Source organism: Roseovarius sp. (assembly GCF_027019125.1).
In the GTDB taxonomy this organism is placed as follows: Bacteria; Pseudomonadota; Alphaproteobacteria; order Rhodobacterales; family Rhodobacteraceae; genus Roseovarius.
On sequence record NZ_JALUXE010000030.1, the window covers coordinates 56,587 to 170,109 of the forward strand.

Annotated in this window: 98 protein-coding genes, 5 tRNA genes and 1 riboswitch (1 of these 104 only partly in view); of the genes, 51 read left to right on the top strand and 52 right to left on the bottom strand. The window is 63.2% G+C overall.

Annotation, left to right across the window (positions count from 1 at the left end; all coding sequences use genetic code 11):
- Positions 1 to 53: 53 nt before the first annotated feature.
- Positions 54 to 2,393 carry a Tex family protein gene (locus MVC20_RS12560; RefSeq protein WP_297541863.1) on the top strand — a complete coding sequence of 780 codons (2,340 nt, stop codon included), beginning with the start codon at positions 54 to 56 and terminating at the stop codon, positions 2,391 to 2,393.
- 17 nt (positions 2,394 to 2,410) lie between these two features.
- On the opposite strand, the gene MVC20_RS12565 is transcribed toward MVC20_RS12560, so the two are convergent.
- Positions 2,411 to 2,498, bottom strand: a tRNA-Ser gene (locus MVC20_RS12565).
- A 268-nt stretch (positions 2,499 to 2,766) separates the two neighbouring features.
- Here MVC20_RS12565 and MVC20_RS12570 point away from each other — a divergent pair.
- From MVC20_RS12570 to MVC20_RS12600, 7 genes are read left to right on the top strand one after another with little or no spacing between them, the layout of a single operon-like run.
- Positions 2,767 to 3,708, top strand: coding sequence for an SPOR domain-containing protein (locus MVC20_RS12570; RefSeq protein WP_297541865.1), 942 nt, complete (start codon positions 2,767 to 2,769; stop codon positions 3,706 to 3,708).
- A gap of 15 nt (positions 3,709 to 3,723) precedes the next feature.
- A complete protein-coding gene (locus MVC20_RS12575) occupies positions 3,724 to 4,887 on the top strand; it encodes a D-alanyl-D-alanine carboxypeptidase family protein (RefSeq protein ID WP_297541867.1) in 1,164 nt (387 codons plus the stop codon).
- Positions 4,884 to 5,510, top strand: coding sequence for a dTMP kinase (gene tmk / locus MVC20_RS12580; protein ID WP_297541869.1), 627 nt, complete (start codon positions 4,884 to 4,886; stop codon positions 5,508 to 5,510). Before MVC20_RS12575 ends, tmk begins: the two co-directional genes overlap by 4 nt.
- Complete coding sequence (locus MVC20_RS12585; protein ID WP_297541871.1) at positions 5,507 to 6,631, top strand: DNA polymerase III subunit delta'; 1,125 nt, start codon at positions 5,507 to 5,509, stop codon at positions 6,629 to 6,631. The genes tmk and MVC20_RS12585 overlap by 4 nt, the downstream gene beginning before the upstream one ends.
- Positions 6,632 to 6,651: 20 nt before the next feature.
- Positions 6,652 to 7,443, top strand: coding sequence for a TatD family hydrolase (locus MVC20_RS12590; RefSeq protein ID WP_297541872.1), 792 nt, complete (start codon positions 6,652 to 6,654; stop codon positions 7,441 to 7,443).
- Positions 7,443 to 8,240: an MBL fold metallo-hydrolase gene (locus MVC20_RS12595; protein ID WP_297541873.1), complete on the top strand. Its 798-nt coding sequence runs from the start codon at positions 7,443 to 7,445 to the stop codon at positions 8,238 to 8,240. Before MVC20_RS12590 ends, MVC20_RS12595 begins: the two co-directional genes overlap by 1 nt.
- A gap of 5 nt (positions 8,241 to 8,245) precedes the next feature.
- Positions 8,246 to 9,175, top strand: coding sequence for an AEC family transporter (locus tag MVC20_RS12600; protein WP_297541874.1), 930 nt, complete (start codon positions 8,246 to 8,248; stop codon positions 9,173 to 9,175).
- Between the two features lie 21 nt (positions 9,176 to 9,196).
- On the opposite strand, the gene MVC20_RS12605 is transcribed toward MVC20_RS12600, so the two are convergent.
- The 4 genes from MVC20_RS12605 to MVC20_RS12620 form a co-directional block, all read right to left on the bottom strand.
- Positions 9,197 to 10,201 carry a hypothetical protein gene (locus MVC20_RS12605; RefSeq protein ID WP_297541875.1) on the bottom strand — a complete coding sequence of 335 codons (1,005 nt, stop codon included), beginning with the start codon at positions 10,199 to 10,201 and terminating at the stop codon, positions 9,197 to 9,199.
- Between the two features lie 91 nt (positions 10,202 to 10,292).
- A complete protein-coding gene (locus tag MVC20_RS12610; RefSeq protein WP_297541876.1) occupies positions 10,293 to 11,024 on the bottom strand; it encodes a hypothetical protein in 732 nt (243 codons plus the stop codon).
- Between the two features lie 71 nt (positions 11,025 to 11,095).
- Complete coding sequence (locus MVC20_RS12615) at positions 11,096 to 12,436, bottom strand: amidohydrolase family protein (protein ID WP_297541878.1); 1,341 nt, start codon at positions 12,434 to 12,436, stop codon at positions 11,096 to 11,098.
- Between the two features lie 208 nt (positions 12,437 to 12,644).
- Positions 12,645 to 12,728: transfer RNA gene (locus MVC20_RS12620), tRNA-Tyr, on the bottom strand.
- 135 nt (positions 12,729 to 12,863) lie between these two features.
- On the opposite strand from MVC20_RS12620, the gene rlmB reads away from it, so the two are divergent.
- Entirely contained in the window at positions 12,864 to 13,640 is a 777-nt protein-coding gene (gene rlmB, locus MVC20_RS12625) for a 23S rRNA (guanosine(2251)-2'-O)-methyltransferase RlmB (RefSeq protein WP_297541879.1), read from the top strand.
- On the opposite strand, the gene MVC20_RS12630 is transcribed toward rlmB, so the two are convergent.
- The gene (locus tag MVC20_RS12630; RefSeq protein ID WP_297541881.1) at positions 13,622 to 14,515 is read right to left on the bottom strand and encodes a hypothetical protein; all 894 of its coding nucleotides are present in this window, start codon (positions 14,513 to 14,515) and stop codon (positions 13,622 to 13,624) included. The genes rlmB and MVC20_RS12630 overlap by 19 nt on opposite strands.
- Positions 14,516 to 14,685: 170 nt before the next feature.
- Here MVC20_RS12630 and MVC20_RS12635 point away from each other — a divergent pair, with 170 nt between their 5' ends.
- The 3 genes from MVC20_RS12635 (at position 14,686) to MVC20_RS12645 (ending at position 18,287) form a co-directional block, all read left to right on the top strand.
- Positions 14,686 to 16,260: an asparagine synthase-related protein gene (locus MVC20_RS12635; protein ID WP_297541883.1), complete on the top strand. Its 1,575-nt coding sequence runs from the start codon at positions 14,686 to 14,688 to the stop codon at positions 16,258 to 16,260.
- A 56-nt stretch (positions 16,261 to 16,316) separates the two neighbouring features.
- A tRNA-Gly gene (locus MVC20_RS12640) sits at positions 16,317 to 16,390 on the top strand.
- 100 nt (positions 16,391 to 16,490) lie between these two features.
- Positions 16,491 to 18,287 carry an ABC transporter transmembrane domain-containing protein gene (locus MVC20_RS12645; RefSeq protein WP_297541885.1) on the top strand — a complete coding sequence of 599 codons (1,797 nt, stop codon included), beginning with the start codon at positions 16,491 to 16,493 and terminating at the stop codon, positions 18,285 to 18,287.
- A gap of 444 nt (positions 18,288 to 18,731) precedes the next feature.
- On the opposite strand, the gene MVC20_RS12650 is transcribed toward MVC20_RS12645, so the two are convergent.
- Positions 18,732 to 20,363, bottom strand: a complete 1,632-nt coding sequence (locus MVC20_RS12650) for an acyl-CoA dehydrogenase family protein (protein ID WP_297541887.1) — start codon at positions 20,361 to 20,363, stop codon at positions 18,732 to 18,734.
- 129 nt (positions 20,364 to 20,492) lie between these two features.
- Here MVC20_RS12650 and MVC20_RS12655 point away from each other — a divergent pair, with 129 nt between their 5' ends.
- Complete coding sequence (locus MVC20_RS12655; protein WP_297542750.1) at positions 20,493 to 20,789, top strand: septum formation initiator family protein; 297 nt, start codon at positions 20,493 to 20,495, stop codon at positions 20,787 to 20,789.
- A gap of 6 nt (positions 20,790 to 20,795) precedes the next feature.
- On the opposite strand, the gene MVC20_RS12660 is transcribed toward MVC20_RS12655, so the two are convergent.
- Entirely contained in the window at positions 20,796 to 21,254 is a 459-nt protein-coding gene (locus MVC20_RS12660) for a DNA polymerase III subunit chi (protein WP_297541889.1), read from the bottom strand.
- Complete coding sequence (locus tag MVC20_RS12665) at positions 21,254 to 22,741, bottom strand: leucyl aminopeptidase (RefSeq protein ID WP_297541891.1); 1,488 nt, start codon at positions 22,739 to 22,741, stop codon at positions 21,254 to 21,256. Before MVC20_RS12665 ends, MVC20_RS12660 begins: the two co-directional genes overlap by 1 nt.
- Positions 22,742 to 22,890: 149 nt before the next feature.
- Between MVC20_RS12665 and lptF the strand changes: the two genes are divergently transcribed.
- The 9 genes from lptF to MVC20_RS12710 all read left to right on the top strand — a co-directional run bounded on the left by lptF (position 22,891) and on the right by MVC20_RS12710 (position 34,191).
- Positions 22,891 to 24,012: an LPS export ABC transporter permease LptF gene (gene lptF, locus MVC20_RS12670; RefSeq protein WP_297542752.1), complete on the top strand. Its 1,122-nt coding sequence runs from the start codon at positions 22,891 to 22,893 to the stop codon at positions 24,010 to 24,012.
- Positions 24,009 to 25,100 (top strand): LPS export ABC transporter permease LptG, encoded by a 1,092-nt coding sequence (gene lptG / locus MVC20_RS12675; RefSeq protein WP_297541893.1) that lies wholly within the window; start codon positions 24,009 to 24,011, stop codon positions 25,098 to 25,100. The genes lptF and lptG overlap by 4 nt, the downstream gene beginning before the upstream one ends.
- Positions 25,097 to 27,268: an LPS assembly protein LptD gene (gene lptD, locus MVC20_RS12680; protein ID WP_297541895.1), complete on the top strand. Its 2,172-nt coding sequence runs from the start codon at positions 25,097 to 25,099 to the stop codon at positions 27,266 to 27,268. The genes lptG and lptD overlap by 4 nt, the downstream gene beginning before the upstream one ends.
- A 5-nt stretch (positions 27,269 to 27,273) precedes the next feature.
- Entirely contained in the window at positions 27,274 to 28,518 is a 1,245-nt protein-coding gene (locus MVC20_RS12685) for a peptidylprolyl isomerase (protein ID WP_297541897.1), read from the top strand.
- Positions 28,515 to 29,486 carry a 4-hydroxythreonine-4-phosphate dehydrogenase PdxA gene (gene pdxA / locus MVC20_RS12690; protein WP_297541898.1) on the top strand — a complete coding sequence of 324 codons (972 nt, stop codon included), beginning with the start codon at positions 28,515 to 28,517 and terminating at the stop codon, positions 29,484 to 29,486. The genes MVC20_RS12685 and pdxA overlap by 4 nt, the downstream gene beginning before the upstream one ends.
- Entirely contained in the window at positions 29,483 to 30,334 is an 852-nt protein-coding gene (gene rsmA, locus MVC20_RS12695; RefSeq protein WP_297541900.1) for a 16S rRNA (adenine(1518)-N(6)/adenine(1519)-N(6))-dimethyltransferase RsmA, read from the top strand. Before pdxA ends, rsmA begins: the two co-directional genes overlap by 4 nt.
- A gap of 130 nt (positions 30,335 to 30,464) precedes the next feature.
- The gene (pdhA, locus tag MVC20_RS12700; RefSeq protein WP_037268395.1) at positions 30,465 to 31,475 is read left to right on the top strand and encodes a pyruvate dehydrogenase (acetyl-transferring) E1 component subunit alpha; all 1,011 of its coding nucleotides are present in this window, start codon (positions 30,465 to 30,467) and stop codon (positions 31,473 to 31,475) included.
- A 15-nt stretch (positions 31,476 to 31,490) separates the two neighbouring features.
- Positions 31,491 to 32,861, top strand: a complete 1,371-nt coding sequence (locus MVC20_RS12705; protein WP_297541903.1) for a pyruvate dehydrogenase complex E1 component subunit beta — start codon at positions 31,491 to 31,493, stop codon at positions 32,859 to 32,861.
- 13 nt (positions 32,862 to 32,874) lie between these two features.
- Complete coding sequence (locus MVC20_RS12710) at positions 32,875 to 34,191, top strand: pyruvate dehydrogenase complex dihydrolipoamide acetyltransferase (protein ID WP_297541905.1); 1,317 nt, start codon at positions 32,875 to 32,877, stop codon at positions 34,189 to 34,191.
- Between the two features lie 39 nt (positions 34,192 to 34,230).
- Here the strand turns inward: MVC20_RS12710 and MVC20_RS12715 are convergent, their stop codons facing one another.
- The 3 genes from MVC20_RS12715 to MVC20_RS12725 form a co-directional block, all read right to left on the bottom strand.
- Positions 34,231 to 34,809: a TIGR02281 family clan AA aspartic protease gene (locus tag MVC20_RS12715; protein ID WP_297541907.1), complete on the bottom strand. Its 579-nt coding sequence runs from the start codon at positions 34,807 to 34,809 to the stop codon at positions 34,231 to 34,233.
- 17 nt (positions 34,810 to 34,826) lie between these two features.
- Complete coding sequence (locus tag MVC20_RS12720; protein ID WP_297541908.1) at positions 34,827 to 35,453, bottom strand: MarC family protein; 627 nt, start codon at positions 35,451 to 35,453, stop codon at positions 34,827 to 34,829.
- Positions 35,454 to 35,549: 96 nt separating this feature from the next.
- Positions 35,550 to 37,397 (bottom strand): ABC-F family ATP-binding cassette domain-containing protein, encoded by a 1,848-nt coding sequence (locus MVC20_RS12725; protein ID WP_297541910.1) that lies wholly within the window; start codon positions 37,395 to 37,397, stop codon positions 35,550 to 35,552.
- A gap of 135 nt (positions 37,398 to 37,532) precedes the next feature.
- Between MVC20_RS12725 and ndk the strand changes: the two genes are divergently transcribed.
- Positions 37,533 to 37,955, top strand: coding sequence for a nucleoside-diphosphate kinase (gene ndk / locus MVC20_RS12730; protein WP_297541912.1), 423 nt, complete (start codon positions 37,533 to 37,535; stop codon positions 37,953 to 37,955).
- Between the two features lie 292 nt (positions 37,956 to 38,247).
- On the opposite strand, the gene MVC20_RS12735 is transcribed toward ndk, so the two are convergent.
- From MVC20_RS12735 to MVC20_RS12755, 5 genes are all read right to left on the bottom strand, one after another.
- Complete coding sequence (locus MVC20_RS12735) at positions 38,248 to 39,297, bottom strand: zinc-dependent alcohol dehydrogenase family protein (protein WP_297541914.1); 1,050 nt, start codon at positions 39,295 to 39,297, stop codon at positions 38,248 to 38,250.
- A gap of 150 nt (positions 39,298 to 39,447) precedes the next feature.
- Positions 39,448 to 40,329, bottom strand: a complete 882-nt coding sequence (gene sucD, locus MVC20_RS12740; protein WP_297541916.1) for a succinate--CoA ligase subunit alpha — start codon at positions 40,327 to 40,329, stop codon at positions 39,448 to 39,450.
- Entirely contained in the window at positions 40,329 to 41,519 is a 1,191-nt protein-coding gene (locus MVC20_RS12745; protein WP_297541917.1) for a malate--CoA ligase subunit beta, read from the bottom strand. The genes sucD and MVC20_RS12745 overlap by 1 nt, the downstream gene beginning before the upstream one ends.
- A gap of 43 nt (positions 41,520 to 41,562) precedes the next feature.
- Positions 41,563 to 42,504 (bottom strand): CoA ester lyase, encoded by a 942-nt coding sequence (locus MVC20_RS12750; RefSeq protein ID WP_297541919.1) that lies wholly within the window; start codon positions 42,502 to 42,504, stop codon positions 41,563 to 41,565.
- A gap of 12 nt (positions 42,505 to 42,516) precedes the next feature.
- Positions 42,517 to 43,725 (bottom strand): aminotransferase class V-fold PLP-dependent enzyme, encoded by a 1,209-nt coding sequence (locus MVC20_RS12755; protein WP_297541921.1) that lies wholly within the window; start codon positions 43,723 to 43,725, stop codon positions 42,517 to 42,519.
- 229 nt (positions 43,726 to 43,954) lie between these two features.
- On the opposite strand from MVC20_RS12755, the gene MVC20_RS12760 reads away from it, so the two are divergent.
- Positions 43,955 to 44,596: a response regulator transcription factor gene (locus tag MVC20_RS12760; RefSeq protein WP_297541923.1), complete on the top strand. Its 642-nt coding sequence runs from the start codon at positions 43,955 to 43,957 to the stop codon at positions 44,594 to 44,596.
- Positions 44,597 to 44,816: 220 nt separating this feature from the next.
- On the opposite strand, the gene MVC20_RS12765 is transcribed toward MVC20_RS12760, so the two are convergent.
- Positions 44,817 to 46,295, bottom strand: a complete 1,479-nt coding sequence (locus tag MVC20_RS12765) for an ABC transporter substrate-binding protein (protein WP_297541925.1) — start codon at positions 46,293 to 46,295, stop codon at positions 44,817 to 44,819.
- Between the two features lie 200 nt (positions 46,296 to 46,495).
- Between MVC20_RS12765 and MVC20_RS12770 the strand changes: the two genes are divergently transcribed.
- Together MVC20_RS12770 and MVC20_RS12775 are read left to right on the top strand one after the other, a co-directional pair.
- Positions 46,496 to 46,572 (top strand) — tRNA-Asp (locus tag MVC20_RS12770).
- Positions 46,573 to 46,712: 140 nt separating this feature from the next.
- Positions 46,713 to 46,789, top strand: a tRNA-Asp gene (locus MVC20_RS12775).
- Between the two features lie 36 nt (positions 46,790 to 46,825).
- Here the strand turns inward: MVC20_RS12775 and MVC20_RS12780 are convergent.
- The 3 genes from MVC20_RS12780 to MVC20_RS12790 are packed head-to-tail and all read right to left on the bottom strand — an operon-like array spanning position 46,826 to position 49,910.
- Positions 46,826 to 47,884: an LLM class flavin-dependent oxidoreductase gene (locus MVC20_RS12780; protein WP_297541927.1), complete on the bottom strand. Its 1,059-nt coding sequence runs from the start codon at positions 47,882 to 47,884 to the stop codon at positions 46,826 to 46,828.
- 15 nt (positions 47,885 to 47,899) lie between these two features.
- Positions 47,900 to 49,372 (bottom strand): aldehyde dehydrogenase, encoded by a 1,473-nt coding sequence (locus tag MVC20_RS12785; protein ID WP_297541929.1) that lies wholly within the window; start codon positions 49,370 to 49,372, stop codon positions 47,900 to 47,902.
- A 10-nt stretch (positions 49,373 to 49,382) separates the two neighbouring features.
- A complete protein-coding gene (locus MVC20_RS12790) occupies positions 49,383 to 49,910 on the bottom strand; it encodes a flavin reductase family protein (RefSeq protein ID WP_297541931.1) in 528 nt (175 codons plus the stop codon).
- Positions 49,911 to 50,206: 296 nt separating this feature from the next.
- On the opposite strand from MVC20_RS12790, the gene MVC20_RS12795 reads away from it, so the two are divergent.
- The 3 genes from MVC20_RS12795 (at position 50,207) to recN (ending at position 54,499) form a co-directional block, all read left to right on the top strand.
- On the top strand, positions 50,207 to 51,805 hold the full coding sequence (locus tag MVC20_RS12795) for a phosphoenolpyruvate carboxykinase (RefSeq protein ID WP_297541933.1): 1,599 nt from the start codon (positions 50,207 to 50,209) through the stop codon (positions 51,803 to 51,805).
- Between the two features lie 153 nt (positions 51,806 to 51,958).
- Positions 51,959 to 52,807 carry an outer membrane protein assembly factor BamD gene (locus tag MVC20_RS12800; RefSeq protein ID WP_297541935.1) on the top strand — a complete coding sequence of 283 codons (849 nt, stop codon included), beginning with the start codon at positions 51,959 to 51,961 and terminating at the stop codon, positions 52,805 to 52,807.
- Positions 52,808 to 52,849: 42 nt separating this feature from the next.
- Complete coding sequence (recN, locus tag MVC20_RS12805) at positions 52,850 to 54,499, top strand: DNA repair protein RecN (RefSeq protein WP_297541937.1); 1,650 nt, start codon at positions 52,850 to 52,852, stop codon at positions 54,497 to 54,499.
- 70 nt (positions 54,500 to 54,569) lie between these two features.
- Here the strand turns inward: recN and MVC20_RS12810 are convergent, their stop codons facing one another.
- Positions 54,570 to 55,946, bottom strand: a complete 1,377-nt coding sequence (locus tag MVC20_RS12810) for an FAD-linked oxidase C-terminal domain-containing protein (RefSeq protein WP_297541939.1) — start codon at positions 55,944 to 55,946, stop codon at positions 54,570 to 54,572.
- A gap of 86 nt (positions 55,947 to 56,032) precedes the next feature.
- Between MVC20_RS12810 and MVC20_RS12815 the strand changes: the two genes are divergently transcribed.
- Positions 56,033 to 57,721 (top strand): chloride channel protein, encoded by a 1,689-nt coding sequence (locus MVC20_RS12815; RefSeq protein ID WP_297541941.1) that lies wholly within the window; start codon positions 56,033 to 56,035, stop codon positions 57,719 to 57,721.
- 7 nt (positions 57,722 to 57,728) lie between these two features.
- On the opposite strand, the gene MVC20_RS12820 is transcribed toward MVC20_RS12815, so the two are convergent.
- From MVC20_RS12820 to MVC20_RS12865, 10 genes are all read right to left on the bottom strand, one after another.
- On the bottom strand, positions 57,729 to 58,070 hold the full coding sequence (locus MVC20_RS12820; RefSeq protein ID WP_297541943.1) for a DUF427 domain-containing protein: 342 nt from the start codon (positions 58,068 to 58,070) through the stop codon (positions 57,729 to 57,731).
- A gap of 63 nt (positions 58,071 to 58,133) precedes the next feature.
- Positions 58,134 to 59,936: an aminopeptidase P family protein gene (locus tag MVC20_RS12825; protein WP_297541945.1), complete on the bottom strand. Its 1,803-nt coding sequence runs from the start codon at positions 59,934 to 59,936 to the stop codon at positions 58,134 to 58,136.
- 104 nt (positions 59,937 to 60,040) lie between these two features.
- The gene (gene cobT / locus MVC20_RS12830) at positions 60,041 to 61,918 is read right to left on the bottom strand and encodes a cobaltochelatase subunit CobT (RefSeq protein ID WP_297541948.1); all 1,878 of its coding nucleotides are present in this window, start codon (positions 61,916 to 61,918) and stop codon (positions 60,041 to 60,043) included.
- A 21-nt stretch (positions 61,919 to 61,939) separates the two neighbouring features.
- Positions 61,940 to 62,926, bottom strand: a complete 987-nt coding sequence (gene cobS / locus MVC20_RS12835) for a cobaltochelatase subunit CobS (RefSeq protein ID WP_037268442.1) — start codon at positions 62,924 to 62,926, stop codon at positions 61,940 to 61,942.
- Positions 62,927 to 63,052: 126 nt separating this feature from the next.
- Positions 63,053 to 63,706, bottom strand: coding sequence for a Crp/Fnr family transcriptional regulator (locus tag MVC20_RS12840; RefSeq protein ID WP_297541951.1), 654 nt, complete (start codon positions 63,704 to 63,706; stop codon positions 63,053 to 63,055).
- Positions 63,706 to 64,578, bottom strand: coding sequence for a 3-hydroxyisobutyrate dehydrogenase (mmsB, locus tag MVC20_RS12845; protein ID WP_297541953.1), 873 nt, complete (start codon positions 64,576 to 64,578; stop codon positions 63,706 to 63,708). Before mmsB ends, MVC20_RS12840 begins: the two co-directional genes overlap by 1 nt.
- Positions 64,575 to 65,624, bottom strand: a complete 1,050-nt coding sequence (locus MVC20_RS12850) for an enoyl-CoA hydratase/isomerase family protein (RefSeq protein ID WP_297541955.1) — start codon at positions 65,622 to 65,624, stop codon at positions 64,575 to 64,577. The genes mmsB and MVC20_RS12850 overlap by 4 nt, the downstream gene beginning before the upstream one ends.
- Positions 65,621 to 66,763: an acyl-CoA dehydrogenase family protein gene (locus MVC20_RS12855; RefSeq protein WP_297541957.1), complete on the bottom strand. Its 1,143-nt coding sequence runs from the start codon at positions 66,761 to 66,763 to the stop codon at positions 65,621 to 65,623. The genes MVC20_RS12850 and MVC20_RS12855 overlap by 4 nt, the downstream gene beginning before the upstream one ends.
- A 450-nt stretch (positions 66,764 to 67,213) precedes the next feature.
- Entirely contained in the window at positions 67,214 to 67,690 is a 477-nt protein-coding gene (locus tag MVC20_RS12860) for a hypothetical protein (protein ID WP_297541959.1), read from the bottom strand.
- A gap of 181 nt (positions 67,691 to 67,871) precedes the next feature.
- Positions 67,872 to 68,192 carry a metalloregulator ArsR/SmtB family transcription factor gene (locus MVC20_RS12865; RefSeq protein ID WP_297541961.1) on the bottom strand — a complete coding sequence of 107 codons (321 nt, stop codon included), beginning with the start codon at positions 68,190 to 68,192 and terminating at the stop codon, positions 67,872 to 67,874.
- A 58-nt stretch (positions 68,193 to 68,250) separates the two neighbouring features.
- Between MVC20_RS12865 and MVC20_RS12870 the strand changes: the two genes are divergently transcribed.
- Positions 68,251 to 69,126: a PhzF family phenazine biosynthesis protein gene (locus MVC20_RS12870; protein ID WP_297541963.1), complete on the top strand. Its 876-nt coding sequence runs from the start codon at positions 68,251 to 68,253 to the stop codon at positions 69,124 to 69,126.
- A gap of 35 nt (positions 69,127 to 69,161) precedes the next feature.
- Here MVC20_RS12870 and MVC20_RS12875 read toward each other — a convergent pair whose 3' ends face one another.
- Entirely contained in the window at positions 69,162 to 69,824 is a 663-nt protein-coding gene (locus MVC20_RS12875) for a hypothetical protein (protein WP_297541965.1), read from the bottom strand.
- Between the two features lie 137 nt (positions 69,825 to 69,961).
- Positions 69,962 to 70,498, bottom strand: a complete 537-nt coding sequence (locus MVC20_RS12880; protein WP_297541967.1) for a peroxiredoxin-like family protein — start codon at positions 70,496 to 70,498, stop codon at positions 69,962 to 69,964.
- Between the two features lie 86 nt (positions 70,499 to 70,584).
- On the opposite strand from MVC20_RS12880, the gene MVC20_RS12885 reads away from it, so the two are divergent.
- Genes MVC20_RS12885 through MVC20_RS12900 form a run of 4 tightly spaced genes read left to right on the top strand, consistent with a single transcriptional unit; the run spans position 70,585 to position 72,898 of the window.
- On the top strand, positions 70,585 to 71,352 hold the full coding sequence (locus MVC20_RS12885) for an AraC family transcriptional regulator (protein ID WP_297541969.1): 768 nt from the start codon (positions 70,585 to 70,587) through the stop codon (positions 71,350 to 71,352).
- A 60-nt stretch (positions 71,353 to 71,412) separates the two neighbouring features.
- On the top strand, positions 71,413 to 71,985 hold the full coding sequence (locus MVC20_RS12890; RefSeq protein ID WP_297541971.1) for a TetR/AcrR family transcriptional regulator: 573 nt from the start codon (positions 71,413 to 71,415) through the stop codon (positions 71,983 to 71,985).
- A gap of 10 nt (positions 71,986 to 71,995) precedes the next feature.
- Positions 71,996 to 72,283 carry a hypothetical protein gene (locus MVC20_RS12895; RefSeq protein WP_297541973.1) on the top strand — a complete coding sequence of 96 codons (288 nt, stop codon included), beginning with the start codon at positions 71,996 to 71,998 and terminating at the stop codon, positions 72,281 to 72,283.
- 3 nt (positions 72,284 to 72,286) lie between these two features.
- Positions 72,287 to 72,898, top strand: a complete 612-nt coding sequence (locus MVC20_RS12900; protein WP_297541975.1) for a DNA-3-methyladenine glycosylase I — start codon at positions 72,287 to 72,289, stop codon at positions 72,896 to 72,898.
- 214 nt (positions 72,899 to 73,112) lie between these two features.
- Here the strand turns inward: MVC20_RS12900 and MVC20_RS12905 are convergent, their stop codons facing one another.
- Positions 73,113 to 73,673 (bottom strand): L,D-transpeptidase, encoded by a 561-nt coding sequence (locus MVC20_RS12905; protein ID WP_297541977.1) that lies wholly within the window; start codon positions 73,671 to 73,673, stop codon positions 73,113 to 73,115.
- 233 nt (positions 73,674 to 73,906) lie between these two features.
- On the opposite strand from MVC20_RS12905, the gene MVC20_RS12910 reads away from it, so the two are divergent.
- Positions 73,907 to 74,770, top strand: coding sequence for a hypothetical protein (locus tag MVC20_RS12910; RefSeq protein WP_297541979.1), 864 nt, complete (start codon positions 73,907 to 73,909; stop codon positions 74,768 to 74,770).
- A 52-nt stretch (positions 74,771 to 74,822) separates the two neighbouring features.
- Here MVC20_RS12910 and MVC20_RS12915 read toward each other — a convergent pair whose 3' ends face one another.
- A complete protein-coding gene (locus tag MVC20_RS12915) occupies positions 74,823 to 76,322 on the bottom strand; it encodes a CoA-acylating methylmalonate-semialdehyde dehydrogenase (RefSeq protein ID WP_297541981.1) in 1,500 nt (499 codons plus the stop codon).
- A gap of 104 nt (positions 76,323 to 76,426) precedes the next feature.
- Between MVC20_RS12915 and MVC20_RS12920 the strand changes: the two genes are divergently transcribed.
- From MVC20_RS12920 to coaD, 3 genes are all read left to right on the top strand, one after another.
- Positions 76,427 to 77,323, top strand: a complete 897-nt coding sequence (locus tag MVC20_RS12920; RefSeq protein ID WP_297541983.1) for a LysR family transcriptional regulator — start codon at positions 76,427 to 76,429, stop codon at positions 77,321 to 77,323.
- 60 nt (positions 77,324 to 77,383) lie between these two features.
- Entirely contained in the window at positions 77,384 to 77,818 is a 435-nt protein-coding gene (locus tag MVC20_RS12925) for a CBS domain-containing protein (RefSeq protein WP_297541985.1), read from the top strand.
- 62 nt (positions 77,819 to 77,880) lie between these two features.
- Entirely contained in the window at positions 77,881 to 78,372 is a 492-nt protein-coding gene (gene coaD, locus MVC20_RS12930; protein WP_297541987.1) for a pantetheine-phosphate adenylyltransferase, read from the top strand.
- Between the two features lie 6 nt (positions 78,373 to 78,378).
- On the opposite strand, the gene gap (MVC20_RS12935) is transcribed toward coaD, so the two are convergent.
- The 5 genes from gap (MVC20_RS12935) to MVC20_RS12955 form a co-directional block, all read right to left on the bottom strand.
- A complete protein-coding gene (gene gap / locus MVC20_RS12935) occupies positions 78,379 to 79,431 on the bottom strand; it encodes a type I glyceraldehyde-3-phosphate dehydrogenase (RefSeq protein WP_297541989.1) in 1,053 nt (350 codons plus the stop codon).
- Between the two features lie 92 nt (positions 79,432 to 79,523).
- Positions 79,524 to 79,667 carry a hypothetical protein gene (locus tag MVC20_RS12940; protein WP_297541991.1) on the bottom strand — a complete coding sequence of 48 codons (144 nt, stop codon included), beginning with the start codon at positions 79,665 to 79,667 and terminating at the stop codon, positions 79,524 to 79,526.
- A 117-nt stretch (positions 79,668 to 79,784) separates the two neighbouring features.
- Positions 79,785 to 81,587, bottom strand: coding sequence for a phosphomethylpyrimidine synthase ThiC (gene thiC / locus MVC20_RS12945; protein WP_297541994.1), 1,803 nt, complete (start codon positions 81,585 to 81,587; stop codon positions 79,785 to 79,787).
- 112 nt (positions 81,588 to 81,699) lie between these two features.
- Positions 81,700 to 81,821: riboswitch (TPP riboswitch) on the bottom strand.
- A 140-nt stretch (positions 81,822 to 81,961) separates the two neighbouring features.
- Positions 81,962 to 82,963 (bottom strand): type I glyceraldehyde-3-phosphate dehydrogenase, encoded by a 1,002-nt coding sequence (gene gap / locus MVC20_RS12950; RefSeq protein WP_297541996.1) that lies wholly within the window; start codon positions 82,961 to 82,963, stop codon positions 81,962 to 81,964.
- Between the two features lie 241 nt (positions 82,964 to 83,204).
- Positions 83,205 to 86,015 (bottom strand): nidogen-like domain-containing protein, encoded by a 2,811-nt coding sequence (locus MVC20_RS12955; RefSeq protein WP_297541997.1) that lies wholly within the window; start codon positions 86,013 to 86,015, stop codon positions 83,205 to 83,207.
- A gap of 239 nt (positions 86,016 to 86,254) precedes the next feature.
- On the opposite strand from MVC20_RS12955, the gene gatB reads away from it, so the two are divergent.
- Positions 86,255 to 87,769 carry an Asp-tRNA(Asn)/Glu-tRNA(Gln) amidotransferase subunit GatB gene (gene gatB, locus MVC20_RS12960; protein ID WP_297541999.1) on the top strand — a complete coding sequence of 505 codons (1,515 nt, stop codon included), beginning with the start codon at positions 86,255 to 86,257 and terminating at the stop codon, positions 87,767 to 87,769.
- Positions 87,770 to 87,824: 55 nt separating this feature from the next.
- Here the strand turns inward: gatB and MVC20_RS12965 are convergent, their stop codons facing one another.
- Positions 87,825 to 88,601: a 2OG-Fe(II) oxygenase gene (locus tag MVC20_RS12965; protein ID WP_297542001.1), complete on the bottom strand. Its 777-nt coding sequence runs from the start codon at positions 88,599 to 88,601 to the stop codon at positions 87,825 to 87,827.
- Positions 88,602 to 88,816: 215 nt separating this feature from the next.
- On the opposite strand from MVC20_RS12965, the gene MVC20_RS12970 reads away from it, so the two are divergent.
- Together MVC20_RS12970 and MVC20_RS12975 are read left to right on the top strand one after the other, a co-directional pair.
- Entirely contained in the window at positions 88,817 to 90,445 is a 1,629-nt protein-coding gene (locus MVC20_RS12970; RefSeq protein ID WP_297542003.1) for an AMP-binding protein, read from the top strand.
- Positions 90,446 to 90,543: 98 nt separating this feature from the next.
- The gene (locus MVC20_RS12975) at positions 90,544 to 91,932 is read left to right on the top strand and encodes a bifunctional enoyl-CoA hydratase/phosphate acetyltransferase (RefSeq protein WP_297542005.1); all 1,389 of its coding nucleotides are present in this window, start codon (positions 90,544 to 90,546) and stop codon (positions 91,930 to 91,932) included.
- A 4-nt stretch (positions 91,933 to 91,936) separates the two neighbouring features.
- On the opposite strand, the gene MVC20_RS12980 is transcribed toward MVC20_RS12975, so the two are convergent.
- The 5 genes from MVC20_RS12980 to MVC20_RS13000 form a co-directional block, all read right to left on the bottom strand.
- Positions 91,937 to 93,901, bottom strand: coding sequence for a cache domain-containing protein (locus MVC20_RS12980; protein WP_297542007.1), 1,965 nt, complete (start codon positions 93,899 to 93,901; stop codon positions 91,937 to 91,939).
- A gap of 79 nt (positions 93,902 to 93,980) precedes the next feature.
- Positions 93,981 to 94,997 carry a Fe(3+) ABC transporter substrate-binding protein gene (locus MVC20_RS12985; RefSeq protein WP_297542009.1) on the bottom strand — a complete coding sequence of 339 codons (1,017 nt, stop codon included), beginning with the start codon at positions 94,995 to 94,997 and terminating at the stop codon, positions 93,981 to 93,983.
- An 87-nt stretch (positions 94,998 to 95,084) separates the two neighbouring features.
- Positions 95,085 to 95,894: a metal ABC transporter permease gene (locus MVC20_RS12990; RefSeq protein WP_297542011.1), complete on the bottom strand. Its 810-nt coding sequence runs from the start codon at positions 95,892 to 95,894 to the stop codon at positions 95,085 to 95,087.
- Positions 95,894 to 96,667, bottom strand: a complete 774-nt coding sequence (locus MVC20_RS12995) for a metal ABC transporter ATP-binding protein (protein WP_297542013.1) — start codon at positions 96,665 to 96,667, stop codon at positions 95,894 to 95,896. The genes MVC20_RS12990 and MVC20_RS12995 overlap by 1 nt, the downstream gene beginning before the upstream one ends.
- Positions 96,658 to 97,146 carry a transcriptional repressor gene (locus MVC20_RS13000; protein WP_297542015.1) on the bottom strand — a complete coding sequence of 163 codons (489 nt, stop codon included), beginning with the start codon at positions 97,144 to 97,146 and terminating at the stop codon, positions 96,658 to 96,660. Before MVC20_RS13000 ends, MVC20_RS12995 begins: the two co-directional genes overlap by 10 nt.
- Before the next feature lie 107 nt (positions 97,147 to 97,253).
- Between MVC20_RS13000 and MVC20_RS13005 the strand changes: the two genes are divergently transcribed.
- Both MVC20_RS13005 and MVC20_RS13010 read left to right on the top strand, forming a co-directional pair.
- Positions 97,254 to 98,267, top strand: a complete 1,014-nt coding sequence (locus MVC20_RS13005) for a zinc ABC transporter substrate-binding protein (protein WP_297542017.1) — start codon at positions 97,254 to 97,256, stop codon at positions 98,265 to 98,267.
- Positions 98,268 to 98,400: 133 nt separating this feature from the next.
- The gene (locus MVC20_RS13010; RefSeq protein WP_297542020.1) at positions 98,401 to 100,284 is read left to right on the top strand and encodes an acyl-CoA synthetase; all 1,884 of its coding nucleotides are present in this window, start codon (positions 98,401 to 98,403) and stop codon (positions 100,282 to 100,284) included.
- A 25-nt stretch (positions 100,285 to 100,309) separates the two neighbouring features.
- Here the strand turns inward: MVC20_RS13010 and MVC20_RS13015 are convergent, their stop codons facing one another.
- Entirely contained in the window at positions 100,310 to 100,894 is a 585-nt protein-coding gene (locus tag MVC20_RS13015; protein WP_297542022.1) for a TetR/AcrR family transcriptional regulator, read from the bottom strand.
- A gap of 67 nt (positions 100,895 to 100,961) precedes the next feature.
- Here MVC20_RS13015 and MVC20_RS13020 point away from each other — a divergent pair, with 67 nt between their 5' ends.
- Complete coding sequence (locus MVC20_RS13020; protein WP_297542024.1) at positions 100,962 to 101,543, top strand: NAD(P)H-dependent oxidoreductase; 582 nt, start codon at positions 100,962 to 100,964, stop codon at positions 101,541 to 101,543.
- Between the two features lie 34 nt (positions 101,544 to 101,577).
- Entirely contained in the window at positions 101,578 to 102,066 is a 489-nt protein-coding gene (locus MVC20_RS13025; RefSeq protein ID WP_297542026.1) for an anthrone oxygenase family protein, read from the top strand.
- 48 nt (positions 102,067 to 102,114) lie between these two features.
- Here the strand turns inward: MVC20_RS13025 and MVC20_RS13030 are convergent, their stop codons facing one another.
- On the bottom strand, positions 102,115 to 103,680 hold the full coding sequence (locus MVC20_RS13030; RefSeq protein WP_297542028.1) for a 2-isopropylmalate synthase: 1,566 nt from the start codon (positions 103,678 to 103,680) through the stop codon (positions 102,115 to 102,117).
- Between the two features lie 261 nt (positions 103,681 to 103,941).
- Here MVC20_RS13030 and MVC20_RS13035 point away from each other — a divergent pair, with 261 nt between their 5' ends.
- Positions 103,942 to 104,607: an SDR family NAD(P)-dependent oxidoreductase gene (locus MVC20_RS13035; protein ID WP_297542030.1), complete on the top strand. Its 666-nt coding sequence runs from the start codon at positions 103,942 to 103,944 to the stop codon at positions 104,605 to 104,607.
- Entirely contained in the window at positions 104,601 to 106,130 is a 1,530-nt protein-coding gene (locus MVC20_RS13040) for a cryptochrome/photolyase family protein (protein WP_297542032.1), read from the top strand. The genes MVC20_RS13035 and MVC20_RS13040 overlap by 7 nt, the downstream gene beginning before the upstream one ends.
- Here the strand turns inward: MVC20_RS13040 and MVC20_RS13045 are convergent, their stop codons facing one another.
- Complete coding sequence (locus MVC20_RS13045) at positions 106,131 to 107,543, bottom strand: 2-isopropylmalate synthase (RefSeq protein WP_297542034.1); 1,413 nt, start codon at positions 107,541 to 107,543, stop codon at positions 106,131 to 106,133.
- A gap of 153 nt (positions 107,544 to 107,696) precedes the next feature.
- Between MVC20_RS13045 and MVC20_RS13050 the strand changes: the two genes are divergently transcribed.
- Positions 107,697 to 109,364 carry an NAD+ synthase gene (locus MVC20_RS13050; protein ID WP_297542036.1) on the top strand — a complete coding sequence of 556 codons (1,668 nt, stop codon included), beginning with the start codon at positions 107,697 to 107,699 and terminating at the stop codon, positions 109,362 to 109,364.
- A gap of 5 nt (positions 109,365 to 109,369) precedes the next feature.
- On the opposite strand, the gene MVC20_RS13055 is transcribed toward MVC20_RS13050, so the two are convergent.
- Complete coding sequence (locus MVC20_RS13055) at positions 109,370 to 111,502, bottom strand: ATP-binding protein (protein WP_297542038.1); 2,133 nt, start codon at positions 111,500 to 111,502, stop codon at positions 109,370 to 109,372.
- A 5-nt stretch (positions 111,503 to 111,507) separates the two neighbouring features.
- Entirely contained in the window at positions 111,508 to 111,903 is a 396-nt protein-coding gene (locus tag MVC20_RS13060; protein ID WP_297542040.1) for a hypothetical protein, read from the bottom strand.
- A 179-nt stretch (positions 111,904 to 112,082) separates the two neighbouring features.
- Between MVC20_RS13060 and MVC20_RS13065 the strand changes: the two genes are divergently transcribed.
- Positions 112,083 to 112,886 carry a prolyl oligopeptidase family serine peptidase gene (locus MVC20_RS13065; RefSeq protein WP_297542042.1) on the top strand — a complete coding sequence of 268 codons (804 nt, stop codon included), beginning with the start codon at positions 112,083 to 112,085 and terminating at the stop codon, positions 112,884 to 112,886.
- Between the two features lie 70 nt (positions 112,887 to 112,956).
- Positions 112,957 to 113,523, top strand: partial view of a methyltransferase domain-containing protein gene (locus MVC20_RS13070; RefSeq protein WP_297542044.1) — the 5' portion only. The gene runs 213 nt beyond the window's last position; the window shows 567 of its 780 coding nt (coding positions 1-567); it begins with the start codon at positions 112,957 to 112,959; the stop codon falls past the right edge of the window.

The following is a 113,523-nucleotide window of genomic DNA, read 5'->3' on the forward strand; positions in this document are numbered from 1 at the left end:
TGGGGTCATCTGCGTTTATCACGGGCCTCTCAGATCATCCGAGGGGGCCCAGAGTGACAGACACAGCCGAGCATATCGCCCGCATTATCGCCGCTGAAATCGACGCGCGCCCAAATCAGGTGGCCGCCGCGGTGGGGCTGCTCGATGGCGGGGCGACCGTGCCCTTTATCGCGCGCTATCGCAAAGAGGTAACGGGCGGTCTCGACGATACGCAACTGCGCAATCTGGCCGAGCGGTTGACCTATTTGCGCGAACTGGAAGCGCGGCGTCAGGTGATCCTGACCTCGATCAAGGATCAAGGCAAGCTGACAGAGACGCTCGCGCGAGCCATCGCCGGTGCCGAAACCAAGGCGGTACTCGAAGATATTTACCTTCCCTTCAAGCCGAAGCGCCGCACCAAGGCGATGATTGCGCGCGAAAACGGGCTGGAACCGCTGTTGCGTGCGATTCTGGCCGAGCGCACCGCCGTGCCCGAGGATCTGGCCGCAGGCTATTTGACCGAGGCTGTGTCGACCGTGAAAGAGGCGCTCGACGGCGCGCGCGACATTCTGGCCGAAGAATTGACCGAGAATGCGACGCTTCTTGGCCGTTTGAGGGATTTCATGCGCGCCGAAGGCGTCATCAGTGCGCGCGTGGTGCCAGGCAAGGAAGAGGCAGGGGCCAAGTTCTCGGACTATTTTGACCACCGCGAGCCTTGGTCAAAGATCGCCTCGCACCGCGCCTTGGCCATTCTGCGCGCGGCAAAGGAAGAGATCGTGACGCTGGACATAGCCCCCGATCCCGATACTGGCACGCCGCGTGCCGTGGCCATGATCGAGGCAGCGATCGGGATTCCCGGCAAGGATCCGGGGGATATCTGGCTGCGCGGCGTGGCCGCCTGGACCTGGCGGGTCAAACTGAGCCTGTCGATGTATGTCGATCTGATGGGAGAGTTGCGCAACCGCGCCCATGACGAGGCGATCACCGTCTTTGCGCGTAATCTCAAGGATTTGCTGCTGGCCGCCCCGGCGGGGCCGCGCCCGACCCTGGGCCTCGACCCCGGCATTCGTACCGGCGTCAAGGCGGCGGTGGTGGATGCCACTGGCAAGCTGATCGAGACTGCGACGCTCTATCCCTTCCAGCCCAGAAACGATCTGCGCGGGGCACAGGTCGCGGTGCTCGAAATGGTGCGCAAACATGGTGTGGAATTGATCGCCATCGGCAATGGCACCGCCAGCCGCGAGACCGAACGCATGGTGGCGGAGGCGCTGAAACTCTTGCCGCAAGGCGCCAAGCGGCCGATGAGCGTGATCGTGTCCGAGGCTGGGGCCTCGGTCTATTCCGCCTCTGAACTGGCGGCCAAGGAATTTCCCGACCTCGATGTCAGCCTGCGCGGCGCGGTGTCGATTGCGCGGCGGTTGCAGGATCCCTTGGCGGAATTGGTCAAGATCACGCCGCAGTCCATCGGCGTGGGCCAGTATCAGCATGACGTCGATCAGCGGCGTCTGGTGCAGGCCCTCGATGCCGTGGTCGAGGATGCGGTGAACGCGGTCGGTGTCGATCTCAATATGGCGTCGGCCCCGCTGTTGGCGCGGGTGGCGGGGCTGGGCGCGTCCCTGGCGCAGGCGATCGTGGCGCACCGCGATGCGCAGGGTGCGTTTCCGTCGCGCAAGGCACTGCTCAAGGTTTCGGGGTTGGGCCCCAAGGCCTTCGAGCAATGCGCCGGGTTCCTTCGTATCCGCGACAGCGCCGAGCCGTTGGACGCCACCTCGGTACATCCCGAGGCCTATGGCGTGGCGCGCCGCATCGTGCAGGCCTGTGGGCGCGATATTCGCGCCATCATGGGCACACCCGAGGCGCTGAACGGTCTGCGGGCCGAGGATTTCGTGGACGATACGTTCGGTCTGCCCACGGTGCGGGACATTCTGACCGAGTTGGAAAAGCCCGGCCGCGATCCACGCCCCAGCTTTGTCACCGCGCGGTTTGCCGATGGGGTAGACGATATAAAGGACCTCAAACCCGGCATGTTGATGGAGGGCACGGTGACGAATGTCGCGGCCTTTGGTGCCTTTGTCGATATCGGCGTACATCAGGATGGGTTGGTGCATGTCAGCCAACTGGCCGACAGGTTCGTCAAGGATCCGCATGAGGTGGTCAAGGCGGGTGATGTGGTCAAGGTGCGCGTGACCGAGGTCGATGTCGCGCGCAAACGCATTGGCCTGAGCATGCGCAAGGAGGGCGGTGCGCCAGAGGCAAGGGGCGGCAAGGCACCCGACAAGGGCCAAGCATCGAAATCCGGCAAGCTGACGAACGCGCGCCATAATCCCCCGGTGCGCGCCGCCAAACCAGAGCCGCAGTCCGGTCAAGGGGCCTTGGGCGACGCCCTGCGCGCAGCGCTGCGCGGTAAAACCTAGCCTGTCTCTGGGGGGTATGGCGGAAGCTCAGGGATTCGAACCCTGGGTACCTCTCGGTACGCTGGTTTTCAAGACCAGTGCAATCGACCACTCTGCCAAGCTTCCGTGCCCGGGGCGTCGTTCGGGATGTTCCGATGCCGAAGCCGTCTGTCTGTGGTTCGACCGTGCCTACAGAGGTCCGGGCGATTCTGAAAGGGGGGGATTACGGGGAAAATCGCGCATCGCCTGCCTGCGCACTTTTCACGCGGGGGGCAAGGCGCTAGAGTGCGGGCGCGCGAGAGGACCGGGACGATAACAGGCAAGACCGGGCCACCGGCAGGGAACGCCGACCGCTTGCGCACACAGGCATGGGGCAAAGGGCAAGGGGCAAGAGATGACATTTGCGGAACAGGGCAAGGGCGGACAGGTGCGAATGTCGCGGTTCGTCCTCGTCGGTGCGGCGATGCTGCTGCTGGCGGGATGCGAAGAGGGCGCGCCTTCATGGCTCAAACCTGATCGCGCCGGGCAATCCTCGACAGAGGGGGCCGCACCTGCGCGCGCGTCGGTCAAGCTGGTGGAGCGCGATGTCGAGGCCCCGGATGTGTTTCAGGTAACGGACATGGGGCTTTGGGATGGCCGACCATCGCTTGGCGGGGTCTGGGTGGCGCATCCCGATGTCAAGGAACCCGAACGTGTCATCATTCGCAGCACATCGGACTCGAAATTCGTGATTGGCGCGCTTTTCCGGCGCGCGCGTGATATTCCCGGCCCGGCGTTGCAGGTGTCGTCGGACGCCGCGGCGGCCCTTGGCATGTTGGCAGGGGCCCCGGTTCAGCTGAATGTGACGGCCCTGCGCCGCGAAGAAGCCAAGGAAAGCAGCCCCGAGCCCGAAACCGCTCCGGAAGAGGCCGCAACACTTGCCGCCCCATCAGAGATCGAAGCCACAGCGCTTGATCCCGTCGCCGGTGCCGCGGCGGCGATTGACGCGGCTGAAGCTGCGGCAAGTACGGCGCCTGCGCCTCAGGCGACCGCAGTGGCGGCACCGCCCCCGTCGCCTGCGCCTGCGCCTGCGCCCACCCCTGCTCCCGCGCGCGCCTCGGGTCTCGAGAAGCCCTTTATCCAGATTGGGATTTTCAGCGTTGAAGAGAATGCGCGCAACACGGCGACCGCGATGCGACAAGCCGGAATGGTGCCCACGGTGCTTGAGCAAAACAGTCAGGGCAAGGCCTTTTGGCGGGTGATCGTGGGCCCCGCGACCAATGCCTCGGAGCGGTCTGCGCTGCTCAAGAAGATACAAGGCATCGGTTTTGAAGATGCCTATGCCGTCACCAACTGAGATCAGGAGGGTCTGATGCGCCTCATTCGTCACATCGCCACCGCGACACTCTGCCTTGGGTTTGCACTGCCGGTGCACGCGTTCGAGACCAGCGCCAAGGCTGCTTATGTCATGGATGTCACCACCGGCACGGTGCTCCTCGACAAGAACGCCGACACGCCCATGCCGCCTGCGTCGATGTCGAAGCTGATGACGCTTTATGTGGCCTTCGAGGCGGTGCGCAGCGGGCGGTTGACGCTGGACGAACGTCTGCCCGTGTCCGAGCACGCCATGAGCTATGGCGGCTCGACCATGTTTCTGGATACCACCGACCGGGTGCGGGTCGAAGACCTCTTGCGCGGGATTATCGTTCTGTCCGGCAATGACGCCTGCGCCGTGATCGCCGAGGCCCTCAGCCCTGATGGTACCGAGGCCGGGTTTGCCCGCTTCATGACGCAACGTGCGCAGCAATTGGGCATGACCAACTCGATGTTTCGCAACGCCAGCGGCTGGCCCGCCGAAGGTCATGTCATGAGCATGCGCGATCTGGCGCTGCTGGCGCGGCACATCATCGAGGATTTCCCCGAATTCTATCCGATGTTTTCCGAGACCGAGTTTCGGTTTGACGGGCGCGCGCCCAGCAACATCAGCAATCGCAACCCGCTCCTGGGGCTGGGGATCGGGGCGGACGGGCTCAAGACCGGGCATACCGAACAGGCGGGCTTTGGCCTGACCGGCTCGGCCAAGCAGGGCGATCGGCGTGTGGTTTTCGTGATCTCGGGGCTGGCCACCGCAGCGGATCGCGCGCGCGAGTCTGAGTCGATCGTGAACTGGGCTTTCCGGCAATTCGCCCAGAAATCCGTGCTGACGGCCGGTCAGGAAGTGGCGCGTGCCGAGGTCTGGATGGGCGAGGCCCCCAGCGTGGGTCTGACCGTGGCCGAGGACGTGTCGACCCTGCTGCCGGTGCTCGATGGCGGCGAATTGAAGGGCGAGGTGGTTTACACCGGGCCAGTGCGCGCGCCGGTGGCCAAGGGCGATGTGGTGGCTGAGCTGGTCTTTGCGCCCGAGGGCCTGCCGTCTACGCGCGTGCCTTTGGTGGCTGCCGAAGATGTGGCGCAGGGCGGGTTCATGACACGCATACGCACGGTCTCGGGCGTGTTGCTCACGCGCTTGCAGCAGGGTCCCGAGGGGGCGCTTTGAGCGGGCAGGGGCTGTTTATCAGCTTTGAGGGGATCGACGGGTCGGGCAAATCCACGCAGGCGCGGCGGCTTGCCGAGGACCTGCGCGCCCTGGGGCACGATGTGGTTTTGACGCGCGAACCGGGGGGCAGTCCGGGGGCCGAGGAAATCCGGCGTCTTGTGCTCGAAGGTGACAAGGACCGCTGGTCCGCTGAAACGGAAATCCTGCTCTTCACCGCTGCGCGGCGCGACCATCTGGAGCGGGTGATCGCCCCCGCTCTGGCGCGTTGCGCGGTTGTGATTTGCGACCGCTTTGCCGATAGCACACGAATGTATCAGGGTCTTGGCCGGAGTGATCTGCGCGGTCTGGTGGACCAGTTGCACGAGTTGATGATCGGGCGTGAACCAGACCTGACGGTGTTGATTGATATTGATCCCGGCGTGGGTCTGGGCCGCGCGCTGTCGCGTGGCGGGGGCGAGGCGCGGTTTGAATCCTTTGGCGAAGGGATGCAGGCGCGAATGCGCGCCGGTTTTCTGGCCTTGGCACAGGAGTTTGCCCCGCGGTTTGCGGTGATCGACGGCGCGCGCGACCTGGACGCGGTGGCCGAGGACGTGGCCCGCGCGGTGCGGGCGCACCTGCCATGAGCGAGGATGGGCTGTTACCCGAACCGGACCGCGTTGAGGGGGCGCCGCACCCGCGCGAAACAGTGCAGCTTTTTGGTCAAGACGCGGCAGAGTCCGAGTTTCTCGATGCGTTCAACACCGGGCGGCTGCATCACGGCTGGCTGATCACCGGCCCGCGTGGGGTGGGCAAGGCGACGCTGGCCTGGCGCATCGCGCGGTTCTTGCTGGCCACCCCGCTGGTGCAGGAAGAGGGGCTTTTCGGTGCGCCACCGGCCCCCGTGACACTGGATGTCAGTGCGGATCATCCGGTGGCCCGGCGCATGCTGGCGCTGTCTGATCCGGGGCTATTCTTGTTGCGGCGAGGCCCCACCGACAAGGGCGACCGACTGGCTGCCGAGATTCGAGTTTCCGAAGTGCGCAAGCTCGGTAATTTCTTTGCCCTCTCCGCCGCGGACGGTGGGCGCCGGGTGGTGATTGTCGATGCGGCGGACGACCTCAACACCCAAGCCGCCAACGCCATCCTCAAGATGCTGGAAGAACCGCCGGCGCGCACGGTGATGTTGCTCGTGTCGCACCAGCCCTCTGGCCTCTTGCCCACGATCCGCTCACGTTGCCGTACGCTGCGGCTGGCCCCTCTGGGACCGCAAGAGATTGCGCAGGCGCTGGAGCAGGCGGGAATAGCGCCCGAAGGCGATCCGGTGGCACTGGCGGAATTGTCGGGCGGCTCGGTCGGGGCCGCGGTGCGGATGCTCAATTTGGGGGGCCTCAAACTCTATTCCGAACTTGTGAGCCTGCTGGAGAGCCTGCCGCGCCTTGACCGCCCCCGCGCCCTGCGACTGGCCGAGGCGGCAGCGACGCGGGGGGCCGAAGAGCGGCTTGATCTGCTGTTTTCATTGACAGACCTTTTGCTGGCGCGTCTGGCGCGGGCCGGGGCGACCGGCCACGCTCCACGCGCCGAGGCGGCCCCCGGCGAGGCGGCGCTCTTGGCGCGACTGGCGCCCGATGCCCGCAAGGGACGCGATTGGGCGGACTGTGCCGAGGCGATTGGCGCGCGCGCGCGGCATGGGCGGGCGGTCAACCTTGACCCTGCCAGCCTGGTCCTAGATACGGTGTTCAGGATTCAGCAAACCGCCGGGGCCTGAGCCCCCGCCCGAGGACAGGCATGAGCACCGACATTCGTATCACTGACAGCCATTGCCATCTCGATTTTCCCGATTTCGACGAAGAGCGGGATGCGGTGATCGCGCGTGCCGTTGCGTCCGGTGTGCATCGCATGGTGACGATCTGCACGCGTCTCGATCAAGAGCCGCGCGTGCGCGCCATTGCCGAGGCCCATGCGCCGGTTTTCTACGCGGCGGGTATTCACCCGATGCGCGCGGCCGAGAGCCCGTTGGTGACAGTCGATGACCTGGTGAAACTGGCGGAACATCCCAAGTTTGTCGGTATCGGTGAGACGGGTCTTGATTATCACTACACCGCCGAGAGCGCCGAGGTGCAGAAAACCAGTCTGCGCGTGCATATCGAGGCGGCGCGGCGCACAAGTCTGCCGCTGATCATCCACGCCCGCGACGCGGATGACGACATGGCCCGCATCCTGACCGAAGAATATCGCAACGGTGCCTACACTTGCGTTATGCATTGCTTTTCGTCGAGTGCGGCCCTCGCGCGCGCCGTGCTTGATCTGGGGTTTTACCTGTCGATGTCGGGCATCGCCGCGTTCCCCAAGAGCCAGGAGTTGCGCGATATTTTTGCAAGCGCCCCGGTGGACCGAATCCTCTTGGAAACCGATGCGCCCTATCTGGCACCACCCCCCCATCGTGGTCGCCGCAATGAGCCCGCCTATACGCTGCACACGGGCCAAAAGGGCGCAGAGGTCTTCGGGATGGACTGGCCTGAGTTTGCCGCGCAGACCGAGACCAATTTCGAGCGGCTCTTTACCAAGGCGGTGCTGTGATGGCCGAGTTGCGCTTTACCATTCTGGGCTGTGGATCGTCCGGGGGCGTGCCGCGTCTTGGTGGGCATTGGGGCGAGTGCGACCCCACAAACCCGCGCAACACGCGCCGTCGTTGTTCGCTGCTGATCGAGCGGGAAAGCGAGAGCGGCATCACCCGCGTGTTGATCGACAGTTCGCCTGATTTGCGCGCGCAATTGCTGGATGCAGGTGTCGGCGCGCTGGATGCCGTGGTCTATACGCATTCCCACGCCGATCATGTCCATGGTATCGACGATCTTAGGATGATCGTGTTCAACATGCGTCAACGCCTGCCGGTCTGGGCCGATGGCGACACGCAAAACGCGCTATATGCGCGGTTCGGGTATGCCTTTGTTCAACCCAAAGACAGCCCCTATCCCCCCATTCTCGACATGAACACGATTGACGGCCCCTTCGAGATCGAGGGCGCGGGCGGGACCATTCGCCTCGAGCCGTTTCAGGTCAATCACGGGTCGATCGACTCTCTTGGCTTTCGCGTGGGGGATCTGGCCTATTTGCCAGATGTGGCCGCTATCCCCGAGGATGTCTGGCCGGTGCTGAGCGGGCTCGATTGCTGGATTCTGGATGCGCTGCGCCGCACGCCCCATCCTACACACGCCCATCTGGCACTGTCGCTTGAATGGATCGCCCGCGCGGCCCCGCGCCGGGCGGTGCTGACCAATATGCATATCGACCTTGATTATCAGACCGTGGAAGAGGAGACGCCTGCGCATGTGACGCCCGCCTATGACGGAATGATCCTGCGCTATACGGTCTGAGCGCGATGCAGGCGCTGTTTGAAATCATCCTGCCGGTCTTTCTGGTGATCGGCTTTGGCTATGTCGCGGTCTGGCGACGCTGGTTCAGTCAGGCAGGCGTGGATGGGTTGATGAGTTTCACTCAGAAATTCGCCATTCCCTGTCTGCTTTTCACCGCGATTTCCCGCCTTGATCTGGGGCAGAGTTTCGATTGGCGGCTTTTGCTCAGTTTCTACGTCGGCGCAAGCTCGGGCTTCGCTCTCGGGCTTTTTGGGGCGCGCATTATCTTTGGCCGCTCGTGGGAGGATGCGGTGGCCATCGGCTTTTGCTGCCTCTTTTCCAACTCGCTGCTTCTGGGCCTGCCGATCATGGAGCGCGCCTATGGCACCGATGCCCTCGCCGCGAATTTCGCCATCATCGCGGTGCATTCGCCGTTTTGCTACGGTCTGGGCATCACCGTAATGGAAATCGTCAAGGCGCGGGGTACGGCTGGGCCAAAAGTGGCGGTCAAGGTGCTGAGGGCGATGTTTTCCAACACGCTGATCATGGGGGTGGCCGCAGGGTTTGTGGTCAACCTTTCGGGGGTGGTGTTGCCCTCGCCCGTGCAGCAGGGGTTTGACCTGATCGCGCGGGCCGCCCTGCCGGCGGCGCTCTTTGGCTTGGGCGGGGTGTTGGTGCAATATCGCCCCGAGGGGGATCTGCGGGCAATCCTCTTTGTCTGCCTGATTTCGCTGGTTGTGCATCCGGCGATTACCTTTGGTCTTGGTCTGGGGATTGGCCTGCCGGTTGAGGGCGTTCGCTCTGCGGTGGTGACGGCGGCGATGGCGCCGGGGGTCAATGCCTATGTCTTTGCCAATATCTACGGCCACGCCAAGCGGGTTGCGGCATCGAGCGTGCTCTTGTCAACCGCGCTCACAATTGTCACGGCGTGGGTCTGGCTGCAGATTTTGCCGTGATCCAAGGCACTTGGGGCGGAGTCAACGCATCCAGAACCCGTTGCGTTTGATCGTATTGCGGATCACCTGTTCGCGGCGCGGCAGGTCGTTCTGGTCAAACAGCGCCCGCACTTTCAGCCCACGCCCCTGATAGATCATCCGCTTGGCTGGCTCGTAATTCTTGAGCACGCGTTTGATCTTGTTGGGGGCCGTCACCTCGTGCAGAACCTCGACAACATGGTCGGCCTCGCGCGCATAGAGCAGCGGCAAGAGCCGGTAATGACAACTGACCGCGCCATCCAAAAGGCCGGGTGGCAAGGTATCGCGCCCGCCGCCAAGTGCATGGATCACCAAGGGCAGGGCCACTTGGTCAAGCCAAGGGTCCAGGGATTGCAGGAGCAGTTCGCGCGGCGTGTCATCGCGGATGCCAAGTGCATAGTCGAGAAAGCGTTGGCCAAAGACATGCGGGCATTTGTAGAAAAAGAAACCCGCATTGAAATAGAGATAGCGCTGCCAGTAGCCATCGGGTTGGTTTGGGTCAAGCGAGGCCTCGAAATCAAGCCCGAAGCGGTCGTAGAGCGATTTCCATATCTGGCTGTAGGTGGGGCCATAAAGCTCGATCTGCGGCCAGGTGCCCTCGCGGCGCAAAGATGCCGTAGGGCGGCTGAAATCAAAGGGCACTGAGCCGAGATCGCCACAGATCAGCGTATCCGTGTCGAAAAACACAAAAGGCTTCCCCTTCGGCAGGGCAAAGAGCGCCTCGATCTTGTTGCCATAGGGATAGGCCGCGCCGAAATGGCGGCTCTCGAACGGCAGGAATTCCGCGCCGAGATCGGTCAAGAGCGCGCGGCTGTCGGCGTCCTTGATGCGCGGGTCGTCGCGCCAGAGCGGCCCAGGCTGCGGTTCTGCCACAAAGAGACGACCCGCAAAGTCAGGCGAGGCGGCGCGCAGCGATGCCGCAAAGAGAATGGCCTCGTATTGCAGACGACCAGCCTGACCGACGATCAGGATATTATAGCTTTGGGGCGCCTGTTTTGGGGGGGCCATTCTGTCGTGATCCTGCCTGACTGCCGCCGACACTATGGAGTTTTCCATGGCGCAGATAAAGCGGTTATCGCAGGGCGGCACCGCGCGGGGATCAAAAGCGCAGGGTCAAACCCGCAAGCGGGCCCGAGAATGTCGCGTCAAACTTTCGGCCGTTCTTGCTGTAATCCACGTAAAGATGTCGGTAGCCCGCCGAGAGCCACAGCCGGTCATTGGCCTGCCAGTTGAGCGTGCCGACAAGCTGCGATGTCATGTCAGAGCCTCCACCAAAGCCGCCGACATCGGCATAACCGACAAAGGACCATCGGTCCGAGAGGCGGATATTGGTGCGTGCAGCGAGGATCGGATCGGTGAAACTCACGTCGATTCCGCCAGCAAGGCCAGGCACTGGCGTTGTCGCGCGCCCCTCGACCCGCCAATGGCGCAGACCTGCCAAGACATCCACCGTCGCATCGGGTGTTGTCAGCGCCCGGTAGCCCGCGGTCAGCGTCAGCGAGGATTGCTCGATGCGGCCCCGCGCAGGCAAGCCGGGGGCGGGCAATGGCACCGTGCCGCGCCGTGAGCTGGCCGATTGCGACAGGTCGCCCATCACCACAAAGCGATGATAGCGCGCATAGCCCGTGAGGAAAAACGCCGTGTCGAGGTCTTCGAGAACGTCTGCAAGCCCCTTGTCGAAGCGCAGCGACGGGCCGCCTGCGCGCGGCGTGATCGTGCCGCCGATCCCCGCCCCCCAAGCATAGGGCGTGATCTGCGCGCTCCAGTCCTGTGCATGTGCGGGGGGAGCGAGGCCGAGGATCGTGCAGAAGGCCAGCAGAGTGTTTCTCATCCCAGCATGTCCTTTACGACCGTCCCGCCTTTGAGGATCATGGCGAGGCTCTGCTCGGGCCGATCCAGCCACTAAAGCCCCGCTTCGGGATCGCCCTCGACCACCAAAAGATCGGCCATTGCCCCTTCGGCGATCACGCCCAAGCGTCCCTCATAGCCCATGCGTTCCCCTGACATGGCCAGCAGGTCGCCCGCCGCCCCCGTCGCCATGCGCAGCGCCTCGAGCGGGGCCATGAAGCGGGTCAGCTTGGCCAGTTGCCGCCCTTGGCTTTGGGCCCCTGCGGGGTTCATCAGGATGTCAGTGCCAAAGGCCATGTTCACCCCTTCGGCCCGGCCAATCTCGAAGGCGCGCACCGTGCCGCTGGCGACCTCATCCGCCTTTGCCTGCTGGCGCGGATCGGATTTGGGGTTGGAGTCCTCATCGGCAAGAAAGGGCTGGATCGACCACCACGCGCCTGCATCGCGCATCATCCGCACGGTTTCCAGATCCGCCAATTGCCCGTGCTCAATGGATTTCACCCCTGCGCGGACTGCGCGCTGGATGCCCTTGGGGGTGTAGACATGGGCACAGACATAGGTACCCCAATCTGCTGCGGCCTCGACGGCGGCGCGCATCTCGTCTTCGGTGAATTGCAGGCTCTCAAGCGGATCATAGAGCGAGGTGACACCCCCTCCGGCCATGATCTTGATCTGGCTGGCGCCCTTCATCAATTGCTCGCGGGTGCGGCGCAAAACCTCGGCCCGCCCGTCGGCGATGGCCACCACGCCCGCCCGCTCGGCGTAGCTCAGATCGCCGTCGGCGCGCGGCAATTCCGAGGTCATGCGAAAATCGCCATGCCCCGAGGTCTGCGACAGCATGGCACCCGACGCCAGAATGCGTGGCCCGGGCAGGACACCCCTGTCGATTGCCAGCTTGAGACCAAAGGCCGGCCCTCCCGTGTCACGCACCGTGGTAAATCCGCGCATGAGCGTGGCCCCAGCCTCGCGCCCTGCCATGAGATGCACAAAACCGATGTCGGCGCTCATCGCCTGAAGCTGCGTCACGGCGACAAGCGTGCTGTGCCAATGCGCGTCAATGAGACCGGGAATGACCGCGCGTCCACCGCAGTCGATGCGTTCGGCTTGGGCCGGTCCTTGGCCCACCGGAGGTAGGGTAGTGATCCGCCCCCCCTCGACCAGGATGTCGTGCCCCTGGATCAGGTCGAGGTCATGGCCGTTGAAATAGCGCAAATTGGTCAGGAGCAGGGGGCGACCCGGGGTCTGGGCCCGCGCCGGTTTTGACGCCAGCCCGAACCCCGCATAAAGACCGACAACTGCCGCCACCCCGCCCAACATCATACGGCGGTTGAGGTCTGCCTCGATCCGGGCAAAGGCCGCCTGCGTCCTCGGCGCGCCGCAAAGGCAGCAATCCAAGGCGGCATGCGGAATTTGGTGCGCGGTCCTGCAAATCTGACACATTGGAATCGCTTCTCTTTGATGTCTTTACGGGCAGAGGGCGCAGGGCGCACCATCCTCTACCCTCAAGGTAGCGACGAGAGAGGCAAGGTCAACGCAGGTGACTGCCGTATGCGCGGCGCAAAACCCTGTCGGTGCGCCAACGCCGTTAGAAATAGGGGGAAAGTGGTGGGCGACCCTGGAATCGAACCAGGCGTGCGTCTCCGCGAGGGAGTTACAGTCCCCTGCCACACCTTGCGGCCTGTCGCCCACTTTCCCAGCACTTGCGTGCCGGACGTGGGGGGCTGATTACTAGTGGCCGGATGCTGCGTCAACCGGAAAATCGCTTGCAAGCGGTAGCCGCCCGTCGCATTGTCGCGGGCCGGAAAAGAGGGGCCTTATAGCCATGAAAAAACCCCGTTGGGTGATCGACAAGGAACAGGCCAAGCGGGCCGCAGCCTCTGAGACCGTATGGCTGTTTGGCTTGCACGCCGTGCGCGATGCGTTGGAAAACCCGGACCGCGAAAAGCTGCGCCTGATCGTGACCAAAAACGCCGCCGACAAGCTGGAAGCTGCGATTGCAGCCAGCGGAATCACGCCCGAAGAGGTAGACCCGCGCAAGTTCAACGCGCCGCTTGATCCCGGTTCGGTGCATCAAGGGGCCGCGCTTGAGGTCAAACCGCTGGACTGGGGTCCGATGGCTGAGGTTTGCCTCGGAGATGGGCGCACCGCCCCGCGCGTGGTGCTCTTGGACAGGGTCACGGACCCGCATAACGTGGGCGCAATCCTGCGCTCTGCGGAAGTCTTCGGTGCGCGGGCGGTCATCGCCCCCCGTCACCACGCCGCGCCCGAGACCGGGGCCCTCGCCAAGACCGCCAGCGGCGCGCTGGAACGGCAGCCCTATCTGCGCGTGCGCAATCTGGCCGATGCGATCATCGAGTTGCAGGCGATGGGTTATCTGGTGCTGGGGTTGGCCGGTGAGGCGGAGATGAGCATCGAGGCTGTGTTGGAGGGCAAGCGCGACCGGCCCGTGGCGCTTGTGCTGGGGGCCGAGGGGCCGGGCCTGCGCGAGCGCACCCGCGAGGTCTGCGATGCGCTGGTTCGGATTGAATATGCCAGCGACTTCGGCTCACTCAACGTGTCGAACGCGGCCGCGGTGGCCCTCTACGCCGCGCGGGGTTGAGGGCGGGATGCGGCATCCTCAAAGGCCGCGATGAAACGCCCCTTGATCATCCAACTGAGGCCAAAGGCGCAGAGGCCGAGGGATTCGAACAGGAACGTCAGGCGCAGGCTGTCCCAGAAGGCTTCGATGCTCTGCGCAAGCGCAAGCGGCAGGAGTACCTCCAACAGTGTTGCCTTGATCGCCAGCACGCCCACGACGGCAAAGATGATCCGCCCAAGTGTGCGATACCACAGATTGCGCCGGTCCTTGCGGTTTCCGGCGAGCCGTGCGGCGGTGGTGTTGTCGCGGGTGAAAACGTAGGTCGAGAAATACCCCAGCACCAGAAACATCACCCCCGCCGCGCCGAAATGCATCATTTGCAGGGCAGTGGGTACATCTGGTCCGATTTGGGCAAAACTGGCCCAGAAATCATAGCTGATCGTCCCCTCGACCGTGCCGCCGGGCGGGTGAAACCCCTCTGATCCGCGTGTGCCGGTCAAAAATACGCGCGCCACTTGGCCGGTGTAGGCACAGCCTGACCCGGTTGTGGGAACAAAGGCCACGATGACGGCCGCCACCCCAGCCAGTTTCAGAAGGGCGACGTCATACCAGTGCCAGCCAAGGCACCCTTCGCGGCCCGGCGCACGAAAGCTGTAAAAGAACATCAGCAACAGCCCGATGAAGCTGAGGGCGCCCACAAGAATATCGCCCCCGATCCGGCTAAAGTAATAGTGGCTGATCGAGGCGTTGAAACAGGTGTTGGTCAGGATCGACACCAGCCCGAGCGACACCGGCAGACCAAGCGCCACATACCCCACCCCCAGATTGAGGCGGCGCAGGTCGATGTCAAAGGGCAGGTCGCGCAGGTCCGGTCGGGAGGGAAGATCATCGGCCATCGGGCATATCCTGATTCAGACTGACAAGACCAGCCTAACGTAAAGCTGCCACAAGCCGAAACGCTTTAGGGAGCCAGCCAAGCGTTTTGGCCCTCTGTCTGGCCCTGAAAGCCTTAAAATCGTTTACAGATTCTCGCAAATCAGGCTACTGTTCAAAAAAAAATAAACAATTGAGCAGTAAAACCATGTTGGCAAGGCAGGAAAGCGCCGAACTCGGACTTTCGTTCGAAGAGGTATTTCAATATCAATACATGATTTGTCGGCGGGGGATTGATCCGCAGGGGATGAAAGTCTCTGCCTGTCGTGGTTGGCGGGTTCTGACGGGGCGTGCCCTGCCGGTCGCGCGACTGCATGATCGGGATGGGATTTTCATCGGGTTGCTGCTCGGGATTGCCACGGGACCGGACGGGGTTATCGAGGGAGAGTATAGCTTTGGCGATCTCTCTGCCGGTGTGCCAGAGTTTTTCAGCGGTTTTGAACGGCATCTCAATGCCTTCGCAGGGCGCTTTACGATCATCGTGGCCTCGGGCGGGGATGAGCGCATCTATTGCGATCCGGTCGGGATGCTTGGTGTTGTCTACAACCCTCAGACGCGCCGTGTCGGCTCTAGCCTGAAGCTGTGTATCGAGGATGCGGTGCAGGATCACCCGCTTTATGACCACAGCATCAACGAGGCCTATGGCAGCAAGTATTCCCTGTTTCATACGCGCGATGCGCGGGTTCGGCGCATGAACCCGTCCTTCTATCTCGATCTCGCGAACTTCCACGAGAATCGCTATTGGCCGCGCGAAGACAGTTTCGACATGCCCGAGGGCGGCCTCGAAGCGGTCTATGACGAGCTGATCAACACCGCCCGGAACAGCATAGGGGCGATCGCTGCGCGCTATGACTGCGCCATGCCCCTGTCAGGAGGGCGCGACAGCCGGCTGCTCGCGGCGTTTGCCGGGCCGCATATGCAGAATATCCGCCAGGTTTTTACCCATGTGACGAATTACGCTACGCGAATTGATGCTGAAATTGCCAAGCGTCTTGCCGCTGTGATGGAGGTCGAGCACGAGGTCCATGATCGCCGCACGCTACGTCCCGTGCCACGCCGGGTTCGGCGGAGCGAGCGATGTTTCCATCTGGCGGCAGGGGCGGTTTTGCCGTTGCCCAGTGAACTGGCGCGCGACGTCAATCATTGTCTCACACCGGGTTCGGTCGTGCTGCGTGGGCACCAGACCGACCTTCTACGCGCGGTCTTTGTGCGCAAGGCCGAGATGTCCCATTGGAAGGATTTCCGGTGGCAGATCGAGAAACTGCTGATCGTGCCGCGCAACCATTTCAATGACGAGGTCTATACGCGGTTCATGCCGGAATTCATGGCCTGGCATCGCACCCTGTCGCCTGTGGCGCGGTCGCGCGCGGTGGATATGATGTTCCTTGAAGTCTATTACGCGTCTTCCTTGGGCATGACCTTTCCGGGCCTGCACCGTCATTTTTATATGTCGCCGTTCAACAGCCGTCGAATGATCGAGCTGAGCCTCAGTATCGACGTGACCTATCGCATCGGCGCAAAGCCGGTGGATGATCTTCTCTATCGCATGAACCCGGATCTCTTGTCGGTGCCCTTCGACAACGAGATTTCGGCCGACCTGTCCAATATCGACGGCCCCTCACCGGCACGGGATTTGCGTGTCGCCGCCGCCGTGGCGCGTGCACCAGAGCGGGTCAGCGCCAAATCTGCGAGAAAACGCCGCGCGTGATGTTGGCTCGGCCGGGCTTGACCCTCGCGCGCGGCTCTACTAATTAGCCCCGGTGCGCGGGCGTTGTGTAATGGTAAGACCCTTGCCTTCCAAGCAAGAGACGCGGGTTCGATTCCCGCCGCCCGCTCCAGACAATCCCGATCCAATTCCCCCTGCGGCTGATCTGTCCCCTTGACCCCGGCGTGATCGCCCGCCAAGAACCTTGGCCAAATGATGAGGAATAGAAATCTATGGTGCGCAGGGCCGAAAACGGGGCTGATCTGCTGGATCGCGAGAAATCGAAACATGTCGGCGCGTTGGCTGAACTCTGGCCATTCCTGCGCCCCTACCGCAAACTTTTGACTGCGGCGATTCTGGCGTTGGTCATCACCGCGAGTGTGGCCTTGATGCTGCCGCTCGCGGTGCGCCGCGTGGTGGACAATTTCAGTGCCGAGAATGGGGCCATCCTTGACCAGTATTTCGCCGCGGCGGTGCTGATTGCGGCGCTTTTGGCGGTCGGCACCGGGATGCGGTATCTGCTTGTGACCCGCTTGGGCGAGCGTGTGGTGGCCGATATTCGCAAGGCGGTGTTCGACCGCGTGATCGGTATGAGTCCGGCCTTCTTTGAACGGCTTATGACCGGCGAGGTGCTCAGCCGGATCACCACGGATACCACGCTCATTCTCTCGGTGATCGGGTCGTCCGTTTCGATTGCGCTGCGCAATCTGTTGATCCTGATCGGCGGCTTGGGCCTGATGCTGCTGACGTCGGCCAAGCTGACGGGGCTCGTGCTTTTGATCGTGCCATTGGTGATCGTGCCCATTCTCACCTTGGGGCGGCGGATGCGCGTGTTGAGCCGCGAGAATCAGGACTGGATCGCACAGAGTTCGGGCAACGCGTCCGAGGCGCTGTTGTCGGTGCAGACCGTGCAGGCCTTTACCCATGAGAGCGAGAGCCGGGCGCGCTTTGCCGATGTGACCGAGCGCAGCCATGATGCCGCGCGCCGCCGGGTGAATACCCGCGCGCTGATGACGGTGATCGTGATTTTCCTCGTTTTCACCGGCATTGTCGGTGTGCTCTGGATCGGAGCCCGAGATGTGCGCGCGGGTGGCATGACGGCCGGCAGCCTTGTGCAATTCGTCATCTACGCGGTGATGGTTGCGGGGGCGGTTGCGGCGCTGTCGGAAATCTGGGGCGAGTTGCAGCGCGCGGCGGGCGCGACCGAGCGACTGGTCGAACTCTTGCAGGCCGAAGACCCGGTGCGCGACCCTGCACGCCCTCAGGCCGTGCCGCGCCCGGTACGGGGCGAAATCGCCTTTGAGGATGTGCACTTTGCCTATCCCTCGCGCCCCAATATCCCGGCTCTGGATCATGTGACCCTGACCATCCGCCCCGGCGAGACCGTGGCGCTTGTCGGCCCCTCGGGCGCGGGCAAGACCAGCGTCATTCAACTGATCCAGCGGTTCTATGACCCGGATGCCGGGCGGATCACACTGGACGGGGTGACGCTCTCGGATATGGCGCGGCATGAGTTTCGCCGCGATCTGGCGCTGGTGCCGCAGGATCCGGTGATCTTTGCCGCCTCTGCCCGCGACAACATCCGCTTCGGGCGCCTTGACGCCACTGAGGCCGAGATCGAGGCGGCGGCGCGGGCGGCCAATGCGCATGAATTCATCCTGCGCTTGCCAGATGGGTATGACACCTATGTGGGCGAGCGTGGCGTGATGCTCTCGGGCGGGCAGAAGCAACGCATTGCCATCGCCCGCGCCATCCTGCGCGATGCGGCGGTTTTGTTGTTGGACGAGGCCACCTCGGCGCTGGATGCCGAAAGCGAGCGCGCGGTGCAATCGGCGGTCGATGCCATGGCACGGACCCGCACCACGATTATCGTCGCTCACCGTCTGGCGACCGTGAAAAAGGCCGATCGTATCGTGGTGATGGATCAGGGCCGGATCGTGGCACAGGGCACGCATGACAGTCTTGTCGCCGAAAATGGGCTCTACGCGCGACTTGCGCGGTTGCAGTTCACCGATGGAGAGGCGGCCTGAGCGGGGCGCAGCGCGGTCGCAAGTTGTGGTGGACCGCCTCGCAAACACGTCCCGTTCAGGACCAGTTCACCGAATACACCGGGCGGGAATGTGAGGCGGCCCCGCAGATCATCCCTCAGGGGGTTTTGATCCGCGTCTCATCCGCCATATGGCGCAGGGCCATGGCAGGCGGTTTTGTAACGGTGATGATTTTGTGCGTAATGTCCTCTTTTTAGCAAAGATGATTTCTGAATCTGTTTTTTCAGGATCACCCTAGGCGGTGTGCAAGCCTGCCGACCTTGATCTGGATCAATCGCATTCAGAAGGCAGAATTTCAGTCAGTCTCCGAGAAAGCCGAAAGACCCTCTCGGTTCTAAAATGCGCCAAATCAAAAGGTTTGGAGGGGTGCACCCTCGTGCCGATATGGCAAAACCGGGGAATTTTGCCCAACTCACCGCGCTCGGGCTATGTTTCCGCAGTATTCAATCGCGCCAGAATCGGGCCTGTGTCGAGCGTTCCAATCGCCCCCGCCACCCTGCCACGCGGATCGCTGAGGCGCGTCGCGATATAAGCGCTTGCCACCGCATCTGGGGCCTGACGCATCAGCACCGAGGCGGTCAGAAGCGTGGCGAGGCTTTCGGCATACCACCGTGCCTGCGCCTCTTCGGGCAATTTTGGAAAGCTTTGCATATGCGCCTTGAGGGCGGAATCAAAACGCCGGTCCTGCCCTGCGACGCTGGCCAGTTCCGCGCTGAGTACCTCACCGGCCAAGGGCTCTTTGCGCAGGGTCCGCAGGATGTCGAGGCAGATGACATTGCCCGACCCCTCCCAGATCGAATTGAGCGGGGCTTCGCGGTACAAGAGGGGCAGGGGGGTGTCTTCTACATAGCCCATGCCGCCCATGGCCTCCATCGCCTCATAGACCACGCCGGGGCAGAGCTTGTTGCCGAGGAATTTCGCGAGGGCCACGCCAAGGCGGGCAAAGGCGCGTTCGGCAGCGCTGTGCCCGTCAAACGCCCGCGCCACATGCAGGCCAAGCGCCAGCGTGCCCTCCCAATCGAGTGTGAGATCCGCCAGAACGGCGCGCATCAAGGGCTGGTCTATCAGTTGCTTTTGAAAGGCGGACCGATGGCGCGCCCAATACTGCGCCTGATCCAGCGCCGCGCGCATCAACCCGGCCGGTGCCATGGCCGTATCGAGCCGCGTGTGATGCACCATTTCGAGAATGGTGCGCAGCCCCGCGCCCTCGTCGCCCAACCGATAGGCAATGGCTCCCGTATACTCGATCTCCGCCGACGCATTGGCGCGGTTCCCAAGTTTATCCTTCAGACGCTGTATCTGGATGTTGTTGCGCCTGTCGTCCAACCAACGGGGCACAACAAAGCAGGTCAGCCCCTCAGGCGCTTGCGCCAGGGTCAGAAATCCATCCGACATCGGCGCGGAACAGAACCATTTATGCCCGACGAGGCGATAGGTATCACCCTCGCGCGTGGCGGTGGTTGTGTTGGCGCGAATGTCCGATCCCCCCTGTTTTTCGGTCATCGCCATGCCCATCGTGGCACCGGGTTTGCGCGCCAGCGGTTTTGCGCCCGGATCATAGGCGCGCGCCGTCAGTTTTGGCACCCAGTCGGCAAAGAGCGCCTTGTCCGCCCGGAGGGCCGGCACGGCGGCGTAGGTCATCGTCATCGGGCAGCACACACCCGGTTCCACCTGAGAGGTGAGATAGACCAATGCGGCATGGCTGGCATGGCCCCCCTTCGCCCCCTCCCACGGAAGAGCCGCATAGCCTGCGCCGATACCAACGCGCATGAGGTCGTGATAGGCGGGGTGAAACAGCACCTCGTCCAATCTGCGCCCGCCTGTATCAAACAGCACCAGTTCCGGGGGTTGCCGGTTGGCCGCTCGCGCCGCTGCGCGGAGGGTTTCGGTGCCGATCTTTGCGCCATAGGCCGCAAGCATCTCGGGATCGGCCCCCGCTGCACTTGCATGGGTCTGCAGGCCCGGATCGCTCGCCCAGAGGTCGAGATCGCCACGCGGTGCGGGCTGGTTCGTCACCTCATGGGTGCCGAGCATGTCCTTAGGCGGGCTGTCGTGCATCGCGCGCTCCTCTGGCGGGTATGCTAGAGCCTAGTTTTGTCTGGTGAAAGGGGATTCACAAGGTGCCTTGCCTATGGCATGATGCCCGAAACGCCCGATACGAGGCGGCATGAAGAGGCAGACCAGAGCATGACACCCCGCAGCCGCCCTTGGGGCCTTTTGATCTTTTTCCTGATCGCATTCTTTCTCGGGGCTTATTTTACTTTTGCGGCAGTGCAAGGGGATTACGGCCTGTTCCGCCGTGCCGAAATCGACGCGCAGAGCGTGGAGCTGCAAGCACAGCTTGAGGCGCTCAATGCTCGCGTGGCGCGGATGGAAAACCTGACCCGGCGGCTGTCGGATAACTATCTCGACCTCGACCTGTTGGATCAGCAAGCCCGCGACGTTCTGGGCCTGTTGCGCAGCGACGAGATCGTGATCCGCTGAGCCGCGTCACGCCTCGGCCTTTTTCTCCCAACGACCGCCCGCTTCGGACCAGTATTGGGCGGCGCAGCCTGCGCCGGTCAGCGCCTTCCACTGACCGCGTGCCACCTGCACAGCCGCATCGTCATTGCCGTCAAAGAGGATGCAAACCCGTTCCAAGGTTTGCACCTCTTCGGCGCGCACCTCTGCCCCGTCGATCGCCATCACGCAGACCGCCCCGTTCGGACACGCGCTTTGCGTTGTCAGCAAAACGGGCTGATCGGCGTCATGCGGTCCACCTGCAATCCCGTGAGGCAAGAACCCATCCTCTGGCCCCAGCCAGAGCCGCTCATCCAGCCAGGCGAGCCGTGCCGCATCCCGTCCCCGCACCGCTACGCGCCAGCCCGCGCCCAAGGATTTCTCCAAGAGCATGGGCAGCGTTGCCTCAAGCGGCTGGCGCGTCAGATGATAGAAGTAGACTGCCCCCATCAATTCTCCTCGAGCAGGTCCGCCACCAGACGGTTGAGCGCCAGAACGCCCCAGCCGGTCGCGCCCTTGGGTGCATAGGTCGTGTCAGCCTTGACGCTGGCCACGCCCGCAATGTCGAGATGCACCCACGGCATGCCTTCCTGCACGAAACGGTGCAGGAATTCGGCCGCCGTGATCGTACCTGCGGGGCGTCCGGCGGAATTCTTGATATCGGCGATCTGGCCCTTGATCATATCGGCATAGCCCGGCCCGAGCGGCAGACGCCAGGCGCCTTCGCCCTCGGTCTTGGCCGCACGCAGGAAGGCATTGCAGAGCCCCTCGTCGTTGCTCAGAACGGCGGCGTTCTCGTGGCCCAAGGCCACGATGCAGGCTCCGGTGAGGGTTGCCAGATCCACCATGCCGCGCGGTTTGTAGGTCTCTTGCGCATACCAGAGCACATCGGCCAGCACGAGCCGCCCCTCGGCGTCGGTGTTGATCACCTCGATGGTGTCGCCCTTCATCGAGGTCACGACATCGCCGGGGCGGGTTGCGCGGTCAGAGGGCATGTTCTCCACGATGCCCACAAGGCCCACGACATTCGCCTTGGCGCGGCGCAGGGCCAGCGTGCGCATGACGCCAGCGACCACTCCGGCACCGCCCATGTCCATCGTCATCTCTTCCATGCCCGCCGCCGGTTTCAGGCTGATGCCGCCGGTGTCGAACACCACGCCTTTGCCGATCAGCGCCAGAGGAGCCTCGCCCTTTGGCCCGCCCAGCCATTCCATGATCGCCAGTTTTGAGGGGCTGGCGCTGCCGTGGCCGACTGACAAGAGCGCACCCATCCCCAGCTTCTCCATGTCCTTTTCCTCAAGAATGGTGATCTTGAGGCCCAGATCCTTCATCGCGGAGATACGATTGGCGAATTCGGTAGTGGTCAGGTGATTGGCAGGCTCGTTGACCAGATCGCGGGTGAAGAACACGCCGTCGGCGAGGGCCAGAGTGGGCGCGGCTTCGGCTTTGATTTCATCCGGTCTGCCGGTCATAAGCGTGACGGCGCCCGGTTCCTTGGGGCCGGTCTCGGATTTGGGCGGGGTCTTGTGTGGGGTGAAATCATAGGCACGCAGGAGCACGCCCAGCAGAACATCGACCGGACGCCGCAACGCAGACCCCAGGATGAGAAGCGGCTTGTCCCCCTTGAGGCGCCCGAGATTGACGCCCGCACGGCGACTCTCGGCAGGGCTGGCACTGCGGGGCAGAATGACCACATCGACCGCCTCCGCCAGCATGCCCGTCGGCCAGTTGATTGTGATCACGTCGCCGGCCTTCTTGTCATTGAGTGCCGCCGCTTCGACCAGCCGCGCGAGGGTGCCGCGCGTCATCCGGTTGATCTTGCGCGCGCCTGCATCCAGCTTGCCTTCAGGGGGAATGATCACGGCGATACGACCAGGCGCCGTGGCGAGCGCCTCCAGGTCAGTTTCGGCAAAGACAACGGGCACAGGTTGGGTCATCGGGGGCTCTCCTTGGTTCGGCTCGCTCAAGACCTAGCGCGGCTCGCCGCCAATGACCAGTTAGCAGTTTTCCCCCGCAATCAATTCCGCTAGGTTGCCCGCCAAGACTGCTGCCACGGGGGATAAGTGTGACCAGATTCGACAGATATATGCTGTCGCAATTCATGGTTTTGTTCGGTTTCTTTGCGCTCGTTCTGGTTTCGATCTTCTGGATCAACAAGGCGGTGCGCATGTTCGACCGGCTGATCGGGGATGGCCAGCCCGCTTGGGTGTTTGTGGAATTCACGGCATTGACGCTGCCGGGGGTGATCGGCGTCGTGCTGCCGATCGCGGCCTTTGCCTCTGCTGTCTACGTGGTCAACCGCCTGTCCAGCGAAAGCGAGCTGACGGTGATGCAGGCCACCGGCTATTCACCGTTGCGCCTGGCGCGCCCGGTTTTTGTGTTTGGCGTGATTGTCGCCCTGATGATGTCGCTCCTGGCGCATTTCCTCATTCCGACCAGTCTGAGCCAGTTGCGTTTGCGGCTGGACGAGGTGTCGCGCAACATCACCGCCAAATTGCTGAGCGAGGGCGAATTTCTGCATCCGGCCCCCGGCGTGACCTTCTATATCCGCGAGATCACGCTGTCGGGCGAATTGCGTGACGTGTTCCTGTCTGATCGGCGCGACCCAGAGGCACCTGTGACCTATACCTCGTCCCGCGCCTATCTGGTGCAAGAGGGGGGCGGCACGCGGCTGGTCATGGTATCCGGTCTGGCCCAGAATATCCGCGCGGAGCAGAACCGGCTTTTCACCACCTATTTTGACGATTTTTCCTATGACATCAGCAGTCTTGTCCAGCGAGATGTGGTCAACCTCGATGAGGTGGCATTTGCCAGCACGCGCGAGATGCTGCGTGACCCGGAGAGCGTTGCTGAGCGCACGGGCGTCAGTGTCGGGGCCGTGATGGCCCAAATGCATGGCCGCGTCACTGCGGCCCTTCTCTGTGTCATCGCGGCGCTGGTTGGGTTCTGCACCCTGCTCGTGGGGGCGCATAGCCGGTTTGGCGTCTGGCGTCAGATACTTCTGGCATTTGGGCTTCTGGTGGGCCTCAAGATTGTCGAGAGCCTCGTTCTCGCACCGGTTCTGGTCAGCGCGGCGCTCTGGCCGCTGCTCTATCTTCCCGCGTTGATCGGGTTGGCACTGTCGGGGCTCTTGCTGACGCTGGCCAGCTATCCGGGCCTCTGGCAGCGGCTGCGCCACAGGGGTTCCGCGGCGGAGGTGTCGACATGATCCTCGAACGCTATTTCGGTCGTCGTTTCTTCATGAGCTTCATGGCGGTAACGATCACGATGATCGTGATCATGGGGCTGATTGACCTGATGGATGAGTTGGGCGATTTCCCGGAACTGGCCTTTGGGCAGGTGTTGGGAATCGTGCTGCTGAAACTGCCCGAAGCCTATTACGAGATCATTCCTCTGGTGATGATCCTTGCCTCGGTTGCACTTTTCCTGCGGTTGGCGCGCTCGTCCGAAATGGTGGTGTTGCGGGCCTCGGGGCGGTCCGCGCTGCGCGGGCTGCTGGCCCCTGCGGCGGTGGCGCTTGCCATTGGTCTTTTGGGGCTGGCGGTCGGCAATCCGCTGGTGGCGGCCACCGCGAAACGGCATCACGACCTGGTCAACAGCTATTCCGGTCGAACCTATTCCGATCTTGCCATTGCGTCGGAAGGGCTCTGGTTGCGGCAAGGGGGGACGGCGGGCCAGACGGTCATCTATGCTGCCCGGTCCAGCTCTGACCTGAGCACGCTATATGGTCCCAGCTTTTACGACTTTGCCCCGGACGGCCAGCCCCTGCGCCGTATCAGCGCCGATACGGCGCGGCTTGAGGAGGGGGCGTGGCTGCTTGAAGATGCCAAGATCTGGGACCTCGCCGAGAACATCAACCCCGAGGCCACCGCACGCCAAGAGGCGCAATTGAGCGTGCCCTCGGACCTGACCCAGGATCGCATTCTCGACAGTTTCGGCAGCCCGGAATACATCCCGATATGGGAATTGCCGAATTTCATTGACCAGTTGGAAGAGGCCGGGTTTTCCGCGCGGCGCTATGCGATCTGGTTTCAGAGCGAATTGGCGCAGCCGGTGTTCCTGGTGGCGCTCGTGCTCATCTCTGCGGCATTGACCATGGGCCACACGCGCGGGACCAATGTCGGGCTCTCGGTTTTGACGGCGGTTCTTTTGGGGTTCGGCCTGCATTACGTGCGTAATTTCGCGCATATTCTGGGGGAGAATGGCCAGCTCCCGATCCTGCTGGCGGCCTGGGCGCCACCTGTGGCATCGCTCTTCATCGGTCTTGGTATCCTGCTGCATCTGGAGGACGGATGACCCGGTCTTTGCGCCTTGTCCTTGGTCTGCTGATCTGTCTTGCAACCCCGATTGCGGCGCAGGACACTGCCCCGGCTCCGGCGGTTCTGGTTGCGGATGACGTGCGCCTGACGGCGGACAACCGCCTGATTGCGACCGGCAATGTCGAAGCACTCTATCAGGGTCGCCGCCTCACGGCGCGCGAAATCGCGTATGACCACGGCACCGGCCAGTTGGTGATCACGGGGCCGCTGACCCTGACGGATGTCGAGGGGGCGTTGGTTGTGGCCGATAGCGCCGAACTGGATCGCGATCTGACCAACGGCATTCTGCGCGGGGCGCGGATCGTCATGCAGGATCAGTTGCAATTGGCGGCGGTCGAGATGCGCCGCACCGATGCGCGCTTCAACCAGCTTTACAAGACTGCCGTCACCTCTTGCCGCGTCTGTGACAACGGCCGTCCGCCGCTCTGGCAAATCCGGGCACAGCGGGTGATCCATGACGAGCAGGAGCGCCAGCTTTACTTTGACAACGCGCAATTTCGCATTCTGAACACCACTGTTCTCTACCTGCCGCGCCTGCGCTTGCCTGATCCGACAGTTGATCGCTCACGCGGGTTTCTGACACCGTCGCTGGTGAACTCGTCGCTCTTGGGTACGGGCATCCGGGTGCCTTACTTCATCCCGATTGGCGACAGCCGCGACCTGACGCTCGCTCCGTTTCTCGCGACCAACTCCAAGCGGCTTGAGTTCCGCTATCGGCAGGCGTTTCGCAAGGGAGAGATCGAATTCAACGGTGCAGTGGCCGAAGACGATTTCAGCCCCGATCCGACACGCGGCTATCTGTTCGGCACGGGTCGGTTCGAATTGCCGCGTGATTTCACCCTGCGGTTCAATGTCGAACTGGCGAGCGACGACACCTTCCTGCTGGATCATGGGTTTTCCGACAAGGACCGCCTGATCAACGAACTTTCCGTCGAGCGCGTGCGCCGGGATGAGTATATCCGCGGTGCGATCACGCATTTCCAGTCGCGGCGTGTGGGCGAGAGCAACGCCACCTTGCCCACGTTTGCGGGTAATGCCGAATACGAACGCCGCTTCTTTCCGGCGCGTCTCGGGGGCGAGCTGCGCTTTGGGGCGGCATTGCACAGCCATTACCGCAGCTCTGATTCGACGCTGGCCACGCTGGATCGATTTGCCGACGGGCGCGATGTGACGCGGCTCACCAGCCGCGTGGACTGGTATCGCGGCTGGACCCTGCCGGCTGGCGTGCTGGCCAACCTTCAGACCGGGTTGATTGTCGATCATTTCGAGATTTCGCAGGCCGGGGTCACCGCCGCATCGCAGGCGACCGAACTGACACCCACGGTTGCGCTGGAACTGCGATGGCCGCTGCTCAAATCGACCCGCCATGCCGTGACCCATGTGATCGAGCCCGTGGCGCAGTTGTCGTGGAGCGGCGGATCGAACCCCGATATCCCGCTTGATGAGGCGACGCTGATCGAGTTTGACGAGGGCAATCTTTTCAATCCCTCGCGCTTCAATGCCCCCGACCGCCGCGAACGTGGGTACAGTGCCGCCTATGGGGTAAGCTATACCCGGTTTGATCCGGCGGGCTGGCAAGGGAGCCTTGCGTTGGGACAGGTCTGGCGCGACGAGCGCTTGCTGGAGAGGGATGGGCTAACCCCCAGCTTTGCCAAATCCTCGGGGCTGCGCGCCCGTGCCTCGGACTTGCTGATTGCCGGGCAATTCCGCAATGCCACCGGCTTGACCGTCACGGCACGCGGCGTGTTCGATGCCATGTTCGACACGACCAAGGCCGAGGCCCGCGCCAGTTGGCGCAATGATTACACCAACATCGCGGCCACTTATGTCTGGCTGTCGGCAGATCCGGCCGAAAATCGGCCTGCGAAAGTGTCCGAGTGGGCGATTGATGGCAGCTATCGTTTTGCTCAGCACTGGACGGGCCATGCCGAATGGCGATTTGATGCGGCAGCGGAGCGCAGCGTGCGCGCGGGCGCAGGCCTGACATATTCGAACGAATGCGTGGACATCACGCTTTCGGTCTCGCGCCGGTTTACCTCTTCGACTATCCTTGAACCGGAAACCAACATCGGCTTTACGGTAGGGTTTACGGGGTTCTCGTCCGCGACCCGTGACCCAAGCTTTACCCGGACTTGCAGGAACTGACCAGAATGACACCCATCCTCCGCCGCCTGACCGCCGCTCTGACCCTTGCCGTGACCGGCCTGACGGGGTGGTCCCTGAGCGGGGGGATGGCGCAGGCGCAAAATCTGTTCTCGCCGCAAATCCATGTCAACGATCAGGCGATCACCGGATACGAGCTGCAGCAGCGTGCGCGCCTCTTGACCCTGTTCCGCGCGCCCGGTGATCCGCAGCGGCTGGCGCGGGAGCAATTGATAGAGGAGCGCATCAAGCTTGATGCGGCCCGCACTTCGGGGCTTGTGCTCGAAGACGATATGGTGCGCGCCGGGATGGAAGAATTCGCCGGGCGTGCCAATATGACCGCGGATCAGCTTATTGCCGCACTGGGGCAGTCGGGGGTTTCGCAAGAGTCGTTCCGCGAATTCGTGCGCGCAGGGATCACATGGCGCGAGTTGACGCGTGCGCGTTTTGCCGCCCGTGTCTCTGTCAGCGAGGATGATCTGGAGCGGGCAACCCGCGCCCTGACCGGCGGTGCCGCCGTGCGGGTGCTCTTGTCTGAAATTATCCTGCCCGTGACCAGCCTGGAGGATGCAGAAGCCAAGCAGGCGCTTGCCGCGTCCATTGCGCAATCGGCCAGTGAAGGTGCCTTTGCCGAGGCCGCACGCCGCTATTCCGCTGCGCCCTCTGCGGGTCGGGGTGGGCGCATGAATTGGGTCGCGCTGTCGGAATTGCCCGCAGGGCTTCGGCCCATCGTTCTGGGACTGGCCCCCGGAGAAGTGTCCGAACCGCTGCCGCTCGATGGGGCGCTCGCGCTGTTTTACATGCGCGACATCGAAGAGACGACGGTGCCGACGCCCGAATATTCCGCCATAGAATACGCGGCCTATTACATTCCGGGCGGGCGCAGCGAGGCGGCGTTGCAGCGCGCAGCGCAGGTCCGGGCCGCGGTCGATACCTGCGATGATCTCTACGGTGTGGCCTATGGTCAGCCGCCCGAGGTTTTGGAACGTGGCTCCAAGGCACCCGAGGAAATTCCGCAGGATATCGCCATTGCCCTGGCGTCTCTCGATCCCGGCGAAAGCTCGACCAGCGTGACACGCGCCAACGGTCAGACGCTGGTGTTCCTGATGCTCTGTGGCCGCTCGCCCAAGCTGGATGGCGAGGCCCCCTCGGTCGAGGATCTCTCGAACTTCATCCGCAACCAGCGGATCGAGTCCTTTGCCAATGGCTATCTCGAACAGCTGCGCGCCGAGGCGCGGATCATCGAGAAGTGAGCGCGCCCATCGCGCTCAGCTGCGGAGAGCCGGCGGGCATAGGGCCCGAAATCGCTGCTGCCGCTTGGGACCGACTGCGCGACGCGCTGCCGTTCTTTCTGATTGGCGACCCGGCGCATTTGCCCTCTGGCACGCCCGTCGTGCGGATCACCGACCCGGCCGAAGCCTCTGAGGTTTGCGCCCATTCCCTGCCGGTGTTGGAGCATGCATTTGAAGGCCCGCTGACGCTTGGTACACCCAACCCAACCCATGCGCGCGGCGTAATAGACGTGATTGCGCGCGGTGTTGACCTTGTCCAATCTGGCGCGGCACTCGCGCTCTGTACGGCCCCGATCCACAAGCAGGCGCTTCAGGATGGGGCGGGGTTCGCCTTTCCGGGGCACACCGAATATCTCGCGCATCTGGCGGGGGTGGACCGCGTGGTGATGATGCTGGCCTCGGATCAATTGCGCGTGGTGCCAACGACAATCCACATCCCGCTTCTCGATGTGCCGCAGGCGCTGACGCCCGATTTGCTGGAAGAGACCATTCGCATCACCCATGCCGCTTTGATCCGCGATTTTGGCCTCACCGCGCCGCGTCTGGCCATTGCCGGACTCAATCCGCACGCCGGTGAAGGTGGCAAGATGGGGCGCGAAGAGATCGAGGTGATCGCCCCAGTTCTGGCCCGTCTGCGCGCCGAGGGGTTGGACCTGCGTGGGCCGATGTCGGCGGATACGATGTTTCACGCTGCCGCACGCGCCAACTATGACGCCGCGATCTGCATGTATCACGATCAGGCGCTCATCCCGATCAAGACGCTGGATTTCGACCGGGGTGTCAATGTCACGCTTGGCCTGCCGTTCATTCGAACCTCGCCGGATCACGGCACGGCCCTGGATATCGCAGGGCAGGGGAGGGCCAATCCCACCTCGCTGATTGCCGCGCTCAAGATGGCGCAAGTCATGGGTGAGGCACGCCGCACATGAGCGCACTCGACGATCTCCCGCCGCTGGCCAAGGTCATTGCGGCACATGGTCTCTCCGCCCGCAAATCCTTGGGACAGAATTTCCTGCTGGATCTGAACCTTACCTCGAAAATCGCCCGGCAGGCCGGAGATCTGACCGCATGCGACGTGCTTGAAATCGGCCCGGGTCCCGGTGGATTGACCCGCGGGCTCTTGATGGAGGGCGCGCGTCATGTGCTCGCCATCGAAAAGGACGCGCGCTGTCTGCCTGCGCTGCAAGAGATTGCCGAGGCGGCACCCGGGCGTCTGACGGTGCTCAATGCCGATGCGCTCGAACTGGATCCACTGGCGCATCTGACGCCGCCCATTCGCGTGGTGGCGAACCTGCCCTACAATGTCGGCACCGAGTTGTTGATCCGGTGGCTCACGCCGCCCGATTGGCCGCCTTTCTGGCAGTCGCTCACGCTGATGTTTCAGCGCGAAGTCGCCGAACGGATCGTGGCGCAGCCGGGGGGCAAGGCCTATGGCCGTCTGGCCCTCTTGTCTCAATGGCGCGCGGTGCCGCGTATCGTGATGCATCTGCCGCCGGGCGCCTTTATTCCCCCGCCCAAAGTTTCGAGTGCGGTGGTTCATCTCACGGCGCTGCCCGAACCTCGCTATCCCGCTGATGCAAGGATATTGGAGCGCGTCGTTGCCCGCGCCTTCAATCAGCGTCGCAAGATGCTGCGTGCGGCGCTCAAGGGGGCGGCACCGGATATCGAGGATCGGCTGCTGACGGCAGGCATACAGCCCACGGACCGCGCCGAAACCGTCAGTCTCGAGCAGTTCTGCGCGCTCGCACGGGTCATGCCGGGTGGGGCCGATGCGTGAGAACCCAAGGATTTTGATCGCCTGCCCCCGAACTTCCCCCACGTAAAATTCCCTCTCGCAACCGAGGCGCGATTGGTGTATGAAATAGTTTAATGCTAAACTATATTCGCCAACAAGGAGTCGCCAGCCCATGGTTGCCCGGAAAAGCACAAAGAAACCAAACGTTTCAGCCGAAGATCTCAAACAGTATTACCGCGACATGCTGCTCATCCGGCGATTCGAGGAAAAGGCGGGCCAACTGTATGGCATGGGCCTGATTGGCGGTTTCTGCCACCTCTACATCGGGCAAGAGGCCGTCGTTGTCGGTCTCGAGGCCGCTGCCGAGGAAGGCGACCGCCGCATCACCACCTACCGCGACCACGGGCATATGCTGGCCTGCGGTATGGACCCAAATGGCGTCATGGCTGAACTTACCGGGCGTGAGGGCGGCTATAGCCGGGGCAAGGGCGGCTCTATGCATATGTTCTCGACCGAAAAGCGGTTTTACGGCGGTCATGGCATTGTGGGGGCCAACGTGCCCTTGGGCGCAGGGTTGGCATTCGCGGACAAGTACCTTGGCAATGACCGCGTGACATTCACCTATTTCGGGGATGGCGCGGCCAATCAGGGGCAGGTCTATGAGACCTTCAACATGGCCGCCCTCTGGCAGTTGCCGGTGATCTTCGTGATCGAAAACAACCAATACGCCATGGGCACGTCGCAGAAACGCTCGACCTCCAGCCCTGATATTTACACGCGCGGGCAGGCCTTTGGCATTCCCGGCGAGGCGGTCGATGGCATGGACGTGCTGGCCGTGAAAGAAGCGGGCGACAAGGCCGTCGCACACTGCCGCTCGGGGGCTGGTCCCTACATCCTCGAGATCAAGACCTACCGCTATCGCGGCCATTCCATGTCTGACCCGGCCAAATACCGCACCCGAGAAGAGGTGCAGAAGATGCGCGAGGAAAAGGATGCCATCGAACACGTGCGCGAATTGCTGGTGTCGGGCGGTCACGCTACCGAAGAGGACCTCAAGGCGATCGACAAAGAGATCAAGGACGTGGTGAACGCCAGTGCCGAGTTTGCCAAGGAAAGCCCCGAGCCTGCGCTCGAGGAGCTTTGGACCGATATTATTGCCGACGCGGCACCACAGAACGCCTGAGGAGGAGAGACGACAATGGCAACCGAAATCCTGATGCCCGCCCTCTCGCCGACGATGGAAGAGGGCACACTGGCCAAATGGCTGGTCAAGGAAGGCGACAGCGTCAAGGCTGGCGACATTCTCGCCGAAATCGAAACCGACAAGGCCACGATGGAATTCGAGGCGGTTGATGAGGGCACCGTGGGCAAGATCCTGGTCGCCGAAGGCACCGAAGGGGTCAAGGTGAATACCCCCATCGCCGTGTTGCTGGAGGATGGCGAAAGCGCCGAGGATGCAGCCCCCGCACCCGCTGCCAAACCGGCAGAGGCCGCCCCTGCCGCAGCCCCGAAATCCGCCCCCGCGACAGCCAAGGCCCCAGAGGCCCCCAAGGCCAACACGAGCCCCGACTGGCCCGAGGGTACCGAGATGCAGACCATGACGGTGCGCGAAGCGCTCAATTCCGCCATGGCCGAGGAAATGCGCCGCGACGACACCGTTTTTATCATGGGCGAAGAGGTGGCCGAGTATCAGGGTGCCTACAAGATCACCCAGAACCTGCTCGAGGAATTCGGTGCCAAGCGGGTGATCGACACACCCATCACCGAGCACGGCTTTGCCGGGATTGGGGTGGGGGCCTCCTGGGGGGGCCTGCGGCCTATCGTCGAATTCATGACCTGGAACTTTGCCATGCAGGCGATTGACCAGATCATCAACTCCGCCGCCAAGACCCTCTATATGTCGGGTGGCCAGATGGGCAGCCCCATCGTGTTCCGCGGCCCGAACGGCGCGGCTGCGCGCGTCGGTGCGCAGCACTCCCAGGATTACGCGGCATGGTACGCCCAGGTGCCCGGCCTGCGCGTGGTTCAGCCCTATTCCGCTGCGGATGCCAAGGGTCTCTTGAAAACCGCGATTCGTGATCCCAACCCGGTGGTCTTCCTTGAAAACGAAATCCTCTACGGCCGCTCTTTCGAAGTGCCCAAGATGGACGATTTCACCATTCCCTTCGGCAAGGCCAAGATCTGGCGCGAGGGCACGGATGTAACAATCGTCAGCTTTGGCATCGGCATGACCTACGCGCTTGAGGCCGCCGACAAGCTGGCCGAGGACGGGATCAGCGCCGAGGTGATCGACCTGCGCACCCTGCGCCCGATGGATACGGATACGGTGATTGCGAGCGTGATGAAGACCAACCGCTGCGTGACAGTGGAAGAGGGCTGGCCGGTGGCCTCGATTGGCAACCATATCTCGTCGGTTCTCATGCAAAAGGCGTTCGACTATCTCGACGCGCCGGTCATCAATTGCACGGGCAAGGATGTGCCGATGCCCTATGCCGCCAATCTGGAAAAGCTGGCTCTGACGTCCACCCAAGAGGTGATCGACGCCGTGCGCCAAGTGACCTATCGCTGAGGGAGAGACGACAATGGCAACCGAAATCCTGATGCCCGCCCTCTCGCCGACGATGGAAGAGGGCACATTGGCCAAATGGCTGGTCAAGGAAGGCGATACCGTTTCCGCTGGCGACCTTCTGGCCGAGATCGAGACCGACAAGGCCACGATGGAATTCGAGGCCGTAGACGAAGGCGTCGTCGGCAAGCTCCTGGTGGCCGAGGGCACCGAAGGGGTCAAGGTCAACACGCCGATTGCGGTTATGCTGGACGAGGGCGAGAGTGCCTCGGATATTTCCAGTGCCCCGGCCAAGGCCGAGGCTCCGGCGGCCAAGCAAGCTGAAGCTGAAGCTGAGGCCGCACCGCAATCTGCAACCGCCGCCAAGCCTGCGCCCGCCGCGCCGAAATCGGGTGATGGTGCCCGGATCTTTGCTTCGCCGCTCGCCCGTCGCATCGCGGCGGACAAGGGCATTGATCTCGCCGGGATCACAGGGTCTGGCCCGCACGGCCGGATCGTCAAGGCGGATGTCGAGGGAGCCAAGGCTGGCACCGCCCCTGCCGCAGCCGCCACAGAGACGGCCGCACCCAAGCCCGCAGCGCCGGCCGCTGCAGTCGCCGCTGGTCCGTCTTCGGATGCCGTGGTGGCGATGTATCAGGGCCGCGCCTATGAAGAGGTCAAGCTTGACGGGATGCGCAAGACCATTGCCGCGCGCCTGACCGAGGCCAAGCAGACCGTGCCGCATTTCTACCTGCGCCGCGAAATCCGTCTGGATGCGCTGATGAAATTCCGCGCCGAGTTGAACAAGCAGTTGGAGCCGCGCGGCGTCAAGCTCTCGGTGAACGATTTTATCATCAAGGCCTGCGCGCTCGCGCTTCAGGCGGTGCCGGATGCCAATGCCGTCTGGGCCGGTGACAAGGTGCTGCGCCTCAAACCTTCGGACGTGGCCGTCGCCGTGGCCATCGAAGGCGGGCTGTTCACCCCGGTGCTGAAGGATGCAGAGATGAAATCGCTCTCTGCCCTCTCGGCAGAAATGAAAGACCTCGCCAAACGCGCCCGCGACCGCAAGTTGGCACCGCAGGAGTATCAGGGCGGCACCTTTGCCATTTCCAACCTCGGCATGTTCGGGATCGAGAATTTCGATGCCGTGATCAACCCGCCGCATGGCGCGATCCTCGCTGTGGGTGCGGGGCTGAAAAAGCCGGTGGTTGGCAAGGATGGCGAATTGACCGTGGCTACGGTCATGTCGGTAACGCTCTCGGTGGATCATCGGGTGATCGACGGAGCGCTTGGTGCCGAGCTTTTGACGCAGATTGTCGAGAACCTCGAAAATCCGATGGTCATGCTGGCCTGAAGAACGATGCCCCGGCCCATGGCCGGGGCGTGCCCTTGTTTAACGGGTCAGGATCAGACGCCCGCCGGTGATCTCGATGCTGGCAAAGCGTTGCAGATAGTCCATCCCGAGCAGGGATTGCCCCATCTCACCCTCATTGACCACGGCGCGCAGATTTTCGTGGCGCACCGAACCAACGACGAGATTCTCAAGCCGCACAGGCGCTGTGGGCACTTCACCATTGGCAGTATAGGCGCGACCCAGATACGCGAGGCTCTTGGTATCTATTCCGATCCGTTCGGCATCCTCCTGGCTCAGCACGATCTGGCTGGCCCCGGTATCGACGACAAACCGCACCGGCACGCCCGATACCTCTGCGGTCAGGTAGTAATGCCCGTCCGGCGCGCGAGGAAGTTCGATCCGGTCGCCCGAGACCACGCTCTGCATCGGGCGCACCGTCTGGCGAATATCCTCCCACAAGCCAACCGCTGCCAGAGCCCCGACAAAGATCAGCCCCCAGATCAACGCCTGTTGCGCCAGTTTGCCCAGTGAGGCCCGGTTTTGCGCCACGAACCACACGACGAGCACCGATCCGAGGATCACGAGGTACGTCAGTCTGGCGAAGTCAAAATCCTGCATGGCCAGTATATAGGCGCTCAGCCCGCCAGACCAAAGCCGCGCAAGCCGTCGAGGACGAATTGCACCGCCAGTGCCGCCAGCAGCATCCCCAAGAGCCGTGTCACCACGTTGATGCCCACCTTGCCAAGCGCGCGCTCCAAGAGGCCGGAGGTGAGAAACATGAAGAAAACCAGCGTGATGACCGACAGCATCACGCCGATGACCCAGATCAGCCCCTCGGCCCCCGGCTTTTGCCCGGCCAAGAGGATCACCGTCGCAATCGACCCCGGCCCGGCGATCAACGGAATGGCAATGGGAAAAATCGAGGGATCGTCGCCGTCTTCCTCCTCCGCCGCGTCGGCCTGTCCCTTGCGCCGCTGTCCTCGCCGCTCAAAAAGCATGTCGAGGGCCGTGAGAAACAGCAGCATCCCACCTGCGATGCGAAAGGCCGGCATGGAAATGCCGATAAAACCCAGGACTGCCTCGCCCAAAGCCGCAAAAAGGATCAAGAGCAGCGCCGAGGTGACACAGGCGCGAATGGCAATGGCCCGTCGCCGCGCCGTGCTCATCCCTTGGGTCAGTGCCACGAAGAGCGGCGTCATCCCGATTGGGTCTATGATCACGAAGAGCGTGACAAAGGCCGTGATGAGAAAAGTGGTATCCATAAGGTCCTTGCACCACTTTCAGGATGAAATGCCAAGGATAAACTCTGCTGATCCGAAATCCCGGGTACTCGCAAGGGTGGACCCAAGGAGGGCCGATCAGCGCTCTGCCGCTTCCAGCCGCTCCAATGCCTCCATCCAGAGGGTTTCGGCAAGGGACAGACCATCCTCGATCTCGGCGTATTTCTTTTGCCATTGGGTCAGGCCGTGAATGTCGTCATAGATTGCGGGGTCGGCCAGCTTTGCGGCGACCTTGCTTTCCATATCCTGAAGTTTCGCGATCCGGTCCTCGCAGCGTTTCACATCCTGCCGCAGCTTGAGGATGGCGTCGCGCGATGGCTTCTTAGGCTTGATTTCCTTTGGTTTTTCGGCGGGCTTTTCGGTGTCTGATCCATTCAGCAGCATGGTTCGATAGGCCTCGAGATCGCCCTCGTAGGGGGCTACCGCGCCATCGCGTACCAGCCACAGTCGATCCGCCACCAGCCCCAGCAAATGCATGTCATGGCTGACCAGAATGATCGCGCCGGAATAGGCGGTCAACGCCTCGACCAGCGCTTCGCGGCTTTCGATGTCGAGGTGGTTCGTCGGTTCGTCGAGAATCAGCATATGCGGTGCATCGAGCGTGGCCAGCATCAGGGAAAGCCGCGCCTTCTGACCGCCCGACAGCTTGCCCACCAGCGTTTCGGCCTGTTCGGCGCCGATGCCAAAGCCGCCCAAACGCGCCCTCAGTTTCGCCGGGGCCTCTTCGGGGCGGAGACGGCGGATGTGGTCGATCGGCGTTTCGTCAAGGTGCAATTCTTCGACCTGATGCTGCGCGAAATACCCGACGCGCAATTTGGAAGCCTTGTGAATTTGCCCCTCTAGCGGTTCAAGTTTTCCCGCCAAGAGTTTGGAAAGCGTGGATTTTCCTTCGCCATTTCGGCCAAGGAGCGCGATCCTGTCGTCCTGATCAATCCGCAGGTTCAGCCGCCGCAACACCGGCACGCCATCATAACCCACCGATCCGCTCTCGATCCGCAAGATGGGCGGCGAGAGTTCTTCGGGCGTCGGAAAGGTAAAGCGTTTGAGTGCGGCTTCTTGCGGGGTCGTGATCGGTTTGAGCTTGGCGATCATCTTGAGGCGCGATTGCGCCTGCACGGCCTTGCTTGCCTTGGCGCGGAAGCGGTCGACAAAGCTCTGGAGATGTGCGCGGCGAGCTTCCTGTTTCTTGGCCTCCGACGCGGCAGCGGCAAGACGGGCAGCGCGGGTTTCCGCGAAAGTCTCATAACCCCCTTGATAAAGCGTCAGTTTCTTGTCTTCGAGATGCAGGATCGAACCCACGGCGCGGTTCAAGAGGCCGCGATCATGGCTGACGATCAGCACGGTATGGGGATAGCGCGCAAGATAGGTTTCCAGCCACAGTGCCCCTTCGAGGTCGAGATAGTTGGTGGGTTCGTCAAGAAGCAGAAGGTCGGGCTGTGAGAAGAGCACGCCCGCGAGCGCCACGCGCATCCGCCAGCCACCGGAAAAGGCGGAGCAGGGCATGAGCTGTTCCTCGTCGGTGAATCCCAGTCCCTTGAGGATGCTGGCGGCGCGCGCCTCGGCTGACCAGGCGTCAATATCGGCCAGCCTCGTCTGGATCTCGGCGATCCTTGCGCCATCGGTCGAGCGCTCGGATTCTTCCATGAGTTCAGCACGTTCCGTGTCATAGCTCAGAACGGTGTTGAGCAGAGACACCTCATTCCCCGGCACCTCCTGCGCCACACCGCCGATACGCGCGCGTGAGGGCAGGCTGATGCTGCCGCTTTCCAGCGCCAGTTCGCCCCGGATCAGGCGAAAGAGGGTGGTCTTGCCCGTGCCGTTACGGCCCACGATGCCGACCTTGTGGCCATCGGGGATAGAGGCAGAGGCGTTTTCGATCAGGGTGCGGCCCGCGACCGAATAGGTGATATCATCAATGCGCAACATGGCCCCCGCATGCCGTATGTGCGCGCCGCCGTCAATCGCGGCTTTTCAAGGGGCGGTGCGCATGCTATCGGACCCGCGATCAAACGCGGTCGGGCAAGGGGCCGGGCCGGTGAAACCTACGGAAAAGAGGCTGAAATGGCTGTTGAACGCACGCTGAGCATTATCAAACCCGACGCGACCAAGCGCAACCTGACCGGCAAGATCAATGCCAAGTTCGAGGATGCAGGTCTGCGCATCGTTGCGCAAAAGCGTATTCACCTGACGCCTGCACAGGCGGGTGTCTTCTATGCTGTGCACAAAGAGCGCCCCTTCTATGGCGAACTGTGCGATTTCATGGCGTCTGGCCCGGTTGTGGTGCAGGTGCTGGAAGGCGAAGGCGCCATTGCCAAGAACCGCGAAGTGATGGGCGCGACCAACCCCAAGGATGCGGCCCCCGGTACGATCCGCGCGGAATTTGCCGAGTCGGTGGGTGAAAACTCGGTCCACGGTTCGGATGCTGCCGAAACCGCGGCCGTCGAGATCGCCTATTTCTTCTCGGGCCTCGAACTGGTCGGCTGATCTTGAAGTGATGGATTAGGAAAAGGCCGTATCCCATTGGGATACGGCATTTTTCATTTCTCAGATGCTGGCGAAATCCTGATAGACTGTCGCTGCGATTGGCTTGGTCTGCGGTCGTGGGGCCGCTTGAGGGGGCGCGGATTTGGCCCCTGACTTTGGGGGGGTGGCCTGTGGCATTGGACTGCTCCGTTGATGCTGGCAGGGGTTGAACACCCTGACCTTTGGTTATCCTTACAGTATCGGTAAGTTTCGCGGCGCAGCTAGGGTGCAATTATGGCAGAACTATGGCGAATCAGGCGCTTAGCTGATCCACCACGGTGACGCCGTAACCTTGAAAGCCGTCCATGGCGCTGAGGGCCTCGTTCAACCCAGACAATCCGATGCGTTTGGTGATCAGGCGTTCGGGGTCGAGGTGGCCGGCAGAGATCATGGCAAAGAGCGCGGCAAAGCGGTCAGCCCCCATGCCACGGGTGCCGTGGAGGGTGATTTGCCGGGAATAGACCAGTTCCAGCAGCGGCAGTTCGGGTGTCGCGTGGCGTCCAAGAGGCATCCCGATCTGCACATGCCGCCCAAGTTTACGAAGGCTTTTCAAGGAGTTGTGGAAGGTGTCGGTGATCCCGAGCGCGTCGAGGGACACATGCGCGCCGCCTTGGGTCAGGTCGCGCACGGCGGCCCCCACATCCGGGGCTTGGCTGGCATCAAGAGTTAGGGTTGAGCCCAGGGTTTTTGCGATGCGCAAGGCCTCGGGGTTGACGTCCACGGCCAGAACACGGGCGCCGATTGCCGCGCCGATCATCACTGCCGAGAGGCCGACGCCACCGCAACCGTGGACGCTAAGCCATTCACCTGGTTGAGTTTTTGCCCGGTCTATCACGGCGCGAAAGGCCGTTGTGACGCGACAGCCCATGCCGGCCGCGGCGGCAAAACCCATGGTGTCGGGCAAATGCACGAGGTTGAAATCGGCGCGCGGGATGGCGAGGCGTTCGGCGAAAGCCCCCCATCCGGTAAAGCCGATGACCTGTTGATGATTGCAGATCGTGGGCTCGCCGCCCCGGCAATCGGGGCAGGTGCCGCAGCCCAGAATGAACGGGGCCGTGACCCTGTCGCCCACCGCGAAGGCCCGACATTCCGGCCCGATTTCAAGGACTTCGCCCGCGAATTCATGCCCCATGACATGCGGCAGGATCACATCGGGATCGGCCCCTTTCCACGCGTGATGGTCCGAGCGACAGACGCCACAGGCGCGGACGGCAATCACCGCGCCGTCGCGGGGGCATTCGGGATCGGGCACTTCGGTGATGTCGGTGGGGGTATTGTAGTGGGTCAGGAGGGCAGCGCGCATCGGGCACCTATGGCTGAAATTTTGCGCAGCCTAGGGGCGGGGATTGGCGCGTGCAAGTCTGTAAGGTTTGTAAGGTTTGGCACCTGATTTTGTAAGGTCCGGATAGGGTCGGGGCCGCCACAGGGAGAAGCGACCCCAAGGTCAGGCGGATCAGGCGACCATCCGCTCGACCACCTCGCCGAAGGAGGAGGGTGTCGGGACAATGGTTACACCCGCCTCGGAGAGGATCTCGACCTTTTCCTGCGCCGATTCGCCGAAAGCCGATACGATGGCCCCGGCATGGCCCATGCGTCGCCCTTTGGGTGCCGAGAGACCGGCGATATAGGCCGCCACAGGTTTGGTCATGTGGTCGCGGATATAGGCGGCGGCTTCGGCCTCTTGCGGGCCGCCGATTTCGCCGACCATGACCACGGCGTCGGTATCGGGATCATTCTCGAAGAGTTCGAGAATGTCGCGGAAGGACGAGCCGTTGATCGGATCGCCGCCGATACCCACGGAGGTGGACACGCCGATGCCGCGCTCTTTCATCTGGGAGGCGGCCTCGTATCCCAGGGTGCCCGACCGCCCGATGATGCCCACGCGCCCCGGTTTGTAGATATGCGGCGGCATGAGACCGGCAAAGGCCTGACCGGGGGTGATGATGCCCGCGCAGTTGGGGCCGATGAGGCGCATCCGCTTTTCCGCCTTGTAACGGCGCATGTAGCGCTTGACCTTGATCATGTCGCTGGCGGGGATGCCGTCGGCGATGCAGACGCAGGTGGCGATGCCGGCATCCGCCGCCTCCATGATGCTGTCGGCGGCAAAGGGGGGCGGGACGAAACAGATCACGAGATCCGCGCCGGTTTCGGCCACCGCCCCTTTGACGGTGTTGAAGACGGGCAGGCCGTTATGCTTGGTGCCGCCCTTGCCGGGGGTTACGCCGCCCACCACGTTGGTGCCCTGGTTGATCATGTCCTGGGTGTGAAAGCTGCCGATGCGGCCGGTGAGGCCGGTCACGAGAACGCGGCTGTTCTTGTCGATGAGAATGGCCATCATGCGGCTCCCTTGACGGTGGTTTTGGTGTCGGACCAGGCGCGGACCACCAGATCGGCGGCCTCGGCCAAGGTGTCGGCGGTCAGGATCGGCAGGCCGCTTTCGGCGATCAGTTTGCGGCCCTCTTCGACATTGGTGCCCGAGAGGCGCACGACGAGGGGCAGGGTGAGGTTCAATTCCCGCACCGCGCGGATGACACCCTCGGCGATCCAGTCGCAGCGGTTGATGCCTGCAAAGATATTGACGAGAATCGCCTCGACATTGCGGTCATTGAGCACGGCCCGAAAGGACATGAGCACGCGCTCGGGGCTGGCGCCGCCGCCGACGTCGAGAAAGTTGGCCGGTTCGCCCCCCGCCATCTTGATCATGTCGAGCGTGGCCATGGCGAGGCCCGCACCGTTGACGATGCAGCCGATTTCGCCGTCAAGCCCGATATAGTTGAGACCCCGGTCGCCCGCGAAGGTTTCGCGCGGGTCTTCCTGGCTCTTGTCGCGCAGTTCCGAGATTTCGGGGCGACGGAAGAGGGCGTTGTCGTCAAAGCTGACCTTGGCGTCCAGCGCCATGATCTCGCCCGAGGTGGTGACGACGAGCGGGTTGATCTCTACCATATTGGCGTCGGTTTCCTCCATCATGCGGTAGCAGCCGATGATGGTCTTGACCGCCTGCGGGATGAGCGCCGCGTCAAGGCCAAGGGAAAAGGCGATCTCACGCGCCTGGAACGCCTGCATCCCCACCGCCGGATCGACCACCGAGCGGATGATCGATTCGGGCTCTTGCGCGGATATCTCTTCGATTTCCATGCCGCCCTGGCCCGAGGCCACGACCACGACACGCTCTTCCTTGCGGTCCATCACGAAGGCCAGATAGATTTCCTGCGCGATGCTGGTGGCCTCTTCGACATAGAGGCGGCTCACGAGTTTGCCCTGGGGGCCGGTCTGATGGGTTACGAGCATGCGCCCCAGCATCCATTGCGCGGCTTCGGAAATCTCGGTCTCGTTCTTGCAGATGCGCACGCCGCCCGCCTTGCCGCGTGCGCCGGAATGGATCTGGGCCTTGACGACCCAACGGTCGCCCGACAGTTCCGAGGCGCGGTAAACCGCCTGTTCGGGGCTATAGGCGATACCGCCGCGCGGCACCTGCACGCCAAAGCGTTTCAAGAGTTCCTTGGCCTGGAATTCGTGGATGTCCATTTTGTAGTCCTCCCTTTTCTGGTTGGCCTTATCGGGTTGGCCCTCAGCCTTTGGCGGCGATGGCGTCGGCGACGCTGATGACGTTGTTGGCCATGCGTTCGGAGGCCGCGTCGATCATCTTGCCGTCAAGGCTGGCGGCCCCTTTGCCCTGGGCTTCGGCCTTGCGCAGTTCTTCGATGATGCGACGGGCGCGGGTGACTTCGGCCTCGGGGGGCGAAAACACCTCGTTGGCGAGCGCGATCTGGCTGGGGTGGATCGCCCATTTGCCCTCGATCCCCAGGGTGGCGGCGCGTTTGGCCGAGAGCGTGTAGCCGTCCGGATCGGAGAAATCGCCGAACGGCCCGTCGATGGCGCGCAATCCGTAGGCGCGGCAGGCGACGGTCATGCGGCTGAGGGCAAAGTGCCATTGGTCGCCGGGGTAATCGGGGTTGAGGCCGCCAATCACCACGGTGCGGGCGCGGTTCGAGGCGGCGTAATCGGCCACGCCGAAATGCAGCGCCTCAAGCCGTCCGGGGGCCGCGGCGATCGCCTCGACATTGGCCATGCCGAGGGCGGTTTCGATCAACGCCTCAAGCCCGATCTGATGGGTGAAGCCCATCGCCGTCTCGATCTGGCTGACCATGGTCTCGACGGTGTAGAGATCGGCGGGCACGCCCACCTTGGGGACGAGGATCGTATCAAGGTGCTGGCCTGCCTGTTCCACGATCTCGACCACGTCGCGATACATGTAATGGGTATCGAGCCCGTTGATGCGGATCGAGATGGTCTTGCCCTTGGCTTTCCAGTCGATGTCATTGAGCGCCTGGATGATATTGGCGCGGGCCTGCACCTTGTCGGGGGGCGCGACGGCATCCTCGAGATCGAAGAAGATGTAATCGACGTCCGACTCTGCCGCCTTGTCGATCATCGACGGGCTGGAGCCGGGAACGGCGAGTTCCGAGCGTTGCAGGCGTTGCCTTTTCAGCGGGTGAAGTGTGTAGCTCATTGAAATCCCCGATCAGGCGGCGCGGGCGGGTGCCAGCCGCGCCTGCATGGTGGGGGTGGAGGCGCGGAAGTGTTCCTGTGCGGCGGCGATGCCGCAGCCCGGCTCAATCGCGGCCCCGGCATCGCGGAGCGCCATTTCAGCCGCCGAGATCGCCCCGCAGAGCATCACCGGGTTGAGCGACCCCAAATGGCCGATGCGGAAGGCGTGTCCGGCCAGTTTGGCGAGGCCCGAGCCAAGCGAGGTCTGGTATTTATGGTAGGCGGTGGCGATCACGTCGCGGGCATCGACGCCCTCGGGCGTGTAGATAGCCGACACGGTGTCCGAGTGCCATTCCGCGCCCTGTGCCACGAGGCGGCAGCCCTGCCATTCGGCAATTGCCGCGCGCACGCCGGTGGCGAGGCGGTGATGCCGGTCCCACACACTCTCCATCCCTGCCGCGAGCAGCATGTCGAGCGAGCAGCGCAACCCGCGCAGGAGCTGTGTGGCGGGGGTATAGGGGAAATAGCCGGTGTCGTTCAGCTTGATCATGTCGGCAAAGCTGAAGTAGCAGCGCGGCATTTTGGCGCGCTCATGGGCGGCGAGCGCCTTGTCACTGACGCCCAGAAGGCCCAGACCGGCGGGGAGCATGAAGCCCTTTTGCGAGCCTGCAACGGCGAGGTCGACGCCCCAATCCTCCATCTCGAATTCGATCGAGCCGATGGAGCTGACACCATCGACGAAGAGGAGGGCGGGGTGGTTTGCCGCGTCAAGGGCCGCGCGAATGGCGGCGATGTTGGAGGTCACGCCGGTGGCGGTCTCGTTATGGGTGGCAAAGACGGCCTTGATCTTGTGCTCTTTGTCGGCGGCGAGTTTGGCAGCATAGTCCTCGACCGGGACGCCCTTGCCCCACTCGACCTCGCAGAGGTCGACCTCGAGGCCCAAGCGCTCGGCCATATCGACCCAAAGCATTGAAAACTGGCCGAAACGCGACATGAGCACACGGTCGCCGGTGTTGAGCGTGTTGGAAATGGCCGCCTCCCAGGCGCCGGTGCCCGAGGTCGGGTAGACGAAGACGCGGCCATGGGTCAGGCGGAAGGCCTTTTTCAGATCCGAGAGCAGGGGCAGGATGAAATCGCCGAAATCCGGCGCGCGCATATCCTCCATCGGGATATTCATGGCGCGGCGCACCTCGTCGGGCACATTTGTGGGTCCGGGAATGAAAAGATGGGAATGGCCGTTCATGTCTGTCCTCCTTCAGGCTTGGCCTTCTTTATGCGGCTGGCGGGGACGTCGCGTAATGCCCACGCGCATGGAAAAGCGCGGCCATGCGGGGGGCGCATAGCCCTGGCGGGTAGGCGGGGGCTACCCGGTGGGGGCGCGGCGGTATGCCGTTGCACTCTGAAAAATCGTTTGATTTCAGAACTTTCCTTGGTCTTGTATAAGGGGGCAGGAGGAGGAGACTGTGCGAGATATGACTGACGCGACCGTTGAGGACGCAGGATTGGACCTGCCCGAGGTGATCGTTGCCGACCGGCAAGCGATTGTCTGTCAGGGCCTTGGGTCATTGGTGGCGCAGATTTCGGAGGTGCGGCTTGGCCCGTTTGCCACGGATCTGTCGAGCCTGCGCAAGGCGCTGGGCGAGCGGCCGGGACGGGTGATTCTCGTGCTGGGTGTCCGGTTGGCGGATGCCGACCTGGGCCGGGTGCTGGAGATGCTGCGGCGCGATCATCCGCGCGTGATGGTCGTGGTTGTGGCCGAGGAGGCGGAATTTGCCTTCATCCGCACGGCGGTGAAGGCGGGGGCGCATTCGGTCTGCATGATGGGCCAGGTTTTGAGCAGCCTGCCGCGCGTCCTGGTCCATCTGGTCGAGGGGCACAGCATTCTGCCGGTGGAGACCCTCAAACGGTTGATGGGCGAGCAGGGCGATAGCCTGACGCGGCGCGAGCATGAAATCCTGGGGCTCTTGGTGGATGGGCTCACGAATTTCCAGATTTCGGCGCGGCTGGGCCTGTCGGAGAATACGGTCAAATATTACCTCAAGGCGATTTACCAGAAGCTCGACGTGAATTCGCGCGGCGGGGCCATCGCGAAATATGTGGCGGGGACGTATTGAGAGGGGCTTTGGCGAGGAGCCGCGCGGAACGCTGGGCCGCGGACTAGCGAAGCAACGTCAGTGATTTCCACTTTATGCCAGCCAAGTCCGTATAATTTCTCGGCGATGCGCGCCCTTTCGAAATCGCTAGGCCGCGGGACGGCCCAGCGATCCGCGCAGCGGCGCTACGCGCCTTGATTCCGCGCGGGTTGAGTTCTGCGGATGACCGCGAAAATCCCTTTCAATCCACCACTGTCACCATATGCCAGCGCAGCGCGTCGTTGGGCACGGGATCGAAATGGGTCACGCGGTTGGAGAGCACCACCAGTTGCGTGACGTGAAAGGGGATGATCGTGCCAGAATTCATCGCCAGATATTCCTGCGCTTCGATATAGAGCGCGCGGCGGCGTTTGAAATCAAGCTCGGCGCGGGCGGTTTCGAGCAGTTGGTCGAATTTGGAATTGCTGTAAAAGGTCTCGTTCCATTTGGCGGTGGAGTGAAACGCCTCGTTCAGCGCCTGATCGGCGGGGCGTTCGCCCCAAGAGGTGCTGAAGGCGTCCTTCTTCATCCAGACGTTTGACCAATAGCCATCGGCGGCGGCGTTGATCAGGTTGACGCGGATGCCTGCGCGCGCGGCCTGTTCCTGAAACGCGACACCGATCACCGGCCAAGTGGGATCAAGGGCGGAGACATGCACATCGACATCGACCCCATCGGGATAGCCTGCCTCGGCGAGCAATTGGCGCGCACGCTCGGGGTTGGCGGGGCATTCCATCTCGGCGCGGTATTGGTCATTGGGGGCCACGGGCGTATCGCAGGAAATCACCCCGCCGCCATCCAGCGCCAGTTGCAGCATCTCTTCGCGGTCCACGGTCAGGTGCAGCGCCTCGCGCACGCGGGGGTCGTCAAAGGGCGGCACATCGGTGCGAAAGGCCAGCCCCATCCAGTTGCCGGTGGGAATCTCGAGCAGTTGATAGCGCAGCGATTTGTCGAGCGCGCGGCGCATCATCGGGGCGATGCCGCGTTCCATGTCGAGCTGTCCGCTGAGAAACGCCTGAAGTCGCGCCTGCGCGTCGGGCACGCCGATCACCTCGATCCGCGCGAGGGCGGGGGGGCCTTCCCAATAGTCCTCATTGGCGGTGAGCACCGTGATTCCATCGGGGTCGAATTTCTCGACCCGGAACGGCCCCGTGCCGATGCCGGTCTGGCCAATGGTATCGCCCGAGCCCTCGGGGATGATGCGCAGGCGCGGGTCCATCAATTGCAGCGGCAAGTCGGCGAAGGGGGCGTCGAGTTCCATCTCGACGCGGAGCGGCCCGGTGGCGGTGATGCGGGTGATCATCTTGACCGCCGCGCGCGCCGGGCTGCCGTAATCGGGGTCGATCACGCGCTTGATCGAATAGACCACATCGCCCGCATCCAGCGTGCTGCCGTCATGAAAGCGCACGCCGTCGCGGATCTGAAAGGTCCAGAGCGTGCCATCGGCATTGGGGGTCCAGGAGGTGGCAAGATCGGGGGCGGGTTTGCCGCTGCGACCGGGACGTACGAGGCGGCTCTGGATTTTCTCGATGATCTGGAGGACGCGCCCCTTGGAGGCGGGATCGAGGCTGGAATGGGCGCCAAAGCCCACGTTATGCGCGTGGCGAAACGTGCCGGTGGGCGCAGCGCCAGCGGGGGCGGCGAGCAGGAGGCACAGGATCATGAGCAGGATGGGCCGCATTGGTATCTCCACCGAGGTTGGGCGGAGTGTGGCAAGGGTGGCTGCGAAAATCAAACCTTTCGGGCGGGGGCGGGGATCACGATTTGGCCCCGGGTGGGCGCGCAGGAAAGTTGAAAATTCCAGCAGCCAGCGCTTGACGGGCGCGCGGCCCCGGCATAGAAGCGCCACACGTCGGGGGCGCGCCCCCGGTGTTGCTGCGGGCGGTTGTAGCTCAGTTGGTTAGAGTACCGGCCTGTCACGCCGGGGGTCGCGGGTTCGAGCCCCGTCAACCGCGCCACCGCAGACATCAAAGGCCCCCGCGAGAGCGGGGGCTTTTGTGTTTGGGGGGATGGGCCCGAGAGCCGATCTGCCCAAGGTTTCGATTGACGATTTTGGGATTGACGGGCGCGCGGGGGGCGCTTATTCAGCCCCTCACGCGCGGTTGTAGCTCAGTTGGTTAGAGTACCGGCCTGTCACGCCGGGGGTCGCGGGTTCGAGCCCCGTCAACCGCGCCACTTTCCCCTTAGGCCTGACAGACCCGCCTTTGCGGATCACTCTGCGGCGGCGATGCTTTGCCCGGCGAACTGCGGCATCACCTTGTCGATGAAGAGTTGCAGCGAGCGTTTCTGGCGCTCCATATCCAGCCCCATCGAGGCGTAATAGATGAAGGCATCGACGCCAAGTGCCTCGTATTGGCGGACCTTATCGGCCACGGTGTCGGGGCTGCCGAAGGCGAGGTTTTCTTCGAGCATGGCAGGATCGGTGCGGGCGTTGCCCTCGAGCTCTGCCAGCGGGACGGGATCGGGGAAGCCGTTGACCACCTCGCCGCGTTTCATCATCAGGTTGCCGAATTGGCCCAGAACGCGGCGGAGTGCGGCCAAGGACGCCTGCCGGTCCTCCTCGGTCTCGTAGACCGCCGTGTGGCGCATGAGCGCCCAGCGTCCGTCATAGCGCCCGCCATTCCTGGCAATCGCGGCGTCGAGCCGGGCGCGGTAATTCTCGGCCTCGGAGAAGGGCATGGTGAGCGGCCAGCTCATGATGTCGCAGCCATGTTCCACGGCGTAGTCGAAGGTGATGGGCGCACGGGCGGCGACCCAGATCGGCACCTCCTGTTGCACCGGCTTGGGGCAGGAGGTGGCGGTGGGGAATTGCCAGTATTCGCCGTCATGGGCGTAATCGCCTGCCCAGAGATTTTGCACCACCGGCAGCGATTCCTGCATGTAGCGCCAGCTATCGGGCTGAGCGAGGCCGGGCATCATGCGGTCAAACTCGCGCTGATAGGCGCCCGAGCCGATGCCGAATTCGAGCCGCCCGTCGCTGAGCAGATCGAGCATCGCGGCCTCGCCGGCAAGGCGGATGGGGTGCCAATAGGCGGCGTTGACCACGCCCACGCCCAGGCGGATGCGGCTGGTATGCTCGCCCCACCATGTCAGGATCTGAAAGGGATTGGGGGCGATGGTCATCTCAAGTGCGTGATGCTCTGCCGCCCAGGCGATTTCAAAGCCGCCCGCCTCGGCCATTTGCACCATTTCGAGCGTGTGGTCGCGCAGCGCCTTCATATCCGTCGAAGGATCGAGCCGTTCGAGATTGATTGCGAGGTGGAATTTCATGCCGGTCTCCTGTGATCAGCGCATTTGAAAGGGGTTGGCCATGGGATCGTCGGACATGTTCATCCAGACGGTCTTGGGCCGTGTGTAATCGTAAAGCGCCTGAAAGCCGCTCTCGCGGCCATAGCCGCTGGATTTGGTACCGCCGAATTCGGCGATGGGGCTGATGGCGCGGTAGGTGTTGACCCAGACGATGCCTGCGCGCACCGCGCGTGACAGGCGCAGGGCGCGGGCGCTGTCGCGGGTGAAGACGCCGGCGGCAAGGCCGTGTTCGGAGCCATTGGCGAGGGTCAGCGCCTCGGCCTCGGTTTTGAACCGCAGGACCGAGAGGACCGGGCCGAAAAGTTCGGTATCGACGATGCGCAGGTCGGGGGAGGGGCAATCGAGGATCGTGGGTTCAAAGAACATCTCGCCTGCTGCCGCGCGCTTGCCGCCGCAGATCAGGCGCGCGCCCTGGGTCTGGGCATGGGCGACCTCGCGTTCGATATGATCGAGTTGCGCGCGGGTGCAAAGCGGGCCCATCTGGGTTTCCTCGGCCATCGGGTCGCCGATGCGGATGCTGCGGGCGATGGCGCTGAGGCGGGTGAGGAAATCATCGGCGATGTCCTCGTGGACAATCAGGCGCGAGCCTGCGACGCAGCTTTGGCCAGAGGCGCCGAAGATGCCCGCGACCGCGCCATTCACGGCGCTTTCGATGTCGGCATCGGCAAAGACGAGAAAGGGGGATTTGCCGCCCAACTCAAGACTTACCTGCGCGAAATTCCGGGTGGAATTCGTGAGGACATGGCGCGCGGCATTGGGACCGCCGGTAAAGCTGATCCGGGCGACCAGCGGATGCGAGGTGAGCACGCGACCGCAGGGGTCGCCGTGGCCGGTGACGATATTGACCACACCGTCGGGGATGCCCGCCTGCGCAATGAGCCGCCCGAATTCGAGGATCACGGCGGGGGCGTGTTCCGAGGTCTTGAGCACGAGCGTATTGCCCGCGGCGAGGGCCGGGCCGAGTTTGACCGCCGTGAGGAAAAGCTGAGAGTTCCACGGCACGATGGCCGCCACCACGCCCAAGGGTTCGCGGTGGGTAAAGACGAACATGTCGGGCTTGTCGATGGGGAGGGTTTCGCCGGTGATCTTGTCGGCGGCACCGCCGTAGAAATGCAGGAATTCGGCGATATACTTGGCCTGCCAGCGGGTTTCCTTGAACATCTTGCCGGAATCGCGGGTCTCGATCTCGCCCAAGGTTTCGCTGTGCTCGGCCAGCAGATCGCCCAGGCGGCGCAGGCACTGGCCGCGCGCGGTGGGGGTCATGCGCGCCCATGGGCCGTCGTAACAGGCGCGATGCGCGGCCTCGATGGCGCGGGTCACGTCGGCCTCTGTCGCCTCGGGGGCGGTGGCCCAGACCGTGCCGGTGGCGGGGTTGAAGCTCTCGAAGCGGGCACCGTCCGAGGCATCGACCCAAGCGCCGTCGATCAGCATCTGATAGTGTGTGATCATCTCTGGCCCCTTATCCCGCCGCGCAGCACGGGACATCCTTGGGGATGACCCTGTGATAGCCGCCGTCGCGCCATGCGAGGGGGGCGGCCCCTGCGTCGAAGACGCTGGTGACATGGCCGATCACGATGAGATGGCTGCCCGAGGGCACGCTTTGTGCGAGATCACAGGCAAAGCCGGTGGCCCCTTCCAGCAGCGGTGCGGTGCCGGGCGTGCCGTAGCAGTCGATGCCCGAGAAGCGGTCGGTGATCCAGCCATCGTGCCGCCCGGCAAAGCGGTCGGCGATGTCGGTGCTGCCTTCGGGCAGGACATTGACGCAGAACCGGCCATTGGCGGCCACGGCGCGGGCGATCCGGCTCTGGCCATGCAGGCATACGAGGACCGAAGGCGGATCGGCGGAGACCGAGGCAAAGGCGCTGACCGTGGCCCCGAACCGGCCCATCGGCCCATCGGTCGTAACCACGGTGACCGAGGCCGCGACCTGGCGCATGGCGTGCACGAAGCTGGCTCTGTCCACAGGGGCGGGGAGGGGCTGTTGCATGGGCTGTCCTCGGGTTTGGCAGGTGGTTTTGATCGGTCGTTACAGGCTGACACGAAAGGTGAATTTTTGAAAACGAATTGTTTTGCTGCATATGTTCGAATAATTCGAATTGATGCCCTGTGCGGGGCATTTGCACTTGCAGCATTGCGGATTCCTGCCAAGTGATTGCGCTAACTTGGAAAAACGGACTTGTTTGCGGGTTGCGAATCCGTATGACGCTGGACTAGCTGACAGGAATACGCCGCCGGGGCGGTGTCGCACAGGGTAGGGCGGAGACGCCCAAAAGGGAGAAAGACATGACGGCAGGACGGGTCAATCCGCGTTTTCGGCTGGAAGATCAGGGAATTTCGGGTCTGGGCAAGGTTCATTACAACCTGATGGAACCCGCCTTGGTCGCGGCCTCGGTGCAGCGCGGCGAAGGGGAATTGGGGCAGGGCGGCACGCTCTTGGTCAGCACCGGGGAATTCACCGGCCGCTCGCCCAAGGACAAGTTCACGGTGCGCACGCCGACCACGGAAAACACGATCTGGTGGGACAACAACCTGCCGATGTCGCCCGAGCATTTCGATCAGTTGCACAAGGATATGCTGGCCTATCTGGCGGGGCGCGAAGTCTTTGTTCAGGATCTGGTCGCGGGGGCCGATCCCGAGCACAGCATCAATGTCCGGCTGGTCAATGAGCTGGCATGGCACAACCTGTTCATCCGCCACATGCTGCGTCGCCCCGAGCGCGAGGCGCTGGATCATTTCGTGGCCGATTACACGGTCATCAACTGCACCGGCTTCAAGGCCGACCCTGCGCGCCATGGCTGCCGGTCCGAAACGGTGATCGCGGTCAATATCGACGCCAAGCTGATCCTGATCGGTAACACGGAATATGCCGGCGAGAACAAGAAATCCATTTTCGGGCTGATGAACTATCTGCTGCCCGAAAAGGGTGTGATGCCGATGCATTGCTCGGCCAACCATGCCAAGGACGATCCCGAGGACGCGGCCGTGTTCTTTGGCCTGTCGGGCACCGGCAAGACCACGCTGTCGGCCGATCCCAACCGCACGCTGCTGGGCGATGACGAGCATGGCTGGTCCGACAACGGCACGTTCAATTTCGAGGGTGGTTGCTATGCCAAGACCATCCATCTGAGCGCCGAGGCGGAGCCGGAAATCTATGCCACCTGTTCGATGTTCGGCACGGTGATCGAGAACATGGTCTATGACGCCGAGACGCGCGAATTGGACTATGAGGATTCGAGCCTCACCGAGAACATGCGCTGCGCCTATCCGCTGAACTACATCCCCAATGCCTCGGAGACCGGGATCGCCGGGCATCCGCGCAATGTGGTGATGCTGACCTGCGATGCCTTTGGTGTTCTGCCCCCCATCGCGCGGCTGACGCCTGCACAGGCAATGTATCACTTCCTGTCGGGCTTTACCGCCAAGATGGCCGGGACCGAGCGTGGTCTGACCGAGCCGCAACCGGTGTTTTCGACCTGTTTCGGTGCGCCGTTCATGCCGCGTCGCCCCGAAGTGTACGGCAACCTGTTGCGCACCAAGATCGAGAGCCACGGCGCATCGTGCTGGCTGGTCAATTCGGGTTGGACGGGCGGGGCCTATGGCACCGGATCGCGGATGCCGATCAAGGCCACGCGCGCGCTCTTGACCGCGGCGCTTGACGGCTCGCTCAACGGGGTCGAGTTCCGCAAGGACCCGAATTTCGGCTTTGAAGTGCCGGTATCGGTGCCGGGCGTGGCCGATGTGCTGCTTGATCCGCGCCGCACATGGCATGATCCGGAGGCCTATGATGCACAGGCGGCCAAGCTGGTGCAGATGTTCGCGGACAACTTTGCGCAATATTTGCCGCATGTCGATGACGACCTGCGCGCAGTGGCGCTGGGCTAAGATCGGGTTTGTCCCCCCGGTGCCCTTGGAGAGGGTGTTCGGGGGGCAGGCCAAAACATGCCAAAGGCGTTTTGCACCGCAAATTAATGTGCTAGGACCGGGGCGACGCGGGCGTTACATGCCCGCGCATCGCAACTGAGAGTGAGATCGCGCATGAGAATCGGCACGTCCCGGGTCCGGCTGTTGGGTGCCCTTGCTGTGGCCATGGTCATAGCGGGCTGTGGTGAGAAAGAAAGCGTCGAGCGCGGCACGGTCAATTACGAGAATTACACCGCCCAGCAGATTTTCGAGCGGGGCGAATACGATCTGGCGCAGCGCGATCCCGATCTGGCGGCGCAAAATTTTGCCGAGGTCGAGCGACTCTATCCCTATTCGGATCTCGCCAAGCGGGCGGTGATCATGCAGGCCTTTGCCCATCATCAGGACAAGGCCTATGAGGAAAGCCGCGCCGCGGCCCAGCGTTTCATCGATTTCTACCCGACCGATGAGGACGCGGCCTATGCGCAATACCTGCTGGCGCTGAGCTATTACGACCAGATCGACGAGGTCGGGCGCGACCAGGGGCTGACCTTTCAGGCGTTGCAAGCCCTGCGTGAGGTGATCGAGCGCTATCCTGACAGCGAATATGCCAATGCCGCGATCCTGAAATTCGATCTGGCCTTTGACCACCTGGCGTCGAAGGAAATGGAGATCGGGCGCTATTACCTCAAGCGCGAAAATTTCGCGGCGGCGGCCAACCGCTTCCGTGTGGTGGTCGAGGATTTCCAGACCACGACCCATACCGCCGAGGCGTTGCACCGGCTGGTGGAATCCTATCTGTCGCTGGGTCTGGTGAACGAGGCGCGCACCGCCGGGGCCATTCTGGGCCACAATTTCCAGGGCACCGATTGGTATGAGGACAGCTACAAGCTCTTGACCGGGCAGGGTTATACGCTGGAAGCAGCGGGCGACGGCTGGTTGCAGCAGATCTATCGGCAGACCGTTCAGGGTCGCTGGCTCTAGAAGGGGGCGGGCGGGGATACCCCTGCCCGACGGGATGGCCTGATGCTGCGCGCGCTTGAAATTCGCGACATGCTGATCATCGACCGGCTGGACCTTGTGTTCCAGCCGGGCCTAAACGTATTGACCGGCGAGACCGGCGCGGGCAAGTCGATCCTGCTGGACAGTCTGGGGTTCGTTCTGGGCTGGCGCGGGCGGGCGGAATTGGTGCGCCGGGGTGCCGATCAGGGCGAGGTGGTGGCCGAGTTCGACCTGTCCCCGGATCATCCGGCGCGCGCGGTCCTGCGCGAGGCGGGATTGCCCGAAGAGGAGGGTCTGATCCTGCGCCGGGTCAACAGCGCCGATGGGCGCAAGACGGCCTGGGTCAATGACCGGCGGGTGTCGGGCGAGGTGCTGCGGCAATTGTCGGATGTTCTGGTCGAATTGCACGGGCAGCAGGATGATCGCGGCCTGCTCGATCCCAAGGCGCATCGCGATTTGCTGGATGCGTTTGGCGACTTGGGCGCGTTGCGGGACGGGGTGCGCGCCGCGTGGCGTGATCTGGCTGCGCGGCGCAAGGCGAAGGATGCGGCAGAGGCGGCGCAGGCGGCCTTGCGCGCGGAAGAGGAGTTTCTGCGCCATGCGGTGGCGGAACTCGATGCGCTGAACCCGGAACCCGGCGAAGAGGTGGCTCTGGACGCGCGCCGCCGCATGATGCAGGGGGCGGAGCGGATCCGCGAGGATATTGCCAAGGCCGCCGAGGCGTTGGGCCTCAACGGGGCCGAAGGGGCGGCGGGCGATGCGCTGCGCTGGCTGGAAGGCGCGGCGGAGCGGGCCGAGGGCCAATTGGATCAGGCCATCGCGGCGATTGGCCGGGCGCTGGTGGAACTCGATGAGGCGGGGCGCGGCGTGCTGCAGTGCCTTGAGGCGCTCGAGTTCAACCCGATGGAGCTGGAAGCGGTGGAAGAGCGGCTCTTTGCGATCCGGGGGCTGGCGCGCAAACATGGGGTCTTGCCCGATGATCTGGCGGGGTTTGCCGAGGGGCTGCGCGGGCAGTTGGCGGCGCTCGACCGAAGCGACGCGGATATGCGCGCGCTGACGGCGGCGGTGACAGAGGCCGAGGCCGAGTATGCCACCAAGGCCGACGCGTTGAGTGCGGCGCGGACCGAGGCCGCGGCGCGGCTCGATCAGGCGGTGATGGCGGAACTCGCCCCGCTCAAGATGGAGCGGGCGGTGTTCACGACCCAGATCGGGCGGGCCGAGCCGGGCGCCTCGGGGCAGGATGACGTTGTGTTTCAGGTGGCGACCAATCCCGGCGCACCGGCGGGGCCGCTGGCCAAGATCGCCTCGGGCGGGGAATTGAGCCGGTTTCTGCTGGCGCTCAAGGTGTGCCTCACGGGCACCGATAGTGGCGTGACGATGATCTTTGACGAGATCGACCGCGGCGTGGGCGGGGCCACGGCGGATGCGGTGGGCCGCAGGCTGGCGCAATTGGCGGCAGGCGGTCAGGTGCTGGTGGTCACACATTCCCCGCAGGTGGCCGCGCGCGGTGCGCATCACTGGCGGGTGGAAAAGCGGGTCGAGGGGGAGGAAACGCTCTCGACCGTGCGGCCGATGACGGGCGCGGACCGGGTGGACGAGATCGCGCGGATGCTCTCGGGCGAGCGGGTCACGCCAGAGGCCCGCGCCGCGGCCGAGGCCTTGATGGAGGGGTGAGATGGGGCGCTGCCCCCGTCGGCCTGTGGCCGACTCCCCCGAGGTATTTTGGGCCAGATGAAGCGCGGCGTCAGTTTCTCGGCGGGACCAGTTTGCCGGGGTTGAGGATGTTGAGCGGGTCGAAGGCCTGTTTGATCGTGCCCATGAGCGTCCAGCCTTCCCCGTGTTCGCGTGCCATGTAATCGAGTTTGCCCACGCCGATGCCATGCTCGCCCGTGGCGGTGCCGCCAAGGGCCAGGGCGCGTGTGACCATGCGGTCGGAGGCGGCCTTGGCGGCGGCGAGTTCGGCGGGGTTGTCGGGGTCGATGAGCAGGATCGCGTGGAAATTGCCATCGCCGACGTGACCCAGGATCGGCCCCATCACGCCGGATTGGGCGAGATCGCCGCGGGTCTCTTCGATCGCTTCGGCCAGACGCGAGATCGGCACGCAGATGTCTGTGACGATGGCGCGCGCGCCGGGGCGGGAGGCGAGGATGGCGTAATAGGCCTTGTGGCGCATGCTCCAGAGGGCGTTGCGCGCCTCGGTCTGAGTGGCCCAGTCGAAATCCGATCCATTATGCTCGCGCGCCAAGGCACCAAAGCTTTCGGCCTGTTCGGCGGTGCTGGCGGGGGTGCCGTGAAATTCCAGCAGGAGATGGGGTTTCTCGGGCAGGGACATGCCGGAATGGGCGTTGACCGCGCGCACGCTTTCGGTGTCCATCAGCTCGATCCGCGCCATGGGGATGCCGCATTGGATGGTGTCGATCACGGTGGCCACCGCATCGGCCACGCTGTCGAAGGCGCAGACGGCAGCGGAAATCGCCTCGGGCTGGCCCGAGAGGCGCAGGGTGAGTTCGGTGATAAGACCGAGCGTACCCTCAGCCCCGACAAAGAGCCCGGTGAGATCATAGCCCGACGAGGATTTGCGTGCGCCGGTGCCGGTGCGGATCACCGCGCCTGTGGCGGTCACGACTTCGAGCGCCAGGACATTGTCGCGCATGGTGCCGTAGCGCACGGCGGTGGTGCCGCTGGCGCGGGTCGAGGCCATGCCCCCGAGCGAGGCATTGGCCCCGGGATCGACCGGAAAAAAGAGGCCGGAGGCGCGCAGCGCGGTGTTGAGCGCCTCGCGCGTCACCCCCGGTTGCACCCGCGCGGTCATGTCTGCCTCGGCCACATCGAGCACGGCATTCATGCGCGAGAAATCGACCACGACGCCGCCGCGAAACGCCTGCGCCTGCCCCTCGAGCGAGGTGCCGGTGCCCCAGGCCACCACCGGCACGCGGTGGCGGGCGCAGATGGTGACGATCTCGGCCACCTCGGCCGTGCTCTCGGGATAGGCCACGGCATCGGGCGGGCTGGCCGGAAAATGCGATTCACTCTGACCATGCAGGTCGAGATCGGACTTGGACAGGGTGATCCGTTGTCCTAGAGAGGATTGGAGGTCGGCGATGGCGCGGGCGATGTCCATGGGGCGGCTTTCTGAATGGGGCGTCGGGCGCAACCTAATGCATGTCGCCGGAAGGGAAAAGCGCGCGCGCGGCGGGAAGGGGAGAGATGCAGGCCGAAGAGCCATCCTTTTGGAGCCAGTTGCGCCGGGGCATGGGCGAGAGCCTGCGCGAGGGTTGGCGCGTGCTGCGCAAGCGGGGCCCAAGCCAGTTTCAATTCTGGCTGATTGCCCTTGCCATCGGCATTGCCGCAGGCTTTGCGGCGCTGCTCTTTCGCAAGGGGATCATCGCTTTGCAGGGGTTGGTGTACGGCACCGAGGATGTCGCGCGGCTGCATAGCTATGCGGAGCATCTGCCGTGGTACTGGGTTCTGGCGCTGCCCATCATGGGCGGGCTGGTGGTGGGGCTGATCCTGCACCGCTTTACCCCTGATGGGCGGGTGCGTTCGGTCGCGGATGTGATCGAGGGGGCCGCGCTCTATGAGGGGCGTGTGGAGCGGCGCGAGGGTCTGGCCTCGGCAGCGGCGTCGCTGATCACGCTGGGCATGGGCGGCTCTTCGGGTCGTGAGGGGCCGGTGGTGCATCTGGCCGGGGTGATTTCCTCTTGGGTGAGCGAGCGCATCCATGCCGATGGGGTCACGGGCCGCGACCTTTTGGGCTGTGCGGTGGCGGCGGCGGTCTCGGCCTCGTTCAATGCGCCCATTGCCGGGGCGCTCTTCGCGCTGGAAGTGGTGCTGCGGCATTTCGCGGTCCATGCCTTTGCGCCGATTGCCATCGCCAGCGTGGCGGGCACGGTGATCAACCGGCTGGAATTCGGCGGCCTGACCGAATTTACCCTGCCGCAGGCGAGCGCGCTGGAATTCTACGCCGAATTGCCCGCCTTTCTGATCCTTGGCCTGCTGTGCGGGGTCGTGGCGGCCTCGCTGATGCGGGCGATCTTTCTGGCCGAGGATGTGGCGGGGCATGTGCAGGCGCGGCTGGGCCTGCCGCGCTGGTTGCGGCCCATGGGGGCGGGGGCGCTGCTGGGCCTCATGGCGATCTGGTTTCCGCATATCATCGGCGTGGGATACGAGACCACTTCGGCGGCGCTTACGGGCAAGCTCTTGTGGCATGAGGCGGCGGTCTTTGCCGTGCTCAAGGTGGTGGCCGTGGCGATCACCATTGGCGGGCGGATGGGGGGCGGGGTGTTTTCGCCCTCGCTGATGGTCGGTGCCTTGACCGGGCTGGCCTTTGGCCATGTGGCGACGGCGCTCTTGCCCGAGGTGTCGGGGGCGCACACGCTTTATGCGCTGGCGGGTATGGGCGCGGTGGCGGCGGCGGTGCTGGGCGCGCCGATTTCGACCACGATGATCGTGTTCGAGTTGACCGGAGACTGGCAGACGGGGCTGGCGGTGATGGTGGCGGTCTCGACCTCGACGGCACTGGGAACACGGCTGGTGCGGCGGTCGTTCTTTCTGGCGCAGCTCATGCGGCGGGGTATTCGCCTTGCGGCCGGACCGCAGGATTATCTCTTGGGCATGTTCCGCGTGGCCAAGGTGATGCGTGCGCCGGATGATCCGCGCGCGGCGGATGCGGACCAGTGCTGGTCCTTGATCGAACAGGGCGTCTATCTTGATGTCACCGCCACGCTGGAACAGGCGATGCCGATGTTCGAGCGGGCGAACGTGCCCTTTGTGCCGGTGGTCACGCTGTCGGGGGGGGATCAGCCGCCCGAATTGTCGGGCGCGCTGTTTCATGTCGATGCGCTCAAGGCCTATAACCGCGCCTTGGCGGCGGTGTCAGAGGAAGAGCACAGCTAAGCCCGGGTCACACCCGTTCGATGGTCACGGACTCTGTCGCGTAAAAGGCGATGTGATCCTTGATCTCGGCCACCTCGGGCTTGGGGGCCTCATAGCTCCAGGCGGCGTTCTGGAGTGTCTGGCTCTTGGTGATGATCGAGAAATAGCGCGCGTCGCCCTTGTAGGGGCAATGGCTTGTCTGCGGGCTTTCCTCGAGAAAGGCCATGGCGATGTCGGCGCGCGGAAAATAGATCACGAAGGGATAATCGCCTTCGGTCAATTCCAGCGCATTGCGGCTCTCGGCCAGAACGGCGCCGCCGGCGCGGACCGTCCAGGTGCCCTCGGCCTTGCGAATCGTGATACGTGCCATTGTCCATCCCCTTTTTCTTTTGATCTTGATTTTGGTCTGACGCAGGAACCTAACAGGAATATGTCAGCTTGTCTGCGTTACTTTGTCCAACCATAGCCGGGCCGAAGGGGAAAGCAGAGGGCCAATCTTGTCGCGGCAGGCGGTATGATAGCTGTCGAGCCAGTCACGTTCGGGTTTCGTGAGCAGGGACACGTCGATGAGGCGGGTATCTATCGGGGTATAGGTCAGGGTTTCGAACCCAAACTGGGTTGCCCCATCCCCACCCGGAGCCGGGTCGAGCGCCGTCACCACGATGAGATTCTCGATTCGGATGCCAAACGCGCCCTCGCGGTAATAGCCGGGTTCGTTCGAGAGAATCATGCCTGCTTCCAGCGGGGTATCCGAGAGCCGCGAGAGGCGTTGCGGGCCTTCGTGGACGCAGAGATACACACCGACCCCGTGGCCCGTTCCATGGGCGTAATCCTGATCCGCGAGCCACAGCGGCATGCGCGCGATGGCGTCAAGGTCGCGCCCCGCCAGCCCCTTGGGGAAGCGCAGGCGCGAGATGGCGATCATGCCCTGCAACACACGGGTGAAGGCCGCGCGCTCGGCGGCGCCGGGGGTGCCTATGGGCAGGGTGCGGGTGATGTCCGTGGTCCCGTCGAGATATTGCCCGCCGCTGTCGAGCACGAGCAACTCGCCCTCGAGCAGGCGGCGGTTGCTGGCCTCGGTCACGCGGTAATGCGGCAGTGCGCCGTTGGGGCCCGAGCCGGCGATGGTGTCAAAGCTGATGTCGAGAAGTTTGCCAGTGGCGGCGCGGGCCTGCTCAAGCTGGCGCACCACGTCGATTTCGGTGAGCGTGCCGGGGGATTGCGCGTCGAACCACGCCAGAAACTCGCACATCGCGGCCCCGTCGCGCAGATGCGCGCCGCGGGTGGCGGAAATTTCGGCTGGCGTCTTGCGCGCCTTGGGCAGGAGGCAGGGATCAGCGCCCCAGACATGGGGGATATTGGCGGCGTCGAGCACCTGCACCACGCGCAGGGGCACGGAGGCGCGATCAAGGCGCACCGGACCGGGGAGGGCGGCAAGGGCTGTCTCGAACGCGTCGGGGGGGCTGAGGCAGACCTCTGGCCCCAGATGGGCGCGGGCGGCGGCATCCAGCTTGGCGGGGTCGGTGAAGAGGGCGGCGCGCCCGTCATCGTGCAGGATGGCAAAGCCCTGCGCCACCGGGTTGCGGGGGATGTCGCGGCCCCGGATATTGAAGAGCCACGCGATCGAGTCGGTGAGGGTGAGGACCGCCGATGTCTGGCCAGCCTTGCGCAGGGTATCGGCCAAGGCTGCGCGTTTTTCAGAAGAATTGGCCCCGGCGAGCGTGTCGGGCCAAGGGGTGATCGCCCCTTGCGGGGGCGCGGGGCGATCGGACCAGATGGCGTCGATCAGATTGGCATGGGGTTCAAGGCGGATCGCGGTGCCGCCGAGCGCCTCGGTCAGCGCGTCGATCTGTTCAGGCGTGTAGAGCCAGGGATCAAACCCCACGGTGCCGCCCTCGGGCAGATGCTCGCGCAGCCACGGGCCAAGGCGGGTGTCGGGCCAGTTGACGGGGGTGAAATGCGAGGTGGCAACCTGGGCGCGGACCTGCACGCGGTAGCGCCCGTCAATGAACACGCCCGCCACATCCGGCAGCACCGCGCAGAACCCGGCAGAACCGGTAAAGCCCGTGAGCCACGCCAGACGGTCATCGCAGGGGGCCACGTATTCGCCCTGGTGGGCATCGGCGCGGGGCACGAGCCAGCCCGCAAGCCCGGCCTCGGCCATGGCGCGGCGCAGACGCTCCAGCCGGGGCGGACCCTGATCGGGACGGGCGGATTCGGTGAAGGATTGAAACATGCGGTCTCCTGCGGGGCGGTCGGGGTCTGGGGGCGCTGCCCCCGTCCCGGATTTCATCCGGGCCTCCCCCGAGGTATTTGGGGCCAGATGAAACCGGGGCCGGATCAGCCCGCGCGGCGGATGCCCATGACGCGGGCGCGGGCGCGCGGGTCACTGTCGAAAAGCGCGGCAAGCTGCTCGGTCATGGCGCCGGCCAGTTGGTCGGCATCGGTGATGGTCACGGCGCGCTGGTAATAGCGGGTCACGTCATGGCCGATGCCGATGGCCAGCAGTTCCACCTGTTTGCGGCGCTCGACCATGGCGATCACGTCGCGCAGGTGTTTTTCGAGGTAATTGGCAGGGTTGACCGAGAGCGTCGAGTCATCGACCGGCGCGCCGTCGGAGATCACCATCAGGATCTTGCGCGCTTCCTTGCGCTGGACCATGCGGCGATGCGCCCATTCGAGCGCCTCGCCGTCGATGTTTTCCTTCAAGAGCCCCTCTTTCATCATCAGCCCGAGATTGTCGCGGGTGCGGCGCATGGGGGCATCGGCGGATTTATAGACGATGTGGCGCAGATCGTTGAGGCGGCCGGGAAGTTGCGGGCGGCCCTCGGCCAGCCATTTCTCGCGGCTCTGCCCGCCTTTCCACGCGCGGGTGGTGAAGCCGAGGATTTCCACCTTGACCGAGCAGCGTTCCAGCGTGCGCGCCAGAACATCGGCGCAGATGGCGGCGATGGAAATGGGGCGACCGCGCATCGAGCCGGAATTATCCAGAAGCAGCGTCACCATCGTGTCGCGGAATTCGGTATCCTTTTCCACCTTGAAGCTGAGCGGCGTGGTCGGGTTGGCCACTACGCGCGCAAGACGGCCTGCGTCCAAGATGCCCTCTTCGCGGTCGAATTCCCAGGAGCGGCTTTGCTGCGCCTGAAGGCGGCGTTGCAACTTGTTGGCAAGGCGGCTGACCGCGCCCTTGAGCGGTTCCAACTGTTGATCGAGATAGGCGCGCAGGCGTTCGAGTTCGACCGGGTCGGCCAGGTCCTCGGCGCGGATTTCCTCGTCAAAGGCGGTGTTGTAGACGGTGTAATGGGGGTCGGCATCCGAAATGGGCGCAGGGGCGGGCGGCTCGAGCGGGGCTTCGCCCTCGGGCAGCTCGGTTTCGTCCTGCATCTCGTCGTCGGCCATCTCCTCCATGCTGACTTGCGCCTGGGCCGCGTCCTGCTGTTCGTCCTGGGAGCGCTCGGGGTCGGCTTCGGCCTCGGTTTCCTGGCTGTCGTCCTGACCGGTGCTGTCGGGTTCTTCCTGCTCTTCGCCTGTTTCTTCGGCCTCGTCCTGCTGGTCGTCGTCGAGGCTGTCGGGGTCATCGCCCAACTGGTCGCCATAGCCCAGATCCTCGATGATGCGGCGGGCGAATTTGGCGAACGCCGCCTGATCGGCGAGGGTAACCTGTAGCGCGCCCAGGGTTCCGCCGGCCTGTTCCTCTATGAAGCCGCGCCAGAGGTTCATGACGTTTTGCGCGCCTGCGGGCATGTCGCGGCCCGTGGCGAGGTGGCGGATGAGATAGCCTGCCGCGGCGGGCAGGGGCGCGTCGGCGGTCGAGGTGATCCGCTCGAACCCAAGACGATTGGCGTCCTGTGCAATCTTGGCGTCGATATTGGTGGCGGTGCCGGGCATGTCACGGGCGCCCACCGCCTCGCACCGGGCGGTTTCCATCGCCTCGTAGAGGTCGCGCGCCATGTCGCCCGGGGGGGCATAGCGCGCATGGGTGGCGGCATCGTGGAATTTATGCCGCAGAGCGAGGGCATCGGCGGTGCCGCGTGCCAAGAGCACCTCTTCGCGGCTCATGCGGCGCGAGACCTGCGGCAGGCGCATCGCCTCGCCCGAGAGGCCGCTGGGGTCCACCGAATAGCTGATCGTCAGTTCGGAATCGTCCGCCATCACCTTGGTGGCGTTGGCGAGCGCCTTCTTGAACGGATCGGCGGGATTGTCGGTGGGTTTGTTCATCGGGCTGTCCCAGGGGCGCGCTCAGCGCACTTTCACATTCGCGGCACTCTCGGGCAGTTCCTCGTCAAAGCAGCGCTGGTAGAATTCGGCCACGGTCTGACGCTCCAACTCGTCGCATTTGTTGAGGAAGGTCAGGCGGAAGGCATAGCCCACATTGCGGAAGATATTGGCATTCTGTGCCCATGCGATGACGGTGCGTGGGCTCATCACGGTCGAAAGCTCGCCATTCATGAAGGCGGTGCGGCTGAGATCGGCGACCGTCACCATGCGGCTGATGGTCTTGCGCCCGTCAGCGGTGTTGTAGAGCGGGTTCTTGGCCAGCACGATGGCGGTTTCTGCATCATGGCTGAGATAGTTGAGTGTGGCGACGAGCGACCAGCGGTCCATCTGGCCCTGGTTGATCTGCTGTGTGCCGTGATAAAGCCCGGTGGTGTCGCCCAGACCCACGGTGTTGGCCGTGGCGAAGAGACGGAAATAGGGGTTGGGCGAAATCACCTCGTTCTGGTCAAGCAGCGTGAGTTTGCCGTCGGCCTCCAGCACGCGCTGGATCACGAACATCACGTCGGCGCGGCCCGCGTCGTATTCGTCGAACACGATGGCGGTCGGGTTGCGCAGCGCCCAGGGCAGGATGCCTTCGTGGAATTCCGTCACCTGCACGCCGTCGCGCAGCTTGATCGCGTCCTTGCCGATGAGGTCGATCCGGCTGATGTGGCTGTCGAGGTTGACGCGCACGCAGGGCCAGTTGAGGCGGGCGGCGACCTGTTCGATATGGGTCGATTTGCCGGTGCCGTGATACCCTTGGATCATCACGCGGCGGTTGTGTGAAAATCCGGCGAGGATTGCGAGCGTGGTGTCGGGATCGAATTTATAGGTCGAGTCCAAGTCCGGCACGCGCTCGGTTCGGGTCGCGAAACCCTTGACGATCATGTCGGTGTCGATGCCGAATGTCTCGCGGACCGAGATTTCCTCGGTCGGTTTCGCGTTGATGTCCATCATTCCGTCAGCCATTACGCCGGTCCTTCAATCGGGTCGTTTCTCAGGTCTCGTCGTGCAACATATCGCAGCAGAGGGCAAGGGGAAGGGGCAAGATTGCGCTGGCCTTATGGCGGGGGCGCGTTTGGCCTGATCCTGCGGTCAGTCGGTGCTTTGGGCGATGTCGGCGAGGGTTTCGGCGTCGAGAATTCGCACCAAGCCGCGCTCAACGGTCACGATGCCCCGCCGCGCCAGCGCATCGAGGCGCCGCGAGACCACTTCGCGGGCAGACCCGATCATCACGGCGATTTCGGCATGGGTGGCATGGAGCGTGTCACCCACAGCCCGGTCGAGCAGGCATTGCGCGAGGCGGGTCTCGATGCGCTGAAAGGCCACGCGGTCGAGCAGGTGCATCATGGATTGCAGGCGTTGCGCGAAGGCCGCGAATACGAAATGCCGGAATGCGTCGGAGAGATCCATGAGCCGCAGGAACATATCGCGCGGCACCAGCACCAGCTCGCACGGCGTGCGCGTGATCGCCTCGCCCGAGTAATCGTCGCCGCCCATGAGGCCCAGGGTGGATTGCACGCAGCTCTGCCCCGGCTCGACCGCATAGAGCAGGAGTTCGCGCCCCGAAGCGCCGGTGAGATAGACATCGACCCGGCCCGAGAGCATGACCACGAAACCCTTGACCGTATCGCCGGGGTGAAAGAGCACGGTGCCCGCAGGCGCGGCCATCGGCGTCAGTCGGTCGAGCAGGGCGCGCGCCTCGGGCTCGAGCGGCGGCAGGCCGGGGGCGCGCGCCACCCATGCCATCAGCCGCGCCCGCGTTTCTCGAACCGGGGCAGCATCGCCGAGAAATCGCGGCCTGCGCCATCCTCGGCTTCGACGAATTGCGCGTAGAGGTCGCAGGCGGCGCGGCCCATCGGTGTGTCGGCATCCGCCGCCTCGGCCGCCTGTTGCGACAGGCGCAGGTCCTTGAGCATGAGGTCGGCGGCAAAGCCCGGTTTGTAATCATTGTCTGCGGGGGATTTGGGGCCCACGCCGGGCGCCGGGCAATAGGCGTTCATCGACCAGCTATAGCCCGAAGAGGTCGAGACCACATCGAACATCGCCTGCCGATCAAGACCCAGCTTGTCGGCCAGGGCAAAGGCCTCGCAGGTGGCGATCATGGTGACGCCGAGGATCATGTTATTGCAGATCTTGGCCGCTTGGCCATTGCCGGAGGGGCCGCAATGCACCGCCTTTTGTCCCATGATGTCAAAGAGTTCACGGGCGACGTTAAAGCCTGCCTCATCGCCGCCGACCATGAAGGTGAGCGTGCCCGCGGTGGCCCCGCCGACGCCGCCCGACACAGGCGCATCAAGGGCCGATAGACCCGCCGCCTGCGCCTCTGCCGCCACATCGCGGGCGCTGGCGACATCGACGGTGGAGCAGTCGAGCAGCACGGCACCGGGGGTCATGGCCGGGATCACCTCGGCGGCGACGCGACGCAGGATCGCACCGTTGGGCAGCATGGTGATGACAACGGCGGCATCGCGCGCGGCCTCTGCTGCGCTGGTGGCCATGGCCACGCCGTCGATCTTGACCTCTGCCATGTCAAAGCCGGTGACGTCATGGCCCGCGCGGGCCAGATTGGCCGCCATCGGCGCGCCCATGTTGCCCAGCCCGATAAACCCGATCTTCATGTTCCTGTCTCCTCCAGCGTCAGGGCGTCTTTGCCCAAGGGTTGCAGCATCTGCGCGACGGCTATGCCCGGCAGGCTGTCAAGCCCATGTTTCCAGTTCGGTTTTCTGTCCTTGTCGATGATCGCGGCGCGGATGCCTTCGAGGAAATCGCCCTGTTCCATCGCACGATAGGTGAAACGATATTCAAGGCCAAGGGCGCGCGTAATATCGGCCGAGGGGCCGCGCAGGCGGTGGATCATCTCGATGGCGCAGGCCATCGAGAGGGGCGAATTGCGACTGAGGAGTTTCAATGTGTCGCGGGCGAAATCGCTGTCCTCGGCGCGCAGGGCGTTGAGGATGTCGTGCAGGGTCTCGCCACCGAAATGGCGGTCGATCCGGGGGCTGAGGGCGCGCAAGGCACCGGGGGGCGGTGTCTCGGCGTAGGCGGTGATCACGGCCGGATCGCCGGTCTCCACCAGGGCAGCGGTGAGGGTGGGCCACTTGAGCTCTGGCACGTAAGTATCTGCGAAACCGGCATGAATGGCATCATCCGGCCCCATGCGGCTGCCGGTGGTGCCGAGGTATTCGCCCAAGCGTCCGGGGGCGCGCGCAAGGATCAGGGAACCGCCCACATCGGGCACAAGGCCGATGCCGCATTCGGGCATGGCGATTTGCGTGCTCTCGCAGGTGACGCGGTGCGACCCGTGACAGGAAATGCCCACGCCGCCACCCATGACAAAGCCCTGCATCAGCGCGACATAGGGTTTGGGATAATGCGCGATCTTGGCATTGAGCCGGTATTCATCGGCCCAGAAGCGGCGGCCAAAGCCGTAGTCGCCCGCGCGCCCGGTGTCGTAAAGCTGCTGGATGTCGCCGCCGGCGCAAAAGGCCTTGTCGCCTGTCGCGTCGATCAGGATGAGGGCCACGTCCTCCTGGTCGCGCCAGTCATCCAGCGCCGCCTCGATGGCGGTGGCCATGTCATAGCTCAGCGCATTCAGCGCCTTGGGGCGGGTGAGGGTGATGCGCCCGGCGCGCCCCTCTTTGCGGATGTGGATATCGGCGCTCATTGGCCCGCCAGCATCTGCCGCGCCACGATCAGGCGCATGATCTCGTTGGTGCCTTCGAGGATTTCATGCACGCGCAGGTCGCGGACCAGTTTCTCGATCCCGTAATCGGCCAGATAGCCGTAGCCGCCATGCAGTTGCAGGCATTGATTGACCACGCGGCTGCCGGTTTCGGTCACGAATTTCTTGGCCATGGCGCAGAATTTGGTGGCATCGGGCGCGTCATTGTCGAGCTTCCACGCCGCCTGGCGCAGAAGGGTGCGGGCGGCCTGAAGCTCGATCTCCATATCGGCGAGGCGGAATTGCAGCGCCTGAAAGTCGTTGATGGGCCGGCCAAAGGCGCGACGCTCGGCCATATAGGCCAGTGTCTGGTTGAGACCCTGCTGCGCCGCGCCAAGCGAACAGGCGGCAATGTTTAGGCGCCCGCCGTCAAGGCCATTCATCGCATAAGTGAAACCTTTGCCTTCCTCACCCACCAGATTCTCGGCAGAAATGTTGCAATTGTCAAATTGCACCTGTCGGGTCGGTTGGCTGCGCCAGCCCATCTTATCCTCGAGCCCACCATAGCTGAGGCCCTCTGTGCCCGCTTCGACATAGACGGTCGAGATGCCCTTGGGGCCGTCAGCGCCGGTGCGGACCATGACGACATAGGCATCGGAATAGCCGCCGCCCGAGATGAAAGCCTTGGTCCCGTTGAGGGTATAGCCCTCGTTGGTGCGCTCGGCGCGGGTCTTGAGGGCGGCGGCGTCAGAGCCCGAGCCGGGCTCGGTCAGGCAATAGGACAGGACCGTTTCCATGGTCAGGGCGCGGGGCAGAACGCGCGCCTTCATCTCTGCGCTGCCGAACTTGTCGATCATCTTGGCGCACATGTTGTGGATCGACAGGAACGCCGCAACCGAGGGGCAGGCCATCGAGAGCGCCTCGAACACCAGCGTGGCATCAAGGCGCGTAAGGCCAGAGCCGCCCGCCTCCTCGCTCACATAAAGCCCGCCAAAGCCAAGGGCCGCGATTTCCGGCCAAAGTTCCTTGGGGATGGTGCCGGCCCGCTCCCAATCGCGGGCATGAGGCGCGATACGGTCCTGTCCAAAGGCATGGGCCATGTCGAAAATGGCGGTCTGTTCCTCGGTAAGGGCGAAATCCATCGGCGGCTCCTCTACGCTGAAATGAACGGCTGTTTAATTAACAACTGTTTCACAACTATTGCAAAGGGGAGATGGGGGGAAGGGGGGTGTGTAGCGTGACTGTTGTAGCGTGACAGCGAAGTTTGCAGTGAATTACAGTGAAGTTTACAGCAACGGGTGTTTGGAGATGGGCAGGTTACTGGCGCTTGGTTAGAGGACTATCGCCTGCGCCAATGACAGGTGCCGGTGTCATGCCAGACCGGTAAGTTGGCAGATGCGGACATCGAGGTGAGGCAATAATTCCGTTCGAAGCCTGGGACTTTCTCGCAATCAATGTGGCTTGGACTTTCAGCAATCTGTTCGTTGTGAAGTTCAACGACGATTTGAATGCCGCAGACAGGATAGAGGCATACCTAGCAGTTTTTGAGGGGGAGTTGAAAGTTCATCACCCCCTCGGTTTTCATCAGTCTGTTACGAGTGTTTCCAACGACCGTTCGCGCCGCCCTCGAGGGCTCCGGCACCGGCCATCGCACCATTGAACTGGCCGATAGGCGTGGCACCCTCTAGAAAGTTGATCTGGAGTATGCCACCGCCTTCCCCGGCGCCTTGTACGTGGAACCCAGTTGTTCTTTTGAAGAACGGATCCCAGGCAGTATAGGCGGTGTAGAGGAACCCGATCGCAGAACCGCCCGCCGCGCCGAGGCCCCAAATCGACTCGTCGAATGACCAGACCTTGTATGGATCTTCCGTGGGATTGCAGGTCACATTGCCGTAGATCAAACCCATGATAACTGATCCCTTCGCACCTATAGGCGCGAGCGCTGCGGCGCCCGTCGCTTGCGCGACGAAATGTTTCAGCTCGCCTTCAGGCACACGGCCCTTCAGGCCACCTTCCATCAGCAGGTTTTTATAGATCGTATGATCTGGTGAAAATTCTTTGGCGTCCATTAAATCTCTCCTTTTCAATTTGCCATGTGGCTCATCGAATCGCTTCGACCCGCACCTGGCTGACCAAAGCTTCAGCCCTAAGGTGCATAAAATCAAATTAATTCTATCCAAAGTGGTGCTTGCGTTCGTTGACGCTTGCTGAGTTCGGCGGATGCGCGGGGCAAAGCCGGCTCTTGAGCCTTCAGGTGGAATGCCGGCTCCGGGTCATGTCGCAAACGGCCCCAAGCACGAGATCGACCCGATCCTTGCGCAGCTTGTAAAACACCCAGTTCTTGATCTTCTTGCTCTCGACCAATCCGGCATCTTGCAGAATTTTCATATGGTTGGTCACTGTGGGCTGTTTGAGCTCGATCTTTTGCGTGATGAAGCCCACGCAAACCCCATCATTGAGCAGGTCCCCATCCACCTGCGGCGGGAAATGGCGTTCGGGATCTGCCAGCCAGTGAAGGATGCGCAAGCGGTTCTCATGCGCCAAGGCCCGCAGGCTGCGAGATGTTGACACGAAAGACTGATGTGAATAGCCACTCATCTATATAGATTCTCCACTATACAGGCGCCTTATGTCATCGAGATCCGGAACCTTCAACTTCGTCCATTGCGATGTCTTCGCGAGCAGGCCCTACTCTGGCAACAGCCTTGCGGTGTTCACGGATGGCGCGGGGCTGAGTGGCGCGCAGATGCTGACGGTCACGCAAGAGATGCGCCACTTTGAATCGATCTTTCTGACCGAGGCAGACGGGCGGATATCGGCGCGGATCTTCGATCTGTTCGAAGAACTGCCCTTTGCCGGTCACCCCCTTATCGGTGCGGCCTGCACCTTGCACCGACATTCAGGCGTAGAGGCAGATCGTGACTGGACCATCGGCCTGCAAGGCGGGCGGAGCGTGCATGTCACGACGACGCAACGTGATGGGCGTTACTTCGGAACACTGGATCAGGGGCGCCCCGAATTTCTGGGTGTCGTGCGCGAGGCGTCTGATCTCGCGCAGGCCTTCAATCTGGACCGTCTGGCAGACCTTCCCCTCGAGGTCATTTCAACCGGGCTGAAATATCTGATCGTCCCGGTGAGAGGGGGCTTGGCAGACGCGCGCATCACGGTGCCGGATCTGGAGAAGACGCTGCATGGGCTTGGTGCCGAGTTTGCCTATCTCTTCGACGTCGACACCTTCGAGGGGAGACACTGGAACAACGATGGGCTCATGGAAGATGCCGCCACCGGCAGTGCGGCGGGCGTGGTGGGGGCCTATGCCCTGAAGCACGGGCTTGCGCGACCGGGGGTAAGTCTCGTCCTGAAACAAGGGCATTTCATGGGGCGGCCAAGTGAGATCGTCGTGACACCATACGGGTCTTCCGACGACATTGAACGGGTCACTGTTGCAGGAGAGGTCGCCTTCGTGGGGCAGGGCGAGGTCATTGCCCCGGAGGCGGCTATGTAGCGGCTGAGGGTCTTGCGCGTGCGCAGGTTCGGAAATCAGCCCTTGTAGTCTCTGACGCCCTCGCAAAATTCTGCTTTCGAATAGGCTGGCCCGAAGCGATGCCAAGTTCGATGAGCGGTCCATTCCAGCATGAAATTGGCGCTGGATGCGGCCTTGTCGGTATCCGACATTCGTTCGAATGTGGCGCATACCGCTTCTGCTTCTGCTCGCTCGGCATCAGCTGCGCTTTGCGCCTCCTCGCGGAGCGCAGAGGTCCGGCGGAGGCCACACAGTGTTTCGAACGCGTCCCAGTTGAACCGTTCGTGGAGCGCGATCAAGACGGTGTCGTCTTCGCAGACAGAGGATGCTCGGAAAGCAGGGCAATCCTTTAGGTCGGCGACCCTGTCAGGCGTATCCTGGGTCGCCTCTGTTGGCTCAACCATCTCACCTATCGAGCGCGTAAATACGTTCGTCGGACCTGCCGTGCAAAACAGATTCACAGACGTATCGTCCCCCATCGAGAATGCGCGCACGAAATCCTGCTGGGTCCAGGAGTATCCTCTGTTGCTCAGGGCCTCGATCGGATCGGAGGGTGCGACCGTGTTTACCGTTATCCCAGGGGCGGTGAGCGTCCGATACCCCAGGAAAGCTGCCATGATCAGTCCGAGGACCGTTGCAATTTCGGCGGCGACCGTCAGTTTGCTTCGCGGTTCTTTCAAAACTCTACTTTCCGGCTCTGGTTGATGCTGACGGCATCAAGGCAGACCGGGAGCCGCGGTGCAACCTGCAAACCGGGCTGTGCGGACCTTCCGCTCACCGGCTCGGCGGCGAGGAAGGTCCGCTACGGCGGCCGCCGTCAGACCGCGCCGGTATACTCTCCGCGCGCCGGGTAGTTGTTCTTGATCGCGAAATCCAGCGCCCCGACGAGCTCTGAGAAATGCGGCCGAACAAAGGGCATGGTCTGGACCGAACCGTAATAGAGCGACTGATCCGGAGTGACCATGAAGAGGCCCGGTTCGGAGAAGAGTGCCGGCTCTTCGATCCCGATCGAGGTCTTGCCCCGCGAGGTCGAGATATACAGCCCCCATTCGCGGGCGTTTGCCAGCGAGAGGTCGTAGGCAAAGCGCAATGTGTCAGCGCCGATCCTGGTGGCCATCTCCCGGGCGCGATCCTCGCCGTCCGAGCTGACCGCGATCGTGCCGACACCGCGTTCGGCGAAATCGGCGACCCGCTTCTGGAACTCGGTCAGGTAGGTGGCGCAGATCGGGCAATGCAGCCCGCGATAGAAACAGATCACGGTGCCACGGGGCGAGGTCTCGGACGACAGGTCAAAAGCGCCGTGATCGAGCGTCGGAAGCTTCAGATCCGGGGTTTTCTGGCGGGGAACAAGCATCGGGTGTCTCTCCATTGGGACGTTGCGGCCTCTCAATATCAGATTTATGATCATCAAAATCCTGAAAATCAGACTGAAAAACCCAGATGGAACGATACGACCGACTTACGACCCTGATCGACAGGTTCAAGCTGGCTGTGAGGCCGGCGCAGGCGGACAACGCGAACCTCGTTGTTCGCACGGCCCCTGACGGCACGCCGCACCGGGCGTGTTTCCGGACGCGAGGCACCGGCTTTTCCGCGGATGAGGGTCCGGTCCTCTTCTGGGCGCTCGTCGATTGGAGCGGTGCGCAAAATCCCTTTCTGACCGCGCTCCCCGAAACGGTCGCGATTGATCTGCAGCGTGATCCGGACAGCATCGGACTGGTGCGCATGATGCAATCCGAGATCATCGGGCAACGATGCGGCGTGGACTCTGTTTTGAGCCGTCTTGGCGAAGTGCTGATCGTGCGGATGATGCGGGCGCAGATCGAGGCCGGACACACGCGCCCCGGACTTCTTGCAGGCCTCTCGGACCAGCGTCTTAGCCGGGCCATCGTCGCGATGCACGACCGTCCGGGGCAGGCATGGCGCAACGAGGATCTCGCGCTGCTCGCGGGTATGTCCCTGAGCCGGTTCGCCGAGACGTTCCTGGCGGAAGTGGGCGAACCGCCAGCCTCTTATCTTCGGCGCTGGCGGCTGACGTTGGCGCGGCAGGACATCGCGAAAGGACACCGGGTCGACGTGGTGGCGCGACGCTATGGTTTCTCTTCAGCGGAGGGGTTTTCAAGGGCGTTCAGGAAGCATCACGGCGAGACACCAATCGCGCTGCGGCGTGCGCAAATCGCAGACGTGAAGAACGAGCGTCCGGTTTAGAAGGATTGACATATCTAGGACATTTGTCCTAATTTCTGTCTGACCTTCAGGCAGGTGCCCATGACCCGAACCAAGACGCGCGACCTTATCGAGGAGAAGGCTGACGACCTGTTCTATGAGAATGGGTTCGAGGCGACATCCTTTGCGGATATTGCGGATGCGGTCGGGATTTCGCGGGGCAACTTCTACCACCACTTCAAATCCAAAGACGACATCCTTGACGCCGTGATCGACCGGAGGCTGTCAAAGACGGCACGCATGCTCGAAAGTTGGGACGCCGACAAATTGCCCAAGGCACGCATCTTGTCCTTCATTCGCATCCTGTTGACCAATCAGACGAAGATCATGGCCTTTGGCTGTCCCGTCGGTACGCTCACGACAGAACTGGCAAAGCTCGATCACATTGCGCAATCGCGTGCCGCCGAGGTGTTTACCTTGTTTCGGGACTGGTTGACCGACCAATTTCATGCGTTGGGCCATGGTGATGAGTCCGCATCTCTTGCGCTCCACCTTCTGGGGCGTTCGCAGGGCATTGCGGTCATGGCCTCTGCCTATCGCGATGAAACCTATCTGCGGGCCGAAGTGACTGCACTTGAAGACTGGCTCGACACTGTCACGACAAAACTTCGCTGAAAGGCCAAACATGTTCATTATCCTGCTCAAGTTCTCCGCGAACAAAGCCGCCGCCAAAGACTTTATGGCGGGGCACAACCAATGGATTGCAGAGGGGTTTGCCGACGGTGTTTTCCAATGCGTCGGCTCGTTGACGCCCGAAGGGGGAGGCGCGATCCTGGCCATCGGCGAAAGCCGCGAGGAGGTTGAGACGCGCGTGAAGGCCGATCCATTCGTCATCAACGATGTCGTCACCGCCGAATTCACGGAGGTGGACGTCAAAAAGACGGCGCCGGGCCTCGACGCGTTGAAAGGTTGAGCGATGGACAAGGTGGTCGCCGGGCCGGATGGCCAGCTTCGTTGTCGCTGGTGCAGTGCCGCGCCCGAATTTCTCGACTACCATGATAGCGAGTGGGGCTTTCCGGTTGTTGATGACATCCGGCTGTTTGAAAAGCTCTGTCTTGAGAGCTTTCAGTCCGGCCTGAGCTGGCGCACGATCCTGAACAAACGCGAGAATTTTCGCGCGGCTTTTGCCGGTTTCGACTACACGAAAATAGCGGCCTTCGGGGATGCGGACCGGGCGCGCCTGATGGCGGACACAGGGATTGTCCGAAACAAGAGCAAGATCGAGGCGACCATCAACAACGCGCAGCGCATGGGGGAACTGGTCGAGAAGGAAGGTTCGCTTGCGGCATTCGTTTGGCGATTTGAACCCGCGCCAGATACCCTTGCGGAGCCCCAGACCATGTCGACCTCCGCCGCCTCGCGCGCTTTGGCAAAGGAACTGAAAAGGCGGGGCTGGAAGTTCTTGGGACCCACGACGATTTTCGCGTTCATGCAGGCGACAGGGCTCATGAACGATCATGCGGAAGGGTGCGTCATTCGCGACAAGGCGGAACGTGCAAGGCAAGGCTTTGCACGGCCGCCTTGTTGAGGCCCGCCCCTGAGCGGTGGTTGGCGCAGAGGACGGTCGGAGTGAGGCCATACCGACGGGCGCTTCGCTTAACGCGGAGGCGTGAGAGCGAGCACCGCTGCCATTGCGCATGTCGTGAACGGCCCTGACCCGGTCGCGACCCCGCGTTGAATGGCGGGGTATCGCAGGTTCGGATCAAGGCCAGCGGGTCCGCTCTGGGCTGGACCCGATGCGCTCAGAGCAGCAGGACCTGCGTGCCGACCTCGACCTTGGCGAAGAGTTCCTCGATATGCTCGTTATAGAGGCCGATGCAGCCCGAAGAGGATTGCCGCCCGATCTTGCGGGTGTCGTGGGTGCCGTGAACGAGATAGGCGGGCCAGCTGAGGTAGAGCGCATGGGTGCCCAGAGGGTTGCCGGGGCCGGGGGGCATATAGGCGGGCAGGGTGGGATCGCGTTCGCGCATGGATTGGGTCGGCGTCCAGTCGGGGCCGACACGCTTGCGCACGATCTCGGTGTAGCCACGGCGCGTGAGTTCCTCGGTCATCGGAACGGAAGAGGGGTAGAGGGCGTAAGTCTCGCCATCCGGACCCCAGTAATGCAGCGCGCGGCTATCGATATCTGCCAAGAGCGCGCCTTTGCCAAGGCTGTCGAAATGGTCACGCCAATCACGGGTGACAAAGGCGGATGAATTGCGGCGGTTGGTCAGCGCGGGTTCGGCGCGCAGAATACCGGGGGTTGCAAGGGCGGCAAGGCCGGTGGCCAGAGCATGGCGGCGGGTCAGATGGCCGGATTTCACGGGAATTCATCCTCTCTGTTGTGACTGCTTGGGTGTATCTAAGGACAAACACGGTCAAAGCGAAGGGCTGGGCGGGGAAAAAGGCGCGTCACCTCACGGGATTGTCATTTCGAGGGCGGTTTGTGTCCTGATCGGGCTTTTCGCCTCAGGATTGCGCGGTGTGCGGATTCATGGTCTCATGACGGGATAAGGCGTTTTGATTTCAGCATACATATTTCAAAGGGGGCATTGCGATGCCAGAGGAACACCGGGTTGCCGTGGCGGTCATTCACGGCATGGGCAGCCAAGGCGACCGGCCGCAGGCGGCCAATGCCGTCAGCTTTTCCCGCGATCTTTACGCGGGCTTGCGCAAGCGGATGGGGGCCACGCGCTTTGACACCTTGGTCGGATGGCGCGAGATCTTCTGGTCGGACATCCTGCAAGAGCGGCAACAGCAGTATATGGATGAGGCCTTGGCGGGCGAGGCCAACTGGATGGCCTGGCGGGATTTCGTGATGCACCGGCTGGCCGATGCGGCCTCTTACCGGTGGGAGAAGGGCGATCACGCCTATGTCTATCCGGAGGTCCATGCCCGCGTGTCGAACGCCATCGCGCATCTGGAAGGGGTGACGGGTGGCCGCGCGCCGCTGATCGTGCTGGCGCATTCGCTGGGCGGGCACATCATCTCGAACCATATCTGGGATTTGCAGAAGGGGCACACGACCGCCCCCACCCCGTTTCAGCGGTTCGAGACCATGGCGGGAGTGATCACCTTTGGCTGTAATATCCCGGTCTTTACGTTCAGTTGCAGGCCCGGAGAGGTCAAAGCCATCGACCGTCCCGGCACCGCCATTCCGGCGGGCAAATGGTTCAAGCCGTGGTGGGTCAACCTCAACAGTCGCAATGACATTCTGGGAATGCCTCTGGCGGGGGCAGGCGGGGGTTATGCCGCGCTGAAAGAGCGCGGAGAGTTGCGGGATCGCTGGATCAGCGCGGGCAATGCTCTGAGCGCGTGGAACCCGCTGTCGCATAATGCCTATTGGGCGGATTCCGATGTGCATGGCTCGGTCGCGGCGATGATCGAACAGGCGATGCAGATCGGGCCGGTTGGCTCGTGAAAAAGGCCCCGGCGTGATGCCGGGGCCCTGGGCCGTGAGTGGTGGTTGAGGATCAATCCATCGGCTTGAAATTGAACTCGCCGCCTTCCTTGATGCCGGACGGCCAGCGGGCGGTCACGGTCTTGGTGCGGGTGTAGAATTTGAACGAATCCGGACCGTGCTGGTTGAGATCACCGAAACCGGATTTCTTCCAGCCGCCGAAGGTGTGATAGGCCAGCGGCACGGGGATGGGCACGTTGATGCCGACCATGCCGATATTGACACGGGCCGCGAAATCGCGCGCCGCGTCGCCGTCGCGGGTGAAGATCGCGGTGCCATTGCCGTATTCGTGGTCCATCGCCAGTTTCAGGGCTTCTTCGTAAGAGCCTGCGCGCACGGTCGACAGCACCGGGCCAAAGATTTCCTGGCGGTAGATGTCCATGTCGGGTGTCACGTGGTCAAAGAGATGCGCCCCGACAAAGAAGCCATCCTCGTAGCCCTGCAATTTGAAATCGCGCCCATCGACCACGAGTTTCGCGCCCTGTGCGATGCCTGTCTCGACAAGTCCGAGAATGCGGGCTTTGGCCTCGGCGGTCACGACCGGGCCGTAATCCACGTCGTTGCCCGCCGTGTAGGGCCCCACTTTCAGCTTTTCGATGCGCGGGACCAGCTTTTCGATCAGGCGGTCGGCGGTTTCATCACCCACGGGGACCGCCACGGAAATCGCCATGCAGCGTTCGCCTGCCGCGCCATAGCCCGCGCCGACCAGGGCATCGGCGGCCTGATCCATATCGGCATCGGGCATGATGATCATGTGGTTCTTGGCGCCGCCAAAGCACTGCACGCGCTTGCCGTTGGAGCAGCCGCGCCCGTAGATGTATTGTGCGATCGGGGTCGAGCCGACGAAGCCGATGGACTGGATCACCTCGTGATCGAGGATCGCGTCCACGGCCACCTTGTCGCCGTTGACGACCTGCAGGATGCCTTTGGGCAGGCCAGCCTCTTCCATCAGTTCGGCCAGCATCAGCGGCACGGAGGGGTCACGCTCGGACGGCTTGAGGATGAAGGCGTTGCCACAGGCCAGCGCCGGGGCGAACATCCACATCGGGATCATGGCCGGAAAGTTGAAAGGCGTGATGCCCGCCGTCACGCCAAGTGGCTGGCGCATGGAATAGATGTCGATGCCGGGGCCTGCGCCATCGGTATATTCGCCCTTGAGCATTTGCGGGGCACCGATGCAGTATTCGACCACTTCCAAACCGCGCTGGATGTCGCCCTTGGCATCCGGGAAGGTCTTGCCGTGTTCGCGGCTGAGCGCCTCGGCCAGCTTGTCCATGTCGCGGTTGAGCAGGCGGACGAATTCCATCATCACGCGGGCGCGGCGCTGGGGATTGGTGGCGGCCCATGCGGGCTGTGCGGCCTGTGCTGCGGCAACGGCCGTGTTCATTTCCTCGACGCTGGCGAGCGGGCATTTGGCCTGCACTTCGCCGGTTGCGGGGTTGAAGACGTCCGAGAAGCGCCCGGAGGTGCCCTTGACGTGTTGACCGTTGATATAATGGGTAAGCTCTTGCATCGGGATTCCTCCTCCTTGGTTGGCGGCAGGGTAGTCTTGCAAAACTCCTGCGGAAAGAGGCAATGTTCCAAAAGTGGTTTGCATTTCTGCAAAGGAAGCCGGGCATGACGCCGCATTGGGACGATATTCGCATATTCCTTGCCGTTGCCCGCTCCGAGAGCCTGTCGGGCGCGGGACGGATATTGCGGATTGACCCGGCGACGGTCGGGCGGCGCATCGCGCGGCTCGAGGAAGAGCTGGGCGCGCCGCTCTTTGCCAAATCGCCCACCGGATATGTGCTGAGCGAGGCGGGGCAACGGTTGATGGGGCCGGCGCTGCGGGCGGAAACCGCCATGCAGGAGGCCGCCGAGGAAATGGCCGGGCAGGCGGGGGGCATCGCGGGGCAGATCCGCATCGGTGCGCCGGATGGCTGCGCCAATTTCCTGTTGCCGCAGGTCTGTGCCGCGATCGGCGCGCAAAACCCGGATCTGGAAATTCAGATCGTGGCGCTGCCGCGCGTCTTTAACCTGACCCGGCGCGAGGCGGATATGGTGATCGCGGTCAGCCCACCCACGGCGGGGCGGCTGACGGTGCAGAAGATCACAGATTACCGGCTGCATCTGGCGGCAACGGTGCGCTATCTGCGCTCGCACCCGCGGATCGAGACGCTGGCAGACCTGCGCGGGCATCGGATGGTGGGCTATATCCCGGACATGATCTTTGACAAGGAACTGGATTATCTGAGTGAGGCGGGGATCGAGCGCGTGAGCCTTGCGTCGAATTCGGTGTCGGTACAGCTCAATTGGGTGCGGCAAGGCGGTGGCATCGGCGTATTGCACGATTTCTCGCTGCCCTGGACACGGGGGCTGCGCAAGGTGCTGCCCGAGCAATTCTCGCTCACGCGCAGTTTCTATCTGGTGCGCCATGCCGATGATCGGCGGCTGGAACGGCAGAACCGTTTCGCCACGGCGCTGGTCGAGGGGCTGCGCCAAGAGGTGCAGGCCCTGGAGGCGCGCACTTGACAGAAATTTTATTATAGATCACGCTGATTTTATGGACATATTCTTGCGGAGGGCCGTGTCATGCTGGTGCAGCAAATCCTGAAATCCAAGGGCGATAGCGCGGTGATCACGATCACACCGCAGACCAAGGTTTCGGAGGCGGCGCAGATACTGGCTGAGCGCCGGATTGGTGGTCTCGTCGTGTCGCGCGACGGCGATACGGTCGAGGGCATTCTGTCGGAGCGTGACATCGTGCGCAGCCTGGCGGTGCGTGGCGTGGCCTGCATGACCGAAACCGTCTCCGAGATGATGACCCGCAACCCGGTTTGCTGTTCACGGCAGGATACGTCTGATGCGGTGCTGGCGCGGATGACCGATGGGCGATTCCGTCACATGCCGGTCGTCGAGGCGGGCAAGCTGGTGGGGATCGTGACCATCGGCGACGTGGTCAAGGCGCGGCTGGAAGAGCTGGCGATGGAGAAGACCGCCCTTGAAGGCATGATCATGGGTTACTAAGCGCTTGCATTCCCTTGCACATTATTGTTGCGTGAGCAGCGATTGCAGCAATGGAGGGCCGCATGCGCATTGGTCTTTATCCCGGCACGTTCGACCCGATCACCTTGGGCCATATCGACATTATCCGTCGCGCGGCGGTGCTGGTGGACCGGCTGGTTCTGGGGGTTGCGATCAACCGCGACAAGGGGCCTCTCTTTACGCTGGAAGAGCGGGTCGAGATGATCGAGGTGGAATGTGCCAAGCTGAGCGCGCAGACCGGCACCGAGATCGTTGCGCATCCGTTCGAGAACCTGCTGATCAACTGCGCGCATGATGTGGGCGCGCAGGTGATCGTGCGCGGGCTGAGGGCCGTTGCGGATTTCGAATACGAATTCCAGATGGTCGGCATGAACCGGGCGCTGGATAATTCGGTCGAGACCGTCTTTCTCATGGCCGATGCCAATCATCAGGCGATTGCCTCGAAACTGGTCAAGGAAATCGCCCGGTTGGGCGGAGATGTGACCAAATTCGTCACACCCCCGGTGCGCGAGGCGCTGTTGGCCAAGTTTTCCTGACGCCGTTCAGGTGGGTTCCATCACCCGTGCGTGGCGCGGCGCGGGGCCGCGCCCGGAGTCGAGGTGGCGGCCCATGGCGGCGGCCACGTCCAGCATACGATTCGAAAATCCCCATTCGTTGTCGTACCAACTGAGCACGCGACACATCCGCCGCTCCATCACCCGCGTCTGATCGGTGGCAAAGATCGAGCTGTGCGGATCGTGGTTGAAGTCCGACGAGACCAGCGGGCGGGTGGTGACATCGAGAACGCCCGAGAGCGCGCCCCCGGCCGCCTGGGTCACGGCGGTGTTGATCTCATCCACGCTGGTGTCGCGCGCAGCCTCGAAGGTCAGGTCCACGACGCTGACATTGGAGGTGGGCACGCGTATGGCGGTGCCGTCGAGCCGCCCGGCAAGGTCGGGCAAGACAAGACCCACTGCGCGGGCGGCACCGGTGGTGGTGGGGATGATGTTGAGCGCCGCCGCGCGGGCGCGATAGAGGTCCTTGTGCATGGTGTCCAGCGTCGGCTGATCGCCGGTGTAGCTGTGGACCGTAGTCATGAAGCCACGGGTGATGCCGATGCTCTCATGCAGCACCTTTGCCAGGGGGGCGAGGCAGTTGGTGGTACAAGAGGCGTTCGACACGATCACGTCGGCGGCGGTCAGATCCGTGTGATTGACGCCGTAAACCACGGTGCGGTCGGCCCCCGCCGAGGGGGCAGAGACCAGCACGCGCCGCGCTCCGTTCTTGAGATGGCGGGCGGCGGCGTTGCGGTCGGTAAAAATGCCGGTGCATTCGAGCACGATGTCGACATCTGCCCAAGGCAGCGCCTCGGGGTCGCGCAAAGCGGTCACGCGCATCGGCCCGCGCCCGGCGTCGATCGTATCGGCGGTGGTGGTGATCTGGCCCCGGAAGCGGCCATGCACGCTGTCGAATTCGAGCAGGTGGGCGTTGGTTTCGACCGGGGCGAGGTCGTTGATGGCGACAACGGTGATGTCATCGCGGCCCGAGTCGAGCAGCGCGCGCAGCACGTTGCGGCCGATGCGGCCAAATCCGTTGATGGCAAGTTTCAGGGGCATGGCATCCTCCGAGAGCAATGTTAGCGCTAACAATTTAAAGCGAACATAAACGAATTTCGAAATGAGTCAATGCCGGGATAATCACAGGAGGGTTACCGCCAGAAGGCGAGATACTCGATGAGGTCGATCAGCTTGCGCCCGAGGAAAAGGGTTGCCTCGCCGTCATTCAGCCCGATATCCAGCCCGAAGGCCAGAAGGATGATCCCCCCGAGGCCGATCGCAAGTGTGTTGGTCATACCGCGAGCCTTTGCCGAATGCGTCCCACAGGGTATGCAACAGAGCCCCCCGCCGCGCAAGCCGGATCAGGATAGGAACCCCCGGCGTATCGACGCCGGGGGCAGGGGCCATCGGGATCAGTCCGTGATGGGCAGGTATATCTCGCCTTGGTCGCGGAACTTGGCGGCCATCGACTCCATCCCCTCTTTCTGGGCTTCGGCGCGGATGTCATGGCTGATCCGCATGGAGCAGAATTTTGGCCCGCACATCGAGCAGAAATGCGCCACCTTATGCGCCTCTTTCGGCAGGGTCTGGTCGTGGAAATCGCGCGCCGTGTCGGGGTCAAGCGACAGGTTGAACTGATCTTCCCAGCGGAATTCGAACCGCGCCCGGCTGAGCGCATCATCGCGGCGCTGCGCGCCGGGCAATCCCTTGGCAAGGTCCGCGGCGTGGGCGGCGATCTTGTAGGTGATCACCCCGGTTTTCACATCGTCGCGGTCGGGCAGGCCCAGATGCTCCTTGGGTGTCACGTAGCACAGCATCGCACAGCCGAACCAGCCGATCATCGCCGCACCGATGCCACTGGTGATGTGGTCATAGCCCGGCGCGATATCCGTGGTGAGCGGTCCAAGGGTATAGAACGGGGCCTCGTGGCAGCACTCCAACTGCTTGTCCATGTTCTCCTTGATCTTGTGCATGGCAACATGGCCCGGACCTTCGATCATCACCTGGCAATCCTTGCGCCACGCGATTTTCGTGAGCTCGCCCAGTGTCTCCAGCTCCGCGAATTGTGCTGCGTCATTGGCATCGGCGATCGAGCCGGGGCGCAGCCCATCGCCAAGCGAGAAGCTTACATCATACTGGCGGCAGATGTCGCAGATTTCCTCGAAATGCTCGTAGAGGAAGCTTTCCTTGTGATGATGCAGGCACCACTTGGCCATGATCGAGCCGCCGCGCGAAACGATTCCCGTGACACGGTTCACTGTCATCGGCACCATGTGCAGACGCACACCGGCATGGATGGTGAAGTAATCCACGCCCTGTTCGGCCTGTTCGATCAGCGTGTCGCGGAACACCTCCCATGTCAGATCTTCGGCCACACCATGCACCTTTTCCAGCGCCTGATAGATCGGCACCGTGCCGATGGGCACGGGGGAATTGCGGATGATCCATTCGCGGGTGTTGTGGATGTTGCGCCCGGTCGAGAGGTCCATCACCGTATCGGCACCCCAACGGATTGCCCAGACCAGCTTGTCCACCTCTTCCTCCATCGAGGAGGTGACGGCGGAGGTGCCCATGTTGGCGTTGATCTTCACGAGGAAATTGCGGCCGATGATCATCGGCTCCAGTTCCGGGTGGTTGATATTGGCGGGAATGATGGCGCGGCCCGCCGCAATCTCGGATCGCACGAATTCCGGGGTCACGTAATCGGGGATATTGGCGCCCCAGTCATTGCCATCGCGGTGGCAGGGAGAGAGTTCGCGCAGCTGGTTTTCGCGGATGGCCACGAATTCCATCTCGGGCGTGATGATCCCTGCGCGGGCATAGGCGAGCTGGGTCGGGGCCATCCCCGGCTTGGCGCGCAAGTGGCTGGGTTTCAACGGAAATTCCGGAACCAGCCGGTCGCCCTCGACAAAACCGTTGTCTTCGGGTTTGACCGCGCGACCGCTGTAATCCTCTACATCGTTCCGGGCCAGAATCCACGCCCGCCGCAGCGGCGAGAGGCCCCGCCGGATGTCGGTGACCTGGTCGGGATCGGTGTAGGGGCCGGAACTGTCATAGACCGCAAGCGGCGGCTCTCCGGCGGTCGGATGGGTCGAGATTTCGCGCATCGGCACCGCGATGTCGGGGTGCAGTTGCCCGCTGACATAGATCTTTCGTGAGGCGGGCAAGGGGCCCGTGGTCACGCTTGGGGTAATGTTCTGGGTTGGTACGTTCATTTTGGCCCTCCTCGAGTCACGTTCTGCAAAGAGACCAGATGAGCGTGGCTGGGAGGCAGGAGGGCGTCGCGATCGCCCCGGTTCGGACCGCATGAGACACCCAACCATGGTGCCGCAACGCGCCCTAGCTTCCTACGCCAGTGTCAACTGGATCAGGTTCAAAGGGTCGCGACACCGAGCAATTGCTCCAAGTCGCCTCTCAGTCCCTTGGGCGGGACTCCCCTGCGTGACGAAAGGCTACCGGGTTGCGGGTGGTCGCGCAAGCCGGAGTTTGGTGATTTTCAGATATAGGTATTGGGACAGTCGGACGAACCTGTCCGGCAGCCAAGCCACGTTGCCGCGGCTTGGCGCAGTCGCGAGGATCCGGTTATCGGTTACTGCAACCGGCCCATGGCTACGGCGACGTCGGCCATGCGGCAGGAAAAGCCCCATTCGTTGTCATACCATGCCAGAACACGCACCAGACGGTTGCCGATCACCTTGGTCTGATCGGGCGCGAAAATCGAGCTTTCCTCGGTGTGATTGAAATCGATGCTGACCTTGGGCTCGGGATCATAGCCGAGGATACCCTTCATCGCGCCTGCGGCGGCCTCGGCCACCACTTCGTTGACATCGGCCTTGGTCACGTCGCGCTTGGCCACAAAGGTCAGGTCCACCGCCGAAACATTGGGGGTGGGCACGCGAATGGCCGAGCCGTCGAGCTTGCCCGCGAGTTCCGGCAGCACTTCGCCCAATGCCTTGGCGGCCCCGGTCGAGGTGGGGATCATCGACATGGCGGCGGCGCGGGCGCGATAGAGGTCCTTGTGGCGGCGGTCCAGCGTCGGCTGGTCGCCGGTATAGGCGTGGATCGTGGTCATGATGCCGCTCTCGATGCCGATGGTTTCATTCAGGACCTTGGCCAAGGGGGCGAGGCAATTGGTGGTGCAAGAGCCGTTCGAGATCATCCGTTCGGAGGCCAAGAGCGCTTCGTGGTTCACGCCGTAGACCACGGTGCGGTCGACATTCTTGGCCGGGGCCGAGATCAGCACCTTGCGCGCGCCGCGCTCGAGGTGAGTCTTGGCCTTGGCCCCGTCGTTGAAATTGCCGGTGCATTCCAGCACGACATCGACCCCATCCCAATCGAGTTCGTTCATGTCATAGGTCGAGAACATCTGGATCGGGCCGCGCCCGAGATCCATGGTATTGCCTTCGACCGTGATCGGATGGGCAAAGCGGCCATGCACGCTGTCATAGCGCATCAGATGTGCCGCCGTTTCGATGGGGCCGGTCGCGTTCACCTTGACGACCTTGATATCGTTGCGCAGGCTCTCGGAAATATGGGCAAGCGTGGCGCGACCGATACGGCCGAAACCGTTGATTCCTACGGTGATGGTCATGGGCGACTCCTGATAGCTGACTTGGCGTTCCTATAGACGCGCCCGAGGATGCCGGAAAGCGCTAAAAGACGTTTTCCAGTTGAAATACAGGATGTTAGCGTTAACCGTTGGTGGGTTTCTGCCGGTAGCCCGGTGGTTGCGCTAACGCAGCTTGCAGGGCGTGCCGGGGGCGCGGTGACAGTTGCGCGCCATGAAAAGGGGCACCCGAGGGTGCCCCTTTGGCTGTTTTCTGATCCGTGGCTTAGAGGAAAATGAAATCCTCGACCGTCAGCTGCGCCGCCGTGATGCCCTCGACCAGGATCGTATTGCCATTCACGGTCATCTGCGCGCCCGCCGCCGTGTCGACGATATTCATCGCCGTCACGAACCCGGCCAGGCCATTGCCGCCGTTGTTGATGTTCTCAACCCCGGTGTCGGGATCGAAGCGGCGGACGAAGAAGCTGTCGATGCCATCCTCGAAATCGGTGATCACGTCTATCTCGCCCTCGAAGAAGGACGAGAACACGAACTGGTCCGCGCCGCTGCCGCCGGTGATCTGGTCATTGCCAGCCCCGGCGTTGATCGTGTCATTGCCAGCCCCGCCGTCGATGATGTCGTCACGCCCGCCGCCGGCGAGGAAGTCGTTGCCGTCGCCACCAAGGATGTTGTCATCCCCTTCGCCGCCGCCCACGCTGTCGTCACCTGCACCCGCGTCAATGGTATCCTGACCCGTGCCGCCGCCAATGTCGTCATTGCCCGCGCCCGCGTCGATCAGGTCGGTGCCGAAACTGCCGGACATGCTGTCATTGCCATCACCGCCCGAGAGCGTGTCATTATCGGCGCCACCCGCGACCACGTCATTGCCTGCGCCGCCCGAGACCGAGTCGTTGCCAAAGCCACCGCCAAGGATGTCATCGCCCTCGCCGCCGTCGAGCGTGTCATCGCCCAGTCCGCCGCCGATGTTGTCATTGCCGGTGCCGCCAATCGCCAGATCGTTGCCATCCGACGAGGAGATCCGGTCATTGCCATCACCCCCGTCGAGCGTATCGTTGCCCTCGCTGCCGCTGAGTTGGTCGTCGCCGCCGCGCCCTTCGAGCCGGTCATCGCCGCCCAAGCCGCTGAGCGTGTCGTTGAGCGCTGCGCCAAGCAGGGTGTCGTTGCCTTCGGTTCCCGTCAGGTTGAGCGACACCGGATCATCGGTTGCGACGGTCTCGGTCACCGTAGCCGGCACTTCGGCCGCCGAGTCGAAGAACGAGCTGTCGTTCGTCAGGGCAAAGTCGAGCACGGCGTTCTCGAAATTGGGAGTGCCTTCGATCAGGCCCGCATTGAGCGCCGCAGCGATCGCGGCATCCCGAACCGCGGGGTCGAGCGTATCGAGGCTGACGATCTCGCCCGGGAATTCCGGCAGATAGAAGCCATCGAGACTTTCGCCTGTGTCATAGGTAAAGAGGCTTTGCGCGTTCGAGGTGACGCGCCAATCCTCGCGGTATTGCCCGTAGAGATCGGCAAAGGCGAAGGGGCGCGCCAACACGGTGCCATCGGCGCGCGCGACGTCGTTGTCAGGGTTGCCGTCGCCGTCACCCAGCAGACCTTCGAGACGCCCCAGCAGTTCTTCGTTGAGGCGGACGTCGATGTCGACGCGCCCGTCGCGCACGATCACGCGCACCTGGCTGTCGCCATCATTGACCACGTTATCCGCACCCGCATAGACGATGATATAAGTATCGCCTTCTCGGAAGATGCGGTCATTGCCGACCGCGACAGAGCCGAAATCCTCAAGCTCGGTGGCCACGCCGTCGATATGCAGCGGGGTGGCATCATTGGCGTCGATCATCACCGCCGTGCCGCCGAGGTTGGTGGCGATGGCCTGATTGATGCTGACGTTGTCGCCCACCGGCACCATCCGCGCCTGAAGCTCGAAATCGCTGTCAGTGCCGCGCAGCAGGACGAATTCGCCCGCCGCCTGGAAATCATAGCCGACCCCGTCGAGCGTCGCCAGATGCGGATCGCCCGCGACCCAGCCGCCCGCGCCGGTCGGCGGCAACAGCGGCACGATGGATTCGACCACGCCGCCATTGCGCACGGCGAAATTCCAGATGCCGATGAGCCCGGTGTTGCCGGGGATCACATCGAGACTGAGCATGGCGTCCTGATTGCCGGATTGCGGCAGTTCGAAGAATGTGCCTTCGACGCCTGTGCCCGAGGTATAGCCGGCACGTGCCACGGTGCCGCCCAGGCCATTGACGCCGCCGCTCGCGCCACCCGTGGTCCAATTCACCTCTTCATAGCGGAACTGGATGTCGAAATCGCCGTTGCCGCGATCCGTGAGGATAAGTTGGAACGCGTTGAGCAGGTCGGTACGCCCGCTGAAATAGCCCACGTCGTCCCAGGTCACGATCAACTGGTCGCCAAGCGCGTTGAAATCCCAATGCACGAGGTTCGTGCCCTGCGAATTGCCGCCCGGAGTGGGTGTCACAACCCCGCCGCGCGTGTCGACATCGGCGAAGAAGGGCGTGATCTCGGGGTTATTGGACACGCCGGTGATCACGTCGGGGGTGAAAGCGCGGCGCGGCGCGCCAAAGGTCACGGAGCCGTTGTTGTTGATCCAGAGACCTTGGTAAACGGTGCCAAAGAAATTCAGCCCGTTCTCGAAGATCGGGGTAATATCGATCTGCGCGGTCGATCCGTCGTCGTTACGGTCCAGAAAATCCTCGCCAAAGCCGGAATCGCCGCCCAGCCCCCGGATCAGGCCGGGGCTGGTGTCGTCGGGATTGAGCAGCAGGTCGGTGCTGATGTCATCGAATTGCAGCCGCTGAATATTCAGCAAAATATCGGTGTCGCCGGTCGCGGTCTGGGTGATCGTGCGTTGATTGCTCTCATTCAATCCGACGGTGTAATCTCCGGCATTGCCTGCGAAAACTGCCGTGTCGAACCCTGCGCCACCGTCCAAAAGATCGTTGCCGCCGCCGCCGGTCAGGGTGTCATCGCCGGTATTGCCGGTGATGGTATCGTCATCGGCTGTGCCTACGAGGTTATCCGCGTCGACAGTTCCCGGTATGTTAAGGCCTTCCATGATAAAAACTCCCCAGTTTTACAATTGCCTACATAAGAAAACACCATGATCACGATTCTGTGAAGCTTTATAAATTCGGAGTTTCGTATGCAAGAATTGCAATGTCGCGACATCCAGTGCGTGACGACGCGCGTCTTGGTCCTGCTTTGGTGATCTTCTCTTTGGTGCTTCCGCTTCCTCTTGCCCCCTTCGCGCCCCTGTCCTAGAACGCCACAGATATGTCAGCCGGAGGCAGTGCCATGCTCGATCTCACCTATGAAGCGCCGAAGCCACGCGTGATTGCGGGGGCCAAGCATGATTGGGAGTTGGTGATCGGGATGGAGGTGCATGCGCAGGTCGCCTCGCGCTCCAAGCTGTTTTCCGGGGCCTCGACGCAATTCGGGGCGGAACCCAACTCCAACGTCGCCTTTGTCGATGCCGCGATGCCGGGAATGTTGCCGGTGATCAACGAATTCTGCGTCGAGCAGGCGGTGCGCACGGGGCTGGGTCTCAAGGCCAAGATCAACCTCTGGTCGGCCTTTGACCGCAAGAACTATTTCTATCCTGACCTGCCGCAGGGCTATCAGATCAGCCAGCTTTATCATCCGCTGGTGGGTGAGGGTGAAATCCTTGTCGATATGGGCCCCGGTGTCGCGCGCAAGGTGCGGATCGAGCGCATCCACATGGAGCAGGACGCGGGCAAATCCATTCACGACATGGACCCGGCGATGTCCTTTGTGGATCTCAACCGCACCGGCGTCTGCCTGATGGAAATCGTGAGCCGCCCCGACATTCGCGGCCCCGAAGAGGCCGCCGCCTATGTAACCAAGCTGCGCCAAATCCTGCGCTATTTGGGCACCTGCGACGGCAATATGCAGAACGGCAATCTGCGCGCCGATGTGAACGTGTCGATCTGCCGTCCGGGCCAGTATGAGAAATACATGGAAACGCAGGATTTCTCGCATCTCGGCACCCGCTGCGAGATCAAGAACATGAACTCCATGCGCTTTATCCAGGCTGCCATCGAGTATGAGGCGCGCCGCCAGATCGCAATTGTCGAAGCGGGCGGCACGGTGGTGCAGGAAACGCGGCTCTATGATCCGGACAAGAACGAGACCCGGTCCATGCGCTCCAAGGAAGAGGCGCATGATTACCGCTATTTCCCCGATCCTGACCTGCTTCCGCTGGAGATCGAGCAGGCCTGGGTCGATGAGATCGCGGCCAACCTGCCGGAACTGCCGGACGCCAAGAAGGCACGGTTTGTGCTGGACTTCGGTCTGAGCGAATATGACGCGAGCGTGCTGACCGCGGATCTGGCCAATGCCGCCTATTTCGAGGCGGTGGCCGAGGGCGCGGGCGATGGCAAGCTGGCGGCGAACTGGGTGATCAACGAACTCTTCGGTCGGCTCAAGAAAGAGGATCATTCGATCGAGGACAGCCCGGTCAGCCCGGCGCAACTTGCAGGTATCGTGCGCCTGATCAAGTCCGACGCCATTTCCGGCAAGATTGCCAAGGACCTTTTCGAGATCATCTATACCGAGGGCGGCGACCCCGAAGAGATCGTCGAGGCGCGCGGCATGAAACAGGTGACGGATACGGGCGCCATCGAGGCCGCCGTGGCCGAGATCATCGCCGCCAACCCCGCACAGGTGGAAAAGGCGAGAGAAAACCCCAAGCTGGCGGGCTGGTTCGTGGGGCAGGTAATGAAAGCCACCGGCGGCAAGGCCAATCCCAAGGCTGTCAATGACATCGTGATGGCGAAGCTGGGGCTGTAAAGACCCCGGCGCTGCGGTCGCGGCACCTCTGTCCGCGACTGCACTTCTGCAGCGCTCAGCTCTTCGGAACCTCGATATTGATCGTCAGCGACCGGCGGAACATGTCGGGGCGGGGGGCCTTGATCGGCTCAACGGCGTGCCAGGAATTGAAGGTCTTGACGAAAATCATGCATTGGTTCGAGTTGAACTCGTAACAATCGAGCGTGTCTACCTCTTCGAATGGCAAAAATGTGTTGCGGAAGTTGAAGCTGCGCCTCTTGTCCTTGGGCCAGACAACCGAAGTGCCGCCGCCATATTCCGGCTTCCATTCGCCCGGGGCGACCATCGACACGACCACGGTGATCAGCTTGGCGGGCGCGTCGGTATGCGGCAGGATCGAGCCGCCATCGCCCGGCATCATCGAGAATTCAAAGCGCGAGCGCAGCGGGATCTTGCGCCGCTCGACCAGGGCCGCGCCGCAGAGCGCCTCGGTCAGGCGAAGGCCAAGGCGCGCGCCGGGCGTGTTGGTCAGCACCATCTTGCGGCCAAGGTCGAGGTCGATGTTATGGCTGGCCAGAAAATCGACGATGCCGCGCACAAAGCGTTCGCTCTTTACCTCGTCGTGAAAGCGTTTCCAGACCGGGTTCGACTTGATGAAGTCGTGGTATTGCTTGGCGTTATTCACCTCGGACAGGGAATATTTGTTGCCCAGCTTGGGCATGAACTGAAACCGCTCGGTGTCGGGCCAGTTGTCCAGCATCTCTTGGTAGAGATCGGCGTCAAACACCGGCTTGGCAAAGGCAATGGGAAAGGGATCGTGGCGGACATCGGCGCCGTCGAGATTGAACATCATCGGGTGTCTATCCTTGTTCGCGCGGCAAGGGGGTCAGGCTGCGCCCGGTTTACAGATCGCATTATGCGCAATCAATACCGGAACAGCGCCGTGCGCAAGTTTACGCAGGCCGATATGTGGCGGCGGCGGGCTGTTTCGTGCATGTTTGGGAATTGCATCGCTCTGGCATTGCTCTATTCCTTGGACGGATCCGCAGGGACAAGAGGAGGTGCGCGATGGGATGGATGAAGGATGAGGCCGGGTTGGAGAAATGCGCCGCAAATTTCGTGGCGCTGACGCCGCTGTCGCATCTGAGGCGCGCGGCGCATCTCTTTCCAACCCGTGAGGCGCTGGTATATCGCGGCACGCGGCGCACGTATGCGGAGTATCACGCGCGGGTGTCGCGGTTGGCCTCGGCCTTGGTCAAGCTGGGGATCGAACCCGGCGATGTGGTGGCCACGCTGCTGCCCAATATCCCCGCCCATTGCGAGGCGCATTTCGGCGTGCCCGCCTGCGGTGCGGTGCTCAACGCGATCAACACGCGGCTCGAGGCCGATACCATCGCCTATATTCTGGACCATGGCGGCGCGCGTGTCGTGCTCTGTGATCCGCAATTCCTGCCCACGCTGGCGCAGGCGATTGAATTGATGGAGGGGCCGCCGCCGGGCGTGGTCGAGGTGGCCGATGATGCGGCGGGGGTCCATGCCCACGGGCATTATATGGAATACGAGGAACTGCTGGCCTCTGGCGATCCCGATTTTGCGTGGATCATGCCCGAGGATGAATGGGAGAGTTTGGCGCTCAACTATACCTCGGGCACCACCGGGCGGCCCAAGGGGGTGGTCTATCACCATCGCGGCGCGTATCTGATGACCATGGGCACGGTCGTGAGCTGGCAATTGCCGCGCTATCCGACCTATCTGACCATCGTGCCGCTCTTTCATTGCAACAACTGGAACCATGTCTGGTTGATGCCGATGCTCGGCGGGCGGGTCGTGTGCTGCCGCGACGTGACGGCGCACGCGATTTACGATGCGATTGCAGACGAGGGGGTGACACATTTCGGCGGTGCGCCCATCGTGCTCAACATGATCGTCAATGCCAAGGAGAGCGAGCGGCGCAAGTTCGACCATGTGGTGGATGTCTTCACCGCCGGGGCCCCGCCGCCCGCAGCAACGCTGGCGGCGATCGAGCCGTTGGGCTTTACCGTGATGCAGGTCTATGGCCTGACCGAGACCTATGGCCATGTCACCGAATGTCTGTGGCAAGACGACTGGAACGCCCTGCCTGAGGAGGAGCGCTATACGATCAAGGCGCGCACCGGCGTTCTGATGCCGATGATGGAGGACATCACCGCGATGGACCCCGAAACCATGGCGCAAATCCCGATGGACGGCGAAACCTTGGGCGAGATCATGATCCGGGGCAATTCGGTGATGAAAGGGTATCTCAAGAACCCCGAGGCGACCCAGGAGGCGTTTCGCGGCGGGTATTTCCATTCGGGCGATATCGCGTTCCAGCATCCCGACGGCTATCTCAAGATTGCGGACCGCGCCAAGGACATCATCATATCGGGGGGCGAGAACATTTCCTCGGTCGAGGTTGAGGGGGTGCTGATGCGCCATCCCGCCGTGCTGCTCTGTGCCGTTGTGGCCAAGCCGGATGAGAAATGGGGCGAGGTGCCTTGCGCCTTCGTCGAGTTGAAGGACGGGGCCAAGGCGAGCGAGGCCGAGTTGATCGCCTTTGCCCGCGAGCGGCTGGCAGGGTTCAAGACGCCCAAGGCGGTGGTGTTTCAGGAATTGCCCAAGACATCCACAGGCAAGATCCAGAAATTCGAACTGCGCCAGAGTGCCCGCGCTTTGTGACGGATCGGGTCGTGTCATGCCTTTGACACGACCCGCCGCTTAGCTCACGCGGCGGCTTGCCTGCATGGGCCGCGCGGGCGTGACAGGAGAGTTGCCGGATGAAGATCGAGAACCGCATCTTTGACGACTTGCAGGTGGGCGACAGCCAGAGCCTCCGACGGCTCTGCACGCAGGATGATCTGTTGGTGTTTGCCAATGTGTCGGGCAATCACAACCCGATGCATCTGTTCGATCTGGATGGCGATGGCGATGGCCAGCCCGAAGCCTTTGTGCCGGGGATGTTTCTGGGGTCGTTGATTTCTGCCGTTCTGGGCACGCTCTTGCCGGGGGCGGGGACGCTCTACCGCGCGCAGAGCCTTGTGTTTCACAACCATGCCCATGCGGGCGACGAGGTGGAGAGCCGCGTCACGGTGACGGACCGCAACCCGCGCGACATGACCGTGACCTTGGCCACCGAGGTGCGGCGGTTGCGCGACGATGCGCTGATCGTGTCGGGTGTGGCGGTGGTCGAGGCCCCGCGCCGCAAGCTGAACTATTCCAGCCACGATCTGCCGGGTCTGATCGTGCAGCGACACCGGCATTTCGAAAAGCTGCTGAGGCAGGCTGAGCCATTGGCGGCGCTGGTGACGGCTGTGGTCTGCCCGGAAGAACCCAATTCTCTGGGCGGCGCGCTGCGGGCGCGGGCGCACACGCTGATCGCGCCCATTCTGATTGGAGATCCGGATCGGATCGCTGCGGCGGCGCAGACGCTGGGCGCCGATCTGACGGGGATCGAGATCATCGCCGAACCGAACCCGGACGCTGCCGCGCGGCGCGCGGTGGCGCTGGTGCAGGCGGGGCGGGCAGGGGCGGTGATGAAGGGGCATTTGCACACCGATCACCTGTTGCGCGCGGTGCTGGACAAGGCCGCGGGTCTGCGCGCGGGGCGGCGTCTGAGCCATGTTTTCGTGATGGATGTGCCGGGGCTGGCGCATCTCTTGCTGGTGACGGATGCGGCGATCAACATAACACCTGACCTGCGCGCCAAGGTGGATATTGTGCAGAACGCGATTGACCTGGCGCTCAGCCTTGGGATCGAGACACCCAAGGTGGGGGTGCTGTCGGCGGTCGAGACGGTCAACCCCGATTTGCCCTCGTCGATCGACGCCGCTCTCTTGTCCAAGATGGCGGAGCGGGGGCAGATCACCGGCGGCCTGGTGGATGGGCCACTCGCGATGGATAACGCAGTTGATCTGGCGGCTGCGCGGACCAAGGGGCTGTCTTCGGCGGTGGCGGGGCGGGCGGATATTCTGGTGGTGCCCAACCTCGATGCGGGCAACATGCTGGCCAAGCAACTGACCTATCTGAGCCATGCGGAAGCGGCGGGCGTGGTTCTGGGGGCGCGGGTGCCGATCATCCTCAATTCGCGGGCGGATGATGATATGGCGCGGCTGGCGTCCTGTGCGGTGGCCGCACTGCATCACGCGCGGCTGACCGGGCAGGTCTGAGCGCTTAGAGCGTCTGTGCGGGCAACCAGACGGTGAATTCCGCGCCCCCCTCTGTGCGGTTGCGCGCGGTGATGCGGCCGCCCGCCTGCTGGATCAAGGTTTGACTGACCGAGAGGCCAAGCCCCGTGCCCTCGCCCTGTTTGGTGGTGAAGAACGGATCGAACACCAGCGCCAGTTTTTCCTCGGGGATGCCCGGCCCGTTGTCGGCCACGATGAGCGCGGCACCGGGATGTCCGTCGCGCAGCGCGGGGCGGGTGGTCAGGATAAGATGCCCCTCGGTCTGCATGGCTTGGGCCGCGTTGGTCACGAGGTTGATGATCACCTGCTGCAATTCGCCCGGATTGATCCGCACCGGGGGCGTATCGGCATGGGTGTCGAGCGTCACCTGATGGCCCGCCTTTGTCACCACATGATCCACCAGAACCAGACAATCACGCAGGACGGCCGCCAGATCGACATCTTCTTCAAACGTGCCGAATTCGCCGGGGCGGGCGAATTGCAGCAATTTGCCCACGATGGCGGTGATGCGCCCAATTTGACGGTCAATCAGATCGAGCTCGGTTTTTACCGGCTCGGTCTGCGCGCCAAGGGTCTGGCGGATCACATCGAGATTGCCCTGAATGACCGCCGCAGGATTGTTGATCTCATGCGCAACCCCTGCGGTGATCTCGCCGATGGAGGCGAGTTTCTCGGACATCACCAGTTGCTGATACGTGGTTTCCAGTTTTGCATTGGCCTCGCGCAGCTCGGCGGTGCGGGCCTCGACGCGGGCGTTCAGGTCCTCGTTCCAGGCGCGCAGGGCGCGGTCGCGCTCCTGCACCTGATCGAGGAGCGTATCAAGATGGGCGGCCACTGTGCCGATCTCGTCGCGGGCGGCCACCGGGCCGATGCGCGCGGTCATGTCGCCGGCTTCGACCTCTTCCATGGTACGGGTCATGCGTTCGAGGGGGGCAAAGATATTGCGCGCAAGCCGCAGAAAGAGCGGCGCGCTGACCGCCAGAACCACCAGAAAGGCCGCAAGCACCAAGAGATAGGCGCGCCGCTTGGCGGCATCGAACGGCGCCTGAAGAAAGCCGACATAGAGCATGCCCACCCGCTTGCCAAAGCTGTCGGTCAGCGGGCGATAGGCCGAGATATACCAGTCATTGACCACAAAGGCGCTGTCGAGCCAGGTCTGCCCCTGATCGAGCACGATCGAGCGCACCGCCGCCGAGACCCGCGTGCCAAGCGCCCGCTCACCCGCGAAGAGGCGGACATTGGTCGAGATGCGCACATCCTCGAGAAAGAGCGTGGCGGTGCCCTGCCGGTCGCCCGCGCGACCGGTGTCGCGGTAAACCAGCGCGTTGATGGTGTCGATGAAGTCAAGGTTGCGGTTGAGCAGGAGGCCGCCCACCAGCACGCCCTCTGCGTCCGGCGTGGTGACGGGGGTGGCGCTGTGCACCACCATGCCGCGATCCTCGGTCTGGCGGGTGGTCGGCTGGGCGGCACGGGTGGCAACCAGGGCCACGCGCGCCCGCATCGCAAGGGCCACGCCGGTATCGGGCAGCGCCAAGAGGTCGCGCGGCGTGAAGATGTCGATCTCGGTCGCGGGTTGGCCGCGCGTGGCGGTGGCGATCACCGGCCAGTCATTGCCGCGTTTGCGGGCCTCTCGGATCGGCAGGAAATACAGGAAATCAAGGCCGAGCGCGCGGCGGTTCTGGTCCAGAAAGCCGGGCAGGTCGGCAGGGGTTGTGCGCGACACCTCGTCGAACCGCAGCGAGCGCGCAAGGCTTGTGACCTCGGATCCGGTGCTGGTCAGCAGGCGTTGCAGATATTGATCGGCGATGCGCAGATCGCTTGCCACATTGGTGATGAGCAGGTTGTCATAATTGGCCGACCAGCGATTGATCGCCACCAGCAACAAGAGCGGCATCAGCACCGCCAGCGGCAAAAGTGCGAGGATCAGCAATCGCAGCCGGACGGATGTCATGAAACGGTCGGACCCCTGTTGAGGAGCCCGACCATAGGTCAATCACGCAGGTCGCGCAATCGCGCAGGACCGCAAGGTCTCAGTTCCAGCCCACTTCGTTGAAGATGGCCTGCGCCTTGGCGGCATTCGCCCCGAAGGAGGCGGTCGGCGTGGTGCTGTCCGGCTTGAACTCACCCAGCTTGGCCACGTTCTCGCCGATGTCGACCCCGGCCAGAACCGGGTATTCGTTGTTGCCATTGGCGAATTGCGCCTGCGCGGTTTCGCTGGCAAGGAATTCGAGCAGGGCGAGCGCCTCTTCGGGATTGGGCGCGTTCACGGCGATCCCGGCGGCGACGAGGTTCATATGCGCGCCGCGGTCGTCCTGGTTCGGCCAGACCCAGCCGATGCTGTCGATGTCGCTGCTCAGACCGTCCACGTCACCGGCAAGGCCACGGGCGAAATAGTAGGTGTTGGACACGGCGATATCACACTCGCCCGACACGATGCCGCGCAACTGGTCGGTATCTCCGCCCTCGGGGGCACGGGCCATGTTGGCGACGATGCCCGCCGCCCACTCCTTGGCCACGTCTTCGCCATGCACTTCGATGATCGAGGCCAGCAGCGACTGGTTATAGACATTCGAGGACGAGCGGATACAGATCTGCCCCTTGAACTTGGGATCTGCCAGTTCTTCATAGGTCTGGGGCGGGTTTTCGACCCGATCCTTGGCGTAGAAAATGATGCGCGAACGCTGCGAGAGACCGGTCCAGAGGTTGTCCGGGTGGCGCAGGTTGGCCGCGACATTGGCCTCGATCAACTCCGACGAAAAGGGCTGCAGCAGGCCTTCGTCCACCGCGCGCGAGACATTGCCGACGTCCACGGTCATGAACACATCCGCCGGGCTGTTGGTGCCTTCGGCCTTCATGCGTTCGATCAATTCGGCCTCTTTGCCTTCGATCCGGTTTACTTTGATGCCGGTTTCCTTGGTGAAGGCCTCGTAGAGCGCATCGTCCGAATCGTAATGACGGCTGGAGTAGAGATTGACCTCTTGCGCCAAAGCGGGGGCTGTCAGGGCAAGCAGAGCGGTCACGCTCAGGGCGGCTTTGATCGGGTGCATCGAAGTTCCTTTCGAGATGTCCGAGTGATTTGATGGGGTATCTCTCGTATTTCTGACAAAAAGAGTCAATAGACTATTCCGACTATTTTAGTCGGATGCCTGCCCGAGGTGGCGCAGCCCGCTGCCAATCAGCGCGGTCGCGGCAAAGATCAGGGCCGCGACGCAGACGATTGTGGGGCCGGTGGGCGTGTCTGCGTGAAAGGAAAGCTGCAAACCGCCCAAGGCAGAGCCGCCGGCAATCAGCGTGGCGATGGCGGCCATGCGTTCGGGTGTCGTGGCAAGGGGCCGCGCGGCGGCGGCGGGCACGATCAGCATGGCGGCGATGAGCAGCACGCCCACCACCTTGATCGCCACCGCCACCACCACCGCGAGCGCCAGGGTGAGCACAAGCTGTTCGCGGCGCGGGTCGATGCCTGCGGACCATGCCAGATCGGGGCTGAGCGTCGTGGTCAAGAGCGCCTGCCAACGCCAGGCCAAGAGGCTGAGCACAAGCGCCGCACCGCCCCAGATCACCAGCAGGTCGCCCCGGCTGACCGCCAGAATGTCGCCAAAGAGATAGGCCATGAGATCAATCCGCACGCCCGAAAGAAACGACACCGCGACAAGACCAAAGGCCAGCGCGGAATGCGCCAGAACGCCCAGCATCGTATCCATGGCAAAGCCGCGCCCCGAGAGGGTCGAGACCGTGGTCGCCATGATCAGCGACATGGCCAGCGCGCCGACAAAGACCGATATGGAAAACGCCAGCGCCATCGCGACGCCCAGGATGGCCGCATGGGCCGTGGCGTCACCGAAGTAGGCCATGCGCCGCCAGACGACAAAGCTGCCCAAAGGGGCGGCGGCGAGCGCCACACCGAGACCGGCAAGGGCGGCGCGGACCATGAAATCATCCAGCATCATTCGGCGGCCTCGTGGCTGTGTTTGTGGTCATGGTCGTGGTCATGGTTATGATCGTGATCGTGATCATGGGCGTGGTTGTGTTCATGCCGGTAGAGCGCCAGCGCGCCTTGGGTGCCGGTGCCGAAAATCGCGCGGTATTCCTCGGCCTGGGCGACCACCTCGGGGTGGCCTTCGCAGCAGATATGCCCATTGAGGCAGATCACCCGGTCCGACGCGCTCATTACGACGTGGAGTTCATGGCTGACCATCAGCACCCCGCAGTTCAGCTCGCGCCGCACCTCTTCGATGCGCCGGTAAAAGGCGGCAGAGCCGGGTTGATCGAGACCCTGCGTGGCCTCGTCGAGAATGAGCAGATCCGGCTTTTCCAAAAGCGCGCGGGCGAGAAGCACGCGCTGAAACTGTCCACCAGAGAGGTCAGCCATCTGCCGGTCGCGCAAATCCGGCAAGCCCGCCTGTTCGAGGGCCGCGCGCGTGGCCTCTGTCGGGTGCCGCCGGGGCAGGCTGAGGAATCGGGTGACGGTCAGCGGCAGCGTCGGGTCGATATGGAGTTTCTGCGGCACATAGCCGATGCGCAGACCGGGGCGGCGGATGATCTCGCCGCGCGCCGGTTTCTGCGCCCCGATGAGGGCACGCAGAAGCGTGGATTTGCCCGAGCCGTTGGGGCCGACGATGGTGACAATCTCGCCCCGGTCAAGCGCAAGACTGACATTGGAGAGAACGGTGGTGCGGCCAAAGCGGACGCTCAGCCCCTTGGTTTCGATCAGGCGCATGGGTGGACGCTCTCGCGGCATTGCGGGCAGAGGCCCATCGCCTCGACCACCGCCTGTTCGATGACAAAGCCCGAGTCGGCGGCGGCGCGCCCCAACATGCCCTTCGAGGGCTCGGCATGGGCCTCGGCCACCGCGTCGCATTGGCGGCAGATGAGGAACGCAGGCGTGTGATCCTGTCCCGGGTGGGTGCAGGCGATAAAGGCATTGAGGCGCTCGATCTTGTGCACAAAGCCGTTGGACACAAGGAAATCGAGGGCGCGATAGGCGACGGGCGGTTGCGATCCCAGTCCTTCGTCGCGCAGGGTGTCGAGGATTTCATAAGCGCCCATGGCGCGATGCTCGCTGAGCAGGATCTCCAGCACGCGGCGGCGGACGGGGGTGAACTGCAGCTTGTGGCGCGCGCAATGCGCTTCGACCGCGGCGAGGGCATCGCGCACGCAGCCCTTGTGGTCATGCGCTTCGAATCCGATCGTGTCCATCCGCCCTCCATCCGTCTGTTTCGTTGGATCATTTGGGGGTTGATATGTTATATGGTTACATTTATCAAGCGACCTTGAGTGTTATGATATTACATATGGAGACTGCTATGCCGATCCGCTTTCTTGCCCCTCTCGGCCTTGGGTTGACGCTTGCATCGGGTGCCATGGCCGACGCGCCACGGGTCGCCACGGATATCGCGCCGGTTCATTCTCTGGTGGCGCGGGTGATGCAGGGGGCGGGTGCGCCCGATGTGCTGGTGCGCCCCGGCGCCTCGCCGCATGGTTACGCGATGCGCCCCTCGGAGGCGGCGGCGCTGGAGGCGGCCGATCTGGTGTTCGGGATGGGGGAGGGGCTGACGCCCTGGCTGGAGGGGGCGATCGATTCGCTCGCGGCAGAGGCGCATGTGGTCGCGTTGCTGGGGGCAGCGGATAGCCGCGTTCTGCCGTTCCGGGAAGGGGTGGAGTTTGCAGCGCATGATCATGGCGACGACCATGCTGAGAAAGAGCACGCGCACGACGCGCACGCCGAGAAAGAGGCGGGGCATGAGGAGGCGCATACCCATGACCATGACCACGGGCATGAGGACGCGCACGCCCATGACGGTGCCGATCCGCACGCATGGCTGGATCCCGCCAATGCGACGGCCTGGTTGGGCTTGATTGCCGAGGAACTGGCAGAGCATGACCCGGCCAATGCCGCGCTCTATGCCGCCAATGCCGAGACCGCTGCGGCGGAAATCGCGGCCCTGAGCGCCGAGATTGCCGCGCAACTGGCCCCTGTGCAGGACACACCTTTCTTGGTCTTTCACGATGCCTATCAGTATTTCGAGGTGGCCTTTGGTGTGACGGCGGCGGGCGCGATTGCGCTCAGCGATGCCGTGGCGCCGGGACCGGCCCGGATTGCCGCGTTGCGCGAGATGGCCGAGGCGCGCGGCGTGGCCTGCGTCTTTTCCGAGCCGCAGTTTGATCCCAAGCTGGTCGAGACCGTGTTTGGCGATGTGGCGGCACATGGCGTGCTTGACCCGATGGGGAGCCAGGTGGCGATGGGGCCGGGGCATTACCCGCAAATGCTGCGCGAGATGGCCGGGGCGATGGTGGCCTGTCTGGGCGGGGCAAGCTGAGGCAGCGCCGCCCCTGACAAATGCGTCAAAACGCAGCGTAAAACTTGCGTGATCCTGATTTCCCGCACATTCTGCTGCGAACGGGAGAAACCCGCGCCGGGAACGCGGGACAAGCCAGGGAGGAAACGAACAGATGGCGTTCACGACGCGACAGGATGCGCTCGACATCCAGAATGAAATGCCGTGGGCGGCGCGCGAGCGCCCCCAGACGATCTATCAGATGTTGAGCCAGGTCGCGGGGCGCTTTCCGAACCGGCCTGCGATCAGCTATCAGCTCTTTTCCGGGGCCACGGACAAGGCCCAAACCCTCACATGGCAGCAGTTTCACGATCAGTGCTGTCAGGCGGCCAACCTCTTTCGCAGCCTCAAGCTGGGCGAGGGCGATGTGGTGGCGCTGGTATTGCCCAACTGTCTGGAAACGGCGGTGGCAACCATCGGCGGCATGATCGCGGGCATCGTCAACCCGATCAATCCGCTGCTTGAGCCGGAACAGATCAGCGCCATCCTGCGCGAGACCGGGGCCAAGGTGGTGGTCACGCTCAAGGCATTTCCCAAGACCGACATCGCGCAAAAGACCGCCGAGGCGGTGCGCCATGCCCCCAGCGTGCATACGGTTTTGGAGATCGACCTCAACCGCTATCTGACACCGCCCAAAAGCTGGATCGTTCCCCTCGTGCGGCCCAAGAACCCGGTGCAGCACCATGCCGATTGCATGGATTTCAACAAGGCGATTGCACGTCAGCCCAAGAGCCTCAGCTTTGCCGACAGCAAGGGCGACCGGGTGGCGGCCTATTTCCACACGGGCGGCACCACCGGCATGCCCAAGGTCGCGCAGCACAAATATTCCGGCATGATCTACAACGGCTGGATCGGTCACACGCTGCTCTTTACCGAGCAGGACAATGTGATGTGCCCGCTGCCGCTGTTTCACGTTTTCGCCTGCCACGTGATCCTGATGGCCATGATCAAATCGGGCGCGCATGTGGTCTTTCCGACACCAGCGGGCTATCGCGGCGAAGGCGTGTTCGACAATTTCTGGAAGCTGTGCGAGCGCTGGAAGATTTCCTTTATCATCACCGTGCCTACGGCCGTTTCCGCGCTGATGCAGCGCAAGGTGGATGCCGACCTGTCCACGGTCAAGAACGCGTTTTCCGGCTCGGCCCCGATGCCTCTGGAGCTTTTCAACCGGTTCGAATCGGCAACCGGCATCGCGGTGATCGAGGGCTATGGCCTGACCGAGGCGACCTGCCTTGTCTCGGCCAACCCGCCCGCAGGGGAAAAGAAGGTGGGTTCGGTCGGTGTGCCGTTCCCCTATACGGATGTGCGGATCATCAAGGGCACGCCAGATGGGCCGATGGATTGCGCAGTGGATGAGGTGGGCGAAATCTGCATCTCGAATCCGGGCGTCTTTGCGGGCCATACCTATACCGAGGGCGACAAGAATCGCGATCTCTTTTACCATGGGGAGTACCTGCGCACCGGTGACCTGGGTCGGATTGATGCGGATGGCTATCTGTGGATCACAGGGCGCGCCAAGGATCTGATCATCCGGGGCGGGCATAATATCGACCCCGCCGAGATCGAAGAGGCGCTGATGGTGCACCAGGCGGTGGCGATGGCCGGGGCCATTGGCCAGCCGGATGCGCATGCGGGGGAAATTCCCTGCGCCTATGTGGAACTGGTGGCCGGGGCCACGGTGACGGGCGAGGAACTGCTCGAGCATTGCAAGCTGCATGTGCATGAGCGGGCAGCAGTGCCCAAGCATGTCGAGGTCTTGCCGGAACTGCCGAAAACGGCGGTGGGAAAGGTCTTCAAGCCTGATCTGCGCAAACTGGCGATTACGCGAATCTATAACGGCGCTTTGGAAGAGGCGGGGATCGCCGCCCGTGTGACAAGCGTGGTCGACGACAAGAAACGCGGGCTGGTGGCGAAGGTTTCAGGCTCTGCCAGTGCCGAGGGCGAGGCCGTGGGGCATGTTCTGGGCCAATTCGTGCGGCCCTGGGACTGGGCGGAGTAGATCCCGCCCGGACGACCCTGGAAGATCACGCCCGCCCGCACAGCGCGAGGCGGGCGAGGCGCAGGATTTCAATGACATAGCGATCCTGTGGCCAGTCGCAGAGGCGCGTCAGCTGCTCCCATGTGGGGATCGACAACAGGGTCCACAGAAGGTCGGTCGCGTCTTTCTGTTCCTTGATCAAGACGCCATCGCGGGCGAGGGCGGCCACAGCCGCCGCGCATCCTTCGCGCATGTCGGCCATTCTTTCATGCCATGCTCCGGCTGCGTCGGCATCGGTTTCGCTCATGATCATGAGGGTTTTCGCGACGCCGAATATCTTGGGGATGTAATTGCCCCAAGCCGTGACAAAGGCCGCCAGCCGGTCCTCACCCGAGGTTGCGGCGCGGCTGGCTGACAACATGTCCTGAACACCAAAGACCTCGTCCTGATGCCTGGTTGTTGCGATGAAAAGCTCTGTCCTGTTGGGGAAATGCAGGTAGAGCGCCTGTCGGCTGACCCCGGCGGCCTTGGCTATGTCGGACATGCGCGCTGCGGTGCCGGGGTTTGAGTCCAGAAGTTTCCACGCGGCGGTGAGGATACGTTCGCGGGTGCTCGGATTTTCTCTTGACACAGTGTAAAGTCTCCGTTTATTGACATCGTGTAAATTTACACAGTGTAAAGTCAATGGAGAATAAGATATGACGCGTAAAATATTCATCTGGGTGGCCCATCCCCGCGCCACGTCCTTTTGTTCCGGGCTGGCCGATGCCTACCAGGCAGGGGCCGAAGCGGGCGGTGCCACCGTGCGGCGGATGGACCTGAACGACATGCGGTTCGACCCCCATTTCGAAGGCTACGGGGCGGATGTTCCGGCGCTCGAAGCTGATCTGGTCACATGGCAGGAAAACATCGCATGGGCCGATCACCTGATGATCGTGCATCCCTATTGGTGGGGGGCGATGCCCGCGCGGGCCAAGGCGGTGCTCGACCGTGCGCTGACCTCTGGCTTTGCCTTCAAGTATCACGCGCGGGGGATGGGCTGGGAGAGGCTGTTGACCGGGCGCACGGCGGATGCCCTGATCACGTCGGACACGCCGACGCTGATCGACACGCTTTTCTACCTCAAACCGCCGCGGCGGGTGATCCGCAATCAGGTGCTGAAGTTTTGCGGGATCAAGCCGCGCAAAGTGGTGCAGTTTGGGTCGGTCAAGATGGCAGAGGAGGCCAAACGCGCCCGCTGGATCGAGCGCGCCCGCACCATGGGCCGCACGGCGGCCTGAGCACGCTCCAACCAGAAAACAGGAGAAGATGACGATGACAAATCTGTTGGAACTGACGATCTTTGGTGGGACTGCCGTGGGAATGGCGCTTGTTTCGGGTGTTTTTCTTGCCTTCTCGGACTTCGTGATGCGGTCGCTGCGACGGGCGAGCCCGACCGTCGGCATTGAGGCCATGCAGCTGATCAACCGAGAGGTTTATGGCTCGGCCTTTCTTGTGGCCCTCCTGGGGCTGGTGCCGGTGTCTGGGGTGCTCGCGGTTTATGCGGTGCTGCGCATTGAGGGGCTGGCATCCGGCTGGTTTGTCGCTGGGGCCGCGATCTATGGGATTGGGGTCGTGCTGGTGACGATGCTGGGCAATGTGCCAATGAACCGGCGGCTTGACCTGATGGCGGCCGAGGCGGTGGAGACGCGGGACTATTGGCAGCACTATGCGCGACGCTGGACCCGTCTCAACCATCTGCGCACTCTGGCCTCGGCACTGGCTGCGGCGGCGTTTGTCGCGGGCACGGTGCTGTTGGTCTGAAATGGCATCCCCTCGCCTTGGAGCCAAGGCGAGGGGCAGGTGTCACTGTCAGGAGACGTCCTTGTAGCTGACCTCGCGCGCGTCGCTGCCGGTCTTTTCGCGGCGCACGAGCAGGCGGTTGAGGGCATGGACATAGGCCTTGGCCGAAGCCACGACCGTATCGGTATCCGCCGATTGGCCCATCACGATGCGCCCCGCCTCTTCCATGCGCACCGACACGGTGGCCTGTGCATCCGTGCCCTCGGTCACGGCATGAACCTGATAGAGCTGCAACCGCGCCTCATGCGGAAAGAGCGCCTTGACCGCATTGAACGTGGCATCCACGGGCCCGTCGCCGGTGGCCTCGGTCGAGACCTCGCGCCCGTCGATTTCCATGGTCAACGTCGCCTGTTGCGGGCCCTCGGTGCCGCAGATCACGCGCAGATGCTTGATCTGCAAGCGATTGTTCTCGGAATCCACACCTGCATTGACGAGCGCCACGAGATCGTCGTCATAGATCTCCTTCTTGCGGTCGGCCAATTCCTTGAAGCGGACGAACACATCGTTGAGCTGGTTGTCGGCCAAGTCATAGCCCAAATCCTTGAGCTTGGAGCGCAAGGCGGCACGGCCGGAATGTTTGCCCATGACGATATTGGTCTCGGTGAGACCCACATCCTCGGGGCGCATGATCTCGAAGGTTTCGGCGTTCTTGAGCATGCCGTCCTGATGGATGCCGGATTCATGCGCAAAGGCGTTCTTGCCGACGATGGCCTTGTTGAACTGCACCGGAAAGCCCGAGACGGCGGCAACTCGACGCGAGATGTTCATCAGCTTGCGGGTGTCGACGCCGGTTTCATAGGGCATGATGTCGCCGCGCACCTTGAGGGCCATCACCACCTCTTCCAACGCGGTGTTGCCCGCGCGTTCGCCAAGGCCGTTGATGGTGCACTCGATCTGGCGCGCGCCGCCCGCGACGGCGGCAAGGGCATTGGCCGTGGCCATGCCCAGATCGTTGTGGCAATGGGTGGCAAAGATCACATCATCCGCCCCCGGCACGGTTTCGATCAGACGGCGGATGAGCGAGGCGGATTCCTCGGGCGCGGTATAGCCCACGGTATCGGGGATATTGATGGTGGTTGCCCCCGCCTTGATCGCGATTTCCACCACGCGGCAGAGGTAATCCCATTCGGTGCGGGTGGCATCCATCGGCGACCATTGCACATTGTCGCAGAGATTGCGCGCATGTGTCACCGTCTCGTGGATACGCTCGGCCATCTGGTCGCGGTCGAGATTTGGGATCGCGCGATGCAGCGGCGAGGTGCCGATGAAGGTATGGATGCGCGGGCGGGCGGCGTGTTTCACTGCCTCCCAGCAGCGGTCGATATCCTTGAAATTGGCACGCGCAAGGCCGCAGATCACGGCGTTCTTGGAGTTCTTCGCGATTTCGCTCACGGCGTTGAAATCGCCCTCGGAGGCGATGGGAAAGCCCGCCTCGATGATATCGACGCCCATGTCATCGAGCAGCCCGGCGATTTCGAGCTTTTCGGCATGGGTCATGGTGGCGCCGGGGCTTTGTTCGCCGTCGCGCAAGGTGGTGTCGAAGATCACCACACGGTCTTTGGTGCTGTTGGTCATGTTGGTCTCTTTCAAAAAATCCTAAGCCTGCGGCGCGAAACGGCACATCCTCTGAGCGGTCGCGCCAAGACGGCACGCTCAGAGGCGGCTTAGGCCTAGCAGGACAGCACTAGCGGCACGCCGAACGGCGTGGGGCAAGGGCGTGATATGATCCTGCATCAACATGCGCGAAACTATACGGGGGCTCTGCGGCGATGAAAACCCCGAAATTGCACAGCGCTTCGGGGTTGAAGCGGCGCGGGCTTCGGCTAGGTCTGCGCCATGGAAAACGCATTGATCATCGGCGCATCGGGCGGCATCGGGCGGGCCGTGAGCGCCGCCCTTGAGGCAAGGGGTGTGGCGGTCACGCGCCTGTCGCGCAGCAGCGATGGATTGGACGTGACCGATGAGGCCTCGGTTGCGGCGGCGCTCGGGGCGCTGACAGGGCCGTTTGACCTGATCCTCGTCGCGACGGGGGCGCTGGAAATCGGCGGTGCCGCGCCGGAAAAAGCGCTGCGGCAGGTGAGCGCGCAGGCGATGCTGGATCAATTCGCGCTCAATTGCGTGGGGCCATCGCTTGTGCTCAAGCACAGTGTCCGGCTTTTGCCGCGCGAGGGGCGGGCGGTCTTTGCGGCGCTTTCGGCGCGGGTGGGCTCGATCGGCGACAACGGTTTTGGCGGCTGGTATAGCTATCGCACCGCCAAGGCTGCGCTCAACCAGATGATCCACACCGGCGCGATTGAGCTGGGGCGCAGCCATCGCGCGGCGATTTGCGTGGCGTTGCATCCGGGCACGGTCGAGACCGACTTTACCCGCAAGTATCTGGGGCGGCACCCGGCGGTGCCCGCCTCAGAGGCGGCGGAAAACCTGTTGCGCGTCATTCAAGGCTTGCGGCCAGAGGACAGCGGCGGGTTCTTTGATTGGCAAGGGAAGCCCGTGCCATGGTGACGCGGCTGGTGTTGGTGCTGGGGGATCAACTCAGCCCGGGTCTATCTGCGCTCTGTGCGGCGGACAAGACGCAAGATGTGGTGGTCATGGCCGAGGTCATGGACGAGGGAAGCTATGTGCCGCACCATCCCAAGAAAATCGCGCTGATCCTGTCGGCGATGCGGCATTTCGCCGAAGAGCTGCGCGCAGATGGCTGGAAAGTGGCCTACACGCGGCTGGACGATCCCGAGGCCGCGCAGTCGATTGTCGGCGAATTGATCCGCCGCGCCGAGGAATTTGGCGCGTCCGAGGTCATCGCGACGCAGCCGGGGGAATGGCGGCTGATTGAGGCGCTTCAAGAAGCGCCCCTGAGGGTTCGGCAACTGCCGGATGACCGGTTCATCTGTGCGCTGGAAGAGTTCGATCGCTGGGCCGAGGGGCGCAAAGAGCTTCGGATGGAGTATTTCTATCGCGAGATGCGGCGCAAGACCGGGTTCCTGATGGAGGGCGACCAACCGGCCGGGGGCAAGTGGAATTTCGACCATGACAATCGCAAGCGCGCGCAGATGGACCTCTTGCGCGCCAAACCGCTGCGGTTCGAGCCGGATACGATCACGGCGGAGGTTCTGGATCTGGTGGAGGACAGATTTGGCAATCATTTCGGCAGGTTGCGCCCGTTCTGGTTTGCGGTGACACGGGCCGGGGCCGCCCAAGCCTTTGATCATTTCGCACGCAATTTGCTGGCCGGGTTTGGCGACACGCAGGATGCGATGCTGGAGGGCGACGCGTTCCTGCATCATTCGGTGATTTCGATGTATTTGAACATTGGATTGCTCAATCCTGTGGATATCTGCACTCGTATTGTTGAGGAATGGCAAGCGGGCCGAGTGCCGATCAATGCCGCCGAAGGCTATATCCGGCAGGTCATCGGCTGGCGCGAATATGTCCGGGGTCTCTATTTCCGCGAGGGGCCGGACTATGCGACGCGCAACGTGCTAGGTCATGGGCGCGATCTGCCAGCGATGTATTGGGGCGGCAAGACCCGTATGAACTGTGTCTCGCAAGCTGTTGATGTGACAGAAAAAGAGGCCTATGCCCACCATATCCAGCGGTTGATGGTGACGGGCAATTTCGCACTTCTGGCCGGGATCGACCCCGCACAGGTGCATGAGTGGTATCTGGCGGTTTACGCCGATGCGTTCGAATGGGTCGAGGCCCCGAACGTGATCGGCATGAGCCAGTTTGCCGATGGTGGCATCATCGCCAGCAAACCCTACGTGAGTTCGGGCAATTACATCGACAAGATGTCGGATTATTGCGGGTCCTGCGCCTATTCGGTCAAGGACAAGACGGGCGAGAACGCCTGTCCCTTCAACCTGCTCTATTGGGATTTCGTGATCCGGCACCGCGAGCGGTTTGGCCGCAATCCGCGCATGGGGCCGGTCTATCGCACCTGGGACAAAATGGACGCAGACCGCCGTCAAATGGTACGCGACGGGGCCGCGCGCGTGCTGGGCGATCTTGATGCGGGGCGCATCGTCTGATCACTCGGTTTTGGTCGTGGCCTCAGACAGCGCGCCGTCTTCCCATGTGCCGCTGGCCTCTTGCCCGGTGGCGTAGCGCATCGTGCCTTCGCCCTGCCGCTTGCCCGCACGGAACATGCCCTCATAGACATCGCCATTGGTGTAGGTGGCCACGCCGCGCCCCGAGATTTCACCGTTCTGCCAGTCGCCCTCGTAGACAAAGCCGTCGGGCATCGTGATCTTGCCCTGTCCATGGCGCTGCCCGTCGACAAATCCGCCCACATAGATCGTGCCATCGGGATAGGTTGCGGTGCCGGTGCCATGGCGTTGGCCGTCCTGCCATTCCCCCTCATAGCGATAGCCGTCGGGGTAGGTCATGACCCCGGTGCCATGGTTGCGGGCGTTCTGGAATTCGCCCTCGTAGACGAGGCCGTTGGGATAGGTGGCACGCCCGGTGCCCTCGATCACGCCGCCGACCCATGAGCCCTCGTAGGTTGACCCGTCAGGGTAGGTGATGCGCCCCTCGCCATTGGCCAGATCATCGCGGAACTGCCCCTCATAGACTGAACCATCGGGATAGGTGACGCGACCCTGACCCGAGATTTTGCCCGCGACCCATTCGCCCTGATAGACATAGCCATCGGTGCCGGTGAACTTGCCCTGCCCGTGGCGCCGGTCATCCTTGAAGGCCCCCTCGTAGAGATCGCCATTCTCATAGGTGACGCGGCCCATACCCTCGCGCCGGCCAGCGACAAGATCGCCTTCATAGACATCGCCATTGGGCTGCGTGAGCTTGCCCTTGCCGTCGATCTCGCCGGCGCGCCAGGTGCCCTGATAGATCAGCCCGTCGGGCATGGTCAGCGTGCCCTCTCCCTCTCGCGCGCCGCGCGCCACCGCGCCTTCGTAGACCGCGCCGTCGGGATAGGTGATCGTGGCCATGCCTTCCTTGATGCCATTCACCCAATCGCCGTCATAGACATAGCCACCCGGGCTCTGCATCCGGCCGCGCCCGTGGTGCATGGCATTGAGAAAACCGCCCTCGTAGCGCACCCCGTTGGCATAGATCGCAACCCCCTGACCGGTGATCTTGCCATCCTCCCATGCCCCCTCGTAGGTGCCGCCATCGGTGAACACGATCTTGCCGATGCCATTGGGTTTGCCGCGCGCGAATTCGCCCTCGTAGACCGAGCCATTGGGAAAACGCGCGACACCTTTGCCGCGGATTTCCCCCTCGACCCATTCGCCGGTATATTGATAGCCATTGGGCAGGGTATAGGTGCCGGTGCCATGCTGCAGCCCGTCCTTGAACGTACCCTCATAGATGCCGCCATCGTCATATTGCTTGGTCTGCACCTCTGCGTCCTGCGCGGCGGCCAGGCTGGCCGTACCAAGCGCGAGGCTCAGAAGGATGGGTCTTGTGCGCGAAAACTTCATATCTGCCCCGATGCCCGATCCCGCCTGATGATGCGGCGGCTGTGCCAAATCTAGAGGACGGGGCAGGGGCTGACAACGGGTTTTGGGCAAATCGGCTTTTCCTCCGGCGGCGATCTGCTACATCGGGGGCGTGGATATGCAGAGGGCACGCGCATGGCTGACCGGTTTCGCCTGACTTTGGCGCAGTTGAACCCCACGGTGGGGGATCTGGCGGGCAATGCGCGCATGGCGCGCGCAGCATGGGAAGAGGGGCGCGCGGCGGGGGCCGATCTGGTGGCGCTGCCCGAGATGTTCATCACCGGCTACAACACGCAGGATCTGGTGCAGAAGCCGGCCTTTCATCAGGCGGCGATTGCCGCGATCGAGGCGCTGGCGCGCGACTGTGCCGAGGGGCCGGCACTGGCCATCGGAGGCCCGGCGCTGGAGGGTATCGGCCTCTATAATGCCTATTACGTCTTGCAGGGGGGCGTGGTGCGCGCCCGCGTGCTCAAGCATCATCTGCCCAATGAGACGGTTTTTGACGAGGTCCGGCTATATGAGAGCGGGCCGGTGGCGGGGCCATACACGGTGGCGGGTGTTCGGATCGGCAGCCCGATCTGCGAGGATGCCTGGCACGAGGATGTGGCCGAGACCTTGGCCGAAACCGGGGCGGAAATGCTGCTCGTGCCCAATGGTTCCCCGCATTACCGCGACAAGATGGACCTGCGCCAGAACATGATGGTGGCACGGGTGATCGAGACCGGCTTGCCACTCGTCTATCTCAACATGGTGGGCGGGCAGGACGATCAGATGTTCGACGGCGGTTCTTTCGTGCTCAATCCCGGCGGGGCGCTCGCGGTGCAATTGCCGATGTTTCAAGAGGCCGTGGCGCATGTCGATCTGGAGCGCGGGCCGGAGGGCTGGCGCGCGGTGCCGGGGGATTTGGCGTCGTTGCCCGATGACATGGAGCAGGATTATACCGCGATGGTGCTCAGTTTGCGCGATTATCTGCGCAAATCGGGGTTTTCAAAGGTCTTGCTGGGGCTTTCGGGCGGTGTGGACAGTGCCATTGTGGCCACCATTGCCGTTGATGCGGTGGGGGCCGAGAATGTGCGCTGCGTGATGTTGCCGTCGGAATATACCTCGGCGGACTCGCTTGAGGATGCCAAGGCGGTCGCGGAAAACCTCGGCTGCCGCTATGATTTCGTGCCGATCGACGCAGGCCGCGCGGCGATCACGGCGACGCTGGCACCGTTGTTTGAGGGCACCGGGCCGGACCTGACCGAAGAGAATATCCAGTCGCGCCTGCGCGGTCTGTTGTTGATGGCGCTGTCGAACAAGTTTGGCGAAATGCTGCTGACCACCGGCAACAAATCCGAGGTGGCGGTGGGCTATGCCACGATCTATGGCGATATGGCGGGGGGCTATAACCCGATCAAGGATCTCTACAAAAGCCGTGTATTCGAGATTTGCCGCTGGCGCAATGCCCGGCACCGCAGCTGGATGATGGGGCCGGAGGGGGCGGTGATCCCCGAGCGGGTCATCGCCAAGCCACCCAGCGCCGAATTGCGCGCCGATCAGAAGGACAGCGATTCGTTGCCCGATTATCCGGTGCTGGACGGGATATTGACCATTCTGGTGGATCAGGATGGCTCGATTTCGGATTGCGTCGCGGCGGGCTATGACCGGGACGATGCCAAGCGGGTGGAACATCTGCTTTATATCAGCGAATACAAGCGGTTCCAGGCGGCCCCCGGCACGCGGCTGAGCAAGCGGGCGTTCTGGCTGGATCGGCGGTATCCGATTGTGAACCGGTGGCGGGACGGGTCCGGCGAGGGCTGATCCGTCTATTCGGCGGCGGGGCGGTGGGCGGCAAGGCGCGGCACCAGATCGCCCCCGTCCAGCAGGCGGGCGATATAGGCGACAAGATCCGCCTTGCGCAGCGGCTTGCCGAGGAAACCGTCCATGCCCGCCAGATGCGCCTCTTGCCGGTGTTGTTCCAGAACATTGGCGGTGACGGCGACCACATGCGCGGGCGGAAGATCGAGCGCGGCCTCTTGCGTGCGGATGAGGCCCGTGGCCTGATAGCCGTCCATCCCGGGCATGGAGACATCCATCAGCACCAGATCGGCCGCCTCTGCGCCGTAGAGGGCCACCGCCTCGGGGCCGCTGGCGGCAAGGCGGAGTTGCGCGCCGGAGCGGGCAAAGTAGCGTTCGAGCAAAAGGCGGTTGGTGGCGTTGTCATCGACCGCGAGGATACGCAGCCCCGCGGCCCAATCCTCGGCCTGGCGGGGGGGCGCGTGATCGATCGGGGCCGTGGTGAGGGTGCCGCTGAGGGCGGCGCGCGCGGCCTCGATCAAGAGCGCATGGCGCAGGGGTTTGCGCAGCACGTTGCGCAGCGCGCCGCCGGTGGGTGCCGCCCGGTCCGATAGCAGGATTTGCGGGATCGCGGCGGGCAGACCCTCTTCGGCCACGCGGTCATCGCGCAGGATGAGGGCGGGTGTTGTCGCAGGGGACATGTCCGCGATTGTGCTCCCCTCGATCACGCGGGTGCCAAGATGGGTGAGCAGAGAGGCAAGCCCGGCGCGGCGGTCGGCGCACGCGTCCAACAGCCAGATCACCGGCGCATCCTGACCGGGCAGCGCCAGAGGTGCTGCGCGCAGGCCCCGACCACTTGTCTCTTGCGGGATGAGCGGCAGGGTGATGTCGAACCGCGTGCCAGCGCCCTCGCGCGATTGCAGCGTCAGCGTGCCCCCCATCAACGTCACCAACTGGCGGCTGACCGCGAGGCCGAGACCGGTGCCGCCAAAACTGCGGGTGGCGGTGTTGTCCACCTGCTCGAAGGCGGTAAAGACCTTGTCCTGCTGATCCGCGGGAATGCCCACCCCGCTGTCATGAACCGTGATCACGATCTGACCCGGGCCCCCTGCGCTGACGCGCAGGGCGACATGCCCCTCCAGCGTGAATTTCACGGCATTGCCCGCGATATTCACGAGGATCTGGCGCAGGCGCCCGGCATCGCCCAGCAGGATTTCGGGCAGGTCGGGGGCGACATCGGCATAGAGCATCAGCCCCTTGCGCGCCGCCAGCGGTGCCAGAAGCTGCGTGACATCCTCGACCAGTTCGCGCAGGCGATAGGGCTCGGAGGCGAGCGTGAGCTTGCCCGCCTCGATCTTGGAGAAATCGAGGATGTCGTTGATGATGGTCAGAAGGGCGTCGCCCGAGCGGACCATGGTGCTGACGTAGCTCTCTTGCTCCGGGGTCAGGTCGGTTTCCGAGAGCATGTCGGCCATGCCGATGATGCCGTTCATCGGCGTGCGGATCTCATGGCTCATTTTTGCGAGGAAGTCGGATTTCGCCTCATTGGCGATCACCGCCACCTCGCGCGCCTCTTCCAGCCGGGTGATGAGGCGGCGCAGCGGGCGGCCCACGATGACGCGAAACGAGAGCCAGTTGCCAAGGGCGGCAATCAGGATGCCGCCCGCCAGCAGCAAGAGCAGGAAATCGCGCTGATAGCGTTTGACGGTGGCGATCTCGCGTTCGTCAAAGCGGGTCACAAGCTTGGTTATGGGCCAGGAAAACACCTCGTAGGGCAGCGAGAGCGCGGTATCGGCCCCCTGACAGCCCAGCCCCTCGGGCACCACCGCGAGCACGGCGCGGCTGGCCGGGTCCACCAGCTCCACGCAGCGGATCGCGGGATCGCCCAGCAGCGTCTGCATGAGGTCGGTCACATAGGGGCTGGTCCAATCGACCGCGCCATCGCTCTGGTCGCTGAACCGTTCCAGCGCGCCGCCCAACCGGGCGGTGGCATTGCCGATGCGCATGGCCATCGCCTCTTCGCTGCGCAACAGGTTCTTTTCGCTGAGCCACAAGAGGCCGGAGGCGGCGAAGAGCAAAAAGGTTGGCACCATCACTGCCGTCAGCTTGAGGTAAAGCCCCAGCGTCGGCGTGCGCAGCGCCGCCCCGTCGGTCGTGGTCATCGGGGTCACTCCAGCCGGGTGGCGCGGCCCGCGTCCATCAGCGCCTTGAGCGGGGTGCGGTTGTCGATCTCGGTCCGGATCACGCCATAGCGCCCGCCACTCTGCGAGATGTAGTAATCCACCGGCACCTCCCTGCCATCGGGGCCAAGGAGCGTGGCGCACATGACATATACCTCGTCCATCTTGAGGATGATCTCGTGATTCTCGGTCGGGTAGAATCTGGTCAGTTGCCCGGTGGTCAGATCGAGATGTGGCAGCGCACCATCGACCATGGCGCGGCTCAGGCTGCGCTGCAGTGCGGCCTGAAGCTGCGTGCGCACCTCGGTCAGGGATTGCGCCTGAGCATTGTTCCCAAGAGCAAGGCCGAGCATCAGCAGGGCAAAGAGGGTGGATCGTGTCATGTGCCATCTCCGTCTTGGGCGGTCGGAACAATCCAAACCCAAGAGCGTTAGCAAAGAGTTGATCCGCGCAAGGAATTTCGATCAAATCCGCGTTATTCGAGGCGGTATGACACGCGCTTGTGATCCCGACCCGTCACTGTTTCGCTTAGGTCGGTCCATGTCGAAGCAAGGAGAGTGCGATGCGAGTCTTGGCAATTTTTCTGACAACCGGGGTGCTTGCGGGGCCGGCGCTGGCCTGCGGGCCGGATAGCGATTGCATGCTGGGCGACCGGCATTACCGGATCGCTTTGCCGGAAAAGCAGGACGATGGCCCGGTGGGGGCGGTGGTCTTTGCCCATGGGTATCGCGGCTCTGCGGCGGCGGTGATGCAGAACCAGAACCTGCGCAAGGTCGTGTCCGACATGGGGCTGGCGCTGATCGCGCTCAAATCCGCCGATGATGACTGGGTGATTCCCTTTGCGCCGCGCCATGTGGACAGCGACGGATCGGTCGAATTCGACTATGTCGAGGCGGTGATCGAGGATGCCGCGCGCCGGTTTCCGATTGATCCCAAGCGCATGATGGCGGCGGGATTTTCCGCGGGCGGCATGATGGTCTGGAACCTTGCCTGCACCATGCCCGAGCGGTTCGCGGGCTTTGCCGCAATCGCCGGCACGTTCTGGATGAAGCCGCCCGAGACCTGCGCCACGCCTGTGGCAAGCCTCGTGCATATTCACGGCACGACCGATCCCACCGTGCCTCTGGCCGGCCGGTCAATTCTGGACACGCATCAGGGCGATGTCGCCGAGGCGCTTGAAATGTATCAGGAGCTTGGCGGGTTCAGCCCGAGCGGCGAGACGGAGTTCGAGGACCTCGAATGTCGGAACAGCCGCAATGCCAAGGGTGACGTGCTCGATTTCTGCCTGCACCCGGGCGGTCACAGCTTTCGCAGCAGTTATCTGCGCTTTGCCTGGGAGCGGTTGCAGGGAACGGGGCAACCCTGAGGCGGGGCTTGTCTGATGTCTCCCTTCGCGGAATACTTTGCTGGACGGACATTTCGCCGGGGGGGCTCGCATGTCGGACGATATTCTCTACGATCAAGGCCATATCGGCTTTCTTGAGGAGCTTTGGGGCGAGGGGTTTCTCTCGCCCGGCGGCCCCGAGGAAGTGGCGCGGGTGCTGGACGGGGTCGATCTGGCGGGGGCGCGGGTGCTCGATATTGGCTGTGGGTCAGGGGCGATTGCGTTATTGATGGTGCGCGATCATGGCGCGGCGCATGTGACGGGAATAGATGTGGAAGACCCGGTCTGCGCCGCCGCGCGCGCCCGCGCGGATGCGGCGGGGCTGGCGGGGCAGATCACCATCGACAAGGTCACGCCGGGGCCGTTTCCCTATGCGGATCAGAGCTTTGACGTGGTGTTTTCCAAGGATTCCATCATCCATATCCCCGACAAGGAAGCGCTGGCGGCCGAGGTGTTTCGGGTTCTCAAACCGGGTGGAGTCTTTGCCGCCTCGGATTGGTTGCGCGCGCATGACGGCGCGCCCTCGCCGGAGATGGCGCATTATATCGCCCTTGAGGCGCTTGATTTTGCCATGGCCTCGCCCGCGCGGTATCGCGCGGCGCTGACGGCGGCGGGGTTT

Excerpts from the sequence above, each read along its gene's own strand:
- MVC20_RS12990 (WP_297542011.1), bottom strand. The coding sequence starts at position 95,894 with ATGCTGGATGATTTCATGGTCCGCGCCGCCCTTGCCGGTCTCGGTGTG.
- MVC20_RS12660 (WP_297541889.1), bottom strand. The coding sequence starts at position 21,254 with ATGGGGGCAGTCTACTTCTATCATCTGACGCGCCAGCCGCTTGAGGCA.
- MVC20_RS13050 (WP_297542036.1), top strand. The coding sequence starts at position 107,697 with ATGGCTGACCGGTTTCGCCTGACTTTGGCGCAGTTGAACCCCACGGTG.
- MVC20_RS12955 (WP_297541997.1), bottom strand. The coding sequence starts at position 86,015 with ATGGAAGGCCTTAACATACCGGGAACTGTCGACGCGGATAACCTCGTA.
- MVC20_RS12795 (WP_297541933.1), top strand. The coding sequence starts at position 50,207 with ATGACGGCAGGACGGGTCAATCCGCGTTTTCGGCTGGAAGATCAGGGA.
- MVC20_RS12820 (WP_297541943.1), bottom strand. The coding sequence starts at position 58,070 with ATGGCACGTATCACGATTCGCAAGGCCGAGGGCACCTGGACGGTCCGC.
- thiC (WP_297541994.1), bottom strand. The coding sequence starts at position 81,587 with ATGAACGTACCAACCCAGAACATTACCCCAAGCGTGACCACGGGCCCC.
- MVC20_RS12895 (WP_297541973.1), top strand. The coding sequence starts at position 71,996 with ATGTTCATTATCCTGCTCAAGTTCTCCGCGAACAAAGCCGCCGCCAAA.
- cobT (WP_297541948.1), bottom strand. The coding sequence starts at position 61,918 with ATGAACAAACCCACCGACAATCCCGCCGATCCGTTCAAGAAGGCGCTC.
- MVC20_RS12840 (WP_297541951.1), bottom strand. The coding sequence starts at position 63,706 with ATGGCATGGGTGGCGCGCGCCCCCGGCCTGCCGCCGCTCGAGCCCGAG.
- MVC20_RS12600 (WP_297541874.1), top strand. The coding sequence starts at position 8,246 with ATGCAGGCGCTGTTTGAAATCATCCTGCCGGTCTTTCTGGTGATCGGC.
- MVC20_RS12915 (WP_297541981.1), bottom strand. The coding sequence starts at position 76,322 with ATGCAAGAGCTTACCCATTATATCAACGGTCAACACGTCAAGGGCACC.
- MVC20_RS12970 (WP_297542003.1), top strand. The coding sequence starts at position 88,817 with ATGGGATGGATGAAGGATGAGGCCGGGTTGGAGAAATGCGCCGCAAAT.
- MVC20_RS12925 (WP_297541985.1), top strand. The coding sequence starts at position 77,384 with ATGCTGGTGCAGCAAATCCTGAAATCCAAGGGCGATAGCGCGGTGATC.
- sucD (WP_297541916.1), bottom strand. The coding sequence starts at position 40,329 with ATGGCCATTCTCATCGACAAGAACAGCCGCGTTCTCGTGACCGGCCTC.
- MVC20_RS12940 (WP_297541991.1), bottom strand. The coding sequence starts at position 79,667 with ATGACCAACACACTTGCGATCGGCCTCGGGGGGATCATCCTTCTGGCC.
- MVC20_RS12985 (WP_297542009.1), bottom strand. The coding sequence starts at position 94,997 with ATGCACCCGATCAAAGCCGCCCTGAGCGTGACCGCTCTGCTTGCCCTG.
- mmsB (WP_297541953.1), bottom strand. The coding sequence starts at position 64,578 with ATGAAGATCGGGTTTATCGGGCTGGGCAACATGGGCGCGCCGATGGCG.
- MVC20_RS13000 (WP_297542015.1), bottom strand. The coding sequence starts at position 97,146 with ATGGACACGATCGGATTCGAAGCGCATGACCACAAGGGCTGCGTGCGC.
- MVC20_RS12880 (WP_297541967.1), bottom strand. The coding sequence starts at position 70,498 with ATGCTTGTTCCCCGCCAGAAAACCCCGGATCTGAAGCTTCCGACGCTC.
- gap (WP_297541996.1), bottom strand. The coding sequence starts at position 82,963 with ATGACCATCACCGTAGGAATCAACGGTTTCGGCCGTATCGGTCGCGCC.
- rlmB (WP_297541879.1), top strand. The coding sequence starts at position 12,864 with ATGAAAAAACCCCGTTGGGTGATCGACAAGGAACAGGCCAAGCGGGCC.
- MVC20_RS13025 (WP_297542026.1), top strand. The coding sequence starts at position 101,578 with ATGACAAATCTGTTGGAACTGACGATCTTTGGTGGGACTGCCGTGGGA.
- MVC20_RS12745 (WP_297541917.1), bottom strand. The coding sequence starts at position 41,519 with ATGGACATCCACGAATTCCAGGCCAAGGAACTCTTGAAACGCTTTGGC.
- MVC20_RS12780 (WP_297541927.1), bottom strand. The coding sequence starts at position 47,884 with ATGAAATTCCACCTCGCAATCAATCTCGAACGGCTCGATCCTTCGACG.
- MVC20_RS12870 (WP_297541963.1), top strand. The coding sequence starts at position 68,251 with ATGTCATCGAGATCCGGAACCTTCAACTTCGTCCATTGCGATGTCTTC.
- MVC20_RS12910 (WP_297541979.1), top strand. The coding sequence starts at position 73,907 with ATGCCAGAGGAACACCGGGTTGCCGTGGCGGTCATTCACGGCATGGGC.
- MVC20_RS13045 (WP_297542034.1), bottom strand. The coding sequence starts at position 107,543 with ATGAAGTTTTCGCGCACAAGACCCATCCTTCTGAGCCTCGCGCTTGGT.
- MVC20_RS12850 (WP_297541955.1), bottom strand. The coding sequence starts at position 65,624 with ATGAGCGCCGATATCCACATCCGCAAAGAGGGGCGCGCCGGGCGCATC.
- MVC20_RS12725 (WP_297541910.1), bottom strand. The coding sequence starts at position 37,397 with ATGTTGCGCATTGATGATATCACCTATTCGGTCGCGGGCCGCACCCTG.
- MVC20_RS12980 (WP_297542007.1), bottom strand. The coding sequence starts at position 93,901 with ATGACATCCGTCCGGCTGCGATTGCTGATCCTCGCACTTTTGCCGCTG.
- pdhA (WP_037268395.1), top strand. The coding sequence starts at position 30,465 with ATGGTTGCCCGGAAAAGCACAAAGAAACCAAACGTTTCAGCCGAAGAT.
- MVC20_RS12900 (WP_297541975.1), top strand. The coding sequence starts at position 72,287 with ATGGACAAGGTGGTCGCCGGGCCGGATGGCCAGCTTCGTTGTCGCTGG.
- MVC20_RS12685 (WP_297541897.1), top strand. The coding sequence starts at position 27,274 with ATGACACCCATCCTCCGCCGCCTGACCGCCGCTCTGACCCTTGCCGTG.
- MVC20_RS13055 (WP_297542038.1), bottom strand. The coding sequence starts at position 111,502 with ATGACCACGACCGACGGGGCGGCGCTGCGCACGCCGACGCTGGGGCTT.
- MVC20_RS12750 (WP_297541919.1), bottom strand. The coding sequence starts at position 42,504 with ATGAGCTACACACTTCACCCGCTGAAAAGGCAACGCCTGCAACGCTCG.
- ndk (WP_297541912.1), top strand. The coding sequence starts at position 37,533 with ATGGCTGTTGAACGCACGCTGAGCATTATCAAACCCGACGCGACCAAG.
- MVC20_RS12890 (WP_297541971.1), top strand. The coding sequence starts at position 71,413 with ATGACCCGAACCAAGACGCGCGACCTTATCGAGGAGAAGGCTGACGAC.
- MVC20_RS12975 (WP_297542005.1), top strand. The coding sequence starts at position 90,544 with ATGAAGATCGAGAACCGCATCTTTGACGACTTGCAGGTGGGCGACAGC.
- MVC20_RS12585 (WP_297541871.1), top strand. The coding sequence starts at position 5,507 with ATGAGCGAGGATGGGCTGTTACCCGAACCGGACCGCGTTGAGGGGGCG.
- MVC20_RS12790 (WP_297541931.1), bottom strand. The coding sequence starts at position 49,910 with ATGCAACAGCCCCTCCCCGCCCCTGTGGACAGAGCCAGCTTCGTGCAC.
- MVC20_RS13010 (WP_297542020.1), top strand. The coding sequence starts at position 98,401 with ATGGCGTTCACGACGCGACAGGATGCGCTCGACATCCAGAATGAAATG.
- MVC20_RS13030 (WP_297542028.1), bottom strand. The coding sequence starts at position 103,680 with ATGACCAACAGCACCAAAGACCGTGTGGTGATCTTCGACACCACCTTG.
- MVC20_RS13040 (WP_297542032.1), top strand. The coding sequence starts at position 104,601 with ATGGTGACGCGGCTGGTGTTGGTGCTGGGGGATCAACTCAGCCCGGGT.
- MVC20_RS12755 (WP_297541921.1), bottom strand. The coding sequence starts at position 43,725 with ATGAACGGCCATTCCCATCTTTTCATTCCCGGACCCACAAATGTGCCC.
- rsmA (WP_297541900.1), top strand. The coding sequence starts at position 29,483 with ATGAGCGCACTCGACGATCTCCCGCCGCTGGCCAAGGTCATTGCGGCA.
- MVC20_RS12710 (WP_297541905.1), top strand. The coding sequence starts at position 32,875 with ATGGCAACCGAAATCCTGATGCCCGCCCTCTCGCCGACGATGGAAGAG.
- MVC20_RS12720 (WP_297541908.1), bottom strand. The coding sequence starts at position 35,453 with ATGGATACCACTTTTCTCATCACGGCCTTTGTCACGCTCTTCGTGATC.
- MVC20_RS12800 (WP_297541935.1), top strand. The coding sequence starts at position 51,959 with ATGAGAATCGGCACGTCCCGGGTCCGGCTGTTGGGTGCCCTTGCTGTG.
- gap (WP_297541989.1), bottom strand. The coding sequence starts at position 79,431 with ATGCCCCTGAAACTTGCCATCAACGGATTTGGCCGCATCGGCCGCAAC.
- MVC20_RS12860 (WP_297541959.1), bottom strand. The coding sequence starts at position 67,690 with ATGGACGCCAAAGAATTTTCACCAGATCATACGATCTATAAAAACCTG.
- lptG (WP_297541893.1), top strand. The coding sequence starts at position 24,009 with ATGATCCTCGAACGCTATTTCGGTCGTCGTTTCTTCATGAGCTTCATG.
- MVC20_RS12785 (WP_297541929.1), bottom strand. The coding sequence starts at position 49,372 with ATGATCACACACTATCAGATGCTGATCGACGGCGCTTGGGTCGATGCC.
- MVC20_RS13065 (WP_297542042.1), top strand. The coding sequence starts at position 112,083 with ATGCGAGTCTTGGCAATTTTTCTGACAACCGGGGTGCTTGCGGGGCCG.
- MVC20_RS12885 (WP_297541969.1), top strand. The coding sequence starts at position 70,585 with ATGGAACGATACGACCGACTTACGACCCTGATCGACAGGTTCAAGCTG.
- MVC20_RS12645 (WP_297541885.1), top strand. The coding sequence starts at position 16,491 with ATGGTGCGCAGGGCCGAAAACGGGGCTGATCTGCTGGATCGCGAGAAA.
- MVC20_RS12920 (WP_297541983.1), top strand. The coding sequence starts at position 76,427 with ATGACGCCGCATTGGGACGATATTCGCATATTCCTTGCCGTTGCCCGC.
- MVC20_RS13020 (WP_297542024.1), top strand. The coding sequence starts at position 100,962 with ATGACGCGTAAAATATTCATCTGGGTGGCCCATCCCCGCGCCACGTCC.
- MVC20_RS12810 (WP_297541939.1), bottom strand. The coding sequence starts at position 55,946 with ATGGACATCGCCCGCGCCATCGCCGACCTCCAATCCTCTCTAGGACAA.
- MVC20_RS12605 (WP_297541875.1), bottom strand. The coding sequence starts at position 10,201 with ATGGCCCCCCCAAAACAGGCGCCCCAAAGCTATAATATCCTGATCGTC.
- MVC20_RS12595 (WP_297541873.1), top strand. The coding sequence starts at position 7,443 with ATGGCCGAGTTGCGCTTTACCATTCTGGGCTGTGGATCGTCCGGGGGC.
- lptF (WP_297542752.1), top strand. The coding sequence starts at position 22,891 with ATGCTGTCGCAATTCATGGTTTTGTTCGGTTTCTTTGCGCTCGTTCTG.
- MVC20_RS12665 (WP_297541891.1), bottom strand. The coding sequence starts at position 22,741 with ATGACCCAACCTGTGCCCGTTGTCTTTGCCGAAACTGACCTGGAGGCG.
- MVC20_RS12610 (WP_297541876.1), bottom strand. The coding sequence starts at position 11,024 with ATGAGAAACACTCTGCTGGCCTTCTGCACGATCCTCGGCCTCGCTCCC.
- MVC20_RS12570 (WP_297541865.1), top strand. The coding sequence starts at position 2,767 with ATGACATTTGCGGAACAGGGCAAGGGCGGACAGGTGCGAATGTCGCGG.
- MVC20_RS12765 (WP_297541925.1), bottom strand. The coding sequence starts at position 46,295 with ATGCGGCCCATCCTGCTCATGATCCTGTGCCTCCTGCTCGCCGCCCCC.
- MVC20_RS12630 (WP_297541881.1), bottom strand. The coding sequence starts at position 14,515 with ATGGCCGATGATCTTCCCTCCCGACCGGACCTGCGCGACCTGCCCTTT.
- MVC20_RS13060 (WP_297542040.1), bottom strand. The coding sequence starts at position 111,903 with ATGACACGATCCACCCTCTTTGCCCTGCTGATGCTCGGCCTTGCTCTT.
- MVC20_RS12760 (WP_297541923.1), top strand. The coding sequence starts at position 43,955 with ATGACTGACGCGACCGTTGAGGACGCAGGATTGGACCTGCCCGAGGTG.
- MVC20_RS12995 (WP_297542013.1), bottom strand. The coding sequence starts at position 96,667 with ATGCGCCTGATCGAAACCAAGGGGCTGAGCGTCCGCTTTGGCCGCACC.
- MVC20_RS12825 (WP_297541945.1), bottom strand. The coding sequence starts at position 59,936 with ATGTTTCAATCCTTCACCGAATCCGCCCGTCCCGATCAGGGTCCGCCC.
- MVC20_RS12650 (WP_297541887.1), bottom strand. The coding sequence starts at position 20,363 with ATGCACGACAGCCCGCCTAAGGACATGCTCGGCACCCATGAGGTGACG.
- coaD (WP_297541987.1), top strand. The coding sequence starts at position 77,881 with ATGCGCATTGGTCTTTATCCCGGCACGTTCGACCCGATCACCTTGGGC.
- MVC20_RS12815 (WP_297541941.1), top strand. The coding sequence starts at position 56,033 with ATGCAGGCCGAAGAGCCATCCTTTTGGAGCCAGTTGCGCCGGGGCATG.
- MVC20_RS12705 (WP_297541903.1), top strand. The coding sequence starts at position 31,491 with ATGGCAACCGAAATCCTGATGCCCGCCCTCTCGCCGACGATGGAAGAG.
- MVC20_RS13005 (WP_297542017.1), top strand. The coding sequence starts at position 97,254 with ATGCCGATCCGCTTTCTTGCCCCTCTCGGCCTTGGGTTGACGCTTGCA.
- MVC20_RS12590 (WP_297541872.1), top strand. The coding sequence starts at position 6,652 with ATGAGCACCGACATTCGTATCACTGACAGCCATTGCCATCTCGATTTT.
- MVC20_RS12715 (WP_297541907.1), bottom strand. The coding sequence starts at position 34,809 with ATGCAGGATTTTGACTTCGCCAGACTGACGTACCTCGTGATCCTCGGA.
- MVC20_RS12655 (WP_297542750.1), top strand. The coding sequence starts at position 20,493 with ATGACACCCCGCAGCCGCCCTTGGGGCCTTTTGATCTTTTTCCTGATC.
- gatB (WP_297541999.1), top strand. The coding sequence starts at position 86,255 with ATGCTCGATCTCACCTATGAAGCGCCGAAGCCACGCGTGATTGCGGGG.
- cobS (WP_037268442.1), bottom strand. The coding sequence starts at position 62,926 with ATGGCTGACGGAATGATGGACATCAACGCGAAACCGACCGAGGAAATC.
- MVC20_RS12735 (WP_297541914.1), bottom strand. The coding sequence starts at position 39,297 with ATGCGCGCTGCCCTCCTGACCCACTACAATACCCCCACCGACATCACC.
- lptD (WP_297541895.1), top strand. The coding sequence starts at position 25,097 with ATGACCCGGTCTTTGCGCCTTGTCCTTGGTCTGCTGATCTGTCTTGCA.
- MVC20_RS12965 (WP_297542001.1), bottom strand. The coding sequence starts at position 88,601 with ATGATGTTCAATCTCGACGGCGCCGATGTCCGCCACGATCCCTTTCCC.
- MVC20_RS12575 (WP_297541867.1), top strand. The coding sequence starts at position 3,724 with ATGCGCCTCATTCGTCACATCGCCACCGCGACACTCTGCCTTGGGTTT.
- MVC20_RS12855 (WP_297541957.1), bottom strand. The coding sequence starts at position 66,763 with ATGGATTTCGCCCTTACCGAGGAACAGACCGCCATTTTCGACATGGCC.
- MVC20_RS13035 (WP_297542030.1), top strand. The coding sequence starts at position 103,942 with ATGGAAAACGCATTGATCATCGGCGCATCGGGCGGCATCGGGCGGGCC.
- recN (WP_297541937.1), top strand. The coding sequence starts at position 52,850 with ATGCTGCGCGCGCTTGAAATTCGCGACATGCTGATCATCGACCGGCTG.